Below are 111,815 nucleotides of genomic sequence, written 5' to 3'. Positions count from 1 at the left end.
GATGGAAATCAAATAGTTGAGACGGCGGTGGAGGCAAGAGGCGGTCTTTTGGGCAGGCCGGTTCTCCTGGTGCTGCTTGTTAGCTGCATTCTGGCAATTGCCGCACTTATCGCTACGTATTCGGGTGCTTGAGCGCGGCCCTGGACGATGTCTGCCTTACCACGACGAGCACATCACCGAGCGAGAGGGTGAGGTCCGATAGGTGCCATACGCGGCGTTGCGCTCATGTGCCAAGCCCTGCTGATCGTGGGCCAAAACGCTTGAGAGCTAACGCTCCATAATTTGTCGGGTCACCTGCGTCCGAACAATCCACCCACCACGCCGCCAATCATTCCGACTGGACCGCCAATACTGCGGTGATGGCTCCCGCCGCGACGGCGGGCCGGACGGCTGTCATCGGATTTGTCGCTGCTGCCAAGGCTCGCGCGCGCCGCCGAGACGGACTCGGTCAGTAGCGCCTGATGCTGCAGCGTGTCGAGGAAGCCAGTTTTGGGATAGCCGCGTGCCGCCTGCCAACGCGTGATGACGGCGCGGGTCGACTTGTCGAACCGTCCATTGACCTTGGTGTTGAAGCCGAGACCGGTCAACCGCCGCTGCACGTCGCGACGCTTTCCCTTGTCGAGTCCTATCCGATCTTCGGTTTCCTGAGTTGCCTCTTGCGCAGTGGTCGCCGGATCGACGGATGCCAACAGATCACGGTCGGTCGTGCTCGGACCGGCTTTGGCAACATTTGCACTGACGAGAATTCCAAAGACTGACAATGCGAGGATGAAGACGCGCAATGGCTTATCTTCCCTGATGTAAAGTCTCTCGATGACTTCGCTTTGAGCAACTGTTATCCGGACCACTTGTTCCCTATCGCACGTCGAATGTTACGCCGTATTGCTCTGAGACCGGCGCTGGCGGGGAGAGGGCAGCCCGCGCGCCCGACTCCGTCGTTATGGCGTTGGATGTCCGCTGGGGGCCCGGCTTGTACACCGCAACAAGCCGGGCGCCTGTTTTTTCCAGACCACGGCGATTATAGCAGGCTACGGTAAAGCTCTAATTCCCGGTTGCAGTGCACGATTGCCATTCCGCCTCAGCGGGAGGATGTTCAGCATCGGCACTAGGGAGAGCGGCATGAGCAAGGCAGGCCTCGACAATCGCAAGCAGGATGGTGAAATCGGACACAAGCACGGCGCCACGCCCATTGGCACGTTGCGCAAGATTTACGGGCAGGGTTTTGCCGCCGGTTATCCCCCAACCGACAGCCTGAGCCAGGCTTTGCCTTACCTGAACGAGACATCGCTGAACCAGCTTCGCCGCGACTACAAGACCGGTCATCTGGATCACAAGATCACGAACGCCTTGCACTAAAGGCGGCCGTTATCAGTCGTGGCTGAAGGGAGGTTGCTGGCATACCCTCGCAAGGCTAGCTTGATTGACATCAGCCTGCTTGGGGGAATCCCGGATTATGCCGGTCACTATCGACTATTACATGACGCTCACCTCGCCGTGGACGTATCTTGGAAGCGCGCCGTTCGCCGAGATCGCCGAACGAAATAACGCGACCGTCAACATCAAGCCCTGTACGTTCGGGCCGATCTTCGAGCAGACCGGCGGGCTGCCGTTGCCGAAGCGCTCGCCGCAGCGGCGCGCCTACCGGATGATGGAGTTGAAGCGCTGGCGGGAGGTGCTGGGCACTCCGATCAATCTCGAACCGAAGCATTTTCCCTGCGACGACGCTGCGGCGACCCGCCTAGTGATCGCGGCCAAGCTGCAGGGCAAGAATGCGCACAGGCTGTCGATCGAGCTTGGGCGTGCGGTATGGGAACGAGACGAAACGCTCGTCGATCCCGTAGCGGTCTCGTTGGCCGCCCAGCGCGCCGGCCTCGACGCTGCGGAGCTGCGCGCGGGCGGTGTTTCGGACGCGGAACTCGACGGGCTGCGTGAGAAGTTCACGCAGGAGGCGCTGAGCGCGGGCGTCTTCGGTGCGCCGAGCTACGTGCTGCCTTCGGGCGAGATATTCTGGGGCCAGGATCGGCTGGAACTGCTGGAACGCGCTTTGAAGAAGCTGGCGTCGTGAAGAAGTGGTTTAGCCAAAAAAAGCAGGGTGCGACCGGCATCACCACGGTCGCACCCTACGTCGCCGGTCAATGGGGCAGGGGGAATAACCGGCTGCCGGGATGACTCCGAGCCCCCCGGAGTCGTTCCATGGAGCCGCAAATATTTTTCGTACACGGTTAAGTGATCGAGAAGCGTCGGACCCCCTTCGGCTCGGCTCGGGTTGTGTTTGTGATCGCCATGGGGCGAGGGACAAACCAGCATGTCACAGATTTTCAAAGCAATTTTAGCCGCGCTCGCCATCACGGCGACATTTGGCGCCTTCCAGCTCGCATCGGGCCATGACCTCACCGGCCGTCGGCAACTCGCCGCGACCGAGCCTGCGGGGGAGATCAACCGCGCCGCCAAGGCCGACCGTGCGGCGCTCAGAGCCGCGCAAAGCCAGACCGAGACGATTACGATCCGGACCGTCGGCCTCGCTGACACCTCCGTGGTGGTGCGAGTTCCCGTGGCCCAGGAGGAAGTGCGGAACCGCCCGGCACCGCCGGCGGCCAAGCGGAGCCCCTCGAAGATGACGGTGGCCTGCGAACCGCCGGTCAGCGTTTTGACCGAGGTCGCAAAACTGCTTCAGCCCGGCCGCTGCGTGACCTGATCGCGGATTAGATCCGCGGATTAGATCTGTAGGGTGGGCAAAGGAGCGTTAGCGACGTGCCCACCATCTATCGCCGATCGCGCATCGAAACGGTGGGCACGCTTCGCTCGCAATGACGCGGAGAGAGCGCTGCGCCAAAACGCCAATTTTCCAAGGCGGATCAAGCTGATTTGGGTCGTCCAGCCCTTCCCGCAAAAATATTCCGCTTTCGTTCTCACGCAAATCACCGGCATAACTCCGCCCGTCTCACGGCAGATGAGGGACGCTCGCGATCGTCACGAACGTGCGGTGAGATGCGATGGACGCAGATGGGCGCTAGACGTACGCGCCTGAAGCGTACGGCGAAGTCGTGTGGTTCTGGCGCCGCGGTGCTGGCGCTAAGTTGGCGGGAGGTGTCCCGCCGACGACGGTGGCAAGAAAGCCGTTCACCGGGGAGAGCACGAAGTAAGCCGTAAAGCCATTGCGCAGGGAAGGCCGGAATGCTCCCGCTGCCCTGTATGCTCGTGTGCGCGTTCTTGTGCGCAAATTGCACGCGAGACCGCGGGTGCAGCAAGCACCCGGTCTTCCCTGCGCCCTCTAATTTCCAAGAGGGCAAACGAAGATGCAAACCTCGGGCGTATCACGTCGCGAGAATGCGCAAGCTCGTTCAGCCGTCATTGCGAGCGCAGCGAAGCAATCCATCTCTCCACTTGCGGCGCTATGGATTGCTTCGCTTCGCTCGCAATGACGTGGAGGGGCCGCAGTTCGTAGCCCGGATGAGCGCAGCGATGTCCGGGGCGGTGTTGGGGGGTCCCGGATATCGCTGCGCTCATCCGGGCTACAGGAAGGTTGCGGAAGGCGTAACAATGGAAGGTGCGACGCCCTGCCTACTCCGCCGGCGCTTCACTGCCGCTGCTGCTCCCGTTGGCGCGGCTGGCGAAAAATCCCAGTGCCAGCCCGCCGACTGCAAGGATCGGGATCAGCCGCTTGACACCGATGGCGCGGATCACCTGGATGCCGGCGGCAACCAGCATTGGATCGGACAGCACGGTCTGCGCGGTAGACTTCGCCATCTTCGCCGCCTGTTCGGCGCGCGCCTCGATCTGCCTCTTGCGTACCATGTAGCTGCCGGCCGCGATCAAGGTGACGACGAAGAAGATGGCAGCTCCGGTGAGACAGGCCTCTACGGGACCGTATTTCTCCAGCACGAACACGAAGGCCGCAGCGCACAGAAACGCGGTCGTGACCAGCAACGCCATGGCCGCCGCGGCCGCGAGCGAAGTCAGTCGCAGGGCGGTGCCGGTCGAGTCCTTGAAATCATCGATCAGTCGCTGAAACATGGTCAAGCCTCGATCCGATCTGAAAACGACGTCAACGAAACAAGCCGCAATATGCACCGGCGCCGCGGCGGCTCGCTCGCCGCCGCGCGCCATCGAAGACTATCGGCGCCGCAACTGCCTGCGCCACGGTTACGTGCGCCAAAACTGCCTGCGCCAAGACTGCCTGCGCCAAAATTACCTGCGCCACGTCACGCCGATCAGAAAGCCGATGCCGAGCGCCAGGCCCACCGTTGCCAGTGGCCGCTGCGTGATGGCGTCTTCCAGCGTCTCGCCGATCGAGGACGCGGCGTCCTGGGCGGCATCCATCATCGCGCTGCCGCGTTCGGACATATCGTCCACCGCCTGTTCCGCGTTGGCGCGTGCCTGCTTGTAGCCGCGGCGCGCCTGCTTGCCGGCGGTGCCGGCAAAACTGTTCAGCGCGTCGGTGATCTGGTCGGTCAGGGCTGCGATATCGTTTTTCACGGCGGTTACATCCTTTTCGAGGCGTTCATAGGTCGCTTTGTCCGTCAGATTTTTTGTTGCGGTTTCACCGTTGGTCATCGACATCGAAAGCTCCCGGGTATCGAATTCAGCTGCCGAACAAACGTTTCGTCGGAGGGGAAGTTCCACCGCCTAATCCTCCGGCAGCTGCGGCAAATCGGATGGCATCAGATGCTCCTTCACGATCAGCGCGACGATCAGGAGCGGCGACGACAGGAACGCGCCCATCGGGCCCCACAGCCAGGTCCAGAAGGCGAGCGCGATGAAAACGGCGAGCGCGTTCAGCGCCAGCCGGCGACCGACGATCATCGGGGTGAGGAAGTGACCTTCCAGGAAGGTCATGGCCGCAAACAGCGTCGGCGCGAGCAGTCCGGCGCCAATGCTCGGGAACGCGACCTGGCCGACCACGACCAGGACGGCAAACATCGCCACCGGGCCGATGATCGGAATGAAATTCAGGATCGCCGCCAGCGCACCGAGACCGGCTGGATTGGGCATGCCCGTGACCGCGCAGATCAGGCCGGTGACGACGCCGACGCCTATATTGATCATGGTCACCATCAACAGGTAGTTGCCGAGATGCTCCTCGATCTCGTTGAGCATCCGCAGCGTCCGCAGCCGTGCCGTCCGCTCGCCGAAATTCATGATCAGGGCCCGGCGCAACTCCCGCCAGCTCGCGATGAACAAAATCAGCGTTGCGATGAACAGCAGGAATTCGGCAAAGGTCGGCGACAAGAATTCCAGCGTCGGCTGCACCCAGTCGAACTTCGGCAGATGGAACGTCGTCAGGGTGTCGGGACCGCCGAGCATGCTCTGCAGTTGCTGCCAGAGCGCGAGCGGCCGGTCGAATGCGTGCATTTTCTCCTTCAGCAGCAATCCCAACTCCGGGAGCTTGTTGCTCCACTCCATGACGGGCGATGCAATGAGGCCAATCATGAAGACAGCACCCGCGGTTGCTGCCGACACGATCAGGACGGCCGCGACCGCGCGCGGGATGCCGTAGCGCTCCAGGAAACTGGCTGCCGGCGACAGCATGGTGCCGACGATGAAAGCCATCGTGATCGGCAGAAAGAATGCCTTGGCGAGATAGAGGCCGACGATAACAACGATGACCAGCAGCGCCACCAGCGCGAACGCCACCACTTCGGTGCGGCGGATGACCGGCGGCAGCTCAGCCTTGCTGTCGGGCAGGGGCTTGCCTTCGTGCCCGTTGGGAAGCGGGCGTTCGCCGGGCGAGGGTTTTGTCGGCGGAGATTTGGCGGGCGCGGACGTCGCGGGCACAGGCTTGGTGGGAGTGACGCTCACAATGGCTTTCCCCCGCCCGAAGCAGCAACGACACGGCACAAGCCACGTCGCCGGCGAGCCGAACTATGGCGTCACAACGTGGAAGGCTGGCGCAAGTTCCATCGCGGAGGGGTGAGCGTGCACGCCTTGACAGGAAGCGAGGCAACGTCGGCCAAAAGGAACTGCCGACCCCCGGGCGCGTTTGTTGGTGCAGAGCATCCAATGATGCACATCCAGCGGGGCAGTCCTATGACAAAGTCCTTTGATCGCCGGCCTTCGTCGCGCGTGGTAAGCGCGCTCGTCTTCGTCGCCGTCTTGCTGATGCTGGCGATGGTCTCGATCGCTGCGAACGCGCAGACGTTCGGCTATGCTTCTGCCCAACCGGGTGCATATCCCCCCGATGAGGTGATCGCATCCGACGCGGGCGCGACGCCCGAGCGGCTTCGCCGCGCCGTCGTCGCCTTTGGTACGGCGGAGGCGCCTGGCACCATCATCATCGATACCGGCAACACCACGCTCTACTACGTGCTCGGACAGGGCCGCGCCATCAGGTATGGCGTCGGCGTCGGCCGCGACGGCTTTACCTGGTCCGGGGTGCAGACCATCAGCCGCAAGGCGGAATGGCCGGACTGGCATCCACCTTCGGAGATGATCGCACGCCAGCCCTATCTACCGCGCTTCATGGCCGGCGGGCCCGGCAATCCGCTCGGCGCGCGGGCAATGTATCTCGGCACCAGCCAGTACCGCATTCACGGCACCAACGATCCCTCGACGATCGGGAAATTCGTCTCGTCCGGTTGCATCCGCCTGACCAATGAAGACGTCGCCGATCTGTTTGGCCGGGTCGATGTCGGAACGAAAGTGGTGGTGCTGCCGAAGCGCGCGCCGGTCATGGCGCGAGGCGGGGATACCAGGACCGGCATCACAGCCCGTCCCGCCGGCGCGCAGCCGCGCCCGGTCGCGACCACGCCCTCGGGCCGGCAGGCGATGAGCCTTATCGCGCCGCAGGTGAACTGAATGGATGCGCCGTGTTGCAGAGGAGAAGGTTGATGCAATCGGGAAAACTGGCAGCATGGGGGGCAGCCGCACTGGTGTGCGCTTCGGCGCTGGCGCCGGCCGCGCAGGCCCAGGACTTTTTCTCGCAATTGTTTGGCGGGTTCAACCGCCCGCGCCCTCAGCCCTATATCCAGATGCCGTTCGCCGATGACGACGGCCAGGTCCGCGCGCCGCGTGGCGAGGGGCGTGTCCGCTACGGTGGAGGCGGAGGCCAGGCGTATTGCGTGCGGACCTGCGATGGACGCTATTTCCCGGTCACCGCTTCAGACAATGCGAGCCGCGCGGCGTCCTGCAACAAGTTGTGCCCGGCGAGCGAGACCAAATTGTTCAACGGCAGCAGCATTGACAACGCCGCCGCCGACAATGGCAAGTCCTATTCGGAGCTGCCGAACGCGTTCCGTTATCGCAACGAACTCGTGGCGGGCTGCACCTGCAACGGCAAGGACCCGGTCGGGCTGGCGTCGGTCAAGGTCGAAGACGACCCGACGCTGCGCAAGGGCGACATCGTCGCCGGCGAAAACGGCCTTCTGGTCGCCGGCCGCAGCGCCGACAAACGGGGCGCGGAGGTGAATTTCTCGCCTGCATCCGACAAGGTCCGCGCCAAGTATCAGCGGGTGCCCGTGGTGGCGCGGGAGTGAGGAAGTGTTTTCTTCTCCCTCTCCCGCTTGCGGGGGAGGGCAGGGGTGGGGGTGCCTCCGCATAACGGATGCTTAGAATTCGCCGATAGATTTTCTCTCACCCGCCGCCGCAGGCGGGAAGAGGTTATTACGCCGCTCGGATCTTGCCGAGGAATTGAGTGACCTGATTGCCCAGTTGCTGGCTCTGCGTCTCCAGCGTCTGGGAAGCCTGCTTCACATCCTCCGCTGCGGCGGCGGCCGCGTCCGCATCGGCCTTCACGCCGGTGATGTTGTCGGACACGTTCTTGGTGCCCTGCGCGGCAAATTGGGTCGAGCGCGTGATCTCCTGGGTGGCGGCGCCCTGTTGCTGCACGGCGGCGGCAATCGCGGTCGCGACCTCGTTGACCTCGCCGATGATGCTGCCGATGCCCTTGATGGCGTCGATGGCTTCGCCCGCGACCTTCTGGATGTCGGCGATCTGCTCGGAGATTTCCTCGGTCGCCTTCGCCGTCTGGCTCGCCAGCGATTTGACTTCGGAGGCGACCACCGCGAAGCCGCGGCCGGCCTCGCCGGCGCGCGCGGCCTCGATGGTGGCGTTGAGCGCCAGGAGGTTGGTCTGCGCGGCGATGGTGTTGATCAGGCCGACGACCTCACCAATGCGTCCCGCCGATTGGGCGAGCCCCTGGACGGTGCCGTCGGTATTGCGCGCCTGGCCGACCGCGCGGCTGGCGATCTCCGCCGCGTGTGCGGCCTGCTGGCTGATGTCGTTGATCGAGGCGCTGAGCTCTTCGGAAGCCGCGGCAACCGTCTCGACGCTCATCGAGGCATCGCCGGATGCCTTTCCGGCGACCTGCACGCGCTCGTTGGTCTGGCGCGAAATCGTCGACAGGCCGGTCGAGGTGGTCCGCATCTGGCCGGAAGCGTCGCCGAGCTGGGTGAGCGTCTGGCGCACCATGCTCTCGAACTCGCCGACATAGCTCTCGATCGCCTGCTGCCGTGCCGTGGCGCCGGCGTTGCGCTCGCGCTCCTGCGCTTCGATCCGGGCCTTGTCGGCGGCCTGCTGCTTGAAGGTCTCCAGCGCGCCGGCCAGCGCGCCGATTTCGTCGTGGCGCGCGGCGTAGCCGGTATCGACGTGGAGGTCGCCGGCGGCGACCTTCAGCATGGCGTCACGTATGGTGTGCAGCGGCTTGATGGCGCGGCGGGTGACGATCGCCATGGCGCCGAACGCGAGCGCCAGTGCGCCGACCAGCAACGCGAGCTGCATCACCAGCGAACGCTGGGCGGTGGAACGCAAATGCGCGGCGTGATCCTTGGCGGCGTCGAGGGCTGCTTCGGCGACGCCGACGGCAGCAGACAGGCGCCCGACCGTGACCGGGGTCCACTGGTTGGCGGTCAGTTCCGGCTTCTCGCCGGCCGCGATCTGCGTCAGCAACCGATCGCGCAGCGCGAGATATTGCGGCTCGAAATAGGCGGTCTTGGTCGCGGCGATCGCGCTGGAGATAGCCGGAGGCAGTTTCATGCTCGACGCCGTCAGTTCCAGCGCGCTCCAGGTGGCATCGATGCCGCCGGAATATTTCGTATAGGCGAGCCGCGCTTCCGGCGCGACCTTGCCGGCGTTGATTCCGACGGAGACGATGAGCGACGCTTCGCCGGCGGTGTTGCGCAGCAGCCAGGCGATCTGCTTGATCGCGAGCAACTGGTCGATCGTTGCGTCCTGGTGATTGACGGTGGCGGCCAGCGTTGCGGAGAGCTTGTCGAGCGTTTCCAGCATCGCGGTCGCGGTGTCCATGTATTCCTTGGCCAAAGTCGGGCGGCGCGAGGCCTTTGGCTTGCCCATCGCTTCCCAGAATTCCTTCTGCTGCGAGGTTATCGCCTTCAGCAGGCGGTCGAACTCGGGCACCAGCATCTGTTGCTGGGCGAATTCCATTCCTCCGAGCTGGGCGAGCGCGCTGGCCATCGCTGGCATTTCGGTATCGCGAATGTTGCGCAGATATTTCTCGATGTCGGCTTCCATCGGCGCATCGGAGTTCAACAGCCGATTGGTCGTGGAACGGTCGGTGCGCAGATTGTGCATCGCCTTGAACATGTTTGCGGACGCGTCTGCGATCACGGCAATGCGGCTCGCCGCTTGCAGTCGGCCCCAGGAGTCCCAGGCGTTGAGCGAAAATCCAACCACCACGCAGAAGGAGGTGACGAGGATGACGGTCTTCAGCAGCGCGGATACGGTCAGACGGTTCAACATGATGCTCTCCCCCGAGGCTCGCGGCAATTTGGAGGGAAAGGGTAAAGACTTAACCAGTTGCAGCCCGCGTAGAATTACGGTGATCGTTGAAATGATTGAAATTTTCCGGGTGACGGGAAGTTCCGCCACGAGGAACCCGCCGTGCCCTTCGACGTTAACAATGCACTACCAGCGCATTTTTCGGCAAATGCCGAGGGGGGACCCCACATGCTCGTCAGTGTACTCATCACGTTCCTGGTCGTTATTCTCGTTCTCTATCTCATCAACCTGCTGCCGCTCGACGGCCGCGCCAAGCAGATTGCCCGCGTCGTTGTGATCATCCTCGGCGTGATCTCGCTGTTGAGATACATCGCCGTCATCTAGCGCCGATCTGCCAACGCAAAAAAGCCCCGGCACATGCCGGGGCTTTTGATGCTCGGAAGCGCGAGCCTATTTCAACGTCCCGAACCAGTCGTCCACGTCCTTGCGGATCTGGTCCTTGGCGAAGCCGTAGCGCTGCTGCAGCTTGCCTTCGAGTTGCTCGCGGCGGCCCTCGATCACGTCGAGATCGTCATCGGTGAGCTTGCCCCATTTTTCCTTGGCGGCGCCCTTGAACTGCTTCCAGTTCCCTTCAACCCTGTTCCAATCCATCGCTGTCTCCTTCCATGTTGGGATGTTCAACAACGGATGGAGAGCTCAGGCGTTCCTAACAACCGATGCGGCATCGTGACGTGATTCTCGGCTGACGCGTTTTCCAGCGCGAACGGGTAGCCACCCACGGATCAACTCCGAGGGCATGCTTCGCTTGAAAACGCTATGGGTTATCCCGCCGCCTTCGCCTCACGACGGCGCGCAGTGAGAATGTATTCGGTGTAGCCGTTCGGCTGCTCGCGGCCCTTGAAGACGAGATCGCAGGCGGCCTGGAAAGCGACACCGTCGAACGAAGGCGCCATCGGCTTGTAGAGCGGGTCGCCCGCGTTCTGCTTGTCGACTACGACCGCCATGCGCCTCAGCGACTCCATCACCTGGTCCTTGGTGACGACGCCATGCGCCAGCCAGTTCGCCAGATGCTGGCTGGAGATGCGCAAGGTGGCGCGATCTTCCATCAGGCCGACGTCGTGGATGTCGGGCACCTTGGAGCAGCCGACGCCCTGGTCGATCCAGCGCACGACATAGCCCAAAATGCCCTGGCAGTTGTTGTCGATCTCCTGCTTGACGTCGTCGGGCGCCCAGTTCGACTGTGACACCGGGATGGTGAGGATGTCGGAAAGCTTTGCGCGCTGTCCGCCCTTGGCGAGTTCCTGCTGGCGGGCCTGCACGTTCACCTGGTGATAGTGCAGCGCGTGCAGCGTGGCCGCAGTCGGAGAGGGCACCCATGCGGTGGTCGCGCCGGCCTGCGGATGGCCGAGCTTCTGGGTGAGCATGTCGGCCATCTTGTCCGGCGCCGCCCACATGCCCTTGCCGATCTGGGCATGGCCAGGCAGGCCATCGATCAGGCCCATGTCGACGTTCCAGTCTTCATAGGACTTGATCCAGGGCTGCGCCTTCATGTCGTTCTTGCGGATCATCGGACCCGCTTCCATCGACGTGTGGATTTCGTCGCCGGTGCGGTCGAGGAAGCCGGTGTTGATGAAGCAGATGCGCTTCGACGCGTTCTGGATGCAGGCCTTGAGGTTGACCGTGGTGCGGCGCTCCTCATCCATGATGCCGACCTTCATGGTGTTCTCGGGCAATCCCAGCAGCTTCTCGACATCGCCAAACAGTTCGCAAGTCAGCGCGACTTCGTCGGGGCCGTGCATCTTCGGCTTGACGATATAGACCGAGCCGGTGCGGCTGTTTTTGGTTTTCGAAGAACCCTTGATGTCGTGGATCGCGAGCAGGCCGGCTACCGCAGCATCGAGCAGGCCTTCCGGAATCTCGTCGCCCTTCTCGTCGAGAACGGCGTCGGTAAACATGTGATGGCCGACATTGCGCATCAGCAAGAGGCTGCGGCCGTGCAGCGAGAGCTCCTTGCCGTCGGGCGTCTTGTAGACGCGGTCGGGGTTGAGCGAACGCTTGAGCGTCTTGCCGCCCTTCTCGAAATCGGCCGAGAGCGTGCCGTCCATCAGGCCGAGCGTGTTGCGATAGACCAGCACCTTGTCCTCGGCATCAACCGCGGCGACCGAGTCTTCCATGTCGAGAATGGTGGAGACCGCCGATTCCATGATCATGTCGGCAACGCCGGCCGGATCGTCCTTGCCGATCACATGGCTGCGGTCGATCTTCACTTCGACATGCATGCCGTTGTTGACCAGGAGGACCGCGGAAGGTTGAGCGGCATCGCCCTGATATCCGGCGAACTGCGAAGCAGACTTCAATGCGGTGGCGTTGCCGCTCTTGAGCTTCACCGCGAGCTGGCCCGCGATCACGCTGTAGGACGTCACGTCGGTGTGGCTGCCGGTCGCGAGCGGCACGGCGGCGTCGAGGAAGGCTTTTGCCTTCGCGATCACCTTGTCGCCGCGCGCCTTGTTGTAACCTTTGCCGCCCTCGCTCGGATCGTGCGGGATCGCATCCGTGCCGTAGAAGGCGTCATACAGTGAGCCCCAGCGCGCATTCGCCGCGTTCAGCGCGTAGCGGGCGTTGGTCAGGGGCACGACGAGCTGCGGTCCGCAGATCTTGCCGATTTCCTCGTCGACATTTGATGTCTCGACCTTCTGCGTGGCCGGCTCCGGCAGCAGATAGCCGATCTCCTTGAGGAAGGCCGTGTAGGCGTTCATGTCGAACGACTTGCCCTTGTTGACGCGATGCCAGCCGTCGATCTTGGTCTGCAGCGCATCGCGGAAGGCGAGCAACTCGCGGTTTTTCGGCCCTAATTTTTTGATGATGGCGGCGACACCGGCCCAGAATGCATCGGGGGAAATCCCGGTCTTGGGGGTCGCCTCCTTGGCGATGAAATCGAACAGGACAGGGGCGATCTTCAATCCGTGGGCATCGACACGATTCATGATGGGCTTTCTCGGTAGAAATTGGCGTTGAAAGGCTGTTTTCTGACGAAAAGCAGCAAAAAACGCGCCAAAAAGGGCAGCGTTGGCCGCCCTTTTAGCCCTAAAGCCGGGTCGATGAGAAGTGCCTAAAAGGCCTAGATGTTGGCCGCCAGATCGACCAGTTCGTCGAACAGGATACCGGTCTCGGCCAACATTCGCTCGATCTCGTCGGTCGCATCCGAAACCGTTTTTGCGGAGGTGTCGATGCTCAGCTCCGCCCGGGCCGGCGGCTGATAGTCGTTGCCGATCCCGGTGAACGCCTGCAGCGTGCCGGCGCGCGCCTTGGCGTAATGGCCCTTGGGGTCGCGGCTCTCGCAGATCTCGGCCGGCGTAGCGACATAGATCTCGCGGAACGTCGTATCGGCGATGCGGCGTGCCGCGGCACGGTCATCCGCCGAGGGTGACACCGCGGCGACGACGGCGATGTGTCCATTGCGCGCCAGATGGGTTGCGACTTCGGCGAGCCGCCGGATGTTTTCGGTGCGGTCCTGCGCGGAGAAACCGAGGTCGCCGTTGAGACCGGCGCGCAGGGTGTCGCCATCGAGCAGGATCGGCGAGCCGCCGCGCGAGAACAGCCGGCGCTCGAGTGCGCGCGCCAGCGTCGATTTTCCGGAGCCCGGCAGGCCGGTCAGCCAGATCACCGCGCCATTGTGGTGATAGCGCGCCGAGCGTTCCTCGGGGCGAAGTGCGGATTCGACCGGCACGATGTCGATCGGAACAGCGCGCTGTCCGGCGTCGACCGACAGCACGAGGCCCCCGCCGGCGATGCGGCCGTTGACCTCGATCACCAGCCGTCCGGTGCGCGGATTTTCCTGATAGGGGTCGGCCGCGATCGGTTGCGCCAGCGAGATGTCGATTTCGCCGACATGATTGCGCGCGATCGCCTTGGTCTCCTCGTTGGAGAGTTCGCCGGGATCGACGGCCTTTTCGATCGCGACGACGCTGGCGCGGCTTTCCCGCGTGCCGAGGCGGATCAGGATCTGGTCGCCCTTCGACAGCGGCTTGTCGTGCAGCCAGAAAATCCGGGCGCGAATTCGCCGCGTATCGCGCGGGATCGCGCCGGCATGCGCGATGACGTCGCCGCGTTCGATGAACAGTTCACGATCGAGCGTGATACCGACCGAACGGCCGGCGCCATGGCTGCCCGTGAGCGGCGTCACCGGCCAGCTCTCGACGGTTTTGATCTTTGCGATCTTGCCGGCAGGCATGATGACGATTTCGTCGCCGGCGCTCAGGCTGCCGGACTCGATACGGCCCGCAACGATGCGGCGGTCGTCGAACTTGTAGATCGCCTGCACGGGTAGCCGCAGTGCCAGTTGCTCCAGCGGCCGCGCCGGTTCGAGTGCATCGAGCGCTTCGACCACGGTCGGTCCCTGATACCAGCCGATCCGCGGCGTATGTTCGGCAACACCGTCGCCGTCGCGCGCGGAAATCGGAATCACGGCCGACGGCGTCACGCCGAGGCCGATCAGGTGCGCGGAAATCTCGTCGCTGATCGCCTTGAAGCGATCAGCGCTGAAATCAACGCGGTCCATCTTGTTGACGACGATGGCAACCTGCTTGATGCCGAGCAGATGCAGCAGATAACCGTGCCGCCTTGTCTGGTCACGCACGCCTTCCAGCGCGTCGATAATGAGAACCGCGCCGTCGGCCTGCGAGGCGCCGGTGATCATATTGCGGAGGAATTCTGCGTGGCCGGGCGCGTCGATCAGCACGACGTCGCGCGAGCGGGTGCGGAAGCGGATCTGGGTGGTGTCGATGGTGATGCCCTGGTCGCGCTCGGTCTGCAGCGCGTCCAAGAGGAACGACCATTCGAACGGCATGCCGCGCCGCGCGCTGACCGCTTTGAGCATCTCCAGCTTGCCCTCGGGCAGGCTGCCGGTCTCGTGCAGCAGGCGTCCGACCAGCGTGGATTTGCCGTGATCGACATGGCCAACGATGACGATGCGAACCTGCGGGCGCGTGGTGCCGTTGGGGGTGGCCGAGATGGCCGTGGGGAGGATCATGTTCATAGCGACGCTCACACCAAATGTCCGTTAGAGATAGCCGGCGACGCGCAGCCGCTCGAACGCATCTTCGGTCTCGTGATCCAGCGCGCGGCCGGCGCGCTCCGGCACCTTGGTGCCATCGAGTTCAGTCAGGATTTCATCGATGCTCGATGCGGTCGACGCCACCGGATTGGTGATGTCCTGATCGCCCAGCGAGCGATAGCGCTTGCCGTCCTTTGAGAGATAGAGCGGGATGATCGGAATGTTTTCGCGCTTGGTGTAGGCCCAGATGTCGGCCTCGGTCCAATGCAGGATCGGATGGATGCGCAGATGCGCGCCTGGCGGCGGCGAAGCGTTGAACTGGTCCCAGAATTCCGGAGGCTGATCGCGCACGTCCCAGCCGCCTTCGAGCCCGCGCGGCGAGAACACGCGCTCCTTGGCGCGCGTGGCTTCCTCGTCGCGGCGGATGCCGGCGATCAAGCCGTCGAAACCATATTTGGTCAGCGCCCACTTCAGCCCTTCGGTCTTGCGGGCGGCGGAGCGCGCGGCCGGCGGCAGCGTCGGATCAACGGCGTCGATCGGCGGGCAGGGTTCAATCTTGAGATCGAGATCCCATTCCTTGCCGAAGCGATCGCGGAACGCATACATCTCGGGAAATTTCTTGCCGGTGTCGACGTGCAGCGCCGGGAATGGCACGCGGCCGAAGAAGGCCTTGCGCGCCAGCCAGATCATCACGTTGGAATCTTTCCCCAGCGACCACAGCAGCGCGAGCTTCTTCAACCGCGCGAACGCCTCGCGCAGAATGTAGATGCTCTGCGCCTCGAGTTCGTCGAGGTGGTCCATCGAGGGCGGCGGCAGCTGTCCGTTGGCCAAAATTTTCGGCACGGATGATGCTTTGGTGAAGGCGCCGGGCCGCAACCCGTGTCCGCCGGATTCATTGTCGAGAAGATGCATCTCTTGGCCTTGGACTTCGGAGTGGAAAAATTCTAAAGTTGCGCCGCAATAGAGAAGAAATAATTTTCTCTTTGTGGCTCTTGATCGAGACATAAATAGAAAATAATTTCAGTCAAGCCCCAAGTTGGGGAAAGCGAGTATCTGATGCGCTATCTGCCTGTGTTCCTGGATCTGCAAAGCGGCAAGGTGTTGCTCGTTGGAGCGGACGAGCTCGTGCGCGCAAAATTGCGCTTGCTGGTTTCCGCGGGCGCAGCGATCCGCTGGTATGCCACCGATGGCAATCATGATCTGGCCGGCCTCGACGCGACGGACGCAGCGCGGATCGAACAGGCTTCGGGCGATCCGCTTGCAGCCGATCTCTCAGGGGTGATCGCAATCCTTTGCGCCGGCGCCGGTGACATCGGCGTTGCGATGTCGGCGCGCGCGAAGGCGGTCGGGCTGCCCGTCAATGTGATGGACGACCTCGCGCATTCCACTTTCATCTTTCCTGCGATCGTCGATCGTGGCGACGTCGTTGTTGCCGTCGGCACCGGCGGCGCGTCGCCGGTGGTCGCGCGCCGCGTGCGCGAGCGCATCGAGGCGGTGCTGCCGGCGCGCATCGGCGATCTCGCCGCCTTCATCGGCAGCTTTCGCAAAGCGATGCATGCGCGCATTCCCGAATTTTCGCTGCGCCGCCGTTTCTGGGAGCGCGTGATCGACGGTCCGATCGGCGCGCTGGTGCTTGCCGGGCGCAAGGACGAGGCTGAAAAAGCGCTGAACGAAATCGCCGATCCCTCCGCCTTCGCCGGCGCGAGCAAGGACGGCAAGGCCGAGGGCAGGGTGACGCTGGTCGGCGCCGGGCCGGGCGATCCGGATCTGCTCACCATCAAGGCGCTGCGCGCGCTGCAGGACGCCGACGTCGTTTTCTACGATGAGCTGGTCTCGCCGGAAATTCTCGATCGCATCCGTCGCGATGCCTCGCGCATTCCGGTCGGCCGCCGGGTCGGCAAGCCCGGCATCGGCCAGGATGCGATCAACAAGCTGCTGATCGACGCGGCGAAGGCCGGACAGCGCGCGGTGCGCCTGAAGGGCGGCGATCCCTTCATCTTCGGCCGCGGCGGCGAGGAGATCGAAGTGCTGCGCGCGGCCGGCGTCGCCTATTCGGTGGTGCCGGGCATTACCGCAGGGCTCGGTGCTGCCGCGCAATTCGAGGCGCCGCTGACCTTTAGGCACGAGGCGCTGCGCATCACCTTCCTGACCGCGCACAAGGCAAAGGACGCCGAGACGGTCGACTGGTCGGTGCTAACAGACAAGAAGATGACCATCGTAGTCTATATGGGCATGACAGCAGCGCCGTCGGTCCGTGCAGGGCTGCTCGCTGCCGGACGATCGCCACAAACCCCCGTCGGCATCTTCGCACGGGTGACGCGGCCGGATGCGCAGGCCGTGGTCGGGACGCTCGAAAACCTTCCCGCGCTGGTCGAAAAAATCGATGGCGGTCCCGCCATCCTCATCATCGGCGACGTCGTCGCGCATTCCGCGCCGTGGCGCCAGTCGAACCTCAATCAAGTCATCTCCGAACTGCTGGATGCTGCCGAATGACCTCTCCGCTTCAACAAAAAATCAAGATCACCGGCCCCTCGATGGTGACCGCCAACCGAACCTCGGACGGTATCGTGATCTATCGCACCGCGCAGCAGGGCTGGTCGGCAAGTTTGTCGGACGCCGCAATTGTCCGCACCTCCGATGAGGCGCGGGCGCTGCTGGCCGAAGCCAATGCCGATGACGTCGGCGCGGTCGGCGCCTATATCGCGCCGGTCGAGCTCAAGGACAGCGGCGAGATCAAACCCGGCAATTTGCGCGAACGCATCCGGTCGAAGGGCCTCACCATCGACCTTCTTCCGGCCTAAGGCTGATTTATCATGTACGCATATGACGAACTCGATCGCACGCTGATCAATGAACGCGTGTCTGAATTCCGCGACCAGGTGAAGCGCCGTCTCTCCGGCGAACTCACCGAGGACGAATTCAAGATGCTGCGGCTGCAGAACGGCGTCTATCTGCAACTGCACGCCTACATGTTCCGCGTCGCCATTCCCTACGGCACGCTGTCGTCGAAGCAGTTGCGGCGGCTGGCGCATGTCGCGCGCCGCTACGACCGCGGCTACGGCCATTTCACCACCCGGCAGAACATCCAGTACAACTGGATCAAGCTCTCCGATCTGCCCGATGCGCTGGCCGATCTTGCCGAAGTCGGCATCCACGCCATGCAGACCTCCGGCAACAACATGCGCAACGTCACCTCGGACCAGTGGGCGGGCGTCGCGCCGGGCGAGGTCGAGGATCCCCGCATCTGGTCGGAAATCCTGCGCCAGCACACCACGCTGCATCCGGAATTCTCGTTCCTGCCGCGCAAGTTCAAGATCGCGATCACCGCATCCGAGCACGACCGCGCCGCGATCAAGGTTCACGACATCGGCTTGCGCCTGCACAAGAATGCTGACGGCGAGACCGGCTTTGAGGTGCTGGTCGGCGGCGGCCTTGGTCGCACGCCTTTCATCGCCAAGATCATCAAGCCGTTTGTCCACGGCCGCGACATCCTGAGCTACGTCGAAGCGATCCTGCGCGTCTATAACCAGTACGGCCGCCGCGACAACATCTACAAGGCCCGCATCAAGATCCTGGTCCACGAGCTCGGCATCGAGAAGTTCGCCCGCGAAGTCGACGAGGAGTGGAAGCAGATGGGCCACAGCGCCCTGACGCTCGATCATTCCGCCATCGAGGAGGTGCGCTCGCGCTTCTCCTATCCGGCGTATGAAAAGCTGCCGCACATGCCGGACGAGCTGAAGCAGGCCGCGCATGATCCGTTGTTCGAGCGCTGGCGCAAGAACTCGGTGGCTCCGCACAAGGTGCAGGGCTATTCGATCGTGACGCTGTCGCTGAAGCCGGTGGGCGGCCCGCCCGGCGACGCCACCGCCGATCAGATGGACGCGGTCGCCGATCTCGCCGATAAGTATTCATTCGGCGAAATCCGCGTCGGGCATGAGCAGAACCTGGTGCTGCCGCATGTCGCCAAGCGCGACCTGCCGCAGCTGTGGAAGGCGCTCGACCGTCTTGGTCTCGCGACGCCGAACGTCAACCTGGTCACCGACATCATCGCCTGCCCGGGGCTGGACTACTGCTCGCTGGCCAATGCGCGCTCGATCCCGATCGCGCAGGAATTGACCCGGCGTTTCGCCAATCACGATACCGCCGAGATGATCGGTCGTCTGCACATCAACATCTCCGGCTGCATCAACGCCTGCGGCCATCACCATGTCGGCCATATCGGCATTCTCGGCGTCGAGAAAAACGGCGAGGAATTTTACCAGATCACGATCGGCGGTCGCGCCGACGAGAACGCCCAGATGGGCGTGTTGATCGGCCCGGCCGTTCCCTATGCGGAAGTTGCCGACGTGATCGAAGACATTGTCGAAGCCTATCTCGCGCTGCGCGACCGTCCCGAGGAACTGTTCGTCGATACGGTGAAGCGCCTGGGCGTCGAGCCATTCAAGGAGCGGGTCTATGCCACTCGTTAAGAACGCAAGAACAACGACTGATCTGTTCGTTCAAATTGCCGACGGCGCCGAATTGCCGGGTGATGGAGCGATCCTTGTTCCGGCGGCGCGTTTCCTCGAGGATCCGGAAGCCGTCCTGAAGCACGCTGGCAAGGTCGGCGTGGTCTGGCCGAACAACCGCGATCTCGACGATCTCGTTCCGTATCTCGATCGTCTCGCCGCGGTGGCGCTGGTGTTCCCCAGCTTCCGCGACGGCCGCGCCTACAGCCAGGCGCGCCTGCTGCGCGAGCGGCACGGCTATGACGGGGAGCTGCGCGCCACCGGACAGGTGCTGCGCGATCAGTTCGTGTTCATGTCGCGCGCCGGCTTCGACGCGTTCGAGGTGAAGAAGGACGCCGATGCCGATGCTTTCGCCGAGACCATGAAGCGCTACTCCGTGTTCTACCAGCCGACAGGCGACGGCCGCGTCACCGCGCTCAATCGGCGGATGCAGTTGCGTCATTCTGAGAGTGCCGGCCAGTGAGCGCGATCGTACATCAGGCCATGATCACGGAGGCGGCGAATGTTTCGCCGGCGCAGGCGCTCGACCGCGCGTTGCGCGATGCGTCGCCGGCGGAAGTCATTGAAACCGCACTGAAGACCGTCGGCCGCGAGCATCTCGCGCTGGTCTCGTCGTTCGGTACGGAATCGGCGGCGCTGCTCAAGGTGATGGCGGATGTCGATCCCGCGATCCCCGTTGTGTTTCTCGACACCGGCTGGCTGTTCGAGGAGACGCTCGCCTACCGCGATACGTTGATCGCCACGCTTGGCCTCACCGACGTTCGCTCGATCAAGCCGCTGAAAGAGGCGCTCTCACGCCAGGATCCCGATCGCGAATTGTGGTTTTCCGATCCCGACGCCTGCTGCCGTATCCGAAAAGTGGAACCGCTGGCGCGGGCGCTCAAGCCGTTCTCGGCCTGGATCAACGGACGCAAGCGTTTTCAGGGCGGCGCGCGCGCCGAGATTCCGGTCGTGGAGGACGACGGCGCAAAGCTGAAGTTCAATCCGTTCGCCAACGTGTCGCGCGAAGAGATCGAGGCGATCTATAAGCTCGCCAAATTGCCGCCGCATCCTTTGGTCGCTTCGGGCTACTTGTCGGTCGGCTGCATGCCGTGCTCGAGCCGGACGGCGCCCGGTGAAGATGCGCGGGCCGGCCGCTGGCGCGGCCAGGCCAAGAGAGAATGCGGCATCCATACGATGAAAACTTCCTAGAACTCGGATTTCATAGGACAACGAAGCTGCGGAACCAAAAACAATGAAATGCGGTTTCGTTGACTAAGCGGCCTTTCGCCGCGACTTATGCGTTCACGGTTGATGATATGCTTCATCAAGCCGAATGGAGATCACCGATGATCCGTCGCATTCTGCCGCTTGTTGCCGGGTTGCTCTGGGCGAGTTCAGCCTTCGCTGCCGATTACACCCTGCTCAACGTGTCCTACGATCCGACGCGTGAGCTCTATGTCGATTTTAACAAGGCGTTCGCGTCGGCCTATCAGAAGGAAACCGGCAAGAGCGTCGAGATCAAGCAGTCGCACGGCGGCTCGGGCTCGCAGGCGCGCTCGGTGATCGACGGCCTGCAGGCGGATGTCGTGACGCTGGCGCTGGCCTATGACGTTGACGCCATCGCCGCCAAGGGCCTGATTGCGTCCGACTGGCAGAAGCGCTTGTCGCTCAACGCCTCGCCCTATACCTCCACCATCGTGTTCCTGGTGCGCAAGGGCAACCCCAAGGCCATCAAGGATTGGAACGATCTGATCAAGCCCGGCGTGCAGGTGATCACCCCGAACCCGAAGACTTCGGGCGGCGCGCGCTGGAATTACCTGGCGGCCTGGGGCTACGCGGAGAAGAAATTCGGCTCCGCCGACCAGGCTAAGAAATTCGTCGGCGATCTCTTCAAGAACGTGCCGGTGCTCGATACCGGCGCGCGCGGCTCGACCGTGACGTTCGTCGAGCGCGGCGTCGGCGACGTGCTGCTGGCATGGGAGAACGAGGCATTCCTGGCGCAGCGCGAATTCGGCAAGGACAAGTTCGAGATCGTGGCGCCGCCGCTGTCGATTCTGGCTGAGCCGCCGGTCGCGGTTGTCGACAAGGTGGCCGACAAAAAAGGCACCCGCGCGGTCGCCGAGGCCTACCTGAAGTATTGGTATACCAAGGAAGGTCAGGAAATTGCCGCACGCAACTCCTACCGTCCGCGCGATTCGGAGATCGCGAAGGAGTACGAAAAATCCTTCGCCAAGGTCGAACTTTTCACGATCGACGACGTTTTTGGTGGTTGGACCAAGGCGCAGAAAGATCACTTCGGCGAAGGCGGCATTTTCGACCAGATTTACAAGAATTGATCTGGTTGACGGCCAGCCTTAGCGGAAGCAGGGGGATTTGTGAGCACAGCGGTCGCGCGGCGAAGTAGCCTGCCAGGGTTCGGTCTCACCATGGGACTGACCCTGACATGGCTCTCCGTTATCATCCTCATTCCGCTCGCCGGTCTCTTTCTCAAGACGCTCGAGCTTTCGCCCGGCCAGTTCTGGGAGATTCTCACCAGCCGCCGCACTTTGAATGCGCTGAAGATTTCGTTCGGCCTCTCCTTTGCCGCAGCCTGCGTCAATTTGGTGATGGGCACGATCATCGTGTGGGCGCTGGTGCGGTACCGATTCCCGGGCCGGCGGATATTCGACGCCATCGTCGACATTCCCTTTGCGCTGCCGACTGCGGTTGCGGGTGTCGCGCTGACGCAATTATTTGCGCAGAAGGGCTGGCTAGGGGCGCCGCTGGCTGAACTCGGCATCAAGGTCGCGTTCACACCGATCGGCATTTTCGTGGCGATGGTGTTCATCGGCATCCCCTTCGTGGTGCGGACGGTGCAGCCGGTGCTGATCGATCTCGATCCTGAGATCGAGGAGGCGGCCGCGAGCCTCGGCGCCAACCGCTGGCATACGGTGTTCCGGGTAATCCTGCCGAGCCTGATCCCGGCGCTGCTGACCGGCTTTGCGCTGGCGTTCGCGCGCGCGGTCGGTGAGTACGGCTCGGTGATCTTCATTGCTGGCAATCTGCCGAACGTGTCGGAAATCGCGCCGCTCCTGATCGTGATCAGGTTGTCCGAATTTCGTTATGCCGATGCCACCGCAATTGCCGTCATCATGCTGCTGGCTTCGTTCCTGATCATCCTGGTCGTCAATCGCCTGCAACGCTGGGCGCAAGCCCGCATTCCCGTGCATTGAGGGCCGGTCGATGTCCACGGAAACAAGCTTTGTGACTCCGGCGACGCCGCTGAGGGCCTACGCGTCAACGGCCGACCTCGCGATCTCCCCGCCGTCGCACCGCGAGGCGAGCGACCGGGCACGCGCGGTTGCTTCGCCGAAGGACCTGCGGACCGAGCCCGCACCCGTCCGTTTCATCATCATCGCGCTTGCCGTCACCTTCCTCACCGTCTTTGTCGTGCTGCCGCTGGTCGTGGTGTTCGCATCGGCCTTTTCGAAAGGCATCAGCGCCTATTTTTCTGCGCTGGCCGAGCCGGAGGCGCTTTCGGCGATCAGGCTGACGCTGCTGGTTGCGGCGATCTCGGTCGCCCTTAACCTCGTGTTCGGCGTGATCGCAGCCTGGGCGATCGCGAAATTCGAATTCCGCGGCAAGACTTTCCTGATCACGCTGATCGACCTGCCGTTCTCGGTCAGCCCGGTCATCTCGGGCCTCGTCTTTGTGCTCCTGTTCGGCGCCCAGGGCTATTGGGGCACGTGGCTGCAGGCGAACAACATCCATATCCTGTTCGCGGTACCGGGCATTGCGCTCGCCACCATCTTCGTGACTTTTCCGTTCGTCGCCCGCTCGCTCATTCCGCTGATGCAGGAGCAGGGCACGCAGGAGGAAGAGGCCGCGACCTCGCTGGGGGCGTCAGGCCTGCAGACCTTCTTCCGCGTCACTCTGCCCAATATCAAATGGGGCCTGTTGTATGGCGTACTGCTGTGCAACGCGCGCGCCATGGGCGAGTTCGGTGCGGTGTCTGTCGTGTCGGGCCATATCCGCGGCGAGACCAACACCATGCCGCTGCTGGTCGAGATTCTCTATAATGAGTACCAATTCGTGGCGTCGTTTGCGATTGCCTCGCTATTGGCGATGCTGGCCTTGATCACGCTCGTCGTGAAGACCGTTCTCGAACAGCGTCTGGACGAAGGACAAACCCCAAGGGACGATCCACGTGACCATTGAAGTCAAAAATATCGTCAAGAAATTCGGCGCGTTTGCCGCGCTCGACAATGTCGATCTGAAGGTCGGCAAGGGCGAATTGCTGGCGCTGCTGGGTCCATCCGGTTCGGGCAAGACGACGCTGTTGCGGATCATCGCAGGCCTCGACTGGCCCGACGCCGGCGAGGTGCGGATCGACGGCGAGGATGCGCTGGGACACGGCGCCAGCGAACGCCATGTCGGATTCGTGTTCCAGCACTACGCGCTGTTCCGCCACATGACGGTGTTCGAAAATGTCGCCTTTGGCCTGCGCGTGCAGCCGCGCGCCATCCGCAGGGACGAGGCCACGATCCGCGCCCGCGTCAAGGAATTGCTTGATCTCGTGCAACTCGACTGGCTGGCCAACCGCTATCCCAGCCAGTTGTCCGGCGGCCAGCGGCAGCGCATTGCGCTCGCCCGCGCGCTCGCGATCGAGCCGCGCATCCTGCTGCTCGACGAGCCGTTCGGCGCGCTCGATGCCAAGGTGCGCAAGGAGCTGCGGCAATGGCTGCGCTCGCTACACAATGAGATCCACGTCACCTCGATTTTCGTCACTCACGATCAGGAGGAGGCGCTGGAAGTCGCCAACCGTGTGGTTGTGATGGACAAGGGCCGTATCGAACAGATCGGCTCGCCCGGCGATGTCTATGACAATCCCGCCACCGCCTTCGTCCACGGCTTCATCGGCGAGTCGATCGTGCTGCCGGTGGAGGTTACCGGCGGCTCGGTGCGGCTCGGCGGCCGGACGCTCAATATCGCCGCCGATGGCGCGGCCTCGGGCGCCTCAAAGCTGTTCGTCCGCCGCCACGACATGCAGATCGGGCCGGCGGGAACCGGCTCGCTGGAGGGCGCGGTGCGCCATGTCCGCTCGTTCGGCCCGATCCAGCGGGCGGAGGTCGCGCTCTCGGGCGGCGAGGGCAAGACCGTGATCGAGATCGACGCCCCCCGGGACCGGGAACTCCAGGCCGGCGAGATCATCGGCCTGCAGCCCCGCCGCTACCGGATTTTCGCGGTCCAGGAGTGATTCTGCGGCCCCGTAGCCCGAATGGAGCGCAAGCGTAATCCGGGGGCTGCTTGCCACGCGGACGGACCGTTCCCGGATTGCGCTTCGCTTCATCCGGGCTACGAGTGGTCGCCCCGGAACGACCCCCAAATTGCTCCCCGTTCACCATTCAGCCACGGTTGGTATGCAACAACGGCCGCGTCCAGCCTTGGGGGATTCTTTCAGTGAAACGGGCGACTACCGCGATTATCGGGCTTTTGCTGCTTGCCGGCTGCTCGGCAGACGTCAAAATCCCGGATCAGCCGGCCATGTATCTCGACATGGCCCAACCCGGCGCCACGCTCGACACGGTCGCCGCGGCGATCATGATCTCGCAATACCGCCAGAACAACGGCCTCGGCACCGTGGTGGTCGATCCGGAGCTGACCAGGCTCGCCGAGCAGCAGTCGCAGGCGATGGCGGCCCGCAACAAGATGGACCACAATGTGAAGGGCCCGCTGGACAAGCGGCTGGGGGCTTCCGGCTATCCGGCGAAAGTTGCGGTCGAAAACATCTCGGCCGGCTATCACACTTTGGCGGAGGCCTTCTCCGGCTGGCGCGACTCGCCGCCGCACAAGGCCAACATGCTCAAGAACGGTGTCACAAAATTGGGCATCGCGGCGACTTATGCTCCAGGCACCAAATACAAGGTGTTCTGGACGCTCATCCTGGCATCAACCTGAAGCTGGTCCGGGCGCGGGGCTCCGACGCCTCACGAGGCGATAAACTCGGCGTGATCCTTGCTTCGATCTCGCTGATTGACGCCGTCGCGAACTGTCGCCACGGTGCCCCTGTCATTGTCCACTAGTCGACGGTCACGATGGATCTCTCCGACTCTGCGCCGGCCACCACGCCCGCCAAAGCGCAGCGTGTGCTGGTGCTGCAAGGCGGCGGCGCGCTCGGCTCCTATCAGGCGGGCGCCTTTCAGGCGCTGTGCCGCTCCGGTTTCGAACCGGAATGGGTCGCGGGCATTTCGATCGGCGCCATCAACGCCGCGATCATTGCCGGCAACGGCCCCGAGACGCGTGTCGATCGCCTCAAGGAATTCTGGGAGATGGTGTCGTCTCCGGTGTCGTGGAGTCCGGTGACGCCGGGTGACCGCGCGCGTTCGCTGTTCAACGAAACCTCAGCCGCGCTGATTGCGACCTTCGGCGTGCCCGGCTTTTTCGCGCCGCGCATTCCGCCGGCGCCGCTGTGGCCGCCGGGCAGCCCGCAATCGCAAAGCTATTACGACACCGCGCCGCTGAAGAAGACGCTGGAGCGGCTGGTCGACTTCGATCGCATCAACGATCTGAAGATGCGGCTCAGCGTCGGCGCGGTCGGCGTGACCTCGGGCAATCTGAAATATTTCGACAATTTCGAGTTCAGGCAGCTCGGCAAGAAGATCGGGCCGGAGCACATCATGGCCTCCGGCGCGCTGCCGCCCGGTTTTCCGTCCGTTATCATCGAAGGTGAACACTACTGGGATGGCGGCATCGCCTCGAACACGCCGCTCGATTTCGTGCTGGAGGAAGAGTTCAGACGCGACCTCCTGATCTTCCAGGTCGATCTGTTCAGTGCGCGCGGGGAACTGCCGGAGTCGCTGCTCGAGGCCGCCGAGCGGGAAAAGGACATCCGTTATTCCAGCCGCACCCGCATGAGTACCGACAAGAACAAGCAGATCCACAACGCGCGCATGGCGGTGCGCGATCTGCTCGGCAAATTGCCGGATCATTTGCAGAACGATCCGTCGGTCGAATTCCTGCGCAAGGCCTCGAAGGAAAACACCGTCACGGTCGTGCACCTGATCTACAAGGGCAAGAATTACGAGACAAATTCCAAGGACTACGATTTTTCGCATGTCGCCATGGTCGAGCATTGGGACGCGGGCGTCCGCGACGTTCATCAGTCGATGCGTCACAAGGATGTGCTCGAGCGCCCGCAATCTGGCGAGAGCATGAAGGCTTACGATATGTCGGGGGATGTTCCCAAGTCCCCCGGAGGCAAGCAGGAGTGATCAAATGGGTACATTAAAAGGCAAGACCGCCGTCGTGACCGGCTCGACCAGCGGCATCGGATTGGCTTATGCGCGCGCTTTCGCCGCCGCCGGCGCCAATGTCGTTCTCAACGGCATGGGCGTGCCGGCCGATATCGAGCGGGAGCGTTCCGGCATCGAGACCGACTTCAAGGTACGCGCGGTGCATTCGCCCGCCGACATGACCAAGCCTGCCGAGATCGCCGAAATGATCGCGCTCGGCGAGAAGACCTTCGGCTCGGTCGATATCCTGGTCAACAATGCCGGCATCCAGTTCGTGTCGCCGATCGAGGAATTTCCGATCGAGAAATGGGACGCGATCATCGCCATCAATCTGTCCTCGGCATTTCACGGCATCCGCGCCGCCGTGCCCGGCATGAAGAAGCGCGGCTGGGGCCGCATCATCAACACGGCATCCGCGCATTCGCTGGTGGCCTCGCCGTTCAAGTCGGCCTACGTCTCGGCCAAGCACGGCATCGCCGGGTTGACAAAAACGGTGGCGCTGGAGCTTGCGACCTTCAAGATCACCTGCAACTGCATCAGCCCGGGCTATGTCTGGACGCCGCTGGTCGAGAAGCAGATTCCGGAAACCATGAAGGCGCGCAACCTGACCAAGGAGCAGGTCATCAAGGACGTGCTCCTTGACGCACAGCCGACCAAGGAGTTCGTGACCTCCGAGCAGGTCGCGGCGCTTGCGCTGTTCCTGTGCGGCGACGATGCCGCCCAGATCACCGGCGCCAATCTGTCGATTGACGGTGGCTGGACCGCGGAGTAGGCCGCCCAAGTCCCTCCTGCTGGCGTGCCGGCGGGAGGGAAACTAGCGCTTGCGGTGTAGTAGGCTGCGATATCATCGAGATCAGCAAGTGCTCGTCGCGAATAGACGAGCTTCATGCCGAGCGAAATTTTGCAAAAACTGCCTTGATCTCGGCGTCAGTCGCGGATTCACCAGCATCGACGGAGGCCATTGCCGAGTCGATGATTCTCAATTCTTCCTGAGTTGCCTGATAATCCTTCCCCTGCAACTCACTCTCGATCTGGTTTGCAATCGAAACAAGTTCATCCTGCGCCGCTTCGGGCCAAGCTTGAACGCGTTCCAGCAAATTCTTCAGGTCGGTGACTGTCATGAAGAGACTATATCACGCGAGCAGCCGTCTTCCAACCGCTCCCGGTAGGCTCCAGGATCAGCGTTTCCCGAATGCCAGCACGTGCAGTCCGAGCCGCCGGCGCACGATCCAGAACAGCAGCACCGTCTCGAACGCCAGCGAGATCGAGGTCGCGGCCGCAGCACCATGGCCGCCGAAGCGTGGCACCAGCATCACGCACAGCACGAGGTTCATGACGAAGGCGAGCGCGTAGGCCAGCGCGCAGATGTGCTGGTGGCCGAGCATGTTGAGCAGCCGCTCGACCGGGCCGATGGCGGATCGCACCACGAGGCCAACAGCGGCAATGAACATGATGTCGTAACCGACCACGAATTGCGGTCCGAACAGCCACAGCAGCGGCTTGCCGAGCGCCAGCAGCAGGATGGTCGCGGCCAGCGACGGCCAGAATGTCCACTGGATCGCGTGCGCCACATAGGCTGACAGCCGCGCCTTGTCGCCAAGCGCGTGGTACTCGGCAAAGCGATGCGCCGTCGTCGCCGCCATCGCATAGTGAATGAAGGAGACCAGCGCCAGCGTCTTCACCACGGCGAAATAGACGCCGACTTCCTCGGAGGAGCGGAACTGCTGCAGCACAAGCACGTCGGTGTAGGACAACAGCAGATAAAAGCTTTCCACCATCAGGATCGGCAGCGAGACCGCGAGCCAGCCGCGGAAATCATAGGCCTTGGGGCCGGGCTCGATGTGGCCGCCGAGCCTGCGGTTGAGCACGATCATCTGCCCGATCATCGCGATCCATACCGCCGCGGCGCTGGCCCACATCGCGGCGGTGGCGCCGAGATTGAAGCCGAGCACGAAGGCGCCGGCGGTCAAGCCGATGATCAGCGACTGCCGCACGATGAACTGCGGCATCAGGCCGAGCCGCATCCAGTCATGCGAACGCGCAATGCCGTCCTGGGTGTTGGCGACGACAAATGCCGGCAGCGTCAGGCAGCCGATATAGAGGGGAACGATCGCGTTGGCGTCGATCCACGGCGACAATCCCTTCACCGCGCCCGCCAACAGCAGCGAGACGATGGAGGAGACGGCGAACGTGATCCAGCGGCTGCCGGAGAGGAAGCCGCGCAGCAGGGCATGTTCGCCGCGGGTTCGATACTCCGGAATGATCTTCTGCGCGGATGCGGAGATGCCGAAATCCATCATGCTGCCGAGCAGCAGCACCCAGGTCCAGACATAGACGTAGACGCCGTAATCCGAGCCGCCCATCCAGCGCGCCAGCAGGATCTGCGAGAAATAGGCGAGCGCCGCGCTGAGAACGCGGATGATGAAGATGGTGCCGGCCAGCCGCTTGGTGACGGAGGCCTCACTGGAGCCGCCGAGCAGCGCACGCAGGCGCGCGATTACGCCGGCAGGCGAAGCGGTTGCGGATTGCGTATCCATCACGGCCACAAGGGTGCATCCCCGAAACGCGCCGCGAGGCGGCGGCGATGCTCGGATGTATCAACCATTCGTTAAGATTCGGTTGGGTGGGAGGGGCCCCTCGATGTCGTCCCTGCGAAAGCAGGGACCCATACGCCGCGGCCGCTGGAATGGGCATGCGGAGAGACGACTTCTCTCGACAAATTTACGGTGGCAGTTAACCGGCGCAAAGCGTCAAGCACCGCACTTCATCGATAGATCACGCGGTATGGGTCCCTGCTTTCGCAGGGACGACGGACCAGTCAGTTCAAACTGACATTGAACTCGTAGGCGCGGTCGCCGCCGACCAGCGTCAGTTTGAGCGCGGCGCCTTCCGGGCTGGCGCCGGGCGGCAGGCCGTCGAGTTCAAAGGTAAACCGTTTGACACCGGGCGGGCTTTGCTCGACGAGCCTGGGAACCGGCAGCGCCCAGTCGGGCGTCGGCCCCTCGACGAACAGGCTGACCTCCTTGGCCTCGGGCGCGGTGACGTCGACCAGCACGTTGTTCTTTCCCTCGCGCTTGACGTCGCGGATGGTCAGCGGATTGGGGTCGCCGACATTGGCGGGCTTCGGCACGGTATTGAGCGCATCGGACAAATTGCCGTCCTCGGTGCTTGCCACGCTGGCAAAAGCGAGTTCGGCATGGGCTTCGACGGGAATGCAGATCTTGTCGCAAACCGCGTAACTGATGTTGGCCCGCAGCGTCACCGGCTTGTCGGCATTCTTGGCGACGATGCGCAACGGCAGCACGACCTGCTGCTTGTATCCCAGCGCGGTGCCGCCGGCGCCGTCGTCGAATTTCGTCGGCGCCGGCCACAGCACGGTCACGGCTTCGACATTGTCCGATTTTGAGAAGTCGAAGCGGGGGGGTACGCCGGAATCGCCGGGCGTCCGCCAATAGGTCTTCCATCCCGGCTGCAACTGGATGGCAACGCCGCCGAGCAGCACCGCGCCGCTGCGCGATCCCGCCAGCAGCCGGACCGCGGAATGTGCGTCGCGTTGCCACGGCGAGGCATCCTCGGCGCGAACCTCCGACGTCGCACACGCGACACATAAGGCGGCGACGCCGAGCGCGGCGCGTAGGGGAACCATCACGATCATGGGACGTCTTTACAGGCAAGTTGCAGCGCAAACCATTGAATTGCGTGTGATCGGCCGCCGAATGATGCCGGAAGCTTGATTGACAGAAACCCAACCCGATATCAGGATATGCAATCAGCAAGAGAGGCCTTTGCGGATGAGCCCTGAAGGCAAAACACCGAAGCCCGTCCGCCGCAAAGCCGCCGGCTTTGGCGATAATTCGTCCGGCGACGGTTATCTGGACGGCCAGCTGCTGATTGCGATGCCGGTCATGGGCGATCCGCGCTTCGAGCGCTCCGTCATCTACATGTGCGCGCATTCCTCGGAAGGGGCGATGGGCATCATCGTCAACCGCCCGGCCGGCAGCATCGATTTTCCGGGATTGCTGGTGCAGCTCGACATCATCGAGAAGGCGGACCAGATCAAGCTGCCGGAAAATGCCGAGTCCATGCAGGTGCTGAAGGGCGGACCGGTCGATACCGGCCGCGGCTTCGTGCTGCATTCCAGCGATTTCTTCATCAAGGACGCGACGCTCAATATCGACGACGGCATCTGCCTGACCGCGACGGTGGACATCCTCAAGGCGATCGCCAAGGGCACCGGACCGAAGCACGCGATCCTGGCGCTGGGCTATGCCGGCTGGGCGCCGGGCCAGCTCGAGAACGAGATCCAGCACAATGGCTGGCTGCATTGCGACGCCGACCCGGACCTGATCTTCGGCGACGACGTCGATGAAAAATACCAGCGCGCCCTGCGCAAGATCGGCATCGATCCCGGCATGCTGTCGAACGAGGCCGGGCACGCCTAGGGCGCTTCCGCGCGCGTTGCCGCATCCACGGTGTCGTCCCTGCGAACGCAGGGACCCATACGCCGCGGCCGGCGTATGGGGCAGGAAAGACGACGGCGTCGCTTCAGCAACTCACAGCGGTAAATTGGTCAGCGCAGAGCGTCAGCCACCACGCCTCCTCGATGGATCACGCGGTATGGGTCCCTGCTTTCGCAGGGACGACGATGGTTGCGGCTCTCTACTCCGCTGCCTGCTGCTGCACCGTCGGCTCGGTGCCGGCAACGGTGGCGCGGCGCATGTCGCGGGGCTGCGACTGATCGTAGCGCCGGACGCGGTGCATGGTCTGGCGGTTGTCCCACATCACGAGGTCATGCAACGTCCATTTATGGACGTAGACGAACTCCGGCTGCGTGGCGTGCTCGGTCAGGTCGCGCAGCAACAGCCGCGCCTCGGGCATGCTCATGCCTTTGATGGCGCCGGCATGCGATGACAAATACAGCGACTTGCGGCGATGCGCCGGATGCGTCCGCACCAGCCGCTGCAGCACCGGCTTGAACATCGCTTTCTCTTCATCGGAATAATCCAGGAAGCCGAGCGAGCCGCGCGAATACATCAGCGAGTGCTCGCAGATCATGTCCTCGATCTCGGCCTTGGTGTCGTCGTCGAGCGCGTCATAGGCTGCGCGCATGTCGGCGAATTCGGTATTGCCGCCCTTGGGGTTCACCACCCGCGCCGACAGCAGCGAAAATTTTGCCGGGATCGGGCGGAACGAGCTGTCGGAATGCCATAGGCAGTTGCCGAGATTGAACAGATGGGTGCGGCTGTCGCGCGGCAGCGGCTTGCCGTCCTTGCCGAGGTTGGAAACGTCGTTCAGCCCCGTAGTCAGGCGGTAATCTTCCTTCTTGGTGACGGTGCCGCCGCGCGCCTTCTCGCGCTCGCCGAAATTCAGCGCAAAGGCCAGTTGCTGTTCGTCCGTGACGTCCTGGTTGCGAAACAGCAGCACGGCATATTTGTCCATGCCGGCCTCGATGTCGGCCGCTTCCTGCGGCGTCAGGGCTTTTCGCAAATCAACGCCCGAAACTTCGCCGAAAAAATGCGGATGAAGCTGCCGGATCGTGACCGTCATGGCGTCTCTCCAATATGCGGCGGGCGGTTTGTCCCGCCCTGTTTGAGAGAAAAGTTACTCCCAGAAATGCCCAAGTCAACGTTGTGGGGCGCATGCGGCATTGCGCTTGTTTCGTGTCCCGGACGCGGTGCAGCGTGAAACGCTGCTCCGCAGAGCCGGGGAACGCGTCACGCATTCCGCGCCATCAGCCCACCATCCACGGGGATCACCGCGCCGGTCAGGAACGAGGCCGCCGGCAGGCACAGGCTTAGCGTCATGTGCGCCACCTCCTCCGGGTCGCCGTAGCGGCCGAGTGCGGTGCGGCGCTTGGCGTAGATCGCCTTGTGCTCGGCGGCGATCCGGGCGGTCATGCCCGTGAGGATCGGCCCCGGGCAGATGCAGTTCACGGTGATGCCGTCACGGCCGAGCTCGACCGCAAGCGAGCGCGTCAGGCCGACCACGCCGGCCTTGGCGGCGGAGTAGGGGCTGTGCAGCGCGGTGGCGCCGAGCGCTTCGGTCGAGGCGATGTTGACGATCCGCGGCGATTTCGATTTGCGCAGGTAAGGCAACGCAGCGCGGATGAGGCGCTGGTGCGCCGTCAGCATCACGGCGAGGCCCCTTGCCCATGCTTCGTCATAGCCGTCATCATCGATCGCGACTCGAACGGAGATGCCGGCATTGTTGACGACGATATCGAGCCCGCCGAAATGCGCCGCGACCTCATCGACGACGGTGGTGATGTTGCGGCGGTCGGTGACGTCGAGCGTCCAGGCTTTCGCCGCACCGCCGCTTGCCGCGATCTCGCCGGCCACGGCCTCTGTGGCCTCGGCGCTGATGTCGGTGACGGCGACGTTGGCGCCGTCGGCCGCGAACACCCGCGCGGTGGCGCAGCCCATGCCGCTGGCGGCGCCGGTGACGAGGACGGTCAAACCTTTGACCGAGCGACTGAGCCGTTTGAAATCTGACATGATGGGGTCCGGACAGAGAGGGCTGGGCACGCTGCAGGATTGACAAGGCTGGCACCGATCCGCAGACAGGTCAAACCAAGCAGAAACAGGGTGCAACAGTGGCCGATATTCCCGCTCTGCAGATTCGCCGCCTCGAGACTTCAGACGCCGCCCTCTACAGGGACATCCGGCTGGAGGCGTTGGAAAAAAATTCCGAGGCGTTCGCCAGCACGTTCGAGAGAGAAAGCGCGCAACCGCTGTCGTGGTTCGAAGCGGTCGTTGGCCGCGCGGATATCTTCGGCGCATTCCTCGACGGGGCGCTCGTGGGAGTGGCCGGATATGCCGTGCCGGAAGGTTCGAAGCAGGCGCATAAGGGGCTGCTTTGGGGCATGTATGTTCGAGCCGCCGCGCGAAATCTGGATCTTGGAAAAAGACTTGTCGCGGCTGTGCTCAACCATGCGCGCGGGCGCGTTGAGATGGTTCAACTGACTGTGGTGAACGAGAACAAGGCTGCGTGCCGGCTTTACGGCGCCATGGGCTTTGTCGAGTACGGTTATGAAAAGCGAGCCCTCAAGCAGGACGGGCGATACTACGACGAGCTTTTGATGGTCAAATTCCTCGACGAAGATTTGAATTAGAAAACAACAAGAAGGATCGCAGGGATGAACGAACTGGATTTCAGTGGCAGGCAGGTGCTGGTGGTCGGCGGCTCCAGCGGCATCGGCAACGGCATCGCGCAGGCCTTCCGCGCCAAGGGCGCGAATGTCGCCGTCTGCGGCACCCGCGCCGGCGCCGCCGACTATTCGCCCGATGAAGGATCGCATCTCGAAGGGCTCGACTATTTCCGGCTCGATGTCAGCGACGCGCATGCGATCGCGGCCTTGAAGCCGCCGTTCGAAAAGCTCGACGTGCTGGTGCTTGCGCAAGGCGCGGTGATCTACCGCCGCGGCGAATTCGAGATGGATGGCTTTCGAAAAGTGCTGGAAGTCAACCTGATGAGCCTGATGGCGTGTGCAACCAAATTTCAGCCGATGCTGAGCGCCAGCCAAGGTTCGCTGATCATCGTCAGTTCGACCGCCGCCTATCACTCCACCATGGGCAACCCGGCCTATAACGCTTCGAAGACCGGCGCGGTCGGGCTGACGCGCACGCTCGGCGAGGCGTGGGCCGAGAACGGCATCCGCGTCAACGGCATCGCGCCCGGCCTGGTCGACACCAAGATGACCAAGGCTACGACATCAAATCCGAAACGCCTCGAAGGCGCGCTGGAGCGGATCCCGCTGAAGCGGCTTGGCACGCCGGCCGACATGGCCGGCGCAGCGTTGTTCCTGGCCTCGCCGCTTTCGTCCTACATCATTGGCCAGACCATCGTGGTCGATGGCGGGCTTATACTTTGAGCCAAGCGTTCTGAACCGAGGCATTTCGAGCGCTCTAGGAACCCGAATGGGTCTCGCCGGTTAGTTTCTCTGAAAACAGGAGAGACCGCGATGGACAAGGATCGGATTGCCGGCTCGGCCAAGGATTTTGCAGGTAAGGTCGAAAGCACTGTCGGCGACTTAACTGGCGACGCGAAGACGCAAGCCGAAGGCCGCGCGCGCGAAGCCGCCGGTACGGTGCAAAATCTCTACGGCCAAGCCAAGGATGCCGCCCGCGACGCCACCGACGCCGCCGTCAACTATGCCAAGGATGCCTATGAAAACAGCGGCGACACCGTTCGCAGCGGCCAGCAAGCGGTAGCGAAGACCGTGCAGGAAAACCCGCTCGGCGCGCTGTTGATCGCAGGCGGAATTGGTTTTGCGCTGGCGCTGTTGATGACGCGCCCACCGCGCCGTCCGCCGCCGCGCTGGCGCTATTAGGGATAGGACAGCCTTACGGGTTCGCCCGGCGATGCGATGCATCGCCGGGAAACGCGCGTCTCACCAGAATCGCGTGAGATTGCCTGGCGGGACCTCGGCCGATCGTCCGACATTACCCGGCGGGCGCGGCGCGCCCGGGGCCACGGGTCCGCGCGGCGGTGCGGCCATAGGCGGCGCGGGCTGACGCGGCGCCGCGCCGAACCCGCCGAAGAAATCGCGCAGCGACGGCCCGGTGGTTTGCGCGGGTCGGATCTGCATCGGCTGCTGCGGCTGCTGCCTCTTCTGTTGTTGGAACGTTTGCTGCGGCGGCGGTAGCAGAAGCTGCTTCTGTCCGGGCACTGCCGCCACTGTTCCGCTCGGCGAGGTGGCTGCTACCGGCGTGTCGCCCTTGGCCTGCTCGCGGCCGATTTCCCGGCGAGGCCAGGCGTAATCGTCGGCGCGGCCAGCCGGCGCCGCCAGCGCTTCACCCTTCACCAGCGTACGTGCAGCCAGCGCATCCACCCCGGCGGGACGTGAGCCGGGACCGCCGAGTAACTGATCGGTGCCCACGGAAGAGGCCACCAGCGGCATGACCGGTCCGGCCAGCGGACGCGGCGCCGGCTGGCCGGGCGCGATATTGGCCTCCGGCGTTGCCGGCTCGATCGGCACGGCGATCGGCCCGGAGCGCGAGGCAAGCAGGCGCGTCACCTCGCGCTCGACATAATGCGCGAGCTTGCGCGCGCCCGGCTTGGTGAAGAAGACGCCGTCGGCCGTGCGCAACTGGCGGATCTGGCCTTCGAAGTCGGGACCTTTCTGCAGGAACCGGCCGGCTTCATCGACGAAGCCATCCCAGACATCGACATAGGTGATGCCGGCCTTGCCGGCGCCGTCGCGATACAGCGCATCGAGGAACAGCATGTCGGACGTTCCGCGTTGGCCGCGGATCGCAGGCAGACCGACCCACAACACCGGCACGCCCTTGGATTTCAGGACGCCGATCAGCTCTTCGATCTTCTTGGCGTAGAGTTCCACCCAGCGCTCGTCGCGAAATTCGTAGAGCCCGCCGCCCGCGCGTGCCGGCGAGGCGATCTGCGGCGTGTCGTTGTCGGCCGCGTCGTCTGGCGACAATTCGGCATCGGCCGGCTTGTCGTCGCGTTTTGCCGCGTCAGTCGAGCCTTCCGGCTTCGGCTTCGCATCCGCCGGCTTGGCCGCCTCCGGCTTGCCGCGCGCGTCCTTCTTCTCTTCCTTCTTGTCGGTTTTCTTCTCGGTGAGCGCCTCGCGGATCGCGACGCGGTCGTAGAGGCCGAGCATGACGACGATGGCGTCCGGCTTCTCGGTGGCGAGGATGGCCTTCGCGGCCGCGGTCCAGTCGGCGGGTTCGCCGCGCGGCTGATACTTGATCAGGCCGGAGACGGTCTTGTGCTTGCGGATCACGCCCATGTCGGGCTGCTCAGAATAGGCGTCCTCGAGACCATAGCCCAGCCAGTCGGCCATGGCATCGCCCAGCACCAGCACGTTACGTTCCGGCACCGTGTCACGCTTGGCGGGGCCGGGCGCGCGGGAAAAATCCTGGCGCGGCGCTTGCGGAGCCTGCTGTTGCTGGAACGGCTGAAAGAAATCGCCGCCAAACCAGCCGCCGCCACGCTGCGGCGCTTGCCGCTGCGGTGGACCGCCGAAGCCGCCGAAATTGAAAAACTGCGCGGAAGCCGGCCCCACGATCCCGATCAAGAGCGCGATCGCAACCGCCAGCACCACGAGTGGGCCGGTATCAGTAAACACGCGCAAGAAGGACTTTAGCTTTTGCATCCGGCTCGGTCGCAATGGGTCGCGATGTGTCAAATATAGTAGCGGAATCGGGCCGCAAGCGGGCAGATTTTCCCCATAAACCGGGGTTCCGGTCTGACCGTCAAGGCTTCCGCCCGAATCGCGGTTTTCAGGGTTACTCTAGGGGCTAAAAGCGGGCTTTACCGCCCCCGCAGCCGCTCCAGCACGTCGGAAGAGGCAAATCCGTCCGCTGGCGCCCCGATCGAGGCCTGGAAGCCGCGCAACGCCTCCCGCGTGTGGCCGCCGAACTGGCCGTCCGGCGTGCCCTTGTAGAAGCCGCGCTGGGCTAGGAGCTGCTGCAGTTCCAGCCGTTCGGCGCGCGACAGCACCCGTTCCTGCCGCGGCCAGGGCTGCACGAACGGCGGCTCGCCGCGCAAGCGGTCGGCAAAATGGCCGATCGCCAGCGCATAGGCCTCCGCCGGGTTGTATTTCATGATCACCCGGAAATTCTGCAGCATCAGGAAGCCGGGCCCCTGCGTGCCGGCCGGCGCCAGCAGATAGGCCTTTTCAGCCGAGTCCGGGAATGGCTTGCCGTCGGCCCGCTTCATTCCCTGGCTCTGCCACTGCGCGATCGTCATCGCCTTGGCCTTGTCCGCCAGCATGAAATTAAAACCTTCCGGCAGCACAACCTCGTAGCCCCAGGTCCGGCCGGTCTGCCAGCCGTCCTTCTTGAGGTTGTTGGCGGTGGAGGCGATCAGGTCGGCCGGGTTGTCGACGACGTCGCGGCGGCCGTCGCCGTCGGCGTCCACGGCATAGCGCTTGAAGGCTGTCGGCATGAACTGGGTCGGCCCGAATGCGCCGGCCCAGGAGCCGCGCATTTGTTCGGGACGCAAATCGCCGCGGTTGAGAATTTCGAGCGCGGTAAGGAACTCGTCCTTGAAGTAGGCCTGTCGGCGGCCGATGCAGGCCAGCGTCGCGGTGGAATTGAGGACACTGCGGTCGCCCATTTGCGTCGAGTAATTGGATTCGATCCCCCAGATCGACGCAATGATGTAGCGGTCGACGCCGGAGGATTTCTCCACCGTGTCGAACTGCGGCTTGTATTTCGCGAGGACCTCGCGCCCCTTGGCGAGGCGGTTGTCGTTCACGAGGATGTCGAGATAGTCCCAGATCGCCTTGGTGAATTCGGGCTGCGAATCCATCAGGTCCATGATGCGTAAATCAGGCGCGAGACCTGTGGTGAAGCGCTCGAAATTTTCCCGGGTGATGTTGCGCCGTGCGGCATCCGGCCACATCGAGGCGACGCAATTTTGAAAATTCGCCGCCGCTTCCCTGATCGCGCTCGCGGTCATCAGCGGATGGCCGGAGGCGCCATCCTCGCCGCTCCAGGGCGGCGGACCGCCGTCCGGACCGGGCGCGGCCTGCGGCGCCGGACCTGACTTCGGCCCGGAGAAGATGTTGCCCAAAAAGTTCGAAACCCCGTTGCCGGAGGATGGCGCTTGCGATTGGGCCTGGGACTGGCCGCTGGAACACAACAGCGCCGCCGCGATTAGGATCGCGCCGGTTCGATTGGTCATCGCTCGTTCAGGCAAACCCATTCAGTGTCCGTCCGTTGCTTCTCACCCGGTTCAGAAGGCCCTGCCACGGTTTCCAACAGCTTAACAGAGGCGGAATTTCGTTGTCGCCCCCCGCCAGCGCAAGGGGCGGCGAAACAATCGGCACCATACATCCGCCTTTGTTGGGGGATGCAAACCGGCTACCAACGTGCAATCAAAGCACTTTCCCTGTTCCCCAAATTCCTCATTTCCAAGGCCCCCGACATCCCATGAAAATCCGTAAAGCCGTCTTCCCGGTCGCAGGTCTCGGCACCCGCGTCCTGCCCGCCACCAAGGCGATGCCGAAGGAAATGCTGACCATCGTCGACAAGCCGCTGATCCAGTACGTGGTCGACGAGGCCAAGGAAGCGGGCATCGAGCATTTCGTCTTCGTCACCGGGCGCAACAAGGGCGTGATCGAGGATCATTTCGACCGGATGTTCGAACTCGACACCACGCTGGCTCAGCGCGGCAACAAGAAGGCCGAGCAGGACATTTTGGCGCGCGACCAGCCCGAGGCCGGCGCCACCAGTTTCACCCGCCAGCAGGCGCCGCTCGGCCTCGGCCACGCGGTCTGGTGCGCGCGTGACATCGTCGGTGACGAGCCGTTCGCGGTGGTGCTGCCGGACGAACTGGTGCTGAACAGCCCGGGCTGCCTGAAGCAGATGATCGAGGCTGCCAGTAAACTCGGGGCCAAGTCCAACCTGCTCGCGGTGGAAGCGGTGCCTGACGATCTCACCCATCAATACGGCATCTGCGGCGTCGGCAAGCGCCTCGCCAAAAACATGTTCGAGGTCGACGGCATGGTGGAGAAACCGCCGAAGGGCACGGCGCCGTCAAACCTTTCGATCACCGGGCGCTACATCCTGCAGCCGGAAATCTTCAAGATTCTCGAGACCCAGGAGCGCGGCGCGGGCAACGAGATCCAGCTCACCGATGCGATGAAGACCCTCGCCAGGACGCAAAGCTTCTATGGCGTGGAGTTCGAGGGCGAGCGGCACGATTGCGGCTCGAAATCCGGCTTCCTGCGCGCCAACATCGCCTACGGCATGGCGCGCGACGACCTTCGCGATGGATTGCGCAGCGAGATGAAGAAGTATCTGGAGAAGTGAAGAAAGCGGCGGCCTATCGCCGTCATTGCGAGGAGCTCGCGACAAAATTGCAAAGCAATTTTGCGCTGAAGCGACGAAGCAATCCATCGGTCCGCATACGCTGAAGCATGGATTGCTTCGCTTCGCTCGCAATGACGATGGCTTGGTGAAAGGGCTTAAGCCACCAGCGCGAGCTGCGGGATCGCTGCGAGCACCGACTGATTACGGCCGTTGGCCTTGGCGGCGTAGAGCGCCCTGTCGGCGGCTTCGATGAGGTCGGGCCAGCTCAACGGCGCCGCCGGCGTCATGCTCGCCACACCGATACTGACGGTCGTCACGCTGGGGTCTTCCGCCCACTGTTCGACCTTCAGGCGGATGATTTCGGCGACGGTGAACGCTTCCACCGCCGAAAGGCCTGGCAGGAGCACCGCGAATTCTTCGCCGCCGTAGCGCGCCGGACAGTCGCCCGACCGCCGCACAGAATCCGAAATGCAGATCGCGATGCCGACCAGCACCTGGTCGCCGGCCTGATGCCCGTAGGTGTCGTTGTAGGCCTTGAAGTGGTCCGCATCGATCATCAGCACCGCGACGGGGGTCTCGCTGCGTGCCGCCCGCCGCCATTCCAGGTCGATTTCGGAATCGAATTTGCGCCGGTTCTTCAGGCCGGTGAGCGCATCGGTCGTTGCCAGCTCCTCCAGCTTGCGCTCGGCCTCGGCGCGGCGGCCGATCTCGCGCGCGAGGAACAGCGTGGTGCCGATCACGAACAGGATCAGCGCCATCATGACCGCTCCGATCCGCAGCACCTCCCGGTGCCAAAGGTTCAGGATGCTCGCCAGCGGTTTTCCGACCACGACAAAGAACAAGTTCGTGCTGCCGCTTCGGACATAAAGCCGCGGCGTCGGGTCGACCGGCCCGACGCCGGCATAGGCGGTGCCTTCCTTCAAATTGTCCGCGCGCCACTTTGGCCGCTCCGCCAGGTTCTTCCCGATGACATCCAGGTCGAACGGCGTCCGCATGATGATCGTTCGGTCGCGGCGCAACACGGTGATCGTATCGCCGGGGTTGAGGGTGAGCCGGCCGAACAGGTCATGGAAATACGTGAAGCGGATCGAGCCCACCACGACGCCGAGGAAACCGCCATCGGTGTCGTTGATGCGCCGGCTGAGCACGATCGAATAGGCGCCACGGCGCAGCATCGGGCGGCTCATGTACAGGCCTATGTCGGGACTGGCGCGATGGACCTGGAAATACTCCTCGTCGCTGCGATCCTCCAGCGCCGGATCGAGGCTTGCCGCGTCGTGCGTCAGCATGCCCTGCGCGTCGAACACCTGGATTGCGCCGAAATGTTTGGCGGTGGCGGCATGATCGAACAGGATCAGGTGCTGGATCTCCCTGCTGACGCCCTTGATCTCCGGCATCACCAGATTGCTGGCGACGTTGCGTAGCGAGAGGTCATAGAGCTCGATGTTCCGGCTGATATCGGCATCGATGCCGGCTGCGAGATTTTCCAGAGTCTGGCGCGCGAGCTCTTCCTCGCCGCGGCGCATGTCGAGCATGACGCTGGCGCAAATCGTGGAGAAGCCGATCACCGTCGCAATCGACGACACGATCAACAGCTTCGCCGACAATCGCCAGGGCCGGCGACCGGAGTCTTTCCTGAACCAGCCAATTCTGGTCACATCGCTTTGCCGTTCAAATGGCATAGACCGCTCCAATCCTCCCGGTATGCGGTCGGATATGTTGTTGCGGCCTTAAACGGCGACAGCGATATGATAATCAGTTAACGCTTGGTTGCCGGGAGCGACGGTTTTATGCAAATCGCCATTGGAGACACGGGTGAACGACTACGACCTGCTGCGGAACTATCTGAAGAAGCAGAAACTTCCTGAATTCGTGCTGAGTTTCGAGCAGATCGAGGAGATCATCGACGCAGCCCTGCCGCGCGCCGCGCAGCGCGCGTCATGGTGGGAGACGTCGCGCAGCCCGCAGGAGAAGATGCCGCAGCGCGAGGCCTGCCTGGAAGCCGGCTATATTGCGACGCGGCAGGCGGACGGGAAGAGCGTAAAGTTCAAGAAGATTCCGGTGAAACGGTGAGGGCGCCCCGCTCACCCGTTATCACCGGCAGGGACGTCCGCTTTTCCCTTCAGAGCCGATGTTGTCTTGCTACGTGCTGCACGTCCAAAAAGTGCCAATTTCACCCGCGAGCCTCCCTTCCTGCTATGCGGCGTATATGAGAGGATTGCCAACGGCACGTGCCGATAGTCTTAAGGAGCGAATTGGCGGCGTGGATGGTGGCGGCGGTTAGTTAATCCAAAAGTCGCGATTTGACACTTGATCGATGCAAGCGCGGACAGGCATTTCAACCGGGGCATGGCATGGTGAATCGATTTACGACGGCGCGATCCACCGGGGCGATGCGGCGTTGGGGTGCCCCCGCCATGGTGACGCTCGCGGCGATGGCCGCGCTGACCGCCGACGCCGCGGCGCGACAGGCGCGCCCCAAGGCCCCCACCGAGGCGACGGCGCCGCGCGATGCAGGCGAGCCGATCATGGCGATCGTGTCGATCAAGACCCAGCAGGTCACTTTCTACGACGCCGACGGCTGGATCATGCGCGCGCCGGTTTCGACCGGCACCACGGGACGCGAGACGCCCGCCGGCGTGTTCGCTATTCTCGAGAAGAACAAGGACCACCGCTCGAGCCTCTATGACGATGCAGAGATGCCGAACATGCAGCGCATCACCTGGAACGGCATCGCGCTGCACGGCGGCCCGCTGCCCGGATATGCAGCCTCGCACGGCTGCATTCGGATGCCCTTTGGCTTTGCCGAGAAGTTGTTCGACAGGACGCGGATCGGGATGCGGGTAATCGTCTCGCCTGATAACGCCGAGCCGGTCGAGTTCTCCCATCCCGCGCTGTTGGTGCCGAAGGCGGAGGCCATCGCAGCCGCGCCAGCCAGGGCCGAGGTGCTCCCCCGCGAGGCGGCCGAGGCAGTCAAGACGGCCGACGAGGCGAAGAAAGCCGCCGCGACGGCAGCGCGCGAGACGGCGTCGCTGTCGGCCTCGGTGCGCAAGCTGCAGGGGCTCAAGACCCGCGCCGACGCCGAACTCGCCTACGCCGACAAGGCGCTCGGCACCGCCAAGACGGACGAGGCAAAGGCGCGGGCCGAGGACCTCAAGCAAAAGGCCGCCGCCAAGGCCGCGGAACTGGGGAACCAGCTCGACACTACCAAGGCCGACGCGAAATCTAAGCTCGACGCCGCCGCCATCGCAAAGGAAGCCGCCAAGGCGGCGCAGACGCGGAAGGCCGACACGGCCAAAGCGGCGAGCGAGGCGAAGCTCGCGCTCGAGCCGGTCTCGATCTACATCAGCCGCGCGACGCAGAAGCTTTACGTGCGCCGCCCCACGCATAAGCCGGCACCTGACGGCGGCGGCATCGTGTTCGATGCAACGATTGAGGTTCCGGTCACGATCCGCAATCCCGAAAGACCGATCGGCACGCATGTGTTCACGGCGGTGGCGCGCAACGAGGCTGGCCTGCGCTGGACGGCGGTCACGATCGAAGACGGCGACAACGCCAAGGCCGCGCTCGACCGCATCACCATCCCGCGGGAGGTGCTCGATCGCATCGCGCCGACCGCATTGCCGCGATCCTCGATCGTCGTCTCGGACGAACCGCTGAGCAGCGAGACCAACTATCGCACCGAGTTCGTCGCGGTGCTGAGTAGTGAGCCCCAGGGCGGCTTCGTGACGCGCCGGCCGACGCGCGATGTCCTCATTGCGAGCGACGACGTCCAGGGAGACAACGGCTTCGGCTTCTTCAATTTCCCGCGCGATCCGGCCCCCCAGACCGGCAACGCGCGCCGCGGCGGCGGCCAGTACTATCGTCCGGTGCAACCGGGCTGGTGGCAGTAAGACGTGGCACGCCGCACGTAGGAAAGCGGGGATCCGTAGCACAGGCGTTGTTGGAGCATCGCCTCACAGACAAGCCGCGGCGTATGGGGCGCCGCCTTCGCCGAGGCTGCTTAGCTCGCCGCTTCCAGCCGTTCTTCCGTGAGCAGCCGCATCGCGGCGTCGGCATCCATCGGCTCGCCGAAGGCGAAGCCCTGAGCGTATTCGCAGCCGAGCTGATAGAGCTCGACCGCATCCGAATCCGTCTCGGCGCCTTCCGCCACCACGTCCATGCCGAGGTCGTGGGCGAGCGCGATGATCGATTTCAGAATCACGGGGCGCGTGCCGCGGCTGGTGGTGCGCACAAAGGACTGGTCGATCTTGATGGTGTCGAAGGGGAAACGCTGCAGATAGGCCAGCGAAGAATGGCCGGTGCCGAAATCGTCGAGCGACAGTCCGGTGCCGAGCTCGCGGATGCGCGTCAGCATCTGGGCCGCGTGCTCCGGGTTCTCCATGACCAGCGATTCCGTGAGTTCCAGTTTCAGCGTGCCGCGCGCCACCGAGGAGCGTGACAGCACGGTGCGGATATCGTGGATCAGATCGTGGCGCAGCAACTGCCGCGAGGAGACGTTGACGGAGGCAAAGATCGGCTCGCGCGAGCGCATCGCGCGCTGCCACACCGAAAGCTGCCGCGCGGTCTGGTCGAGCACGAACATGCCGAGATCGACGATCAGGCCGATTTCCTCGGCAATCGAGATGAATTCCGACGGCGACATCCGGCCGAGCTTGGGATGGTCCCAGCGCGCCAGCGCCTCGAAGCCGGCGATCGAGCGGTCTTCCAGCCGTATGATCGGCTGGTACAGGATGGTGATTTCCTGCCGCTCGATGGCGCGGCGCAGTTCGCTTTCCAATGTCAGGCGATCGGTCTTGCGTGCGCGCATGGCCGGTTTGTACACGTCGATACGGTCGCCGCCGATGCGCTTGGAGTGATACATCGCAAGCTCGGCGTCCTTGATGATCTCCTCCGTCAATTGCGTCTGCGGATCTGACAGCGCGAGCCCGATCGAGGCGGTCAGGAAGATCTCGCGGTCGTTGAAGGCGATCGGCGCGCGGATGGTCTTGCGGATGGTTTCGGCGAACGCGGTGATGCGCGCCGGATCCTGCTCCGATATCAGGATCAGGCCGAACTGGTCGCCGGCCAGCCGCGCCAGTGTGTCCTGCGGTTTGAGGATGCGCGTCAGCCGCCGCGCCAGGGTCAGCAGGATGGAGTCGCCGACCGCGATGCCGACGGAATCATTGACCTGCTTGAAACGGTCGAGATCGATCACCATCAGCGTCGGCCGCAGGCTCGGCATGCTCTTGGTGAAATTGGCCACCGCGCCAAGGCGATCCATGAACAATTTGCGGTTCGGCAGGCCGGTGAGGTTGTCATGCACGGAGTCATGGAGCATGCGCTCTTCGGCGTTCTTGATCTCGGTGACGTCGGTGAGCGTTCCGACCACGCGCAAGACTTCGCCGTCGGAGCCGACCACCGGGCGTGCCTTCAGCGCGAACCACATGAAATGGCCATCGGGCGTGCGCAGGCGGAAATCCTGCACCAGCCGGCCGCGGCGCTGGTCGAGCACGCTGTCCAGCGCAGCGCGGAAGCGGTCCTGATCGAGCGGGTGCAGCACCTCGAGCCATTTCGCCGCCGGGCCCTCCAGCGTGCCGCGTTTCAGCCCGAGCAGGCTTTCGGTCTCCGGGCTGGTGAACACCTTGTCGGCGGAGACGTCCCAGTCCCAGATCAGGTCGCCGGAGCCCGTCAGCGCCAATGCGCGGCGCTCGATGTCGGAGACGATGCCGGTGGTCGCGCCGCCGCCGGCGAAAGCGTGCTGCATGACCGTAAATCCGATCAGCATCACGATCAGCACGAGGCCGCCCAGCAAAGCGGGGCCGACGATGTCGTTGGTGACGGAACCCGCCACCGTCATGCCCGCCGCGATCACCCAGACCACCAGCAGGAACCAGGTCGGAATCAACAGCACGGCGCGGTCGAAACCGTGCGTGGAGAGATAGACGATCAGCGTAAAGCCGGCGAAGGCGATCAGCACCAGCGAGATGCGCGCGATGCCGGAGGCGACCGCGGGATCGAACAGCGCCAGCGCCACCAGCGAGCCGAGGAAGGCCAGCCAGCCGACGGTGATGTGGGAATAGCGCACATGCCAGCGGCTGAGATTGAGATAGGCGAACAGGAACACCAGTAGCGTCGCCGCCAGGATCGCTTCGCCCGCCGCGCGCCAGACGCGCTCGGCGTTGTTCGACATGTCGAGCACCTTGCCCCAGAAGCCGAAATCGACGCCGATATAGACCAGCACCGCCCAGGCCAGCGCGGCGGCGGCAGGAAACATGATGCTGCCCTTCACCACGAACAGGATCGTCAGCACCAGCGCCAGGAGGCCGGAGATGCCGATCACGATGCCCTGGTAGAGCGTGAACGAGTTGACCTTGTCCTTGTAGGCGTCCGGTTCCCACAGATAGAGCTGCGGCAGCTTGTCGGTGCGCAGTTCCGCCACGAAGGTGATGACGGCGCCGGGATCGAGCGTGATGCGGAAGATGTCGGCGGTCGCGCTTTCCTGGCGCTCCGGACGATCGCCGGTCGACGGCGTGATCGTCGCGATGCGCGACAGGCCGAGGTCGGGCCACAGCAGGCCGGACGACACGATGCGATAGTGGGGTGCGACGATCAGGCGGTCGAGCTGGTCGTCGGTGTTGTTGGCAAGCGCGAACACCACCCAGTTCTGCCCGCCCTCGCGGGCGCGGACCTCGATGCGGCGGACGATGCCGTCGGTTCCCGGCGCTGTCGAAACCTGGATGCGGTCGGTTTCGCTGCGCTGATGATCGAGCACTGCGGTGAGATCGATGGCAGGCGCGTCACTGCGGACGCTGACAGCGTCAATGGCGTGCGCCGGAGGCGCCGCCGCAACAATCATGAGGCCCAGCGCAAGTAGCGCCAGGCACCTGATCAGACGCAATGTCAGTACTCCGCGACCAACGATTCTCCCGGCCCAGCGAACGGGTCGGCGTTACCGCGATAAATGACATGAAAGCAAAGCGAATCAAAGGGTTTCCGCCTTCACTCCGCGCGCGATCCGCTATACCGCCAACACAATTTTGCCAATATGTGCGCTGGTCTCCATCCGCCTGTGCGCGTCGGCGGCTTTTTCCAGCGGGAATGAGCTGTCCATCAGCGGTTTTACACGTCCTTCGCGCAATAGTGGCATGACCTTGGCCTCAATTGCGGCCACCATCGCTGCCTTATCCGCATTAGTACGGGGGCGCAGCGTGGAGCCGGTATGGGTCAGCCGCTTCACCATCACCTTGGCAATGTTGACGGTGACCTTGGGGCTATTGAGGGTTGCGATCTGCACGATACGGCCGTCGACCGCGGCGGCATCGTAATTGCGATCGACATAGTCGCCGGCGACCATGTCGAGGATCAGGTTCACGCCGACATTGTTGGTTTCCGCCTTGACCGCGGCGACGAAGTCCTCGGTCTTGTAGTTGATGGCGCGGTCGGCGCCGAGTTTCAGGCAGGCGTCGATCTTGTCCTGCGAGCCGACGGTCACGATCACCTTCGAGCCGAACGCCTTGGCGAGCTGGATCGCCATGGTGCCGATGCCGGATGAGCCGCCGTGGATCAGCAAGGTTTCGCCCGGCTTCAGCGCGCCGCGCTCGAACACATTGTGCCAGACCGTCATCAGCGTTTCCGGGATCGCGCCGGCTTCCTGGATCGAGAGCGACGGCGGCACCGCCATCGCCTGCGCGTCTTGCGCGATGCAATATTGGGCGTAGCCACCGCCCGCCACCAGCGACATCACCTTGTCGCCGAGCTTGTGCTTGGTGGCGCCTTCGCCGAGCGCGACCACCTCGCCCGCGATCTCGAGGCCGGGCAGGTCGCTGGCGCCGGGCGGCGGCGGGTAGGCGCCGGAGCGCTGCGCGACATCAGGGCGGTTGACGCCGGCCGCCATCACCTTGACCAGGATTTCGCCCGGACCGGGCACCGGCACGGCGCGGGTTTCCGGCAACAGCACCTCGGGGCCGCCGGGCTTGCTGATGCCGACGACGGTCATTTGCGCGGGCAGCTTTTCCATGATTTGTCCTTGCGAAATGCGGGAATTTAAGGCGGCCCCTGATTAACCAGCCCGGCTCCGGCTGGCAACCGCTGCGGGGACCGCCCAGCGCAAGGAGAAACGCATGGCGATCGAGGATGACGACAAGCCGCGGAAGAAAATCACGCATGAGATCGGCCAGGACCTGTCGCTGCTGTCGGTCGAGGAATTGACCGAGCGCATCGCGCTGATGACTTCGGAAATCGAAAGGCTGCAGCAGGCCGCCACGAAGAAGCGCGCGTCGAAGGACGCGGCGAACAGTTTCTTCAAGTCGTAGAGATTTAACCCGATCTCTCACCTCGTCGTCCCTGCGAAAGCAGGGACCCATACGCCGCGGCCCATCTTGTGGCAGGCCGCTGGCCGACTTTCCCTTAATCAAATCCGCCGGTGGTTATGGGTCCCTGCTTTCGCAGGGACGACCAGCAGTTGGAGTCAATCCAAAAACTCGGCCACTGGCCGACATGGCAAATAATCTCTGAAGAAAATCGCTCGTTTACGAAGGATTAAGCTTTCTCCTTTATGACTGGCATTGTCCTCGTTTGGACACCGAGTGGCTCCTGTCCACTCTGTTTGACGCCTCCCTGTTATCAACTTCAAAAGCCGCCGGAAACGGCGGCTCTTTTTTGTGCGCAGCGCGGCTATTTTGTGCCCCCATACGCTGGAAACCATAAATCCGGTTGCCGCTGGACTCTCGCCCGGACAAGCGCAATGATTTGTTCATCATAAGCCGGTGGTTCACAGCCGGTTGGGGCAAATAGTGGCGTGAGGGCGTTAACCATGGCGGACCGTTCGCAAAGCGAATCCGCGCTCGTTCAGTTCAGCGAGCGGCTCACCAATTCCGCGGCATTCGGAGTTCTGTTTCGGGAAGGCATGGACCTGGTTGAGGAAACCGCCGCCTATCTCGATGGCGACGGCCGCACCGAGGCCAAGGCGCTCGAGCGTTCTGTCAGCCTCACTTACGCAACCGAAAGCATGCGTCTTACCACCCGCCTGATGCAGCTCGCGTCCTGGCTGCTGCTGCATCGCGCGGTGAAGGAAGGCGAGATGACGCTGACCCAGGCCAATCGGGAAAAAACCAAGGTCAAGCTCACGGCCGCCGATCCCGGCTCCGAGGACATGATCGCCAAGCTGCCGCAGCAATTGCAGGATCTGATCGCGCGCTCGATGAGCCTGCAGACGCGGGTTCGCCGCCTCGACACCACGATCCACGCGTCGCCAGCGGAGCGAGCCCCGATCGGCAACCCGCTGGTGCCGCAGCTCAACCGCCTGAAGGCGGCCTTCGAGCAGTAATTCCCCGCCATTGCGAGGAGCGAAGCGACGAAGCAATCCATACTTGCTTTGCGGGGCGATGGATTGCTTCGCTGCGCTCGCAATGACGAGCAAAACAAAAAAACGCCCCGGCAGACCGGGGCGTTTTTGCATTCTGGATCGGAACGGGCAGGGGTCCGAAAACCCTCAGTCCTTCTTGAGGAAGCCCGAAAACTTCTTCTGGAAGCGCGACACACGGCCGCCGCGGTCGAGCAGCTGCTGCGAGCCGCCGGTCCAGGCCGGATGCGACTTGGGGTCGATATCGAGGTTCAGCTTGTCGCCTTCCTTGCCCCAGGTGGAGCGGGTCTGGTACTCGGTCCCGTCGGTCATCACGACCGTAATCATATGATAATTCGGATGAATTTCGGCTTTCATGGCATATCCTTCGGCGCGCCGGCGCCCGTCGCAATGTCAGGGGATACGGGATTTGGCGGCTCTATAACGTAAGCCGCCCGCCAAAACAAGCTACGTATAGCCCTGATGGGAATCTCCCGGATTTGCCAGAGGGGGCCGCGGGGCCTATCTGGGGGCGGCAAAACCGGTCGGATTTCATGAGCGCAGCGGAACAGTTTGAAGGCCCCCCTGGTACGCCTCCACGGCGCGATGCCCTGCTTGAGGAAGAGGCCTTCATCGAAGCCCAGCTGACGCAGTCGCCGGCCAAGACGAGCGCCAAGCTCCGCCCGCTGCTGGCGCTGGCGCCCTATGTCGCCCGCTACCGCGGACGCGCGTTGCTCGCCTTCATCTCGCTGACGGTCGCCGCGATCACCACGCTCGTGGTGCCGATCGCGGTCAGGCGCATGATCGATTTCGGCTTCAGCCCCGAAGGCATCGCCCTGATCAACAGCTATTTCAGCGTCATGATCGCCATTGTCGCGGTGCTGGCCGCGGCAAGTGCGTCGCGCTACTACCTCGTCATGACGATCGGCGAGCGCATCGTCGCCGATCTCAGGCGCGACGTGTTCGCGCATCTGGTCTCGCTGTCGCCCGCATTCTTCGATTCCGCGCGCTCGGGCGAGCTGGTGTCGCGGCTGACGGCCGATACCACCCAGATCAAATCCGCGGTCGGCGCGTCGGTATCGATCGCGCTGCGCAACATGATGCTGTTCATCGGCGCCACCGCCATGATGGTGATCACGAGCCCGAAATTGTCTGGCTTCGTGCTGCTGGCCATTCCGCTGATCGTGATTCCGCTGGTGGCGTTCGGGCGCTGGGTGCGGCGGCTGTCGCGCAACGCGCAGGATACGCTGGCGGACGCCAGCGCCTACGCCTCCGAGCTGATCGGTGCGATCAGGACCGTGCAGGCCTATACCAGCGAGCGGATGGCGACGGCCCGCTTCGGCGGCGAGGTCGAGCAGGCCTATGAGGCGGCGCGCAGCTCGACGCGGGCGCGCGCGGTGCTGACGCTGATCATCATCTTCATCGTGTTCTCCAGCGTCGTGGCGATCCTCTGGGTCGGCTCGCACGATGTGCTGACCGGCCAGATCACGCCGGGGCGGCTCGGCCAGTTCGTGCTGTATGCGGCGTTCGCCGCCGCCGGTCTCGGCCAGCTCAGCGAGGTCTGGGGCGAAGTCTCGGCCGCCTCGGGTGCCGCCGAGCGGCTGTTCGAGATCCTGCGGGTCAAATCGCAGATCACGGCTCCGCCGCAGCCGGCAGCACTACCGCAGCCTGCGCGCGGCGACGTCGGTTTTGAAAACGTCAGCTTCGCCTATCCGGCGCGGCCGGACGTGCTCGCGATCGACAATGTCTCGCTCGCGGTCAAGGCCGGCGAAAAAGTCGCGATCGTAGGCCCCTCGGGTGCCGGCAAGAGCACGCTGTTTCACCTGTTGCTGCGCTTCTACGATCCCGCACGCGGCACGATTTCGCTCGACGGCGTGCCGATCAAGTCGGCCGATCCGGTCAACGTGCGTTCGCGCATCGCGCTGGTGCCGCAGGACTCGGTGGTGTTCGCGGCCTCCGCGCGCGAGAACATTCGCTTCGGCCGGCCTGACGCCAGCGATGCCGAAGTCGAGCGCGCCGCCGACCTGGCCCATGCCACCGAATTCCTTCGGCGCCTGCCCGGCGGCTTCGACGCGCAACTCGGCGAGCGCGGCGTGACGCTGTCCGGCGGCCAGCGCCAGCGCATCGCGATCGCACGCGCGATCCTGCGCGACGCGCCGCTCCTGTTGCTCGACGAGGCCACTTCCGCGCTCGATGCCGAAAGCGAGACGCTGGTGCAGACCGCGCTGGAGGAATTGATGCGGCACCGCACGACGCTCGTCATTGCGCACCGTCTCGCCACCGTGCTGTCATGCGATCGCATCATGGTGATGGATCAGGGCCGCATCGTCGAGCAGGGCACACATGCGGAGCTGGTTGCAGCGAACGGACTCTACGCGCGATTGGCGCGACTACAATTTGAGGGCGTGTAGCCGATTGGCGGGAACTTAAAGCGCCGCGTTGTTGTTGCTAGGCCATGCTTCTTGCCCGGCCAGCTCAACAGGAGACGATTATGCCCTTTCGCCGCGGTGGTTTTGCCCTGACGCCTCCTTCGGTTGTTATCTTCCTGATTTCGTTCATTCTCGCAGTTTGCGCGCTGCTCGTTCGCTACGGCCATGTCTCGATACCCATCATCACCCCATCGCGCGCGTTTGACGTGCTGGCCATCGCCTATGTCGTGTTGACGGCGGGAGTACTGATCCGGGGCGTATGACAGCGTCGGACGTTACGCCTTCCAGCGCATCTTCAGCACCGCGCGGCCCGATGTCGGATTCACGTCCTCGCCGGCATGCACAAAGCCGTTTCGTTCGTAGAAACGGATGGCGCGGGTATTGTCCTTGTTGACCAGTAGCGTGACGCCATCGGGCGACAGGCGCTTGGCTTCATCGACCAATGCGCCGGCGAGTTTCGAGCCCCAGTGATCGGGGCCGACCACGAGCTGGTCGAGATAGCCTGATCCGTCGATGGTCACGAATCCGATCAGCGCATCTGCGTGTTCGGCGACGACGATTGCAGCATTCGGCACCAGCTCGTTGCGCCAGCGCTCGCGCCACCACGCCACGCGGGCGGTGAAATCGATTGCGGGATAGGCCTGCTGCCACGTCAGCCGCCACAGTTCGATCGCCGCATCTTCGTCCTCGGCGCGATAGGGACGGAGCGTGAAACCTGCGGCCACTAGCGTTCCGTCAGCTTCAGTTCGATGCGGCGGTTGCGCTTGTAGGCTTCTTCGGTGGGGGCGGTGTCGAGCGGCTGGAATTCGGCAAAACCGGCGGCGACCAGCCGCTGCGCGGGAACGCCGAGGAAAACCAGATATTGCACCACGGAGATGGCGCGCGCCGACGACAATTCCCAGTTCGACTTGAACAGGGGAGAGTTGATCGGCCGAATGTCGGTGTGGCCGTCGACGCGCAGCACCCAGGCGATCTCGCTCGGAATCTGCTTGTCCAGATCGATCAGCGCCGTTGCAAGTTTATCCAGCTCGGCGCGGCCCTCGGGCAGCAGCAACGCCTGGCCGGTATCGAAGAACACTTCCGACTGGAATACAAAGCGGTCGCCGACGATCCGGATATCGGGGCGATTACCCAGAATGGCGCGCAGGCGGCCGAAGAATTCCGAACGGTAGCGCGACAGTTCCTGCACGCGCTGCGCCAGCGCGACGTTCAGGCGCTGCCCGAGATCGGCGATCCTCCCTTGCGATTCCTTGTCGCGCTTTTCGGAGGCCTCCAGCGCTTCCTCGAGCGCCGCGAGCTGGCGGCGCAGCGCGCTGATCTGCTGGTTCAGCACCTCGATCTGGGCGAGCGCGCGCGAGGACACCGTCTTTTCGGATTCGAGCGCCTTGTTGAGTTCATTGGCGCGGCCCTGGGCGTCGCCGCCGGCGCCGGCCAGCCCATCGTAAAGCCCCTTGATGCGGTCGCGTTCGCCCTCCGCAGCGGCGAGGCCGGCGCGCAATTGCCCGACCTGGTCGTCGAGCGCGATCTTGGCGAGCTTTTCCAGCGACAGCAGGTCGTTGAGCTGTGCGATCTTGGCGTTGAGCTGCTCCAGCGCCTTGTCCTTGCCGGTGACCTCCTGCGACAGGAAGAACTGCACCACCAGGAACACCGACAGCAGGAACACGATCGACAGCACCAGTGTCGACAACGCGTCGACGAACCCCGGCCAGTAGTTGAAACCGGATTCGCTGCGGCGTGCACGGGCGAGGGCCATTTAGAATTCTCCACTATCGTGTCCCGGACGCGGTGCAGCGTGAAACGCTGCGCCGCAGGGCCGGGACCTGTCTCGATGGGCCACGGCTCTGCAGCGCAGCACCATAGCGTGTCGAAGACGCGCGTAAACGCGCTTATGGTGGCGCACTGCGTCCGGGGCGCGCACTCGTTCAGCTCTTCTCGGGCTGTCTGGCGATCCGCTCCAGGAGCTTCTTGATTTCGCGGTTTTGCTCGCCCTGGCCGTCGGCCCATTCGCGGATCATCTGCTGCTCGGTGCGCATATGCGCGACCAGGCCCTGGATGGCCTCGGCGAGGTTGGCCATCGCCGCCGTGGTGCTGCGGCTGCCGCCGCCCTCTTCAACCACCGCGCGCATACGTTCCATCGCATGTTGCAATTCGCCGCCGATGCCGGATCCGCCATCGCCATACTCGCGCACGGTGGAGGCGAGCCAGTCCTCGAGGTCGGTGTAGAAGCGGTTCTGCGCCTGGCTCGACTGCAGGTCGAGAAAGCCAAGGATCAGCGAGCCGGCGAGGCCGAACAGCGAGGACGAGAACGAAATGCCCATGCCGCTGAGCGGCGCGGCCAACCCCTCTTTCAGGGTGTCGAACAGGGAGCCGGCATCGCCGCCCACCTTCAAACCGTCGATCACCTTGCCGACGGAGCCGACGGTTTCGATCAGGCCCCAGAAGGTGCCGAGCAGGCCGAGAAAGACCAATAAGCCCGTCATGTAGCGGGAAATATCGCGGGCCTCGTCCAGCCGCGTCGCGATCGAATCCAGCAAATGCCGCATGGTCTGCTGCGAGATCGTCATCCGCCCGGAGCGCTCGCCGCCGAGGATCGCCGCCATCGGCGCCAGCAGGGTTGGGCGCCGGTTTATCGCCAGCCCGGGATCGGCGATACGGAAACTGTTGACCCAGGCCACTTCCGGATAGAGCCGGATCACCTGCCGGAACGACAGGATGATGCCGATCAGCAGCACCCCGCCGATCAGCGCGTTGAGGCCGGGGTTGGCAAAGAACGCGACCATGATCTGCTTGTAGAGCACGACCGTGACCAGCGCGCACAGCACCAGGAACACCAGCATCCGCACCAGGAAAATCCGGGGCGAGGACAGTTTGCTCAGTTCGATCTCCATTTCGGAGCGGGAGGAAGGGCCTGAGGGCATTTGCGGGTGTATCCGTTACGAAAAGCCGAGCTGGGGAACCAATATGGCACAGCGGGCTGGAGAAAAAAGCTGGGAAGCCGCGATTTCAAGTGGACGATGGTGGAACCTCTTCCCGAAACCCGGCTTTGACATCAGCGTATTTTGGAACGTTTCGATGTCCAACCGGGATTTTCATGACGGCCTTATATCTCGAGGGATCGGCGGCAGCCCCCGCTGGGCCGGCCGCCCCGTCCAGCGGCTATTCGAAGGAAGCACCTATTGCGGGATAGACCAGCCGCAGCAGCCCGTTTTCTGCCGAAGGGAGTGGTCACATGAGCTTCGTTTCCACGATCATGGGAACCGCCGAGCGCGTGCCGCTGCCCGATGCCATTGTCCGGGCCGCAATCCACCAGCTTTGCTCGCGTGCCGCCACGCGGCTTGCCACGGGGAATGCGGAAAGCGATGCCTGGCTCGCCGACGAAATGGCGGCGCGCGCTATCGCCGAATATAGCGACGAGCCCGATGTCCGGCACTACGAGCTGCCGGCCCAGTTCTTTGCTCGCGTGCTAGGCCCCAATCGCAACTATTCCTGTTGCTTCTACCGGGAAGCGGCCTCGACCCTGCAGGAGGCCGAGGAGGAAGCGCTGCGCCAGACCGTCGAGCACGCCGATTTGGCCGATGGGCAGTCGATTCTCGAACTCGGCTGCGGCTGGGGCTCGCTGTCGCTGTGGATGGCGCGGCAGTTCCCGCATTCGCAGATATCGGCGGTTTCCAACTCGAACGCGCAACGCGAATATATCGAGTGCGAAGCCACAAAGCGTGGCCTGGCCAATCTGCACGTCATCACATCCGACGTGAACCTGTTCGCGCCGGAAGCGCGGTTCGACCGCATCCTCTCCATCGAGATGTTCGAACACATGCTGAACTGGCGCGAATTGATGGTTCGACTGCGCGCATGGCTGAAGCCCGACGGCCTCTTCTTCCTGCACATCTTCACCCACCGCTCCGGCGCTTATTTGTTCGATCGCGCGGGTGGCGAGGACTGGATCGCGCAACGTTTCTTTACCGGCGGCGTGATGCCGAGCCACCATCTGATCCGGCAATATGCCGATCTGTTCGAGGTCGAAAAGGAATGGCGCTGGAGCGGGCTGCACTATCAGCGTACCGCGCAGGATTGGCTGGACAATTTCGATTCCCATCGCGACGAAATCGAGCGCGTGCTTCGCAAGGTCCATGGCGGCGAGACCGCGTTGCGGATGCGGCGCTGGCGCTGGTTCCTTCTCGCTACCGCCGGCCTGTTCGGTTACGCCGACGGCAGCGAGTGGGGCGTCAGCCATTATCGGCTGAAGGCGGCCGGTCAGGCCGGCGTTAACTGATTCGTGCCGGATGCCTTTAGCCCGGGTGAAGCGCAGCGAAACCCGGGGAATCGGTGTCACCATACGCACCGGACCCGGATGGCGCTTCGCTCCATCCGGACTACCCCGGGAACGCTGCGATGGAACCCGGCTCACAATCGAGTGAGTCAGGAAAAATGGTCGCTAATTCAGCGCGATAGCGTTGTGTGACATTGGGCCGCCGCGAAACCGTATTGCGTCGCAGCAGGCTCTCCCTATCCTATATGCCATCAACCGTGAGTTCCCGAGGTCTCGTACTGGCGACCTCTTACGACAACGTCGCGAATGCTCAATTCGCGCTCTCAAACCTGAACTGGGGCAATGCTTTCAATGTCCGGACTTCGAACGCAATCGGCGTGCATCGTATTGATGTTAGCTGCGATGGCGCCGCTTTTGGCTGGCTGCAATGAACCGATCGCAGCTACCGCAGCGGCAAAGCCGCCCGAGCCTGAAGTGGGCACCTTCACCGTACGGCCTCAGTCACGCGCCCTCGTTCGGGAACTGCCTGGCCGCATCGCGCCCACCCGGGTTTCGGAAGTTCGTGCACGGGTTTCGGGCATCGTCGTCGAGCGCCTGTTCCAGCAGGGCACCGAGGTGAAGGCCGGCGATTCGCTGTACCGGATCGACCCCAAGCCGTTCGAAGTGGAACTGCAGGCGAGCGAAGCCGCGCAGGACAAGGCTGAGGCTGCGTTCGATCTCGCCTCGCAGCATGCGCGGCGCATCGCGACGCTGACCAGCCAGCGCGCGGCGCCCGAGGCCGAGAACGAAAAAGCCATCGCGGCCCAGCGCCAGGCCGAGGCCGAGGTCGGCAGCCGCAACGCCGACGTCGCACGCGCCAGACTGAACCTCGATTATGCAACGATCCGTGCGCCGATCAGCGGCGTCGTCGGCGCCGCGCTGGTGAGCGAAGGCGCGTTGGTGGTGCAGAATGAGACCACCAGTCTCGTCACGATCCAGCAGCTCGACCCGATCTACGCCGACTTCACCCAATCGGTCTCGGAGATGCACAAGCTGCGTCGTGCCTTTGACAATGGCGATCTCGACCGGATTTCACCCGACGCGGCCAAGGTCCGCCTCGTGCTCGACGATGGAACAGTTTACCCGATCCCGGGCAAGCTCCTGTTCTCCGAGGCCAAGGTCGATGCCTATACCGGACAGGTCACGCTACGCGGTCAGTTCGCCAACCCGAATCGCGAACTGCTGCCCGGCATGTATGTCCGCGTCCTGATCGAACAGGGCATCGATTCCGATTCCATCGCCGTGCCGCAGCAGGCGATCCAGCGCGATGCCGGCGGCGGCAGCGAAGTGTTCGTGGTCAAGGAGGACGGCCGCGTGGCGACGCAGCCGGTCCGCACCGGCGCGGTGCAGGACGGCGTCTGGCTGGTCAGCGAGGGCCTCAAGGACGGCGACCGCGTCATCGTCGACGGGTTCCAGAAGTTCGTGCCCGGCGACAAGGTCAAGGCGAAGGCGTGGATCGATGCGGATGCCTCGGTTGGATCAGTATCGAGCATGCCAGCGACGCAAGCTGCGCGCTGAGATTGATAGATGCCTAGTTTCTTCATTGACAGGCCGATTTTCGCCTGGGTCGTCGCGCTTTTCATCTGTTTGATCGGCGCGATCTCGATTCCGTTGCTGGCGGTCGCGCAGTATCCGATCATCGCGCCGCCCTCGATATCGATCTCGACCAGCTATCCCGGCGCGTCGCCGGAAAACCTCTACAACAGCGTCACGCGGCTGATCGAGGAGGAACTCAACGGCGCCTCCGGCATCCTCAATTTCGAATCCACCTCTGACTCGCTGGGGCAGGTCGAAATCATCGCCAACTTCGTGCCGGGCACCGAAACCGGCGCGGCCTCGGTCGAAGTGCAGAACCGCCTCAAGCGCGTCGAGGCGCGGCTGCCGCGCGCGGTGATCCAGCAGGGCATCCTGGTCGAGGAAGCCTCTTCCGCCGTGCTGCAGATCATCACCCTGAATTCCACCGACGGCTCGCTCGACGAAATCGGCCTCGGCGATTTCATGATCCGCAACGTGCTCGGCGAAATCAGGCGCATTCCCGGCGTCGGCCGCGCCACGCTCTATTCGACGGAACGTTCGCTGCGGATCTGGATCGATCCCGCAAAACTCGTCGGCTACGGTCTCACCGCCGACGACGTCAACAAGGCGATAACGGCGCAGAACGCGCAGGTCGCCTCCGGCAGCATCGGCGCCGAGCCGAGCACGCCGGAGCAGAAGATTTCGGCGCTGGTGCTGGTCAAGGGCCAGCTCGCCTCGCCCGAGGAATTCGGCGCGATCACGCTGCGCGCCAATCCGGACGGGTCGACCGTGCGGCTGCGCGATGTCGCCCGTATCGAGATCGGCGGCCTGAGCTACCAGTTCAACACGCGCCTCAACGGCAAGCCGACCGCGGGCCTTTCGGTGCTGCTGTCGCCGAGCGGCAACGCGCTCGCGACCGCCAGCGCCGTCGAAGCCAAGATGAAAGAACTGTCGAAGTTCTTCCCGGCCAATATCGGCTACGAAATTCCCTACAACATCACCCCCGTCGTCAAGGCCTCGATCAACAAGGTGTTGATGACGCTGATCGAAGCGGTGGTGCTGGTCTTCATCGTGATGTTCCTGTTCCTGCAGAACATCCGCTACACCATCATCCCGACCATCGTGGTGCCGGTGGCGCTGCTCGGCACCTGCGCGGTACTGATGGCGGCCGGCTATTCCATCAACATGCTGACGATGTTCGGCATGGTGCTGGCGGTCGGCATCCTCGTCGACGACGCCATCGTCGTGGTCGAGAACGTCGAACGCATCATGGCGGAGGAGGGCCTGCCGCCGAAGGAAGCGACCCGCAAGGCGATGTCGCAGATCACGAGCGCCATCATCGGTATCACGCTGGTGCTGATGGCGGTGTTCGTGCCGATGGCGTTCTTCCCGGGATCGGTCGGCATCATCTACCGCCAGTTCTCGGTCACCATGGTGTCCGCCATCGCTTTCTCCGCGCTGCTGGCGCTTTCGCTGACGCCGGCGCTCTGTGCGACACTGCTGAAGCCTGTCGAGGCCGGTCACGGCCATGCGCGCAAGGGCGTGTTCGGCTGGTTCAACCGCGTGCTCGAGTCGGGCCGTGGCGGCTATACGCGCACCGTAAAGGGTTCGCTGAAGCGCACCGGCCGGCTGATGCTGATCTACGCCGCGCTGCTGATTGGGCTCGGCTGGGGTTTCGTGCGGCTGCCCGGCGGCTTCCTGCCGGTCGACGACCAGGGTTTTATCACCACCGACGTGCAGGCGCCGTCCGACTCGTCCTATGCCCGTACCGAGGCCGCGGTCGAGCAGGTCGAAAAATATCTGCGCGAGCGCGCCGGCGTCGAGGACGTCACGTTCCTGACCGGCTTCAGCTTCCTCGGCCAGGGCATGAACACCGCGCAGGCCTTCATCACGCTGAAGGATTGGTCGGAGCGCGGCCCTAAGGATTCCGCCGCCGCGATCGTCGCCGACATCAACCGCGAGCTGTCATCGATCCGTGACGCCAAAATCTCGGCGCTGCAGCCGCCGCCGATCGACAATCTCGGCAATTCCTCGGGCTTCTCGTTCCGCCTGCAGGACCGCGGCCAAAAGGGCTATCCGGCGCTGGTCGCTGCGTCCGATCGCCTGATCGCCGAAGCCAATGCCAGCCGTGTGCTGCAGAAGGTTTATGTCGAGGGCCTGCCGCCGGCGCCGCAGGTCAATCTGATGATCGACCGCGAGAAGGCCGGCGCATTCGGCGTCACATTCGAGGACATCAACCAGACGATTTCGACCAATCTCGGCTCGAACTACATCAACGACTTCCCGAACCGCGGGCGGATGCAGCGCGTGATCGTGCAGGCCGACCGCGCCAGCCGCATGAACGCGGACGACATCCTCAATTACAACGTCAAGAACAACCGCGGCCAATTGGTGCCGTTCTCAGCCTTCGCCACGGTGCAGTGGTCGAAGGGACCGACACAGATTGCCGGCTTCAACTACTATCCCGCCGTGCGCATCTCCGGCGAGGCCAAGCCCGGCTTCACGTCCGGCGACGCCATCGCGGAGATGGAGCGGCTCGCGGGCAAGCTGCCGCGCGGCTTCGGTTATGAATGGACCGGGCAGTCGCTGCAGGAAAAGCTGTCCGGCTCGCAGGCGCCGTTCCTGCTCGGCCTCTCGGTGCTGGTGGTGTTCCTCTTGCTCGCCGCGCTCTATGAGAGCTGGACCATCCCGCTCGCGGTGCTGCTGACGGTGCCGCTCGGCATCTGCGGCGCGGTGATCGCAGCCACGATGCGCGGCTTGCCGAACGACGTCTATTTCACCGTCGGCCTGATCACCATTATTGGCCTTGCGGCCAAGGACGCCATCCTCATCATCGAAGTCGCCAAGGATCTGCGCGCGCAGGGCAAGCCGCTGGTCGAGGCAACGATCGAAGCGTGCTCACTTCGTTTCCGCCCGATCCTGATGACGGGTTTGGCCTTCGTCTGCGGCGTGCTGCCGATGGCGATCGCGACCGGCGCCGGCGGCGCCAGCCAACAGGCGCTCGGCACCAGCGTGATGGGCGGCATGATCGCGGTGGTGATCCTGGCGCTGCTGATGGTGCCGGTGTTCTTCGTCAGCGTGCAGCGCGTGCTGGCGGGGGATAAGGAGAAGGTGGAGGAGGCGGCGGCAGCGAGCGAACTGCACACTCCTGCTGTCGTCACCCGCGAAAGCGGGTGACCCAGTATTCCAGAGACAGTCGTGATGAATCGAGACGCCGCAGCGTACTGGATACCCCGCATGCGCGGGGTATGACACCCGGTGTGAGCCGGGCTACTTCTCCAGCGGCTTCAGAATCTTCACCAGTTCGCCGTGCACGAACTCATTGCCGCAGATCACGTGCCCGGTCTTCAGCGGGTCGTCGCTGCCCTCCATGCCGGAGATCGTCCCGCCGGCTTCCCGCACCATGATCTGCCCGGCTGCGATGTCCCAGGGCTGCAGGTTGCGTTCCCAATAGCCGTCGAGGCGGCCGGCGGCGACGAAGGCGAGGTCGAGGGAGGCGGCGCCGAAGCGGCGCAGGCCTGCGACCTTGTTCTGGATCGCGGCCATCTCGCGGCTCGACAGCTGATGATCGCCGCGCCCGATATGCGGCAGGCCGCAGCCGACCACGCATTCATCGAGCTGGCGGCGGCCGGCGACGCGCAGTCGCTGGTCGTTGAGGAACGCGCCCTTGCCGCGTTCGGCGATATACAATTCGTCATTAGCGGGATTGTAGATCACGCCCGCAATGATCGTGCCCTCGCGCTGCAGGCCGATCGAGATCGCAAATTGCGGGATGCCGTGCAGGAAGTTGGTGGTGCCGTCCAAGGGATCGACGATCCAGGTGTGGCTCTTGTCGGCGCCCTCGCGGCTGCCGCCTTCCTCGCCGATGAAGCCGTAGCCCGGCCTCGCCTTGGCGAGGTCCTCGTACAGCATTTCCTCGGCGCGCTTGTCGGCCTTGGTGACGAAGTTCGCCGGCCCCTTCAGCGACACCTGCAGATGCTCGATTTCGCCGAGGTCGCGCTTGAGGCTGCGGCCGGCGCGGCGCGCGGCTTTCACCATGACGTTGATAAGGGCTGAATACAGCATGATGTGAGCTTATGGTGTGAGGGAACGGCCCAATGCCGTCAGGGGGTTAGGGACTGGGTGCCCTGCCGATGTGCCGCCGTCAAGGCGTCATTTATTGGCCGTGCCACCGACGGTGCCGGTCCATTTTTTCGCCGCCTCCTGAACCTTGGCGCGATCCTCAGGGCTGAGTTCCGAGAGCCGTTCATCGAGCTCGGGGTCGCCCTTGCCGGCGGTCTTGGCGACAAGGTGCCACTTCAGGCCTTCGATCTTGTCCATAGGCACCCCCAGTCCGCTCACGAGCACGCGGGCGAGGCGGTTCTGCGCGATCGCCGAGTTTTGCCGGGCGGCTTTGCGCAAGAGCGCGACCGCGGCCGGCTGGTTCTTCGGCGTGCCGGTGCCGTTGAACATTGCAATCGCGTACTCGACCTCGGCGTCGACATTGTCGGCCAGCGAAGCCGCCTGCAACAGCCGCACCGCTTTCTCGATGTCCTTCGGCACGCCGGTGCCTTCCTTGTAGAAGGTCGCCAGCGCGTATTGCGCCTCCGGGTTGCCGGCGTCGGCGGCGGCGCGCAGCAGCTCGGCGGCGCGCTTGACGTCCTGCGGCAGCGTGTTGCCGTCGAGATAGAGCAGCGCCAGATTGTAGGCCGCCTTGGGGTTGCCGAGCTTGGCCGAGGAGGCCAGCAGCTTGACCGCCTGATCGCGGTTGGTGGCGCCGCCGCGGCCGGACAGCCGCATCATGGCGAGCGCGAACATGCCTTCGCGGTCGCCGGCATCAACTGCGCGTTGGTACCAGTCAGCGGCCTTCGCATAGTCGCGCTTGATGCCGAGTCCGTTGGCATAGAGCTCGCCCAGCATTGTCATCGCCTTGGCGTCGCGGGCATATTGCGCACGCGTGATCGCGAGATCGAAGGCCGTCTTGTAGAGGCCGCGCTGATAGGCGCCGTAGACGGCGTCGACGTTCGGATCCTCGAAGGCGGGCGTCGGCGAGGGGGAGGGCGCAGGCGTTGCCGCGGGCTTGAGCGGCGCTGCCGGCGTCGGCGTCGGTGTCGCGGCGGGCTTTTTCGCTGCGGCCGGCGCCTTTGGCTTGGGCGCCTCCTTTTTCGCCGCCGGAGGGCTAGCGGGCGGCTGCGCGGCAGGCGGCGTCAGCGAGACCTGCGCGGTGGCGCCGGCCATCGTCATCAAGAGGCTCGCAAGCAGCGATATGGGACGCAGGAGTTTCATTGTCCGGCGTTATCCGTGCCCGGCCTTGGTTTTTCCGAACGCGACCTCGTGCGCTTCTGCGATCGCCTGCGCGGCATCGATCAGCGCCGCCTTTGCGCCGCGCGGGTCGGCCCAGACGAAATCGCCGACCAGCACAAAATCCGCGCCGCTGGCTGCAAATTCGGCAGCTTCCTCGCGCGAGGCGGCAAAGCCAACGCAAGGCGGCTCGAACAGTTCTTCCCACCATTGCAGGCGCTCGGCAATCGCTTCGGTCGAGGGCCGCTGGCCGTCGGCGTCGGGCTCGCCGAACAGCACGTAGTCCGCGCCCCGTTCGCCCGCGGCCATCGAATCGTGCCGCGTGGCAAGGCCGCCGACGCCGGCAATGCGGTCTGGCTTCAGCGACGGCAAGGCATCTTCCAGCGCGGCGAGGCCGTTCAGATGCGCGCCATCGGCGCCTGCGCGCGCCACCAGTTCGACATGGCCGTCGAGCAGGAGCGCCGCGCCGGCGTTCTGGATCACCGGCGCCAGCGTCTTCACACGCGAAATCATGGTGCGCTGGTCGGTCTGCTTAAGCCGCAGCAGCACTGCCGCGACGTCGGCCGCTGCCAACAGTTCCGGAAGCTGGGCCGCAAGCTGCGCCGGGTCGTCCACCTCTGATGTCGCGAGATAGAGGCGCGGCGCCGGGCGCGGCGGAACAGGTTTATTGGCCAAGTGCTTATTAGCCAAGTCTAGGCGACCTTCTTTTCAAGGCCGGTTTCCCACTCGCCCTTGCTCGCCAGCGCATTCATCTGCGCACGGTGCGTGAAGGCGCGCTGGCCCGCGGCGATGTTCTCGGCCTTGCCCGACCACGCCTTCTGCGGCGCTGCCTGCAACGCCCGGCCATAGGAGAATGTCAGCTTCCACGGAAGGCCGCCGATCCGATTCATGGCGTCCAGATGCGCGGTCGCCTCCTCGTCGGATTGCCCGCCGGAGAGGAAGGCGATGCCCGGCACGGCTGCGGGAACGCACGCCTTCAAGAGGCGCACGGTCTTCTCTGCGACTTCATCGACCGAAGCCCGCTTCGCGCACTTCTTGCCTGAAATGGCCATGTTGGGTTTCAGCACCATGCCTTCGAGTTCAACGCGCTGAATGCGCAATTCCTGGAAGGTCTTGTTCAGCACGCGCTGGGTCACGTCATAGCAGCGGTCGATGTCGTGATCGCCGTCCATCAGGACTTCCGGCTCCACGATGGGCACGATCTGCGCCGCCTGGCACAGCGCGGCATAGCGCGCCAGCGCATGTGCGTTGACGCTGATCGCGGTCATCGTGGGAATGCCGCTGCCGATGTCGATGACTGCGCGCCATTTCGCAAAGCGCGCGCCGCGCTCGTAATATTTCTTCAGCCGTTCGGCGAGCTTGTCGAGGCCGACCGTCACCAGTTCGCCCGGACATTGCGGCAAGGCTTGCGTCCCCTCATCGACCTTGATGCCGGGGATCGCGCCGGACTGCTCGATCAGCTTGACCAGCGGCGTGCCGTCTTTCGCGTTCTGCCAGATGGTCTCGTCGTAGAGGATCACGCCCGAGACATACTTGCTCATCGCCTCGCTGGAGCGGAACAGCATTTCGCGATAGTCGCGGCGGCTCTCCTCGGTCGATTCGACCTTGATGGCGTCAAAACGCTTTTTGATCGTGCCGGAGGATTCGTCGGCGGCGAGAATGCCCTTGCCCGGGGTGACCATGGCGAGGGCAACCTTGTTGAGGTCAGCGAGATTCATCGAAGTTCTCCAGAAACATCATGCCCTTGCGCACCAAAATAGGCGGTTCTCGGGCAATTGCCTAGAAAACGTTCGTCGCACCGGGGGTGTTTGCGAGGCGCCGGCTCAGGCGACCCGCGGGTCAAGCTCACCCTTGCTGTACCGCTTGGCCATTTCGGCTGTGGTCAGCACCTTCTTGATCTTGCTGGCTTGCCCTGCGGTATTGAATTCCTGCAGCCGCTGCTTGCACAGCTTGGCCATGGCTTCCATCGCGGGCTTCAAATATTTGCGCGGATCGAATTCTTCCGGATTATCCTTCAGCACTTTACGGATCTGTCCGGTCATCGCCATGCGGTTGTCGGTGTCGATGTTGATCTTGCGCACGCCGTTCTTGATGCCGCGCTGAATTTCGGACACCGGCACACCCCAGGTCGGCTTCATCTTGCCGCCATTGGCGTTGATGATCTCCTGCAGGTCCTGCGGCACCGAGGACGAACCATGCATCACCAGATGCGTGTTCGGCAGCTTGCGATGGATCTCCTCGATCACGTTCATGGCGAGGATATCGCCATCAGGCTTGCGGGTGAACTTGTAGGCGCCGTGCGATGTGCCCATCGCGATCGCCAGCGCATCGACCCTGGTCTCCTTGACGAACTTCACAGCTTCATCCGGATTGGTCAGCAACTGGTCGTGCGATAGTTTGCCTTCGGCGCCGTGGCCGTCTTCCTTGTCGCCCATGCCGGTCTCGAGCGAGCCGAGCACGCCGAGTTCGCCTTCCACCGAGATGCCGCCGAGATGGGCCATGTCGGTGACGGTCTTGGTCACGCCGACATTGTAGTCCCAGTCGCCGGGGGTCTTGCCGTCGGCCTTCAGCGAACCGTCCATCATCACGGAGGTGAAGCCGGCCTGGATCGCGGTCATGCAGGTGGCGGGTTCGTTGCCATGATCGAGATGCACGCAGACCGGAATCTGCGGATAGATTTCGGTCACCGCGTCCATCATGTGCTTGAGCATCACGTCATTGGCGTAGGAGCGCGCGCCGCGCGAGGCCTGGATGATGACGGGCGCATCGAGCGAGGAGGCGGCCTCCATGATGGCCAGCGCCTGCTCCATGTTGTTGATGTTGAACGCCGGCACCCCGTAATCGTGCTCTGCCGCATGATCGAGCAGTTGACGCAAGGTAATGCGAGCCATTCAAATTCTCCTGTATTTGCCGCGCCTTTGGCGCCCCATTAAATCTCGGTCTAACGCAGTTTCAGAACTTCCACGCCGGGCAACGGTTTCCCTTCCATCCATTCGAGAAACGCGCCGCCGGCCGTTGAAACATAGGAAAAATCGTCGGCCACGCCGGCCTGGTTCAGCGCGGCGACGGTGTCGCCGCCGCCGGCGACCGAAATCAATTTCTTGGCCTTGGTCCGCTCTGCGGCATGCTTGGCCGCTACCATGGTGCCACGGTCGAACGGCGTCATTTCGAACGCGCCGAGCGGACCGTTCCAGACCAGTGTCTTGGCGTCGTCGATCGCGGCATGAATGCGCGCGGTCGATTGCGGGCCGACGTCGAGGATCATGCCGTCGGCCGGGATCGCATCGAGGCCATAGGCATGCGAGGGCGAGTTGGCCGCGAAGTGATAGGCGACCACGGCATCGACGGGGAGGATGATGGCGCAGTTCGCGGCCTCGGCCTTTTCCATGATGCGCAGCGCGGTTGCCGCGAGGTCTTTCTCCGCCAGCGATTTGCCGACGCCGACGCCCTGCGCGTGCAGGAACGTGTTGGCCATGCCGCCGCCGATCACCAGTGCATCGACTTTTGTCACGAGGTTTTCGAGCAGGTCGATCTTGGTCGATACCTTGGCGCCACCGATGATCGCGATCACGGGCTTGGTCGGCGCTTCCAGCGCCTTCTCAAGCGCAGTGAGTTCGGCCTGCATGGTGCGGCCGGCATAGGCCGGCAGCTTGTGGCCGAGGCCTTCGGTGGAAGCGTGCGCGCGGTGCGCGGCCGAGAACGCATCGTTGACCCAGATGTCGCCGAGCTTTGCCAGTTCGGCGACGAAGGCTGGATCGTTCTTCTCCTCTTCCTTGTGGAAGCGGGTGTTCTCAAGGCAGAGGATGTCGCCATCCTTCATCGCAGCCACGGCCTTGGCCGCGGCTTCGCCGATGCTATCCTCGGCGAAGGCGACCGGCTTCTTGATGACCTGTCCCAGCGCCGCCGCGACGGGCTTGAGCGAATCCTTGGCGTCGCGTCCCTTCGGCCGGCCGAAATGGGCGAGCAGGATGACCTTGCCGCCCTTGTCGGAAATTTCGGTGATGGTCGGTGCGACGCGCTCGAGCCGCGTCGCGTCGGTGACGCGGCCGCTTTCCATGGGCACGTTGAGGTCGACGCGCAGCAGCACGCGCTTGCCCTTTACGTCGACGTCATCGAGGGTGCGGAATGATTTTGTCATCGGAGGTCTCTTGTCCCGGGCGCTGCGCAGCGCGAAGCGTTGCGCTGCAGAACCGGGACCTAGGCTGGAATGGGTCCCGGCTCTGCGGAGCAGCGTACTGGACGATGCTTCGCATCGCCAGGAGAACGCTGCTCCGCGTCCGGGACACGAGACTTACAGCAGCTTCCCCATCGCCACGGCGGTGTCGCCCATGCGGTTGGAGAAACCCCATTCATTGTCGTACCAGGACATCACCCGCACCAGCGTGCCGTTCTGGACCTTGGTCTGGTCCATGTGGAACGTGGACGAGTGGGGATCGTGGTTGAAGTCGATCGAGACGTTCGGCGCCGTGGTGTAGCCGAGGATGCCCTTGAGCTGCTGCTCCGAGGCGCGCTTCATCGCCTCGTTGATTTCCTTCACGTCGGTGGCGCGCTTGGCGACGATCTTGAGATCGACCACCGAGACGTTCGGGGTCGGCACGCGGATCGCGACGCCGTCGAGCTTGCCCTGAAGCTCCGGCAGCACCAGGCCGATCGCCTTGGCCGCACCGGTGGAGGTCGGGATCATCGACATCGCCGCCGCGCGGCCGCGGTAGAGATCGCTGTGCAGGGTGTCGAGCGTCGGCTGGTCGCCGGTATAGGCGTGGATCGTGGTCATGAAGCCGGTCTCGATGCCGACGGTGTCGTTCAGCACTTTGGCGACCGGGGCCAGGCAGTTGGTGGTGCAGGAGCCGTTGGAGACGACCAGATGATCCTTGGTCAGCTTGTCGTGATTGACGCCGTAGACGATGGTCGCGTCGGCGCCGTCGGAGGGGGCCGAAACCAGCACGCGCTTGGCGCCGGCGGTCAGATGCGCAACGGCCTTGGCCTTGGCGCTGAAGATACCCGTGCATTCCATCGCGATGTCGACGCCGAGTTCTTTCCACGGCAGCTTTGACGGATCGCGCTCGGCGGAAACCTTGATCTTGCCATTGCCGACGCTGATCGAGTCGCCGTCGACGGTGACGATGCCGGGGAACCGGCCATGCACGGAATCGAAGCGCAGCAGATGAGCGTTGGTCTCGACCGGGCCGAGATCGTTGATCCCGACCACTTCGATATCCTTGCGGCCGGATTCCGCGATGGCGCGCAAGATATTGCGGCCGATGCGGCCAAATCCGTTGATCGCGACCCGGACTGCCATGCTCGTCTCTCCTCTAATAGCTGGCGCCATCCCCGCGGAAACGTTCCACGAGGGGCTTACGGCGGAACGCCCGGTTCGGCCGGGCGGGAACGGTCAAGATGGGGGTCTAGGTAGTCCTTTTTCCCAGTAATCTCAACCTTCACCCCAAGCGCTTCACGGCAGCGTTAACGACGGCCTCGGCGGTAATTCCGAAGTGCTTGAAAAGGTCCTTGGCGGGCGCGCTGGCACCGAAACCGTGCATGCCCACGAATTCACCATCCGCGCCGATCACGGCGTCCCAGCCCCAGCGCACGGCGGCCTCGATGGCGATCTTGACCGGCGCGTTGCCGATGATGGCCTTCTGCCGGTCCGCCGGCTGCGCCAGCAGGAGCTCCAGCGAGGGCACCGAGACCACCCGCGACGCGATGCCGCGTTCCGCCAGCTGCTTCTGGGCGGCCACCGCGATCTCGACCTCGGAGCCCGAGGCGAACAGCGACACCTTGGCTTCGCCCTGTGCCGCGACCAGCTCATAGGCGCCATGCGCGCAAGGATTGTCGTTCGGCGCTGAGGTGCGCAGTTGCGGCAGGTTCTGGCGGGTCAGCGCCAGCACCGTCGGACCGTCGACCCGGTTGAGCGCCAGTTCCCAGCATTCGGTGACCTCGACGGCGTCGCAGGGACGGAACACGCGCATGTTGGGAATCGCGCGCAGAGCGGCGAGATGTTCGACCGGCTGATGCGTCGGGCCGTCCTCGCCGAGCCCGATCGAATCATGGGTCATCACGTAGACGACGCCGGTGCCCATCAGTGCGGCCAGCCGCATCGCAGGCCGCGCATAATCGGTGAAGATCAGGAAGGTCGCACCGTTCGGCGCAAAGCCGCCATGCAGGAAGATGCCGTTCATGGCCGCGGCCATCCCGTGCTCGCGGATGCCGTAATGGATGAAGCGGCCCTTCGGCGTCTTGGCCGAGAACGCCACTGCCGATTTCGCCTTGTTGTTGTTGGAGCCGGTGAGATCGGCGGAGCCGGCGAGGAATTCCATCGGCATCGCTGATGCGATCGCCTCGATCGCGGATTCAGATGATTTCCGCGTGGCGATATTCTGCGGCGTTTCCAAGAGCGCCTTCTTGTGGGCGCGCAGCGCCTTCGCCAGCGAAGCCGGCCGTTCGTGCCGCATCCGCCGCTCGAACTCGGCGCGCTTGCGGGTGCCGAGTTCGTCGAAGCGGGCTTGCCACTCTTCGCGCGCGGCAGCGCCGCGGCTGCCGGCAGCACGCCAGGCTTTCAACACGTCGTCCGGCACCGAAAAGGCTTCGAGCGAGATGCCGAGCTTTTCCTTGGCGCCCTTAAGTTCGTCGGCGCCGAGCGCCTCGCCGTGGGCCTTCGCGGTGCCGGCCCGCGTCGGCGCGCCGTAGCCGATGGTGGTCTTGCAGGCGATCAGCGACGGCTTGTTGGATTTTTGCGCGCGGGTGATTGCCGCTGCGATCGCCTTCGGATCGTGGCCGTCGATCAGCTCGGCCGCCCAGCCCGCGGACTTGAAGCGCTTCACCTGGTCGACCGAATCGGCAATCGAGGTCGGGCCGTCGATCGAGATGCCGTTGTCGTCATACAGCACGATCATCTTGTTGAGCTTCCAGTGCCCGGCCATCGCGATCGCTTCCTGCGACACGCCTTCCATCAGGTCGCCGTCGGAGGCGAGCACGTAGGTGTGGTGGCCGACCACCTTCTTGCCGAATTCCGCGACCAGCATCTTCTCCGCCAGCGCCATGCCGACCGCGGTGGCGATGCCCTGGCCGAGCGGGCCGGTTGTGGTCTCGACGCCGCTGGTCTCGAAGTTCTCGGGATGTCCCGGCGTCTTGGAGCCGAGCTGACGGAAATTCCTGATCTGGTCGAGCGTCATGTCCTTGTTGCCGGTCAGGTACAGCAAGGCATAGAGCAGCATCGAGCCGTGGCCGGCCGAGAGCACGAAACGGTCGCGGTCCGGCCAGGCCGGAGCCGTCGCGTCGAATTTGAGGAACTGTGTGAACAGCACGGTCGCGATGTCGGCGGCGCCCATCGGCAAGCCCGGATGGCCGGATTTCGCCTTTTCGACGGCATCCATGGCAAGGCCGCGAATCGCATTGGCCATACGGGTATGATCGACCTGCGTCATGATGAAAATCCGCCTGAAATGAGGTGCTTGGTTGCGGGTGCGTACCGGGCGAAAGGCCGCAATACGGGCGTGGGCCTGGGGGAAGTCCGGGCTGGATAGCACCACAATCCCCGTGAGTCCAAGGCGAGGAAACGCTCTTCCGGTACGAAAAGTTGCTTAGCGGTGCATAGCTTCGCGTCGGCGTTGCGCTTCCCTCGCTTGCCACGTAAATTTCGTGCTCTAACCGCTTGCCGAACCGCGGATTTTGCTGCTGTGCGGCGGGCCTACCGCGAAGGTGCGCGCTGTCTCTCATGAGCGATCGTCACAGCAATGGGGCCGGCAATGCCGAGCCGGTCTATGCCGACATCGACGTCGCCACGCGGCGCCTGATGATGGCGCTCGATGCGCTTGAGGCCGCAGCCGAGCGGCGGCGCGACGCCGACCGCGACGAGAACGAACTGGCGAGCCGCATCCAGGCGCTCGGCGCCGATCGTTCGCGGCTCGCCGACGAACTCGACGGCTCGCTGGTGAAGACGCGGCGGCTGGAGCGCACCAACCGCGAGATATCGGAAAAACTGGATGCCGCGATCGGCACCATCCGCGCGGTGCTCGATGCCGGAGAGGATGAATGAGCCACATCAACGTCACCATCAACGGCCGGCAATACCGCATGGCCTGCGAGGAAGGGCAGGAAGTGCGGCTGTTAAAGCTTGCCGAGAGCCTGGAAACGCGGGTCGGCGAGTTGCGCGGCAAGTTCGGCGAGATCGGCGATGCGCGCCTCACCGTGATGGCCGCGCTGACGGTGTGCGACGAACTGCTCGATGCCAACGCGCGCATCCGCGCGCTGGAGGGCGAACTCGAAACCCTGCGCAACGTTCGCGTCGCCGCCGCCGACCGCGCCAAGGCCACGCAAGTCGCGGTCGCCAACGCGCTCAACGCCGCCGCCGACCGCATCGAAAAGACCACGCAGATGCTGAACCGCACCATCGGCAACGGCGTCGCGATTGGGTGAAGTGCTGGTTAGTGCTGGCGGATCGAGCCAGTAGTGCTTACATTGTGCTGGCGAAGCTGCGTCGTGCGTCAGGAGCCATATATCCCCGGGGCCTTATCGATCCTTTAGGGAACTGTCCCTGGCCGGGTCCGTGGACCCGGACATATGGTGCCCACCTACTTTCGTAGGGAACTCCGGGATCGAGTGCTTCAACGGCGTTCGCGGCTTCGCACTTTGATTTTGTCGGTGGGTTTGTTCCCAAAGTTCTTCGGTGCATTGCTGCCTGATGCGGCGTGCCCAGCGTAGCCCGGATGGAGCGAAGCGCAATCCGGGACAGGGTTTGTGTGGTTGCGACAAGGCCCCGGATTTCGCTTCGCTCCATCCGGGCTACGATTGCGTCGGACACGGATCATTCATCGCATGACGGCAACCCTGTCGAAAGCCGACCTCCGCACCGCCGCGCTGGCCAAACGCGATGCGTTGAGCGACGAGCAGCGCGCCGCCGCGGCGCAAGCCATGTCAAAGCGCGGTGTGCCGTTCGAGATCACGCCCGGCATGGTCGTGTCAGGCTATTCGCCGATCCGCAGCGAGATCGATCCCGCGCCCTTGATGCGCAAGCTCGCCGAGCAAGGCGCGAAGCTGGCGCTGCCCGCGGTAATGGCGCGCGGAAAATCGCTGGCGTTTCGCGCGTGGTCGCCCGACGACCGCCTGATGATGGGGCCGCTCGGCATCCTCGAGCCGTCGCCGGCGGCCGCCGAACTCATTCCCGATGTCATGTTGATTCCGCTGGCGGCGTTCGACCGCGAGGGCCACCGCATCGGCTACGGCGCGGGACATTACGACTTCACGCTCGCCCATTTGCGTAAAGTGAAAGCCATCACGGCCGTCGGGACCGCCTTTTCCGTGCAGGAAATAAAAGCCGTTCCGGCGCTGCCGCACGACGTGGCGCTGGATTATGTGCTAACGGAAAAGAAAGTGTTCGATTTCCGGAGCTGAACTTTGCGTATTCTCTTCGTTGGCGACGTGGTCGGCCGGGCAGGCCGCACCGCCATCTCAGAACATCTGCCCGGCATGATCCGTGATTGGTCGCTCGATTTCGTCGTCGTCAATGGCGAGAATTCCGCCGGCGGTTTCGGCATCACCGAGGCGATCTATCAGGAACTCCTCGACGCCGGCGCCGATGCCATAACACTCGGCAACCACGCTTGGGATCAGCGCGAGGCGCTGGTGTTCATCGAGCGCGCGCCGAAGCTGGTCCGCCCCGCCAATTTTCCAAAGGGCACGCCGGGCCGCGGCGCCGCCCTGGTCGATACCAAGAACGGCAAGCGCGCGCTTGTTATCAACGCCATCGGCCGCGTCTTCATGACGCCGTTCGACGATCCGTTCCAGATTCTCAATCGCGAACTCGATGCTTGTCCGCTGCGCGAGGCGGCGGACGCCATCGTGGTCGATTTCCACGGCGAGGCGTCGAGCGAGAAACAGGGCATCGGCTTCTTCTGCGACGGCCGCGCCAGCCTCGTCGTCGGCACCCACACCCATGTGCCGACCGCCGATCACCAGATCCTGGCCGGCGGCACCGCCTTCATGACCGATGCCGGCATGACCGGCGACTATGATTCCATCATCGGTATGCAGAAGGAAGAGCCGCTGCGGCGCTTCACGACGGGCATTCCCTCGGGCCGCTTCGAGCCGGCGGCCGGCGTTGCGACCCTCAGTGGCGTTGCGGTCGAGACCGATGATGCCACCGGCCTCGCGCTGCGCGTGGCGCCGGTGCGGGCCGGCGGCAGGCTCGAGCCTGCGGTGCCGGGCTTCTGGGTCTGACGAGGGCCTTCAATTGAACTGAACCACCTTGTCGAGCGTGATCGGCAGGTCGCGTACGCGTTTTCCCGTCGCATGATAGACCGCGTTGGCGATCGCCGCCGCGACGCCGACGATACCGATTTCGCCGAGGCCTTTGATGCCGAGCGGATTGACGGTCTCGTCGGGTTCATCGACGAAGATCACCTTGATGTCGTGCACGTCGGCATTCACGGGCACGTGGTATTCGGCGATATTGGCATTCATGACGCGTCCGAAGCGATGGTCGAACAGCGTTTCCTCGTGCAGCGCCATGCCGATCCCCCAGACCACGCCGCCCATGACCTGGCTGTGGGCGGTCTTGAGATTGAGAATGCGCCCGGCGGCGACGGCATTGACCAAGCGGGTGACGCGGATAACGCCAAGTTCTTCATCCACCTTGACCTCAGCGAAGATGGCGGAGTGGACGTTGCGCGCGTGAGACTTGTCTTCGGCGACCTTGTTGGTTTCCTCGCGCGTGATGCGCTCGGCATTGTCTGATAGCATCGCGCTGGCGATTGAGACCGCGCGGTTGGCGTCGCGCTTGCTGACGATCTTGCCGTCCGTCAGCGCGACGTCATCTACGCCAGCGTCCGCTAGCGGCGAATCCTTCATTCGCCTGGCGAGCTTCAGCAAGTCGCCGCGAACCTCGCGGGCAGTATTCGCGATGGCGTTACACACCGAGGACGCGATCCACGATCCGCCTTCCACGGGACATTGCGGCAGCGTCGAATCGCCGAGCTTGACGCTGATATTGTCGATCGGCAGGCCGAGCATGTCGGCCGCGACCTGCGCCATGATCGTATACGTTCCGGTGCCAATATCGGAGGCCGCAGTCGCGACTTCCGCATGGCCGTTCGCCGTCAGCACAATGCGGACCGTGGCCGGCATCTGCAGGGCTTCCCACACGCCCGACGCCATACCCCAGCCGACCAGTTCGCTGCCCTCGCGCATCGAGCGAGGCTGCGGGTTGCGTTTGTCCCAGCCAAACTCTGCGGCGCCCTGCCGGTAGCATTCGCGCAGTTGCTTGCTGGTATAGGGAACATCCTCGCCTTGATGGCGCTCGGAATAGCATTGCAGCCGCAGCTGCACCGGATCGGTGTTGAGCGCGATGGCAAGTTCGTCCATCGCGCATTCCAGCGCATAGACGCCGGTCGCAGCGCCCGGTGCGCGCATGTCGCAGGAAGTCGGCAGGTCGAGCTTCACGAGCCTGTGCTCGAATTTCGCGTTGGGACTTTTGTAAAGCAGATTGCCCCAGCCGGTATCGTTGCGCGCGAATTCCTCGAACTGCGAAGTCACGGCGATCGCCTCATGCGTCATCGCGTCGAGCGTACCGCCGCTATTGGCGCCGAGCGCAAGCCGTTCGATGCTCGCCGGCCGGTAGCCGAGGGCATACATTTGCGCGCGGGTCAGCATGACGCGCACCGGGCGTTTGAGCGCACGCGCTCCCAGCACCGCCAGCACGACCTGGTATTGCGGACGCAGACCGGCTCCGAAGCCGCCGCCCATATAGGGCCCCAACACGCGCACCTCGTCCGGCTTCATCTTGAACACGCCGCAGAGATATTTTTGCACGTTCTGCACGCCTTGCGTCTTGTCGTAGACCGTGAGCCGGCCGTCGTCCCAGATCGCCGTCGAGGCGAACAATTCCATCGGATTGTGGTGCTCGGTCGGAATGAAATATTCGGCCACATGGCGCACGGCGGCGGACGCAAACGCTTTTCCGGCATCGCCGCGTGGCTTCTCCGGCGTGTCGATGGCAAACGCCGTGTCGCGCTGCGCATGCAGATCGGTGACGTGGGGCTCTTTCTGATATTCGATCCGCACACGCGAGGCGGCGACGCGCGCACTTTCCCAATCCTCGGCCAGCACCAGCGCGAGCGGCTGTCCGCCGAAGAGGATCCTGTCGTCGTAGAGCGGGCGATAGGGCGAGCCTTTTTCCGTCGCGACTTCGTCCTTGTAGGCATCGTCATTATCAGCCATTGGCGGCCGATTCCGATGCGTGAGCACATCGATTACGCCGTCAACCTCCAGCGCTCCGCTGGTGTCGATGCCCACGACCCGGCCCTTCGGAATCGCCGATTCGACGACATAGCCATGGACGAGGCCGGGGACGTTGAACTCGCCGGCATATCTGGCCTCGCCGGTGACCTTGGCCCTGCCGTCGATGCGGGATGTCGCTGATCCGATATAGGATGCCATGACGTTCACCGTATCTTCTTGTCGGAGTTCGATTGCGGCGTGCCTCGCGCCGCCTGACCGAGCGTTCGCATGATGGCGCGCCGGGCCAGGCCGATCTTGAAATTGTTGTGTCCGTAGCCCTTGGCGCCGTGCAGCAGGATGTCTGCGGCTCGCGCAAATGCGCTGGCGTCGGCGCGCTCGCCGCGCAGGACGGTTTCGGCTGCTGAACTGCGCCATGGTTTGTGGGCGACGCCGCCGAGCGCCAGGCGGGCATCCTTGATCGTATCGCCGTCAAGCTCGAGCGCTGCCGCAACCGATACCAGCGCGAACGCATAGGACAGGCGGTCGCGGATCTTCAGGTAGGAATAGTTCGCGCTGAATCCCTTCGACGGAAGCTCAATGGCTGTGATGATCTCGTCCGGTTCGAGGTTGGTGTCGCGCTGCGGCGTGTTGCCGGGCAGGCGATGGAAATCTGCAAGCGCGATGGTGCGCGTCCCGGCTGGGCCTGCGACGTGCACGGCGGCTTCGAGCGCTGCGAGCGCCACGCACATGTCGGACGGATGCGTCGCGATGCAGGCTTCGCTGGTGCCGAGGATCGCATTGATGCGGTTGACGCCGTCGATCGCCGAACAGCCACTGCCCGGCTCGCGTTTGTTGCACGGTGTCGTGGTGTCGTAGAAATAAAAACAGCGCGTCCGCTGCACGAGGTTGCCGCCGGTTGAGGCCATGTTGCGCAATTGCTGCGATGCGCCGGACATGATCGCGCGCGCGAGCAACGGATAGCGCTGTTCGATCAGCGGATGGTAGGCGAGGTCGGTATTCGGCACCATCGCCCCGATCAGAACGCCGCCCGCGGCGGTTGGTTCGACGCTCCTGAGCGGCAGGTGCGAGATGTCGATCAGCCGGGTCGGGCCCTCGACATCGTATTTGATCAGGTCGATCAGGTTGGTGCCGCCCGCAATGAATTTCGCGGAAGGATCGGTGGCGATCTGCTTGATGGCGTCGGCGACGTCGTTGGCACGCGCGTACTGGAACGGGGTCATGATCGCTCCATCGCTTGCAGGATCGCCGCCACGATGTTCGGATAGGCGCCGCAGCGGCAGATGTTACCGCTCATCAGTTCGCGGATCTCGTCGGGCGTTCTTGCCTTGCCTTCGGCGATCAGCCCGGCGGCCGAGCAGATCTGTCCCGACGTGCAGTAGCCGCACTGGAACGCATCCTGATCGATGAAGGCCTGCTGCAGCGGATGCAGCTCGCCATCGCGCGCCAAGCCCTCGATGGTGGTTATTTCGGCGCCTTCCTTCATCACTGCCAGCGTCAGGCAGGAATTGATCCGCCGCCCGTCGACGAGCACGGTGCACGCGCCGCATTGTCCGTGGTCGCAGCCCTTCTTGGTGCCGGTCAGATCGAGATGGTCGCGCAGCGCATCCAGTAGCGTCGTCCAGGGGGCGACCGTGAGTTCCATCTGGCTGCCGTTGACAGTCAGCCTGATCGGAATTTTCTCCGGCACCGTAGCAGCTCGCGTTACACGCCTTGCTGTGCCAGATCGCGCCATTTTCATCTCCACTTGCCTGGGGCCGGCGCGCGAGGATGGTGCTCGGACGCTACAGCCCGCTCTCGACCAAGATGCTCAGATCGTTAGCCGGGTTCCAGGCCCGGCCAACAACGAGTTCGAACAAGGAAGGTTCAGAACGAAAAGTGAGGATACGTACGCTCGACGGTCGCGGCCGGTCAGGCAGCGGACACCGAGTTAGGCGTCGGAAATATCGCGCCACGGCGGGCCAGGAAGCGAGAATATTTTTCGCAATGCTGGCCTGCATTGCCAACGCGGCACGTCACACAATTGGGCAACGCGATTGCTACTGTTTTAGGCGAATTGATATGGCAATCGTCGTTTAGTGCGTGCGCCTTGTTGAGGCGTGTCAAAGCGGCAATGACGACGGGAGTATGAAGCTGGTCGCCCGGTGATGGCTGATCTGCGTCACTCTGGCATCCCTCGCCGAAGCGCGCGACGAACAATCACGGTCTAGCTCTGCCGAAAACCCATCCGGAATGCGCCCCAGTGGCGGCCGCGGACGAAGATCGGCGACGACAGGTCCTTCATCAGGACGAAATTACCGCCGCCCATGTCGCGGCGGTAAGTCTGCAACAGAAACGGTTTGGTGTTCGCCGCCACCTTCTTCACCGCGCGGTCGTTGAACAAGCGGCGGTTGCGGCAATTGGCGTTGTTCCAGACGGGGTCGGGCCCCTGCGGCAGGCGGTAGTTCGGATTGTGGGTCGGCAGGTAGCCGCCCTTGGCCCAGGCTACGCAGAACACGATGCGCGGGTCACTCTTCTGGATCGGATCCTGGATGGAAGGCAGGACGCGGTCGGTGAAGGCGACGTAATTGGTGAGATACTGCTTGGGATCGGTGCCGGGGATTTCCCGATACTTCTCGTCCATGAGCTGGTCGAGCGTGATCTCGCCGCGGTCGATCGCGGCCTCGAACTCGGCCGAGATGCGCTTCGTGGTATCGACGACGACGCGGATCAGCGGCGCATCCGAGGTCTCGACGCCGCTGTCGGCGATCAGCGCGATCAGGCCTTCGGAGGTCTCGAGCAGCTTTGTCACCCGGTCGTCCGCGTGCTTGAGATCGCGCGAGGAGAGGTCGACGCCCTTGGCGAGCTCGCTGAGCTCGGTGATAACAGTGTCGCAATGGCCGAGATTGGACGTCGCGGCCCTGGCGACGCCGTCGATCTCCTGGCCTACGGACGCGATGCCCTGATGCACGCGCGCGATGATGCCGCTGATCTGCTGTGCGCCTTCACCGGCGCTCTTGGCGCGGAGTGAGGCGTCGCTGCTCTCGCCGATCAGGCTGCCGATCTGGCCGTCGAGATCGCGCATGGTATCGGAAATCTGCTGCGTGGCCTGGCGAGTCCCCTCCGCTAGATTCTTCACTTCGCTCGCGACCACGGCAAAGCCGCGGCCGGCGGTTCCGGCGCGCGCCGCCTCGATCGTGGCATTGAGCGCCAGCAGGTTCGTCTGCTTCGCAATCGCCTCGATCGAGCCGGAAACTTTTGCAACCTGCGACAGGGCCGAGCCGACGGCGCTGAGCCGGGCCTCGATGCGGCCGACCGCTTCGACGAGTTCGGCGATATGCTTGACGGCCGTATCCACCGCGCTGCGCGACTGAACGATCTCTCCGACGGCTGCGGTCGTGGTCGATTGCACCGCCTGCGATGCATTAGCGATGTCGCGGTTGGCCGAGACCATCGTCTGGGCCGTCTTCTGTAAGTGGTGGAACCGCTCCGACTGGTTCGCGACGCGGCTCGCGACCTCCTGGACGTTGCCGGCGATATCGGCAAGCTCCACGCCGAGCCCGCCGATGCGGTTGGCAAGCTGGTCAATGAGTCGTTCGGCCAGTGACTGGTTGGATTGAGTGTCCAGGACTGCACGCTGCACAAAGGACATGTTCGAGCTTTCTCCAGTCAGAGCCGATGATCGGCCCACCGCGGCGATCGCATTCCAATTCCAAGAACGCGATTCGCGCGTTGGAGTCTTGCCTGAGAGCGCACTAACTAGAGTCTGTAAGCCGTGCGGAAGCCGCCCCAGTGGCGGCCTTTGACGCGGATCGGCACGTCGATCTCGCGCATCATCACCGTATTACCGTTGCCCATGTCGCGGGCGTAGCTCTGGATCAGATAGGCGCGCTGGTTGCGCCCGGCGGCAAGGCCTGCCTGATCGTTGAAGATGCGGCGGTTGCGGCTGTTGGCGGTGTTCCAGGTGACGTCGCCCGGCCGCTGCGGGTGCGAATAGATCTTGTTATGAACAGGCAGGTAGCCGTTGGTGTCGATCATGGCGCAGAACGCCATCCGCTTGTCCTTGGCCAGAAACGATTCCTGGAACGGCGGCAGTGCGCGATCGGCCCAGTCCAGGATCTTGGTGCGGTACTGCACCGGATTACTGCCGGCGATCTCGACATAGTTGGTGTCGAACATCTCCTCGATCGAGATGGCGCCGCTGTCGACGGCGTTCTCGAAAATCTTCTTCAGCGCCGCGCCGGCTTCCATCGCGCGGGTGACCGCCTCGGTGTTGTCGTCCTGGATCGACCATATTTTGTCTTCGATCTTCTCGACCAGGGCCGTATCCGGCCTTTCGAACTGCGCGTGCGCGCCGGCCTTCGACCGCTGGACGATGCGAACCCGGCAGGCGCCGATATCCTGAAGCGTCGCGTTGAAGCTCTGGCCCTGCGCCAGCGCTTCCGCGTCTGCCCCGCTGACCAGAATGCCACCCATGGAAATTTCGTAGACCGGTGCTGATATCACCCCGCGCGGGGCGGCAATTTCGATCTTGAGGCTGCAAGGCAGCCTGTCGTCCTTGCGGCGCTCCTTGCGGTCGCCTTCTTTCTCTCCCTGCCGCAGCAGCACCGCGCAACGCGCCTTGAGCTTCTGTGCAAACGCGGTGACGGCCCGTCCGGCCTTGGCGACGCTTTCGCCATGCTCTTCGGCTTCCTTGGTCGCGTGATCGATCTCGGTGGCGCTGTCGCCGACCGAGCCGATGAAGCTGGACGCGGAAGCCGCGTTGTCGGCCATTTCGCTGGTCGTCGCGCTCTGCTCGGCAACCGCGCCGTTGACGTTGTCAAACACCGGACGGATCGCTTCGATCGCCTGCGAGATGCGATGCACGGCGTCGACCGAGCCCGCGGCGTCGCGCTGCAGCGCCTCGATCTTCTTGGTGATTTCCTCGGTCGCGTTCTGGGTCTGCACCGCGAGCGCCTTCACCTCGGTGGCGACGACCGCGAAGCCGCGCCCGGCTTCGCCGGCGCGTGCGGCCTCGATCGTGGAATTGAGCGCCAGCAAGGTGGTCTGCCGCGCGATCTGCGCGATCAGGTTGACGACATTGCCGATCGCCGCCGAGGACTCCCTCAGGCGGTCGACATTGGCGCTGGCTTCGCGGGCGGCGTCGCTGGCCTGGTCGGCGAGCTTGCCGGCGTCGCGGACCTGGGAGCCGATCCCCTGCGCCGACTGGGTGAACTTGTCGGCGGCATGCGAAAAGGTCGTCGCGGTGCCCTGTGCGGCGCTGGTGCGGCTCGTCAGGGCATCGGTGCGCTGGCGGATGGTGGAAAGCGTCGCAGCGGTCGCCTCGGCGCCGCCGGCGACCGAATTGGCCGCGCGCTCGAGCTGGCGGATCATCGTGCCAAGTTCGAGTTCCAGCAGTTCAAGGATTGCCCTGGCCGAATCGCCCTCGGTGCTGGCGCCCTCAGCCGCGGCCGGGGCCTGCGGAACCTTGGCTTCAGCGGCAGGCGCAGCCGCTTCTGGCACCCGCTTTTTGAACAAACCGAACGCCATGACGTCTCTTAAAAGTTGAGGACCGGTACGAAATCCTCTCATCCGAGCATGAAATCATGGTTAACAACTGCCTGATATTCCAGCTGGCGGGCGCTACTTTAGTAGCCGAATCGGCCGCAAATCTTTGATTTTGCCCGATTGCCGGCCTATAAGGCCGCGCTTTCACCCCACATCCCTCCGGACGAATCCAAGAGACCCCTGCATGGCCGGCCATTCCCAGTTCAAGAACATCATGCATCGCAAGGGCAAGCAGGATGCCCAGAAGTCGAAACTGTTCGGCAAGCTGGCGCGGGAAATCACGGTAGCAGCCAAGCTCGGAACCCCGGACCCGGCCATGAACCCGCGGCTGCGCGCGGCCGTGATCGCGGCGCGGCAGGAAAACATGCCGAAGGACAATATCGAGCGCGCCATCAAGAAGGCGACCGGCGGCGAGAGCGAGAGCTACGACGAAATCCGCTACGAGGGCTACGGCCCCGGCGGCGTCGCGGTGATCGTCGAGGCGCTGACGGACAATCGCAACCGCGCCGCGTCCGACATCCGCTCCTTCTTCGCCAAGTCTGGCGGCAATCTCGGTGAAACCGGCTCGGTCGCCTTCATGTTCGACCGCACCGGCATCATCGAATATGACGCAAGCAAAGCCTCCGACGACGCGATGCTGGATGCCGCCATCGAGGCCGGCGCCGACGACGTGGTGTCAAGCGAAAGCGGCCACGAGATCTATGCCTCGCAGGAAACCTTTCGCGAGGTTGCGAAGGCGCTGGAAGCGAAATTCGGCGAAGCCCGCAAGGCGGCGCTGACCTGGAAGCCGCAGAATACGATCGCGGTCGACGACGAAACCGGCGAGAAGCTGTTGAAGCTGATGGACCTGTTGAACGAGCACGACGACGTCCAGAACGTCTACGCCAATTTCGAGATTTCCGACGCGCTGGTCGCGAAGATGGGCGGTTGATCTGTCGTCCCTGCGAACGCAGGGACCCATACTGCGTGATCTATCGACTATGGCAGGATGGCAGACGCCTTTCGCCCAATAACCGCCGGTGGCTATGGGTCCCTGCTTTCGCAGGGACGACGATGGTCGGTGATCGCGGCTTGCCAGCGATTGGGAGGCCAGCCCGCTTTCGCGGGGATTTCCGTTCTCTTTATGTTTCGTTCACCCGCCTCTGGCGTTATCACTACGCCATGACACCCCCACCGATTCGCCAACCCGTCCGGATCATCGGCATCGACCCCGGCCTGCGCCGCACCGGCTGGGGCGTGATCGAAACCGAGGGCAACCGGCTCGTCTTTATCGGCTGCGGCTCGGTGGAGCCGCCGGACGATCTGCCGCTGGCCAGCCGCCTGCTGGCGATCCATGAGGGGCTCGCGACAGTCCTCGGCGATTTCAGGCCGGCGGAAGCCGCGGTCGAGCAGACCTTTGTGAACAAGGACGGCGTCGCCACGCTGAAACTCGGCCAGGCGCGGGGTGTCGCCATGCTGGCGCCCGCGATGTTCGGCATTCAGGTTGCGGAATATGCGCCCAATCAGGTGAAGAAGACCGTGGTCGGCGCCGGCCACGCCGACAAGAACCAGATCGCTGTGATGCTGAAGATATTGCTGCCGAAAGCCGATCCCAAATCCGCTGACGCCGCCGACGCGCTGGCGATCGCCATCACGCACGCCCATCACCGCCAGGGCGCCGCGCTGCGGCTGAAAGTAGCGAGCCTATGATCGGCAAGCTCAAAGGCCTGATCGATTCTTACGGCGAGGATTACGTGATCCTCGACGTCGGCGGCGTCGGCTATCAGGTGCATTGTTCGTCGCGCACGCTGCAGGCGCTGCCATCGCCGGGCGAGGCCGCCGTGCTCTCGATCGAGACCTATGTCCGCGAGGATCAGATAAAGCTGTTCGGCTTCCGCACCGATACCGAGCGCGAATGGTTTCGCCTGCTGCAGACCGTGCAGGGCGTCGGCGCCAAGGTCGCGCTCGCGGTGCTCTCGACGCTGCCGCCCGCCGAACTCGCCAATGCCATCGCGCTGCGCGACAAGGCCGCGGTATCGCGCACGCCTGGTGTCGGCCCGAAGGTCGCCGAGCGCATCGTCAGCGAGTTGAAGGACAAGGCACCGGCGTTCGCCAATGTCGATCCGGCGGTAGTGCATCTCGCCGGTGCGATCGACGATCACCGCGCGCCGCGCCCGGTCACGGATGCGATCTCCGCATTGGTCAATCTCGGCTATGGCCAGCCGCAGGCCGCCGCCGCCATTGCTGCCGCCTCGCGCAGCGCCGGTGAGAAGGCCGAGACCGCGCAACTGATACGGCTAGGCTTGAAGGAATTGTCGAAATAGACTGCCGTCGGCTGACGGCCGACTGACGAAGGAACACATTCTCCACCATGCTGAGCAACAAGGACGAGGAGCTGATCGCCGCCGCCACCGAAGCCATCAGCCTGCGCTATCGCGACGACTGGCAGGAGGTCGGCGCCGCCATGCGCACCCGTGACGGCCGTATCGTCACCGGCGTGAATATCGACGCCTATATCGGCCGGATCGCGGTCTGCGCCGAAGCAATCGCCGTCGGCCGCGCCATCACCGAAAACGGCGACCACGGCATCGAAACCATCGTCGCCGTGCGTCACCCCAAGCCCGGTGAACCCGGCAAGATCGCGGTGGTCTCGCCCTGCGGCATCTGTCGCGAGCTGATCCACGACTATGACGCCAACGCGCGGGTCATCGTCCCCGACAACGGCCGTGCGCCGAAAGTCGTGAGCATCGGCGAACTCCTGCCCAACAAGTACAAGCGGGGCAGCGAGTGAACCCGCCGCCCCGCATCGTCACCCCCGAGCGCCGTTCCGACGATGTCGGCGACACCGCGCTGCGCCCGCAATTGCTGTCGGAGTTCGTCGGCCAGGCGCAGGCGCGAAAAAATCTCTCGATCTTCATTGAGGCGGCGCGCAAGCGAAACGAGGCGCTGGATCACGTGCTGTTCGTGGGTCCTCCCGGTCTCGGCAAAACCACGCTGGCGCAGATCGTGGCGCGCGAACTCGGCGTCGGCTTCCGCGCTACTTCGGGTCCCGTCATTGCAAAGGCCGGCGATCTCGCCGCACTGCTCACCAATCTCGAAGAGCGTGACGTGCTCTTCATCGACGAAATTCATCGCCTCAGCCCCGCAGTCGAGGAAGTGCTTTATCCCGCGATGGAGGATTTCCAGCTCGACCTCATCATCGGCGAGGGCCCGGCGGCGCGTTCGGTCAAGATCGATCTTGCCAAATTCACCTTGGTCGGCGCCACCACGCGCGCTGGGCTGTTGACCAATCCGCTGCGCGACCGCTTTGGCATTCCGGTGCGGTTGAATTTCTACACCGAGGAAGAGTTGGAAAAAATCGTCACCCGCGGCGCCCGCGTGCTCAATATCGGCATGACGCCTGATGGCGCCAACGAGATCGCGCGCCGCGCCCGCGGCACGCCGCGTATCGCAGGTCGTCTCCTCCGCCGCGTGCGGGATTTTGCCTCCGCGGCGGACGCAAGTTCCATCGACCGCGCCATCGCCGATCACGCGCTGAGCGCGCTGGAGGTCGATGCCGCCGGCCTCGATGCCATGGACCGACGCTATCTCACGACGATCGCGCTGAACTACGGCGGCGGGCCGGTCGGCGTCGAAACCATGGCAGCGGCACTGTCGGAGCCGCGCGACGCCATCGAGGACATCATCGAGCCGTTCCTGATCCAGTGCGGCTATTTGCAGCGCACCCCGCGCGGCAGGCTTCTGACCTCGCACGCCTTCCGCCATCTTGGCCTCGCGGAACCCGCGCGCGATCCCGCGCAATTCGGCCTGTTCGGCAACGGCGACAGCGACGATTGATCGCTTCGAACCCGATCGTCCCAGCAATGCACTAACGGCAAAATGCCTGGCGTGCTTTGAGCGTCGGGCCGGTTTGCCGTGGAGTGCAAACAATGGGATCGACCGAAGGCGCTGAAATGCTCGCCCTCATCGCGGCGGCGCCGGAACTGGCGACGCCGGACGATACCGAGATGCTCCTCGATGCCATGCCGATCGCCGAACTGGCTTCGATGTGGGGCGCGTTGCAGCGCGTGAGCCGGCGCGACCGGACGGGCGCCGCCTGGTCGGCGTTCCTCTATTTCGACCATCTGCCGCACAAGCAGCCCGACCGCGCGCTCGATCTCGCGCTGGAAGTGCTGCGCTCTGAGCCCGACAAGCCGACCGTGATGCAGCTCAACGACAAGTTCATGCTGTCGCTGCTCTATGCGCACGGCGCTGCGGTGATCGGACGGATCGAAGCCGAAGCGAAGCAAAACGCCGGACTGCGCTGGCTGCTGGGCGGGATGCACTTCGGGCCCGATGAGCCGTTCAAACGCCGCATCAAGGCGATTGCCGACAGCAGGGGCTGGCGCGCCGACGATCTCGCGCGCCGGACGCCAAAACATCCGCTTGATTGCGAGGCGATGTCGGTGGTGGAACTGGCGCGCGCCTGGGTCGAGCAATATTCGAAATCCGATCGCGACCGCGATGACAATTTCTTCGCCATGATGGACCACGAGCGCGACCTGCGGGAGGAGTACCCCGATAAGGCGATAGACCTCATCGTCGAGATCCTTAAGATCGAGGCCAACCCGGTGATGCTGTCGCTGCTCGCCGCCGGTCCGCTCGAGGATGTCATCAGCATGGAAACCATCGACCGCATCGAGCGCGAAGCCTCGGTCAACAAACGATTCCATGATTTGCTCGGCGGCGTCTGGTGTTACCGCGCGCCCGACGAGCTGAAGGCGCGGCTGGATGCGCTGGTGGGGCAGAACCGCTGGTGAGAAGCTGCTGGAGGTCTGCTGACGATCTGCATAAGCGCACCGCAATTCAGGCTCAATCCGCCACCATGTTTGCGATGCATCACGATTGGATCACATGTTAACACGCCGTCATTTTCTGAAAGCCATGGGTGGATTGGGCGCGGTGGGCGTCTCGACCACCGCCTACGGCTTCAGCGCTCCGCTCCTGCGGCTTCGCGTCGCGCGGTACGACCTTTCTCCGCCGCAATGGCCGGCAGGGCTCAAGCTCCGGATCGCCGCGATCGCCGACCTCCATGCCTGCGATCCCTGGATGTCGCTCGATCATATCCAGGCGATCGTCGAACGCACCAACGCGCTCAAGCCTGACATCGTCGTCATGCTCGGCGACTACGTGGCCGGACATCGCAAGGTGACGCGCTTCATTCCCGATGCCGAATGGGCGCGGGTGCTGGCTGGCCTGAAGGCGCCGCTTGGCGTGCACGCGGTGCTCGGCAATCACGACTGGTGGGAAGACAAGACCGTGCAGCGGGAAGGGCAGGGATTGCCGTCCGCAGGCCGCGCGCTGGAAGCCGCCGGTATTCCGGTTTACGAAAACGACGCCAAGAAGCTCTATAAGAACGGCCACTCGTTCTGGCTCGCCGGTCTCGGCGACCAGCTCGCCTATATGCCGGCGCGCCGCTTCAGGCCGCTCAAGCGCATCGGCGTCGACGATCTCGGCGCGACGCTGGCAAAGGTCACCGACGACGCGCCGGTGGTTTTGATGGCGCATGAGCCCGACATAGCAAGGCGCGTGCCCTCGCGTGTGGCGCTGCAGCTCTCCGGACATACCCATGGCGGCCAGGTGCGCATGCTGGGCTGGTCGCCGATCTCGCCGTCCGGCCAGCAACTCGCCTATGGCCACATCCGCATGAACTGCGACGTCGTCGTCTCCGGCGGCCTCGGCTGCAGCATCATGCCGTTCCGCCTCGGCGTCCCCCCGGAAATCGTGCTGGTGACACTGGGCGCGGCGAGGCCGGCGGTGGCGTAGTCCGCCAGCGCTTGCGCACCTGCTGGTTTTGCGCAAAACCAGTGCTTTCCAGCGCGATCAGGGACGGCAAGTGACATCACCCATTCTCGACGGCGAGATCCGCGACGGCTGCCATCACATGCAGGTCCGCGTCTATTACGAGGACACGGATTTCTCGGGTGTAATCTACCACGCGAACTACTTGCGGTTCATGGAGCGTGGCAGAACGAATTATTTGCGGCTGCTTGGCGCCGACCACCGCACCTTATTCGAGGAAACGCAGGACGAAGCGCCCGGCTTCGCGTTCGTGGTCCGCTCGATGACAATCGATTTCTTTAAACCGGGATATATGGACGATGTGCTCGATGTCGTCACAGCGGCTGGAGAAGTGAAGGGGGCTTCAATCACCCTGTTGCAGCAATGCAGGCGCGGTGATGATCTTCTCATCGAGGCCCGCGTCCGCGTCGCTTTCGTCTCCGGCGGGAAAGCGCAACGTATCCCCAAGCCGCTGCGGATTGCCATGGAAAGCGGCCGAGTGAAGCAGTCCGCGACCTGAGCGGTGGCCGACGGGCCTTCCGCCATCTCGGTTCGCAGAAGCGGCGTCGAGAGTTGCCAAATTGCAAATGATGCTATCAAGCGTTGCTATTAGGACAGCGCGAATGACCGATCCATGCACGTTAGGACAATGGTGTTTCGGGCTGCTTTCAGATTTCATCGTGTACAAATTTGACGGAGGATTTGCGAGAGCGGACTCGCACGTCTCGACCCACTCGCCTCCGATCAGCGACACGAAGATCGCGCGGCTATGCCTGCGAATTTGCATCGACACATGGGGCAGCAATCAGCGGAGAAAACTCATGACGCAGATGCGCTTAACCAGGATTGCGATTGCCGTCTCGACATTTGCCGGTGCGGCGATGCTCTCCTTTGGCTGGTCCGAGCAACGCGGCGTTTCGCTATCGGTCGAGGAAGCTCAAGCGCGTGTTGGCCGCCCGCTGACACCCGTGAGCGTTGCGGGCGTCGCACGTCGGCAGAACCGGCGGGCAGCATACGGGTACGGAGTTGGAGCTGGCGTCGCAGGTGCAGCGGCGGTGGCCACGGCTGGCGCCGTCGCCGCTGCCACCACGCCTTGGGGATACAACAATGCTTGGGGCAACACTTACGCCGCCCAAAATGATCCTCGCTTTGGTCAACCTCACTACGCGGCGAGGGCTTACTACGGAGGTGCTCCTTACTACGGCTATACCGGATGGGACGACTACTCGGGCCGCAACTTTCTCAAGTGCAAGCCCGGCACGATGACAAAGCTCGACGACGGCAATATGTATCTCTGCCAGTAGTCGCAAGCTCCAGACATGGTGGAAGGCGGCTGCTGTTGAGCCGCCTCTTCCAGGAGGCAATGCGCCATGGACCCGCGAGCGTCACAAACAATTCAGTGGCGCTCCGGCCTGGATCCAGGTCGATTCTTCGGATTGACTCTCTGTACCGATCGGTACAGTGTCTGCGGACCGTCAATCCGGAGAAACCTCATGTCGCGTCCGCCGCTGCCGCCCTTTACCCGCGAAACCGCTGCCCAGAAGGCGCGCATGGCGGAAGACGCCTGGAATTCGCGCGATCCGGTGCGGGTGTCGCTGGCTTATACCGAGGACAGCCGCTGGCGTAACCGCTCCGAATTCTTCCAGGGTCGCGAGGCAATCGTCGAATTCCTCACCCGCAAATGGGCGAAGGAGTACGACTATCGCCTGATCAAGGATCTCTGGGCGTTCGACCAGAACCGCATCGCCGTGCGCTTCCAGTATGAATGGCACGACGATGCCGGGCAGTGGCATCGCTCCTATGGCAATGAGCAGTGGGAGTTCGATGAACACGGCCTGATGCGGCGGCGCGAGGCCAGCATCAACGATATCGCCATCAAGGAGAGCGAGCGACGCTTTCACTGGCCGGCGCCTGGGCCGCGCCCGGCCGATGTCGCGGGCTTAAGCGAGAACCCGCTGTGACGCGATGTTGAAAAAGGGTGTCGAGCGCAAGGAAGTGTTGCGTGCGCTCGGCGAGGTGTTTCGCGCGCATGGCTATGAGGGGGCCTCGCTGACGCTGATCACGGAGGCCACCGGGCTCGGCAAGGGCAGCCTTTATCACCTGTTTCCCGGCGGCAAGGAGCAGATGGCCGCCGAGGTGCTGGCCGACATCGACGGCTGGTTCGAGCTCAATATTTATGCACCGCTGCGCGATGCGAATGATCCCGCGCGCGCGATCGCCGCGATGATCGCGGGCGTCGACCAGTATTTTCATTCCGGCGATCGTGTCTGTCTGGTTGGGCTGGTGGCACTCGGTTCTGCGCGCGACACGTTTGCCGAAACGGTCGATGATTATTTTGCACGCTGGCAGGTCGCGCTGGCGCAACTGCTGCGGCGATCCGGATTGAGCAGGAGCCAGGCGCAGCGGCGCGCGGAAGATGCGCTGTTGACCATTCAGGGCGCGCTGGTGCTGGCGCGGGCGCGCAACGACGCCGGGATATTTCGCCGGGCGTTGAGCGATCTGATGGCGCGGCTGCTGGCGCCGTAGCCCGGATGGAGCGAAGCGCAATCCGGGACGACACGGCATGTTTGGTCGATGGTTCCCGGATTGCGCTGCGCTCCATCCGGGCTACGGGCTCTTACGCCGCCGCCTTGTGCCGCGCGAGTTCGGCCTTGTACATCTCGAACTCCTCGGCGACTGCCTTCGCGATGCTCGGCCGTGCGCGCAGCCGCTCGTAATAGGCCTTCACGTTCGGCCATTTCGCCAGCTCGATCGGCGGCGTCGCCATCGTCCAGTTGATGATGGTGACGAGATAGGCATCCGCCACGCTGAAATGATCGAGCAGGAATTCGCGGCCCTTCAAATAGTTCTCGAGATAGTCGAGCCGCGACAGGTTCTTGGCTAATGCATACGTCTTCGCGTCCTGCGGCGCCGTCTTGTCGAGTAGCGGCACGAACAGCGCCTTGTGCAGTTCGGTGCCGATGAAGCAGAGCCACTGATGCATGCGGCTGCGCTCCTCTGCCGATATGGCCGAGATGCCGGCGTTCGGAAAGCGGTCGGCGACATATTGCAGGATCGCGGCGTTCTCCGTCAGCACCGTCCCGTCATCGGTGCGCAGCGTCGGCACCAGCCCGAGCGGGTTGACGGCGCGGAAATCCGAGCCGTCCTTCTGCACCACCTTGGTCTTGGGATCGACTTCGAGATAGTTGGCCTCAGCGCCGGCTTCATACAGCGCGATCCGTGTCGCCAGCGAGCAGGCGAGCGGCGAGAAATAGAGATCCATGGTTTGCCTCCTTGGCGGGTTGATCAATCGGGCCGGCGCTCAGGGCAGGCGGGATTGATTTTTATACTGTTCCGCATAATATAAATCCGGTCAAGGATTTATTGCGAAATGGTACAAAAAAGTAAAAAGCCGCCTGTCACCAAGATCGACGCCCCGGTCCCGCCCAAGCGCCGGGGCCGGCCGCGCGCCTATGAGCCGGACGTGGCGCTGGGCAAGGCGCTCGATCTGTTCCGCAAGGATGGATTCGCGGCGACGTCGTTGGACGATCTCTCCGCCGCCACCGGCATGAACCGGCCGAGCCTCTACGGCGCGTTCGGCGACAAGCGCGAGCTCTTCATCAAGAGTTACCGGCGCTATCGCGAGGACGCGCGGGCCGCGATGGGCGACATCTTCCGCAACGAGCTGCCGATCCGAAAGCGACTGGAACGCATCTATGCGGTGGCGCTCGACATCTATCTATCAGGCGAATCCGGTCCGCGCGGCTGCTTCACGGTGATGACCGCGGCCTCCGAGGCCGTGTACGATCCCGATATCCGCGCCATGGTGCTGGAAGGTTTTGGCGAACTCGACAAGGCCTTTGCGGCGTGCTTCCGACGGGCCAAGGAGAAGGGCGAGCTACCGGAGAGCGCCGATGCGATCGTGCTGGCGCAGCTCGCCTCCGCCACCATCCACACCATCGCGATCCGTGCCCGTGCGCAGACGCCGCGCAAGGAACTGGAGGCGATCGTCAATGGCGCAATCGACGTGATGCTCGGGGCCGCGAAATGACTTCAGTGTCGTCCCTGCGAACGCAGGGACCCATACGCCGCGGCCGTTGAGAAGGGCACGCGGCACGACGGCTTCGCTTCAGTAGCCCACAGTCCTAGTTGACTTACGGAGAGCGTCAGCCACCACGCTATCATCGATAGATCACGCGGTATGGGTCCCTGCGCCCGTGCGCAATTGCGCACTAGGCAGGGACGACAATCTTTCTTTTCTGATCGCTGTCGGATTGGGGCTTCCTCGCTCGTCTTCATGACGTTGTCCAAAAACTCCGGAGTGCAGCCATGACTACCATCCAGATCGTCACCCCCCATCTCGTCGTCCGCGACGCCAACGCCGCCCTCGAATTCTACAAGAAGGCGCTCGGTGCGACCGAAACCGTCCGGATGCCGGCCGAGGACGGCAAGCGGCTGATGCATTCGGAAATCCAGGTCAATGGTGCGCGGATTTTCGTCATGGACGACTTTCCCGAGCATCGCGGTTCCCATGGCGTCGACGCGGTATTTCCGCCGGACCAGATCAAGGGCACGTCGGTGACCATGCATCTCGAAGTCGAGAACTGCGATGCGGCGGTGAAACGCGCCCGGGATGCCGGCGCCACCGTCACGCTGGAGCCGTGGGATTCATTCTGGGGCGCGCGCTATGCTCGCATCATGGATCCGTTCGGCCATTCCTGGAGCTTTGCGCACAATTTGCCTGCGAAAGGGTGAGGCTAGGCAAACTCCAACGTCGTCCCTGCCTAGTGCGCAATTGCGCACGGGAGCAGGGACCCATACCGCGTGATCTATCGATAGGACGCAGTGGTCGAGAATTCTCAACCCCGTAACCACCGGCGTTGTTGTTAGGAAGGCAACTGGCCCCAGCGCCAAAACGAGAAGCCGCGGCGTATGGGTCCCCGCGTTTGCGGGGACGACCAGTTCGCCTAATACCCCCGCCCCCGATCCACCACATTCTCCAGCGCGCCGCCGGCCTCGAAGCGCGTGATCTGCTGCGCGACGTATTTCGATATCTCGTCGGTATCGGTATCGGCGGCGTTGTGCGGGGTCAGCACCACTTTTGGGTGGGTCCAGAACGGGCTGTCCACGGGCAGCGGCTCGGTGGCGTAGACGTCGAGCGAGGCGGCGCCGAGCGTGCCGTCGTCCAGGCATTGCAGGATGTCGGCTTCGTTCTGCAAGGCCCCGCGGCCGGCATTGATCAGCACCGGCGCGCCGAGCGGACTTTTGCGATTCAGTTTCTCAAACAGCGCGCGGTTGAGAACGTGCCGTGTCTCCGGCGTCAGCGGCAAAAGGCAGACCAGGATGTCGGTCCGCCGCAGGAACGCGTCGAACTGCGGCTCGCCGTGAAAGCAATCGATGCCGTCGATCGTCTTGGCGCTCCGGCTCCAGCCCGCGACGCGAAAGCCCAGGCGTTTCAACACGCCTGCCGCGTCAGCTCCGAGCGCGCCCAGCCCCATGACGCCGACCGAGATCGCGCCCGCCGCCCATTGCAATTTCGGCGCCCAGCGCTTTTCGCGCTGCGACTGGCGCAAGTAGAGCTCCTGCCGGTGGTGCATCAGCACATGCAGCACGACATACTCCGTCATCCGTGCGGTGAGGTCGGTGACGGCCACGCGCACCAGCGGCACGTCGGGCAATGAGCGGTCCGCCATCAACGCATCGACACCGGCGCCCAGATTGAAGATGACACGCAGATTGGGGAAGGCGGCAAGCTCGCCCGGACGCGGCTTCCACACCGCGGCGTAATGCACCTCGGCCGGGTCGAACGAGGTATCCGGCGCCAGCAGCACGGAACGGTCCGGGCAGACGCCGTCGAACCGGCTTTTCCAGCGCTGCGGCGACCAGTTTTCAGTCCCGCCATGCACGAGGATGGCGAGCGCACCTTTGTTGACTGTCATTCTTTCGGCCGTCCCTTTTGCATCGCCACCCGGCGTGACTCCCATCACATAGTCGATCGAACCGCTTCTCTAGCCTCCTTTCATCCAACAAGGGAGACTGCAGATGCGCAAACTGATCCTCATTTCCGCTTTCGTCCTGGCCTCCGCCTCGGCGCAAGCCAGCGACATCGGCAGCCTGATCCCCGCCGCCAACGACACGCCGACGGCAGCTTCCACCGCCGCGTCGGCGGAAGCCAAGCCGGCAGCTTCCAGGAAGCAGGCGTCGTCCAGATCGAAGAAGAGCCAGGCCGGCCGGCGCGAGACTGACGAGCAAAAAGCGCGCCAGATCGCCGCGCAGTATGGCGTCTCCTGGTGATGCGCGGTTTCATCATCGTGGCGGTGATGTTCTGGCTGGCGCTTTCCTACCAGAACAATCACCGCGACTTTGGTCCGGCCAAAGTCGAGACCGTCAGATGAAGACGATCAAGAACATCATTCTCATTCTCGGTGTGTGCCTTCTTTGTTCCAAGGCGGTCGTCCACACCTACAGACACTTCAATCCGCCGCCGCCTCCGATCGTCGGTCCCTGACGGCCGGCGGAACAATCCAAAATTTCTTCGACGCACCTGTCGGCAGCGGGCATAATCGTTCGTCATTATGACAACGGAGATGCCAGCCCTCATGCTTTACGCCATCCTTTGCTATCACGACGAAGACACCGTCGGTTCCTGGACCAAGGAACAGGACGCCGAGGTCATGACGAAGCTTACCGTCGTGCAGGACAAGCTCGCCAAGCAGGGCCGGCTCGGTCCGGTCGCGCGGCTCTTGCCGACCACGGCGGCGACCACGCTGCGCAAGGACGACCCGCCGCTGGTGCTCGACGGCCCCTACGCCGAAACCAAGGAACAATTGCTCGGCTTCTATGTCGTCGACTGCAAGAATCTCGACGAGGCGCTCGACGTCGCCCGCGATCTCGGCGCAGCCAATCCCGGCGGCGCTTACGAGATCCGTCCCGTCGGCCATTTTTCGCCGGGGAGTGTGCAGCCGTGACCGACGCCGCCTGGATCGATGCCGCGCTGACCTCGGCTCGCCCCCAGGCGGTCGGCGCGTTGCTGCGCTATTTCCGCAATCTCGACACCGCCGAGGAGGCGTTTCAGAACGCCTGCCTGCGGGCGCTGAAGAGCTGGCCGCAGAACGGCCCGCCGCGCGATCCCGCGGCGTGGCTGATCATGGTCGGCCGCAATGTCGCGATCGACGATATCAGGCGGAGCAAGAAGCAGGAGGCGCTGCCGGAGGACGAGGCGATCTCCGACCTCGATGACGCCGAGGAACAGCTTGCCGAGCGGCTCGACGGCTCGCACTACCGCGACGACATCCTGCGGCTCCTGTTCATCTGCTGCCATCCGGACCTGCCGGCAACGCAGCAGATCGCGCTCGCGCTGCGCATCGTCTCCGGGCTGACGGTCAAGCAGATCGCGCGCGCCTTCCTGGTCTCGGAAGCCGCGATGGAGCAGCGCATCACGCGGGCAAAGGCAAAGGTCGCCGACGCCGACGTGCCGTTTGAAACGCCGGGCGCGGTGGAGCGCTCCGAGCGCCTCACCTCCGTCGCCGCCATGATCTACCTGATCTTCAACGAGGGCTATTCGGCCTCGGGCGATACCGCCGAGATTCGCAGCCCCTTGTGCGAGGAGGCCATTCGCCTGGCGCGGCTGTTGCTGCGGCTGTTCCAGAGCGAGCCCGAGATCATGGGGCTGACCGCGCTGCTGCTGATACAGCATGCGCGCGCTGCGGCGCGGTTCGATGCCGATGGCGCGGTGATCCTGCTCGACGATCAGGATCGTTCGCTTTGGAACAAGTCTCTCATCGCAGAGGGGCTGGCGCTGATCGACAAGGCGATGCGCCATCGCCGCAGCGGGCCCTACCAGGTGCAGGCCGCGATCGCGGCGCTGCACGCCCGCGCCGAAAAGCCCGAAGATACCGACTGGACCCAGATTGATCTGCTCTATGGCGCGCTCGAGATCATGCAGCCGTCGCCGGTGGTGACGCTGAACCGCGCGGTCGCGGCATCCAAGGTAAAGGGTCCGCAGGCCGGGCTCGACATGATCGAGCCGCTGGCGGCGCGGCTGTCGAACTATTTTCATTTCTTCGGCGTGCGCGGCGCCTTCCTGATGCAACTCGGCCGCAACGACGAAGCGCGCACCGCGTTCGATCGCGCCATTGCCTTGGCGAACACCTCGGCCGAAGCCGCCCACATCCGCATGCACCTCGACCGCCTGCAGCGCGACAGCCAGCCCCGCGGCAAAAAAGCGGGGAAGTAGCCGGTCTCGTGTCCCGGACGCGGTGCAGCGCTACTTCAGCGGTGCACCGCAGAGCCGGGACTTATGCGCTCCATCCCCGTATGGGCCCCAGCCTAGCAGCGCATCACGCCGCAAGTGCGGCGCGCTGCGCAGCATCCGGGGTACGCCGGGTGCAAGACCGGGGGGCTCCAATAAATCTTCGATGGTTTGTCGGTTTCCGCCAGCCTCGTACGTCTTGAATCCGAACAGCCATTCAAGACAATGGGGATCAATCATGACTGTCATCGCCGAGACCCCAGCCTCTAAGCCCGCACGCTGGACTGGCCGCATCCTCAGCGGTCTCGTCATCGTGTTCCTGATGATCGACGGCGCCATCAAGCTGGTGCCGTGGCCGGTCGTCACGGAAACCATGGACAGAATGGGTTATGGTTCGAGCGAAACGCTGGCGCGGAGCCTCGGCCTCATCACCATCGTCTGCACCGTGCTCTATTCCATACCGCCGACCTCGATCCTCGGCGCGATCCTGCTCACCGGCTATCTCGGCGGCGCCATGGCCTCGCATGTGCGGATCGGCAGTCCCCTGTTCACGCACACGCTGTTCGGGCTTTATCTCGGCCTGATGGTGTGGGGCGGGCTGTGGCTGCGCGACCAGAACCTGCGCAGCTTGATTCCCTTCCGCCGCTGAGGTGCTTCAACGGTCGTTCACGAAGACGGAGCCAGTCATGTTTGAAGTCATTGTCACCATCGCTGTCATCTTGGCGATTGCCATCGCCGCGGTCCTCATTCTTGCCGCGACCAAGCCGGACACCCTGCGCGTGCAGCGCTCGGTCAGCATCAAGGCGCCGCCGGAGGAGATCTTTCCGCTGATCTCCGACTTTCACCAGTGGCAAAGCTGGTCGCCCTACGAGCAGAAGGATCCGGCGATGAAGCGCACCTACAGCGGTGCGGAGCGCGGCAAGGGCGCGGTCTATGCCTGGAACGGCGACAAGAATGTCGGTTCCGGCCGCATGGAAATTCTTGAAGCCTCCGCGCCGCAAAAGGTCGTCATCAAGCTCGATTTCTTCACGCCGTTCGAGGGCCACAACACCGCCGAGTTCACAATGCTGCCGCAGGGCGATGGCACCCATGTCACATGGCTGATGCATGGTCCCGCACGCTTCGTGACCAGGCTGATCCAGGTCTTCATGAATCTCGACAATATGATCGGAAAGGATTTCGAGGCCGGTCTCGCCAATCTGAAGACGATCACCGAGAAATGAGTGTCACTATCCTGTCCTGGACGCGGTGCAGCGTGCAACGCTGCGCCGCAGAGCCGGGACCCACGATGGACCGCGGAACAGCAGCGCATCACCGGCGTCGCGCGAAGCGCGATCCCGAACGTGCTGCGCGGCATCCGGGGAACGCCGTGACTGATTAAACAAGCCAAGGAGCCACCGATGCAGGTCAATCCCTATCTGTTCTACAACGGCAATTGCGAGGAAGCGCTGAAGTACTATCAAAAGGCGCTCGGCGCGCAGATCGAGGCGATGATGCCATATGGCGACGGTCCCGCCGACATGCCGGTCCCGGCGGACTGGAAGACCAAGCTCATGCATGCCCGGATCACCATCGATGGCGAGGTGCTGATGGCGTCCGACGCCACGCCCGGCGATTACCATCAGCCGCAGGGCTTTTCCGTCGCGCTCGCGGTCGAGGATCCCGCCGATGCCGAGCGCCGGTTCAACGCGCTCGCCGAAGGCGGCACGGTGCGGATGCCGTTCGGCAAGACTTTCTTCTCCAACGGGTTCGGCATGTGCGTCGACAAGTTCGGGATTCCCTGGATGGTGAATTGTCCGAAGGAAGATATGTAGTGCGAGACTCGTAGGGTGGGCAAAGGCGCGCATGCGCCGTGCCCACCATTTTCGCTGTGCTCGTGATGGTGGGCACGCTGCGCTTTGCCCACCCTACGCAGCGGCGAATCCTACCTGCACCGCGGATAGATCGCGGCGAGTTCGCGGCCGCGCAACAGCAAGAGCCGCGAGGTCAGGCCGCCACGGCGGGCGATCCATTCCCGCACCAGCGTCGGATAGGCTGCCTCCACCTCGCGCGAGGCTTCCGGCTCCGCGTATATCCGGCCGCGGCGGTCGATCGACCGTGCGGCATGAAATCCGAGCACCGCGCGGCGCGTCACACAGATGCGCTCAGTCGGCACCATCATCAGCACCAGCGTGCAGGCCGACAGGCATGGCCCGTCGATCACCACCCGCTCGCCGGAGGCGTTCACGCGATCGAACAGCTCAATAAACGGGCCGACCTGTCCGCCGGGGCTTGCAAGAATGCGGACCTCGGCCTGTGCGTGCCCGATCGTCGCGAAAAGCACTGCGGCGACAAAGATTACCTTGATGACCGTCCTTCGCATGCACGGCTCCTTCATCGGCACTGCCCTCCGGCCCAGTTACGCTGAGATATGTGGCAAGGTTTCGTCAATCCTCCGCGCCGGAAATGCCGGCCCTCCATCTTCGATCCTCAGATCACCGCCGCATCGGTGTTCCGACGGCGTTCGCTACCCATGCCAGACGACGCACGACGGGCGGCTGCCATGAATGGTAGATACAACTAGCCTTGCGCCACTGGGCTACGCGCTTGCCACTCGAACAGGTTATGAATTATTCCGAGCGCAATCTCCCGCTCCCCCATGATGATGAGATCGGCGCCGAGCAACCTCAGGTGATCGACTTCGGCATCTGAATGCGCACGTGCGATGATCTGGATGCCCGGATTGGCCGCGCGAGCCTGTTGCACGATCTGCCCCGCTTCGAATGCTTCCGGTATCGCAATTAGCAGATATCGCGCGCCGCCGAGATTGGCGGATTGCAGGACATCGGAACGTGCGGCATTTCCAACGATGGTCTCGAAGTTACTCTCGCGCAGCTTCGCAATGACATTGTCTGCATCCTCGATAATGAGGAACGGCTGACTGCTCTTCTTCAAGGCATCGGCAACAATGCTGCCGACGCGGCCATGGCCGACAAGTATTGTATGATCTTTCAAACGGGTAGCCTCGGGTGCGGCGGATGATTTCGCTGATGCGGCGGCCTGTCCTGCCTTTGCGCCGGAGCCGAAAACATCAACATCGCCGCGACCGGGCGGTCGCTCAAGGCGCCGGGACAACCAATCGACCGCGGCGAAGATCAGCGGATTGAGCATGATGGTGAGGATTGCGCCGGCCAGAATGAGGTCGCGTCCTGCCGTCGGCAGCAGGTTCAGCTTCACGCCAAGTTCAGCCAGAATGAACGAGAATTCCCCGATCTGGGCGAGACTGGCCGAGATTGTTAATGCCGTTCCGACCGGATGACGAAACGCGAGCACAATCAGAAAGGCAGCTACCGACTTTCCAACGATGATGATGAAGAGCGTGGCGAGCAATGGCCATGGCTCGCGCAGCAGGCTCGCCGGATTGAACAACATGCCGACGGAGACAAAGAACAGTACGGCAAAGGCATCGCGCAATGGCAATGTTTCCTGCGCCGCTCGTTGGCTTAGTGCACTTTCACTGAGGATCATTCCGGCGAAAAACGCGCCGAGCGCAAGGGAAACGCCGAACAGTTTTGCCGATCCGAATGCCACCGTGAGGGCGATGGCCAGAACGGCGAGGCGGAACAACTCCCGCGAGCCGGTGTGCGCGATGTAGTGAAGGATCCAGGGAATGAGGCGCCGCCCTACGATCAGCATGATGCCGACGAAGACGACGACCTTTGCAACGGTGAGCAACAGAACCCCGCCAAGCCCCATGCCGAGCCAGGACGCCAGCGGGTCCGCAATCAGCGTGTTGCTGTTTGCGCCCTGCAAGCCGGCGAAAGCCGGAAGCAGCACGAGCGCGAGCACCATTGCGAGGTCTTCCACGATCAACCAGCCGACGGCTATGCGGCCTCGCTCTGTCTCCATCAGCCGGCGCTCCTGCATGGCCCGGAGCAACACCACGGTGCTGGCGACCGACAAGGCAAGCCCAAAGACGAGACCGGCGCCAATGGTCCAGCCCATGAACAGCGCGAGACCCAGTCCCATCAGACTGGCGACAACGATTTGAACAACGGCACCGGGCAGCGCTATCGCGCGCACCGACAGAAGGTCGTTGAGCGAAAAGTGAAGCCCAACGCCAAACATCAATAGAATGACGCCTATCTCGGCCAACTCGGTCGCCAGTCCCTGATCTGCGACGTAGCCCGGCGTAAAGGGGCCGACCGCGACGCCTGCCAGGAGGTAGCCGACGAGTGGCGGAATTCGAAGGCGCTGCGCAACTGCGCCGAACACGAAAGCCAGTCCCAGGCCGGCGACGATGGTGGCGATGAGAGGCGTATCGTGCTGCATTCCTGATCCCGTATGGTTCCAATTCCGCACACTTTGCCATGGCCGCGCTTCCAAACCCTGCGACCAAGTGAGGCGGGACGATGCTCAACGATAAAGCGGCATCACGAGCTGCAAACTACCGCGCATACGTTGCGTCAATCAGGCTGTGGTTCCGCGTTGATGAGCCCGCGCCATGGTTGGATTTCGTCAATCGTCCGTGCTGGAGACTCCGGCTTCGGTGAAGGTGGCCATCCCGGCGTGGCAGGCGAGCGCGGCGCGCGCCAGCAGGATCGCGACAGCAGCGCCTGACGCCTCGCCGAGCCGCATGTTCAGATCAAGCAACGGATCCAGCTTCAGTTCCCGCAAGAGATCGCGGTGGCCGGATTCGGCCGAGACGTGCCCGGCGCGGCAATGATCGAGCGCGCCGGCATCGAGACGCGCCAGCGGCAGCACCGCTGATGTTGCCACGAAACCGTCGAGCAGCACCGGAACCTTGTGCTGCCGCGCGGCGAGCACGGCGCCGGCGATCGCCGCGAGTTCGCGGCCGCCAAGTGCTGCCGCCGCCTCCAGCGGATCGCCGAGAATACCGCGATGGAAATTCAGCGCGGTCTCGATCGCGGCGCGCTTGCGCGCCAGCCCGTCATCGTCGACGCCGGTGCCGCGGCCGGCCCAGCGCGCAGCGCCGCCGCCGAGCAGGGCCGCGCATAGCGTTGCCGCCGTCGTCGTGTTCGCGATGCCCATCTCGCCGACCGCCAGCAGATCGCAATCGTCAGGCACGGTGCGATATCCGGCGTCGACCGCTTCGAGATACTCCTCCGGGCTCATCGCCGCGGCCTCGGTGAAATCGCGCGTGGGACGTTCGAGTTCGATCGGCACCACGCAGAGCTCCGCGGCTGCGGCCTTTGCGATCTGGTTGATGGCTGCACCGCCTGCGGAAAAATTCGCCACCATCTGCGCGGTGACGGCCTGCGGATAGGCCGAGACGCCGCGCGCGGCGACGCCGTGATTGCCGGCAAACACGGCGATGGTGACGCGCTCCAGAAGCGGGATCTCGCGGCCCTGCCATTGCGCCAGCCAGATCGCGAGTTCTTCCAGGCGGCCGAGGCTGCCCGGCGGCTTTGTCAGATTCTGTTGCCGCTGTGCGGCCATGTCAGCGAATCGCCGATCGCCGCCGGGCAGGTCGCGACAGAAGGCGCGGATGTCGTCTAGACTGTCGAAGGGCATGCGATTCTCTTTGCGATTCTTTTGAGACGCTGAGCGGGGCCGCACGCTAGAACGATTCTCCGGACATCTCCATGAATGATTGGTTCGACGATTTCAAAACCGCCGTCGCGTTCCTGACGCGGCTGCCGATGCCGCACCCGGATGGCGCCAGCCCTGCAAATTTCGTGCGCGCGCACCGGCTGTTTCCGGTGGTGGGCGCGCTGATCGGCGCCGCGGTGGGCTTGCTGTGCCTTGGCCTGCGATCTATCGGCGTGCCCGATCTGGCGGCCGCAGCGCTGGCGCTGGGCGCTAGCGCCATCATCACAGGCGCGCTGCACGAGGATGGCCTTGCCGACGTCGCCGACGGATTTGGAGGCGGCCGCAATCTCGAATCGAAGCTGGAGATCATGCGCGACAGCCGGCTCGGCACCTATGGGGCCATGATCCTGCTGGTGAGCTTTGCCGCAAAACTGTCCGCGCTGGCGGCGATCCCGGACGGCTATGTCATTCCGAGCCTGATTGCCGCGCATGCGCTCGCGCGCGGCGTCTTGCCTGCGATGTCGTTGAACCTGCCTTATGCGCGCAAGGATGGCTTGGCCCGCAATGCCGGCCAGCCCGATGCGGCGACGGCGGCCATCGCCGGCGGGCTGGCGCTGCTCATCGCGCTGTTGTCGCTGTCATGGAGCAACGCGTTGTGGGCGGCGGTGGTGGCGGGCTTGAGCGGGCTCGCCATCGCCTGGCTGGCGCTGCGGCAAATCGGCGGCCAGACCGGCGACGTGCTGGGAGGCGCCGAGCAGGTGGCTGAGACCGCGATCCTCGTCCTGCTCGCCGCACGGCTGGCGCAGCCATGAGCGCCCAGACGAATCTCTGGCTGATCCGCCACGCGCCGGTCGACGGACCGCGCGGGGTGATTCACGGACCCGACGCGCCGGCCGATCTCGGCGATGCCGCAGCCTTTGCCGCGCTCAAGGCAAGATTGCCGGGAGATGCATTTGCGGTGTGCAGCCCGGCGCGCCGCACGCGGGAGACGGCCGAGCGACTGGGTCTCGTTCCGGTCGAACAGGCCGCCTTTCGCGAACAGGATTTTGGCGCGTGGACCGGACGGCGTCACAATGAACTCGAACACGAACTCGGCCCGGCCTATCGCGCATTCTGGAAATCGGCCGCGAGCAACCGGCCGCCCGGCGGCGAAAGCTTTGTCGACCAGATCGCGCGCGCGAGCGCCGGGCTTGCGCTGTTGCCCGCAGGCGAGGCGATCCTCGTCGTGCATTCCGGTACTATCCGCGCCGTGCTCGCCATCGCGCTCGATCTCAAGCCCGAGCAGGCGCTGCGCTTCGTGATCGATCCGCTGTCGCTGACGCGTATCGACCGGCTCGAGAACGGCTGGCGCGTGGTTGCGGTCAACCAGAAAGGTTAGTGACGCAAATCCAGGGCAGCGACACGGTTGATGTCGGCCAGCCGCCGATCGGCATTTCCGTCGAAATCCAGGCTGGCCACCATTTCGAGCAGACGTCCGTAGGCGCGATCGGCGACCGCAACGGGCAAGGGTTCTTCATCGAAGGTATCGATGTAGCTGCCGACGATACTCTTCAGCAGCCGGCACATGGCGCGTTGCCGGGCGTCGCCGTTGCCGAGATCATCCAGTTTTTGCTGAAAGGTGCGGAAGGTCCGCAAGCCGTGGTGCTGTTGCGAAAGCCACGTGTGCAGGTCGTTCATAGGAGCCTCTTCAAGTCATGAGAAGAAGCTACCGGTTTATACAGTCGCAGCCACCAGCGGACAAATGCGATTTCTGCAGATGTCCGCCGCCAATTATGCAGGCGCGCGGTCGTGGAACCGCTTAGGCCGCCGCCCTGTTCTTGATGGCGCCGACGATCGCGGTGAGAACGGCACCAGCGACGCCGCCACCGGCGATCTGGCCTATGATGCTGCCGATATCAGGCGTCGAAGCTGTATTGGCCAGCAGCGGAATCAGCATGCCGAGAAGCTGCCCTCCGGCACCGCCGCCGATGGCGCCTGCGATGGTATTTCCAAGCATGCCGAGATCGACGTTCTTGGCCGCGCTCCCTGCGACATTGCCGCCGATGGCGCCGCTGACGATCTGGATGATCAGGTTGATGAGCATTCCCGACATGACACGTCACTCCCGAGGATCCGGTGTGAGGTTTTTTGGCATGTGCAGGGCGCCGGACCATCGCCGCGCCGGCACAACCTAAGCGTTTGGGACGCGAAGGTCACGCTGCGGCAGCGAAGGGCGCCAGCTATTTTGCCGTGCTTGCCTTGCCTCGCCAGGGGGCGAGGGAGGAAGCGGCGTTACCCGTTCCGTCGCTGGCCGCGCAGCGTCGGCAGGCCGATGCCGGCGGCATCAAAACCGCCGTCGACGGCGAGGACCTGTCCGGTGATGTAGCTCGAACGATCGCTGCACAGGAAGAAGATCGCTTCCGCCAGTTCCTCCTCGAGGCCGTAACGATTCAGCGGAATGGCGTCGTGATAGTCGGCGCGGATTTCCGGCGTGTGGACCTGCTTCGCCATCGCGGTCTCGACCGGGCCGGGCGCCACGGCGTTCACGCGAATGCCGAGGGAAGCCAGTTCGACCGCGAGCTGTTTTGTGAGATGCGCGAGCCCAGCTTTGCTGGTGCCGTAAGCCGAACGCAGCGTGGACGCGCGCACCGCCGAGATCGACGTGATGTTGACGATCGCGCCGCCGCCATGCTCGCGCATCAGGGGCGCGGCCGCCTTGGTGCACAGGAACGGGCCGGTGAGGTTGACCTGCAGGATGCGGCTCCAGTCTTCATCCGAGGTATCGAGCAGCGGCGCGAACACCGCGATGCCGGCATTGTTGACCAGCGCGTCAAGCCGGCCGAAGCGTGCGTTCACCGACGCCATGGCGTTCGTCACGGCCTTGGCATCGGAGACGTCGCAATGCAGCGCCAGCGTGTTGTCGGGGTTCTCAAGGCCAGCGACCGCGCCGCGCAGCAATTCGCCCTCGATGTCGAGCAGCGCCACCTGCCAACCCTCGGCGAGAAAGCGTTTGGCCGTCGCAAGTCCGATGCCGCGCGCGGCGCCGGTGACGAGAGCAATCTTTTGCGGGGAGGGGGGCATGGACGGGTCCGTTCGCGAGAGAGAATTTTCCGCTCCTATAACCCAAGCCCTGGCCCATGTCCTGGTGACAATGCAGCGAAATTCAAGGCTAGCGCGGGCAGTCCGGCGTCGAACGGGCAAAAATGCGCCGCTGAACTCCCTCGTATTCTTGTGGGGCCTGAAAGTTATTTTCGTTGCACGACGCTGTCATACGCCGCCTGCAATCGCTCGCCGACCGACGGGCCCGTGCGCTTGCGCCGCTTCGTGCCGAGATGGTTTTCGCGCAACTCGTCCATGAACTCGGCCCATAGTTTCGGTCCGCCCTCGCTGAGCAGCCGCGCGCGGATGCCGAGCTCCTCGCTGACGGGAAGATATTTGTAACCCCAGGCCGCCATCTGCGCGAGAACCGGCAACAGCTCGATGCCTTGTTCGGTCAGCGAATAGATTCCCTTCTGCTTGTGCGTGGGATCGTCCTCGCGGGTGATGATCCCCTCGTCGAGCAGGGTCTTCAGCCGGTCGGCGAGAATGTTGGAGGAGATGCCTTCCTCGGACTTTGTCAGCAGCTCGCGAAAATGCCGCCGGTTGCCGAACATCATGTCGCGGATGATGAGCAGGCTCCATTTATCGCCGAGCACTTCCAGCGAGAGATTGATCGGGCAGCCGGAGCGGCTGATGTCGGTCATGTTCGGTTCCAGACGGGCGGTCATGGCGCCCCCAAAAAAACTGCTTGCAATATTGCATCGGTTGCCTCAGGATACAACCAGTTGCAAATCGCAATCAGTTTGAGGAGGTGCACGATGGCCAAATTGATCATGTGGAATCTGATGACGCTGGATGGTTTCGTCGAAGGTCCGAACCGCGATATTTCCTGGCATTCCGACGTCTGGGGCGAGGAACTGGCGCAATTGTCGATCGAGCAGTTGAAAGCCGCCGGCGGATTGCTGTTCGGCCGTGTCACTTACGAGTTGATGGCAAATCACTGGCCGAGCGCGACCGGCGAGGTTGCCGATTTCATGAATGCCGCGCCGAAATACGTCTTCTCCCGCACGGTGAAAAAATCCGATTGGAACAACACGCAGATGTTCAGCGCTGACATCCCCGAGACCGTCGCCAGGCTGAAACGGGACAGCGCCAAGGATATCTTTCTGTTCGGCAGCGCCGATCTCGCATCGCACCTGATCCCGCACGGATTGATCGACGAGTTTCGCATCGCGGTGAACCCGGTCATTCTCGGCGGCGGAACGCCGCTGTTCAAGCCGGGCGAGAAGGTCAGGCTGAAGCTGATCGACAGCCGGCCTTTGTCGACCGGCATCGTGATCCTGCGCTATGTGCCGGCGGCGGCAAAATAATCTTGGCTCAAATCTCGGCGCGCGAATGCGGGCCGTCTTGTTACACCGGGAGTTTTTCCATGTCGCTGACGCTGCATTTCCACCCGCTGGCCTCGTACTGCTGGAAGGCGCTGATCGCGCTGTACGAGAACGACGTTCCGTTCACGCCGAACCTGGTCGATCTCGGCAATCCCGACGAGCGCGCCGCGCTGGTGAAGCTGTGGGGGATTGGGAAATTTCCGGTGCTGAGCGACGATGCGCGGAACGAGATCGTTCCGGAATCGAGCATCATCATCGAATATCTCGACCGGAACTACGGTGGCCGGACGCGGTTCATTCCGGATGATGCCGGCCGTGCTCTGCAGACGCGGCTGCGCGACCGCTTCTACGATCTCTATGTGCACCTGCCGATGCAGAAGATCATGATCGACCGGCTGCGGCCCGCGGACAAGACAGATCCGCACGGCGTCGAGGAAGCCCGCGCGCAGTTGCGGACCTCCTACGCCATGATCGAGCAGCAGATGGCCAAGGGCGCGTGGGCGATGGGCGACGATTTTACCCTCGCCGATTGCTCCGCGGCGCCGTCGCTGTTCTACGGCAACATGGCCGAGCCATTCGGCGATGCGCACAGGAATCTCGCGGCCTATCTCGCGCGGTTGAAGGCGCGTCCCTCGTTCGCGCGCGTGCTGAAAGAGGCCGAGCCCTATTTCCAGATGGTGCCCAAAGCGCGCTAGGAGGAGCGTTGAATGACTCATGCAGGCAGGGCGGATACCATCCGCCGGATCTTTGCAGCCTATCTCGCCAACGATCGCCATTTCGTCGAGAACGCGTTGAGCGACGATTTCCGCTTCACCAGTCCCTACGACGATGCCATCGACAAGCCGACCTATTTCGAGCGTTGCTGGAAGAACAGCGACTGGATCGAGCGGCACGAGCTGGAGCGGATTTTCGTCGAGGGTGATGAAGCCTTCGTCACCTATCGCTGCGTGGCCAAAGGTGACGGCAAGGATGGCAGGACGTTTCGCAATACCGAGTTCTTCGTCTTCGAAGGCTTCAAGGTGAAGCGCATCGACGTCTATTTCGGCGCGGCCTATGAGAACGGCATGTTCGTCAAACAACCAGGGTAGCCCGCGGAGCCCCTCATGGGGCGGCCGAACAATTATCTCCAAAATAATTTCCACTGACATGTCGGCGGCGTAAAAGCCCGCTCGTCTTGTTGATGGAGGCCGACACGACGGTAGCCGGCCCAGAAAGATCAAACCGGAGAATAACGATGCGATTCATGGTGATTGTGAAGGCCAGCAAGGATACGGAAGCAGGCGTGATGCCAAGCACGGAACTGTTGACCGCGATGGGCAAGTTCAACGAGGAATTGGTGAAGGGCGGCGTGATGGAGGCGGGCGAGGGCCTGCATCCGACCGCGAAGGGCGCGCGGATCAAGTATGGCAGCGGGCAGGGCAGCGTCAGCCGCGGGCCGTTCCCTCTCTCCGGCGATCTCGTCGCCGGCTTCTGGCTGATCAATACCAAATCGCTCGACGAAGCGGTTGAATGGATGCAGCGCGCGCCGTTCCTCGATGGCGACGAGATCGAAATCCGCCAGGTGTTTTCAGCGGAAGATTTCGGCGAAGCGCTCACCCCCGAACTGCGCGAGCAGGAAGAGCGGCTGCGGGCGCAGGCGGCGAAGAAGTGACGCTCGTGCATTCCGGGGCGATGCGAAAGCATCAAACTAAGGTGCGCAATTGCGCACCATAGTTCGCTTCGCGCCCCGGAATGATGCCATCCAAAGAACAAGGACACCCACCATGCGATTCATGATGCTGATGATCCCCCTGGGCTATGAGACCGCGCCGCCGGACGTCCAGCTCGACCCTGAACGGGTCAAGGCGATGATGAAGTACAACGAGGCGCTCAAGGACGCCGGCGTGCTGATCGCGCTCGACGGGCTGCATCCGCCGTCGATGGGCGCGCGGGTCTCGTTTGCCACCGGCAAGCCGGTTGTCACCGACGGCCCCTTCACCGAGGCCAAGGAAGTGCTTGGCGGCTACTGGATGATCGACGTGAAGTCGCGCGAGGAGGCGATTGCTTGGGCCAAGAAGTGCCCGGCCTCCGAGAACGAGATCATCGAGATCCGCCAAGTACAGGAGATGACCGATTTCTCGGAAGAAGTGCGAGAGGCAGCCAAGGGCTTCGACGAGCTGCAGAAGGGAAATGCGCACAAGGCTCGATGAGTCTCTGCAGCAGGACTCCACACGCCGTTAAGTCGAACGTCTATCGCCGATCCGTTAACCGCAAAGAGAGGAGAAACCTCATGAGCACCAACGATACGTTTCTCGCCGTCTTTCTCGGCAGCAAGACCAGTGCGAAAATGGCGGCCTGGAATGCGCTGCCTGAGGCTGAGCGGCGCGCCAGGGAGCAGCAGGGAATCGCGGCATGGAAGGCTTGGGTCGAAAAGCACCAGGCGGCGATCGTCGCCATGGGGGGGCCGCTCGGCAAGACCAAGAAGGTCGATTCAAGCGGTATTGCTGACATCGCCAACGAGATGGGCGCCTTCACGGTGGTGCGCGCCGGCTCACATGAGGCCGCGGCGAAACTGTTCGAAAGCCATCCGCACTTTGCGATCTTTCCCGGCGAGCGCGTGGAGATCATGCCGGTCCTCCCGATCCCGGGTGGTTAGGACCCGGGCGGTTGGAATCGTCCGGAATTGATCGACCCGCACGCCGTTAATCTTGATGAACGCCAGTTAACGGCCTCAAAATAAGTGACCTTTTCACCCGGCTCATGTAAAAGCCTTTCACATGAGCTGGCGAAAGGACCAAGGCCGCAGCGAGCGCGGCTACCACCACGGCAATCTGAAAGAGGCGCTGCTGCAGGCGGCGCTTGGCCTGATCGCCGAAAAAGGCGCGGCCGGTTTCACCTTTGCCGACGCCGCGCGGATGGCGGGCGTCAGCCCCGCCGCGCCCTACCGGCATTTCCGCGATCGCGATGAATTGCTGTCCTCGATCGCCCAGCGCGGCTTCGAGCAGTTCGAGGCGCTGCTGACGCAGGCCTGGGACGACGGCCGCCCGGACACGGTCACGGCGTTCGAGCGGGTCGGCAAGGCCTATCTCGCCTTCGCGCGCAACGAGCCCGCGTTCTATTCGGCGATGTTCGAATCCGGGCTTCCCGTCGATGCAAACCCGACATTGATGGCGGCCAGCGAGCGCGCGTTCGCCATCATCCGTGCTGCGGCCGAACGACTTGCGGCGCTGGCGCCGCCCGGCATGCCGCGGCCGCCGGCGTTGATGATGGCGCTGCATATCTGGTCGATGTCGCACGGGGTCGCCTCGCTGTTCGGCCGCGGCGACGCCGCGCGGCGCAAATTGCCGATGTCGCCCGAGGAGCTGCTGGAAGCGGAAGTGCTGATTTATCTGCGCGGCCTCGGCTTCCCGACCGATCGCCGGCCATCGGATCAGAAGCAGTCAGGACCACCGCCAGTACCGCCTGCGGGTGGTCCTTGGGGAACCCCCAAATAAATTTTCGAGGGTGCGGCCAGCCGCCCGCTTGACAAAAACGTGGGATGGTTTAGGTATGTAAATGTTATTTACATTCACAACGGCGTGATCGCCGCCATGGAGAGGGAAATGGCCTACACCGCAGATGTCAATCGATGGCGCGGCCCGACGCAAGAGAACTACCGCCCGCATATGCTTGAGAGCCCCTGGCACCCCGGCTGGATCGCGGTGACCATCCTCGGCTTCATCATCTGGTGGCCGATCGGCCTTGCCCTCCTCTTTTTCACACTAGGGAGCAGAAAAATGGGTTGCTGGAGCCACGGAGACCGCTTTCAGAACAAGATGGAGCGGATGCAGTACAAGATGGACCGGATGCGTAACCGCATGGAGAGCCGTGGCTTCGGCGGCTTCGGCTTCGGTCCGCCCTCGAGCGGCAACCGCGCCTTCGACGAGTACCGCACGGAAACCCTGCGGCGTCTCGAAGAAGAGCAGGTCGAGTTCAAGAATTTCCTCGAGCGCCTGCGTCACGCCAAGGACAAGGAAGAGTTCGACCAGTTCATGGCGCAGCACAAGCCGCGTCCGACCCCGCCGAACGACCAGCCGCAGCAGGGCTGAGCCAATAGCGTTTTCAAGCGAAGTGGGTACCGGTTCGCGTAAAGAAAACGCGGCAAAAGTAAAGCGCCCGTCGCGAGTGAGAGTTCAGCCTCAGGCGTGATGCCCCCATGATGCCTGACGGCGGATACAGCCGCCCATCTGCGAGAGCAGGTGGGCGGTTTGTTTTTTGCACATCTGAGGTCGGCGGCGGCGCTGCTTCATCGCAAAGAAGTTTTCGCCGCCTCCTTTGCAATCCAGGCGACGAACAGTGCGACTCGCTTGTCATTGGCGAGCGCCGCGGGCCAACGGATAATATGCGCCTTGCTGGACGCCATATCCCAGCTTGGCGACACGACGCGACAAAGTCGTCGCTCCGCGAGAGCATCGTGAACCAGTAGTGACCGGCCCAGAACGATGCCGCTGCCCTGCAAGGCAGCAGCGAGGGCCGTACCGAGATTGTCGAAGCGAAGCCCGGCCGGACTGGGAGCCGCGATCCCGAACCGCTCGAACCAGACCGGCCACGACCACTCCGCGCCATCGTTCCGGCCGACGTAGCTCTTGTGCAGGATCGGCAAGGTGCCGAGCACGCCGGGATCCTTCAACGGCTGCCCGCGTGGCAGGAGAGACGGAATGGCAACCGGGAAAACCCTCTCGTCGAATAGCGGGCGCTGGGTCGAGGTCGCCCGCGCGCTGGCCTTGGGGAGCCATCTTATCTGCACGTCGAGATCGAGGGCACGCGCCTGCACATCGCTTTCGATGATGAAGAGTTCGATCGCCACGTCCGGATGGGCGGACGCAAACGTCGGCAGACGCCTGACCAGCCAGTAGTTCGCAAGGGCGGAGCCGAGCCCGATCTTTAAGGTAGCCGGCTGCACCGTCGCGCGCGAGCGGGCGCGTAGCTCCGCCATCTCATCGAGCATGCGCCCCAACCCCTCGGCCAGGGTCATGCCGGCCGGCGTCGGCAACAGGCCGACCGCCGTGCGGTTCAACAATGGCGCGCCGACAAAGGCCTCGAGCCTTTTCAGCCGGTGGCTGATCGCGCTCTGCGTTAGCCCCAACTCACCGGCCGCGAGCGTCATGCTGCGATGACGCAAGGCCGCATCGAACGCGATCAGACCATCAAAAGGGGGAAGGGCACGCATGGTCGAGACTATGAAGGAGATTCATGCCGATGTGAACAATTGGCGTTGGCATATAGCGGCGGCTCAAGACACGAGTAGTCACCACACAACTCCGAGACCGCTCGATGACACAGCCGACGAACATGCCCGACAGCGACAATGGTCGGTCTGCGCAATCCATGACGCCGGCGCTGCTTCTGGGAATGGCGGCTTTCCTCACCAATTTCGACGTGACGGCGGTGGTCATCGCCTTGCCGGCGGTCGCGCTTCAACTCGGGTTCGGCGTGGCTGGATATGCCTGGGTCATGGACGCCTACAGTTTGGCTTTCTCAGGCGCTTTGCTCTTTGCGGGGGCGTTGGCGGACCGCTATGGGCGGCGTCGGGCGATGCTGGTTGGCAACGGCATTTTTGCTCTCGCGTCGCTGGCGTGCGGGATGGCCTGGGATGGACCGAGCTTATGGGCTGCCCGCGCCCTGCAGGGCGTTGGAGCCGCCTTCATCGTGACCGGCGGCTTCGCGCTGATCGCAACCGTCTATGCGCAAGCGCAGGCGCGCACGCGCGCATTCGCCTGGCTCGGCGTCATGTCCGGCATTGCCATGTCTCTCGGTCCGACCATCGGCGGCCTTGCCTCATCGTGGCTGGGTTGGCGCTGGATCTTCCTCATCAACCTGCCGGTCTGCGCCTTGGTTGCGTGGGGCGTGCCACGGCTGGTTGCGGAAGTGCGTGAGACGGTGCCCCGGCCGCTCGACATCCTGGGTGTCATGCTGCTCACCACCGCGTTGGCTGTGCTGGTGGAGGCTCTGCTGCTCGGCCGCACCTCGATTGCGCACCTGGTCGGCGGGCTCGCGCTGAGTGCGTCTCTGCTTGCGGTATTCGCGATACAGCAGCGGCGCCTCGACAAACCGGTCCTCGATCCCGGCGTGTTCGTTCAGCGAGCAATGATCGGGATTGCGATACTCCTGTTCGCCGTCTCAATCGGCTATTGGGCGGTGCTCGTCTATTTGCCGCTGTTCTTCGCCACGGCCTTCCATTGGTCCTCGGAAGTAGCCGGTCTCGCGCTCCTGACGGCCACGCTGCCGATGCTGTTTCTGCCGCCGTTGGGCGGCTGGCTTGTCGGCCGAGTGGGGTGGCGCCTGCATTTCGCCCTGGCGCTTGCAATCGTGGCTGCGGGCAACGTTGTCATTGCGATCGCGCTCATGTCGGGCGGCGCGGCACCGCCGATTATTCCGATCTTCTGCGGCATGGCCGCCATCGGGGTTGGTGTCGCGCTCGCCCACCCGCAACTGTCGGGCGCAGCCGTCGCGCTCGCGCCTCCCGATCAAGCCGGCATGGCATCCGCCGTGACCGTCGTCATGCGCCAGGCCGGCTTCGCGGTCGGTATCGCCGTTCTCGGCGCGGCGCTCCATGCCGAGGGATCGGCGATCAGTTACGTCTGGCTGTTTTCGGTGGCCGCGATTGCATCGACAGCCGGACTGGTCGCGGCGCTCGTCCTGCTGCCTGCGCGCAAGCGTCACAAGAGTAGCAGATCGTAGGTGGGCAAAGCGCAGCGTGCCCACCATCTCTCCGAAATCGTTGGCGTCAATGGTGGCCACGCTTCGCTTTGCCCACCATACGGTCTATATTGTGCGGACGCACTAATCCGAGGCGGCTGCCATGAATGGAATGCGATCTGTCGATCAGCTTTGGCAAATGATCCGGCGTGAAGCGGAAAGCGCCGTGACGCGAGACCCGGTATTCGGCACGGCACTATCAGCAGCCATTCTCGATCATCCCGACTTCGCTCACGCGCTGGCTCACCAGATCGGCGCGCGGCTCGGCAAGAGTCCGACGGATCGTGAGCGCATTGCACGTGTTGCCGGCGAAGCGTTTGCGGCTTCGCCCGATCTGATTGATGCGGCGAGCCGCGACCTGCAGAGCATCGCCGTTCACGATCCCGCGACGACGACGCTTCTGCCGCCGCTGTTGAACTTCAAGGGCTACGTCGCGCTGCAGGCCTGGCGCGTCTCCAACTGGCTCTGGCGCCAGCGCCGCAACGATCTCGCGCTGCTGCTGCAAAGCCTGTCGTCCGATCAGCTTCAGGTCAGCATTCACCCCACCGCATCGATCGGAACGTCGGTATTTCTCGATCACGCCACCGGCATCATCATCGGCGCCTTTGCCGTTGTCGGCGACGAGGTGACGATCCTGCAGAACGTCACCATCGGCCGAAAAAATTCGGAGCCGGACCGCGCTCCGAAAATCGGCAGGGGGGTTTATCTCAGCGCCGGATCGACCATCATCGGCGATGTCAGCATCGGCGATTTCGCCAAGATCGGCGCCGGCGCCGTCGTCGAGCATGACGTGCCGCCCGGCTGCACCGCGGTCGGCGTTCCCGCGCGGTTGACCAATTGCCCGGAGTCTAAGGTTTCCGCGTAGCTTGTAGGGTGGGCAAAGGAGCGTTAGCGACGTGCCCACCATCTATCGCCGACCGCGCTGCTTGATGGTGGGCACGCTGTCGCTTTGCCCACCCTACGGATCGCGAACTGATTTGCCTTCCGCGCAAGCGCAATCTCGATACGCAACCGCGACACATTGGCACGACGGGCAAATCACCTAAAACCTGTCCAGTCCCTTTCATAAAAATATTCCGCTTAACTTGCAGACCAAATCACCGGCATAACTCCGCCCGTCTCACGGCAGATGAGGGACGCTCGCGATCGTCACGAACGTGCGGTGAGATGCGATGGACGCGAGAGGCGCGATAGACGTACGCGCCTGACGCGTACGGCGAAGTCGTGTGGTCCTGACGCCGCGGTGCTGGCGCT

Annotated in this window: 113 protein-coding genes and 1 other RNA gene; 68 read left to right on the top strand and 46 right to left on the bottom strand. The window is 63.7% G+C overall.

The genetic code is table 11. The features are described from left to right. Positions 1–290: 290 nt before the first annotated feature. Positions 291–782 carry a peptidoglycan-binding domain-containing protein gene (locus tag KIP88_RS17695; RefSeq protein ID WP_214489210.1) on the bottom strand — a complete coding sequence of 164 codons (492 nt, stop codon included), beginning with the start codon at positions 780–782 and terminating at the stop codon, positions 291–293. A 337-nt stretch (positions 783–1,119) separates the two neighbouring features. Here KIP88_RS17695 and KIP88_RS17690 point away from each other — a divergent pair, with 337 nt between their 5' ends. The 3 genes from KIP88_RS17690 to KIP88_RS17680 all read left to right on the top strand — a co-directional run bounded on the left by KIP88_RS17690 (position 1,120) and on the right by KIP88_RS17680 (position 2,695). After that, positions 1,120–1,356, top strand: a complete 237-nt coding sequence (locus KIP88_RS17690) for a hypothetical protein (protein ID WP_214489209.1) — start codon at positions 1,120–1,122, stop codon at positions 1,354–1,356. Between the two features lie 97 nt (positions 1,357–1,453). Next, positions 1,454–2,065 carry a 2-hydroxychromene-2-carboxylate isomerase gene (locus tag KIP88_RS17685; protein WP_214489208.1) on the top strand — a complete coding sequence of 204 codons (612 nt, stop codon included), beginning with the start codon at positions 1,454–1,456 and terminating at the stop codon, positions 2,063–2,065. A 240-nt stretch (positions 2,066–2,305) separates the two neighbouring features. Beyond that, entirely contained in the window at positions 2,306–2,695 is a 390-nt protein-coding gene (locus KIP88_RS17680) for a hypothetical protein (RefSeq protein ID WP_214489207.1), read from the top strand. Between the two features lie 866 nt (positions 2,696–3,561). On the opposite strand, the gene KIP88_RS17675 is transcribed toward KIP88_RS17680, so the two are convergent. The 3 genes from KIP88_RS17675 to KIP88_RS17665 all read right to left on the bottom strand — a co-directional run bounded on the left by KIP88_RS17675 (position 3,562) and on the right by KIP88_RS17665 (position 5,685). Continuing rightward, the gene (locus KIP88_RS17675; RefSeq protein ID WP_214489206.1) at positions 3,562–4,014 is read right to left on the bottom strand and encodes a hypothetical protein; all 453 of its coding nucleotides are present in this window, start codon (positions 4,012–4,014) and stop codon (positions 3,562–3,564) included. 174 nt (positions 4,015–4,188) lie between these two features. Beyond that, complete coding sequence (locus tag KIP88_RS17670; RefSeq protein ID WP_214489205.1) at positions 4,189–4,560, bottom strand: YqjD family protein; 372 nt, start codon at positions 4,558–4,560, stop codon at positions 4,189–4,191. 66 nt (positions 4,561–4,626) lie between these two features. Beyond that, a complete protein-coding gene (locus tag KIP88_RS17665) occupies positions 4,627–5,685 on the bottom strand; it encodes an AI-2E family transporter (protein ID WP_249790857.1) in 1,059 nt (352 codons plus the stop codon). 342 nt (positions 5,686–6,027) lie between these two features. On the opposite strand from KIP88_RS17665, the gene KIP88_RS17660 reads away from it, so the two are divergent. Both KIP88_RS17660 and KIP88_RS17655 read left to right on the top strand, forming a co-directional pair. Further along, on the top strand, positions 6,028–6,795 hold the full coding sequence (locus KIP88_RS17660) for a L,D-transpeptidase (protein WP_214489204.1): 768 nt from the start codon (positions 6,028–6,030) through the stop codon (positions 6,793–6,795). A 32-nt stretch (positions 6,796–6,827) separates the two neighbouring features. Further along, a complete protein-coding gene (locus KIP88_RS17655; RefSeq protein ID WP_214489203.1) occupies positions 6,828–7,472 on the top strand; it encodes a DUF2865 domain-containing protein in 645 nt (214 codons plus the stop codon). A gap of 127 nt (positions 7,473–7,599) precedes the next feature. On the opposite strand, the gene KIP88_RS17650 is transcribed toward KIP88_RS17655, so the two are convergent. Next, positions 7,600–9,693 carry a methyl-accepting chemotaxis protein gene (locus tag KIP88_RS17650; protein ID WP_214489202.1) on the bottom strand — a complete coding sequence of 698 codons (2,094 nt, stop codon included), beginning with the start codon at positions 9,691–9,693 and terminating at the stop codon, positions 7,600–7,602. A gap of 207 nt (positions 9,694–9,900) precedes the next feature. On the opposite strand from KIP88_RS17650, the gene KIP88_RS17645 reads away from it, so the two are divergent. Further along, positions 9,901–10,056, top strand: coding sequence for a Thivi_2564 family membrane protein (locus KIP88_RS17645; RefSeq protein ID WP_214489201.1), 156 nt, complete (start codon positions 9,901–9,903; stop codon positions 10,054–10,056). 66 nt (positions 10,057–10,122) lie between these two features. On the opposite strand, the gene KIP88_RS17640 is transcribed toward KIP88_RS17645, so the two are convergent. The 4 genes from KIP88_RS17640 to cysD all read right to left on the bottom strand — a co-directional run bounded on the left by KIP88_RS17640 (position 10,123) and on the right by cysD (position 15,526). Further along, a complete protein-coding gene (locus KIP88_RS17640) occupies positions 10,123–10,323 on the bottom strand; it encodes a CsbD family protein (RefSeq protein ID WP_214489200.1) in 201 nt (66 codons plus the stop codon). A 170-nt stretch (positions 10,324–10,493) separates the two neighbouring features. Continuing rightward, positions 10,494–12,656 (bottom strand): malate synthase G, encoded by a 2,163-nt coding sequence (locus KIP88_RS17635; protein ID WP_214489199.1) that lies wholly within the window; start codon positions 12,654–12,656, stop codon positions 10,494–10,496. A 134-nt stretch (positions 12,657–12,790) separates the two neighbouring features. After that, positions 12,791–14,707, bottom strand: coding sequence for an adenylyl-sulfate kinase (cysC, locus tag KIP88_RS17630; protein ID WP_214489198.1), 1,917 nt, complete (start codon positions 14,705–14,707; stop codon positions 12,791–12,793). Between the two features lie 24 nt (positions 14,708–14,731). Further along, the gene (gene cysD / locus KIP88_RS17625) at positions 14,732–15,526 is read right to left on the bottom strand and encodes a sulfate adenylyltransferase subunit CysD (protein WP_057854570.1); all 795 of its coding nucleotides are present in this window, start codon (positions 15,524–15,526) and stop codon (positions 14,732–14,734) included. Positions 15,527–15,781: 255 nt separating this feature from the next. Here cysD and cysG point away from each other — a divergent pair, with 255 nt between their 5' ends. The 12 genes from cysG to KIP88_RS17565 all read left to right on the top strand — a co-directional run bounded on the left by cysG (position 15,782) and on the right by KIP88_RS17565 (position 27,258). Further along, positions 15,782–17,218: a siroheme synthase CysG gene (cysG, locus tag KIP88_RS17620; protein ID WP_214489197.1), complete on the top strand. Its 1,437-nt coding sequence runs from the start codon at positions 15,782–15,784 to the stop codon at positions 17,216–17,218. Continuing rightward, entirely contained in the window at positions 17,215–17,526 is a 312-nt protein-coding gene (locus tag KIP88_RS17615; RefSeq protein WP_214489196.1) for a DUF2849 domain-containing protein, read from the top strand. Before cysG ends, KIP88_RS17615 begins: the two co-directional genes overlap by 4 nt. Before the next feature lie 12 nt (positions 17,527–17,538). Continuing rightward, positions 17,539–19,194: a nitrite/sulfite reductase gene (locus KIP88_RS17610; RefSeq protein WP_214489195.1), complete on the top strand. Its 1,656-nt coding sequence runs from the start codon at positions 17,539–17,541 to the stop codon at positions 19,192–19,194. Further along, complete coding sequence (locus KIP88_RS17605; RefSeq protein ID WP_214489194.1) at positions 19,181–19,696, top strand: DUF934 domain-containing protein; 516 nt, start codon at positions 19,181–19,183, stop codon at positions 19,694–19,696. Before KIP88_RS17610 ends, KIP88_RS17605 begins: the two co-directional genes overlap by 14 nt. A 20-nt stretch (positions 19,697–19,716) precedes the next feature. Beyond that, positions 19,717–20,424, top strand: a complete 708-nt coding sequence (locus KIP88_RS17600) for a phosphoadenylyl-sulfate reductase (RefSeq protein ID WP_214489387.1) — start codon at positions 19,717–19,719, stop codon at positions 20,422–20,424. Positions 20,425–20,561: 137 nt separating this feature from the next. Continuing rightward, the gene (locus KIP88_RS17595; RefSeq protein ID WP_214489193.1) at positions 20,562–21,551 is read left to right on the top strand and encodes a sulfate ABC transporter substrate-binding protein; all 990 of its coding nucleotides are present in this window, start codon (positions 20,562–20,564) and stop codon (positions 21,549–21,551) included. A gap of 69 nt (positions 21,552–21,620) precedes the next feature. Then, positions 21,621–22,427, top strand: coding sequence for a sulfate ABC transporter permease subunit CysT (gene cysT, locus KIP88_RS17590; RefSeq protein ID WP_214489386.1), 807 nt, complete (start codon positions 21,621–21,623; stop codon positions 22,425–22,427). Between the two features lie 10 nt (positions 22,428–22,437). After that, positions 22,438–23,412, top strand: coding sequence for a sulfate ABC transporter permease subunit CysW (gene cysW / locus KIP88_RS17585; protein ID WP_214489192.1), 975 nt, complete (start codon positions 22,438–22,440; stop codon positions 23,410–23,412). Next, positions 23,402–24,451, top strand: coding sequence for a sulfate/molybdate ABC transporter ATP-binding protein (locus tag KIP88_RS17580; protein WP_214489191.1), 1,050 nt, complete (start codon positions 23,402–23,404; stop codon positions 24,449–24,451). Before cysW ends, KIP88_RS17580 begins: the two co-directional genes overlap by 11 nt. Before the next feature lie 203 nt (positions 24,452–24,654). Next, positions 24,655–25,152 (top strand): CAP domain-containing protein, encoded by a 498-nt coding sequence (locus KIP88_RS17575; protein ID WP_214489190.1) that lies wholly within the window; start codon positions 24,655–24,657, stop codon positions 25,150–25,152. Positions 25,153–25,289: 137 nt separating this feature from the next. Further along, positions 25,290–26,465, top strand: a complete 1,176-nt coding sequence (locus tag KIP88_RS17570; RefSeq protein WP_214489189.1) for a DUF3734 domain-containing protein — start codon at positions 25,290–25,292, stop codon at positions 26,463–26,465. Positions 26,466–26,469: 4 nt separating this feature from the next. Beyond that, positions 26,470–27,258 carry a 3-hydroxybutyrate dehydrogenase gene (locus tag KIP88_RS17565; protein WP_214489188.1) on the top strand — a complete coding sequence of 263 codons (789 nt, stop codon included), beginning with the start codon at positions 26,470–26,472 and terminating at the stop codon, positions 27,256–27,258. 112 nt (positions 27,259–27,370) lie between these two features. Here the strand turns inward: KIP88_RS17565 and KIP88_RS17560 are convergent, their stop codons facing one another. The 3 genes from KIP88_RS17560 to KIP88_RS17550 all read right to left on the bottom strand — a co-directional run bounded on the left by KIP88_RS17560 (position 27,371) and on the right by KIP88_RS17550 (position 30,141). Beyond that, positions 27,371–27,607, bottom strand: coding sequence for a hypothetical protein (locus KIP88_RS17560; protein WP_214489187.1), 237 nt, complete (start codon positions 27,605–27,607; stop codon positions 27,371–27,373). 57 nt (positions 27,608–27,664) lie between these two features. Then, positions 27,665–29,032 carry a polysaccharide biosynthesis C-terminal domain-containing protein gene (locus tag KIP88_RS17555; protein WP_214489186.1) on the bottom strand — a complete coding sequence of 456 codons (1,368 nt, stop codon included), beginning with the start codon at positions 29,030–29,032 and terminating at the stop codon, positions 27,665–27,667. 272 nt (positions 29,033–29,304) lie between these two features. Then, a complete protein-coding gene (locus tag KIP88_RS17550; protein ID WP_214489185.1) occupies positions 29,305–30,141 on the bottom strand; it encodes a protein-disulfide reductase DsbD domain-containing protein in 837 nt (278 codons plus the stop codon). 136 nt (positions 30,142–30,277) lie between these two features. Between KIP88_RS17550 and KIP88_RS17545 the strand changes: the two genes are divergently transcribed. Beyond that, entirely contained in the window at positions 30,278–30,928 is a 651-nt protein-coding gene (locus tag KIP88_RS17545; protein WP_214489184.1) for a YqgE/AlgH family protein, read from the top strand. 217 nt (positions 30,929–31,145) lie between these two features. On the opposite strand, the gene KIP88_RS17540 is transcribed toward KIP88_RS17545, so the two are convergent. Together KIP88_RS17540 and KIP88_RS17535 are read right to left on the bottom strand one after the other, a co-directional pair. After that, positions 31,146–32,033, bottom strand: coding sequence for a TauD/TfdA family dioxygenase (locus KIP88_RS17540; protein ID WP_214489183.1), 888 nt, complete (start codon positions 32,031–32,033; stop codon positions 31,146–31,148). Between the two features lie 167 nt (positions 32,034–32,200). Beyond that, the gene (locus KIP88_RS17535) at positions 32,201–32,980 is read right to left on the bottom strand and encodes an SDR family NAD(P)-dependent oxidoreductase (RefSeq protein WP_214489182.1); all 780 of its coding nucleotides are present in this window, start codon (positions 32,978–32,980) and stop codon (positions 32,201–32,203) included. A gap of 98 nt (positions 32,981–33,078) precedes the next feature. Between KIP88_RS17535 and KIP88_RS17530 the strand changes: the two genes are divergently transcribed. From KIP88_RS17530 to KIP88_RS17520, 3 genes are all read left to right on the top strand, one after another. Next, the gene (locus KIP88_RS17530) at positions 33,079–33,597 is read left to right on the top strand and encodes a GNAT family N-acetyltransferase (protein WP_308163590.1); all 519 of its coding nucleotides are present in this window, start codon (positions 33,079–33,081) and stop codon (positions 33,595–33,597) included. 24 nt (positions 33,598–33,621) lie between these two features. Further along, positions 33,622–34,356, top strand: coding sequence for an SDR family NAD(P)-dependent oxidoreductase (locus KIP88_RS17525; protein ID WP_214489181.1), 735 nt, complete (start codon positions 33,622–33,624; stop codon positions 34,354–34,356). 90 nt (positions 34,357–34,446) lie between these two features. Further along, positions 34,447–34,815 carry a CsbD family protein gene (locus KIP88_RS17520; RefSeq protein ID WP_214489180.1) on the top strand — a complete coding sequence of 123 codons (369 nt, stop codon included), beginning with the start codon at positions 34,447–34,449 and terminating at the stop codon, positions 34,813–34,815. 60 nt (positions 34,816–34,875) lie between these two features. On the opposite strand, the gene KIP88_RS17515 is transcribed toward KIP88_RS17520, so the two are convergent. Together KIP88_RS17515 and KIP88_RS17510 are read right to left on the bottom strand one after the other, a co-directional pair. Next, positions 34,876–36,600 carry an SGNH family hydrolase gene (locus tag KIP88_RS17515; RefSeq protein ID WP_214489179.1) on the bottom strand — a complete coding sequence of 575 codons (1,725 nt, stop codon included), beginning with the start codon at positions 36,598–36,600 and terminating at the stop codon, positions 34,876–34,878. A gap of 158 nt (positions 36,601–36,758) precedes the next feature. After that, entirely contained in the window at positions 36,759–38,135 is a 1,377-nt protein-coding gene (locus tag KIP88_RS17510; RefSeq protein ID WP_249790847.1) for a lytic murein transglycosylase, read from the bottom strand. A gap of 248 nt (positions 38,136–38,383) precedes the next feature. On the opposite strand from KIP88_RS17510, the gene galU reads away from it, so the two are divergent. After that, entirely contained in the window at positions 38,384–39,265 is an 882-nt protein-coding gene (gene galU, locus KIP88_RS17505; protein ID WP_214489177.1) for a UTP--glucose-1-phosphate uridylyltransferase GalU, read from the top strand. 155 nt (positions 39,266–39,420) lie between these two features. Here galU and KIP88_RS17500 read toward each other — a convergent pair whose 3' ends face one another. Then, positions 39,421–40,947, bottom strand: coding sequence for a diguanylate cyclase (locus KIP88_RS17500; protein ID WP_214489176.1), 1,527 nt, complete (start codon positions 40,945–40,947; stop codon positions 39,421–39,423). 133 nt (positions 40,948–41,080) lie between these two features. Between KIP88_RS17500 and KIP88_RS17495 the strand changes: the two genes are divergently transcribed. Together KIP88_RS17495 and KIP88_RS17490 are read left to right on the top strand one after the other, a co-directional pair. Beyond that, on the top strand, positions 41,081–41,338 hold the full coding sequence (locus tag KIP88_RS17495; protein ID WP_214489175.1) for a hypothetical protein: 258 nt from the start codon (positions 41,081–41,083) through the stop codon (positions 41,336–41,338). 281 nt (positions 41,339–41,619) lie between these two features. Beyond that, positions 41,620–43,158, top strand: a complete 1,539-nt coding sequence (locus KIP88_RS17490) for a L,D-transpeptidase (protein WP_214489174.1) — start codon at positions 41,620–41,622, stop codon at positions 43,156–43,158. 110 nt (positions 43,159–43,268) lie between these two features. On the opposite strand, the gene KIP88_RS17485 is transcribed toward KIP88_RS17490, so the two are convergent. Both KIP88_RS17485 and KIP88_RS17480 read right to left on the bottom strand, forming a co-directional pair. Further along, positions 43,269–46,145 (bottom strand): EAL domain-containing protein, encoded by a 2,877-nt coding sequence (locus KIP88_RS17485; RefSeq protein ID WP_214489173.1) that lies wholly within the window; start codon positions 46,143–46,145, stop codon positions 43,269–43,271. Positions 46,146–46,265: 120 nt separating this feature from the next. After that, positions 46,266–47,264, bottom strand: coding sequence for an NAD(P)H-quinone oxidoreductase (locus KIP88_RS17480; protein WP_214489172.1), 999 nt, complete (start codon positions 47,262–47,264; stop codon positions 46,266–46,268). Between the two features lie 103 nt (positions 47,265–47,367). On the opposite strand from KIP88_RS17480, the gene KIP88_RS17475 reads away from it, so the two are divergent. Both KIP88_RS17475 and KIP88_RS17470 read left to right on the top strand, forming a co-directional pair. Continuing rightward, positions 47,368–47,559, top strand: coding sequence for a DUF1192 domain-containing protein (locus tag KIP88_RS17475; RefSeq protein WP_214489171.1), 192 nt, complete (start codon positions 47,368–47,370; stop codon positions 47,557–47,559). Positions 47,560–48,059: 500 nt separating this feature from the next. After that, the gene (locus KIP88_RS17470; RefSeq protein WP_214489170.1) at positions 48,060–48,572 is read left to right on the top strand and encodes a DUF1465 family protein; all 513 of its coding nucleotides are present in this window, start codon (positions 48,060–48,062) and stop codon (positions 48,570–48,572) included. Between the two features lie 165 nt (positions 48,573–48,737). Here the strand turns inward: KIP88_RS17470 and rpmE are convergent, their stop codons facing one another. Further along, positions 48,738–48,965 carry a 50S ribosomal protein L31 gene (gene rpmE, locus KIP88_RS17465; RefSeq protein WP_025588166.1) on the bottom strand — a complete coding sequence of 76 codons (228 nt, stop codon included), beginning with the start codon at positions 48,963–48,965 and terminating at the stop codon, positions 48,738–48,740. A 176-nt stretch (positions 48,966–49,141) separates the two neighbouring features. Here rpmE and KIP88_RS17460 point away from each other — a divergent pair, with 176 nt between their 5' ends. Together KIP88_RS17460 and KIP88_RS17455 are read left to right on the top strand one after the other, a co-directional pair. Then, positions 49,142–50,998 carry an ABC transporter transmembrane domain-containing protein gene (locus KIP88_RS17460; RefSeq protein WP_214489169.1) on the top strand — a complete coding sequence of 619 codons (1,857 nt, stop codon included), beginning with the start codon at positions 49,142–49,144 and terminating at the stop codon, positions 50,996–50,998. Positions 50,999–51,078: 80 nt separating this feature from the next. After that, entirely contained in the window at positions 51,079–51,279 is a 201-nt protein-coding gene (locus KIP88_RS17455; protein WP_214489168.1) for a hypothetical protein, read from the top strand. Between the two features lie 12 nt (positions 51,280–51,291). On the opposite strand, the gene KIP88_RS17450 is transcribed toward KIP88_RS17455, so the two are convergent. From KIP88_RS17450 to KIP88_RS17440, 3 genes are all read right to left on the bottom strand, one after another. Continuing rightward, entirely contained in the window at positions 51,292–51,741 is a 450-nt protein-coding gene (locus KIP88_RS17450; protein WP_214489167.1) for a GNAT family N-acetyltransferase, read from the bottom strand. Further along, entirely contained in the window at positions 51,741–52,769 is a 1,029-nt protein-coding gene (locus tag KIP88_RS17445) for a peptidoglycan -binding protein (protein ID WP_214489166.1), read from the bottom strand. The genes KIP88_RS17450 and KIP88_RS17445 overlap by 1 nt, the downstream gene beginning before the upstream one ends. A gap of 169 nt (positions 52,770–52,938) precedes the next feature. Further along, positions 52,939–53,934 (bottom strand): flagellar motor protein MotA, encoded by a 996-nt coding sequence (locus tag KIP88_RS17440; protein WP_214489165.1) that lies wholly within the window; start codon positions 53,932–53,934, stop codon positions 52,939–52,941. Between the two features lie 311 nt (positions 53,935–54,245). Here KIP88_RS17440 and KIP88_RS17435 point away from each other — a divergent pair, with 311 nt between their 5' ends. The 3 genes from KIP88_RS17435 to KIP88_RS17425 all read left to right on the top strand — a co-directional run bounded on the left by KIP88_RS17435 (position 54,246) and on the right by KIP88_RS17425 (position 60,017). Next, positions 54,246–55,289, top strand: coding sequence for a cyclopropane-fatty-acyl-phospholipid synthase family protein (locus KIP88_RS17435; RefSeq protein ID WP_214489164.1), 1,044 nt, complete (start codon positions 54,246–54,248; stop codon positions 55,287–55,289). Positions 55,290–55,637: 348 nt separating this feature from the next. Continuing rightward, positions 55,638–56,843 (top strand): efflux RND transporter periplasmic adaptor subunit, encoded by a 1,206-nt coding sequence (locus KIP88_RS17430; RefSeq protein WP_214489163.1) that lies wholly within the window; start codon positions 55,638–55,640, stop codon positions 56,841–56,843. A 9-nt stretch (positions 56,844–56,852) separates the two neighbouring features. Continuing rightward, positions 56,853–60,017, top strand: a complete 3,165-nt coding sequence (locus tag KIP88_RS17425; protein ID WP_214489162.1) for a multidrug efflux RND transporter permease subunit — start codon at positions 56,853–56,855, stop codon at positions 60,015–60,017. Positions 60,018–60,110: 93 nt separating this feature from the next. On the opposite strand, the gene KIP88_RS17420 is transcribed toward KIP88_RS17425, so the two are convergent. The 8 genes from KIP88_RS17420 to tkt form a co-directional block, all read right to left on the bottom strand. Beyond that, on the bottom strand, positions 60,111–60,905 hold the full coding sequence (locus KIP88_RS17420) for an inositol monophosphatase family protein (RefSeq protein WP_214489161.1): 795 nt from the start codon (positions 60,903–60,905) through the stop codon (positions 60,111–60,113). Positions 60,906–60,992: 87 nt separating this feature from the next. Continuing rightward, on the bottom strand, positions 60,993–62,105 hold the full coding sequence (locus tag KIP88_RS17415; protein WP_214489160.1) for a tetratricopeptide repeat protein: 1,113 nt from the start codon (positions 62,103–62,105) through the stop codon (positions 60,993–60,995). 9 nt (positions 62,106–62,114) lie between these two features. Next, positions 62,115–62,795 carry a thiamine phosphate synthase gene (locus KIP88_RS17410; RefSeq protein WP_214489159.1) on the bottom strand — a complete coding sequence of 227 codons (681 nt, stop codon included), beginning with the start codon at positions 62,793–62,795 and terminating at the stop codon, positions 62,115–62,117. A gap of 17 nt (positions 62,796–62,812) precedes the next feature. Beyond that, the gene (locus tag KIP88_RS17405) at positions 62,813–63,838 is read right to left on the bottom strand and encodes a class I fructose-bisphosphate aldolase (protein ID WP_214489158.1); all 1,026 of its coding nucleotides are present in this window, start codon (positions 63,836–63,838) and stop codon (positions 62,813–62,815) included. 105 nt (positions 63,839–63,943) lie between these two features. Beyond that, positions 63,944–65,011: a class II fructose-bisphosphate aldolase gene (gene fba, locus KIP88_RS17400; protein ID WP_212419498.1), complete on the bottom strand. Its 1,068-nt coding sequence runs from the start codon at positions 65,009–65,011 to the stop codon at positions 63,944–63,946. 50 nt (positions 65,012–65,061) lie between these two features. Continuing rightward, a complete protein-coding gene (pgk, locus tag KIP88_RS17395) occupies positions 65,062–66,258 on the bottom strand; it encodes a phosphoglycerate kinase (protein ID WP_214489157.1) in 1,197 nt (398 codons plus the stop codon). Positions 66,259–66,411: 153 nt separating this feature from the next. Continuing rightward, positions 66,412–67,419, bottom strand: a complete 1,008-nt coding sequence (gene gap, locus KIP88_RS17390) for a type I glyceraldehyde-3-phosphate dehydrogenase (RefSeq protein ID WP_214489156.1) — start codon at positions 67,417–67,419, stop codon at positions 66,412–66,414. A gap of 139 nt (positions 67,420–67,558) precedes the next feature. Next, the gene (gene tkt / locus KIP88_RS17385; RefSeq protein WP_214489155.1) at positions 67,559–69,544 is read right to left on the bottom strand and encodes a transketolase; all 1,986 of its coding nucleotides are present in this window, start codon (positions 69,542–69,544) and stop codon (positions 67,559–67,561) included. Between the two features lie 290 nt (positions 69,545–69,834). Between tkt and KIP88_RS17380 the strand changes: the two genes are divergently transcribed. The 5 genes from KIP88_RS17380 to KIP88_RS17360 all read left to right on the top strand — a co-directional run bounded on the left by KIP88_RS17380 (position 69,835) and on the right by KIP88_RS17360 (position 72,335). After that, the gene (locus KIP88_RS17380) at positions 69,835–70,155 is read left to right on the top strand and encodes a DUF4164 domain-containing protein (protein ID WP_214489154.1); all 321 of its coding nucleotides are present in this window, start codon (positions 69,835–69,837) and stop codon (positions 70,153–70,155) included. Next, positions 70,152–70,535 carry a cell division protein ZapA gene (locus tag KIP88_RS17375; RefSeq protein WP_214489153.1) on the top strand — a complete coding sequence of 128 codons (384 nt, stop codon included), beginning with the start codon at positions 70,152–70,154 and terminating at the stop codon, positions 70,533–70,535. The genes KIP88_RS17380 and KIP88_RS17375 overlap by 4 nt, the downstream gene beginning before the upstream one ends. A gap of 50 nt (positions 70,536–70,585) precedes the next feature. Next, positions 70,586–70,746: non-coding RNA, 6S RNA (ssrS, locus tag KIP88_RS17370), on the top strand. A 188-nt stretch (positions 70,747–70,934) separates the two neighbouring features. Next, a complete protein-coding gene (locus KIP88_RS17365; RefSeq protein ID WP_214489152.1) occupies positions 70,935–71,510 on the top strand; it encodes a 5-formyltetrahydrofolate cyclo-ligase in 576 nt (191 codons plus the stop codon). 3 nt (positions 71,511–71,513) lie between these two features. After that, on the top strand, positions 71,514–72,335 hold the full coding sequence (locus KIP88_RS17360) for a TIGR00282 family metallophosphoesterase (RefSeq protein ID WP_214489151.1): 822 nt from the start codon (positions 71,514–71,516) through the stop codon (positions 72,333–72,335). Positions 72,336–72,344: 9 nt separating this feature from the next. On the opposite strand, the gene KIP88_RS17355 is transcribed toward KIP88_RS17360, so the two are convergent. From KIP88_RS17355 to KIP88_RS17335, 5 genes are all read right to left on the bottom strand, one after another. Beyond that, on the bottom strand, positions 72,345–74,552 hold the full coding sequence (locus KIP88_RS17355; RefSeq protein WP_214489150.1) for a xanthine dehydrogenase family protein molybdopterin-binding subunit: 2,208 nt from the start codon (positions 74,550–74,552) through the stop codon (positions 72,345–72,347). 5 nt (positions 74,553–74,557) lie between these two features. Continuing rightward, complete coding sequence (locus KIP88_RS17350; protein ID WP_214489149.1) at positions 74,558–75,574, bottom strand: xanthine dehydrogenase family protein subunit M; 1,017 nt, start codon at positions 75,572–75,574, stop codon at positions 74,558–74,560. Further along, the gene (locus tag KIP88_RS17345; protein WP_214489148.1) at positions 75,571–76,086 is read right to left on the bottom strand and encodes a (2Fe-2S)-binding protein; all 516 of its coding nucleotides are present in this window, start codon (positions 76,084–76,086) and stop codon (positions 75,571–75,573) included. The genes KIP88_RS17350 and KIP88_RS17345 overlap by 4 nt, the downstream gene beginning before the upstream one ends. Before the next feature lie 471 nt (positions 76,087–76,557). Beyond that, entirely contained in the window at positions 76,558–77,982 is a 1,425-nt protein-coding gene (locus tag KIP88_RS17340) for a methyl-accepting chemotaxis protein (protein WP_214489147.1), read from the bottom strand. Positions 77,983–78,089: 107 nt separating this feature from the next. Continuing rightward, positions 78,090–79,859, bottom strand: a complete 1,770-nt coding sequence (locus KIP88_RS17335; RefSeq protein ID WP_214489146.1) for a methyl-accepting chemotaxis protein — start codon at positions 79,857–79,859, stop codon at positions 78,090–78,092. A 202-nt stretch (positions 79,860–80,061) separates the two neighbouring features. Between KIP88_RS17335 and KIP88_RS17330 the strand changes: the two genes are divergently transcribed. From KIP88_RS17330 to KIP88_RS17280, 11 genes are all read left to right on the top strand, one after another. Next, a complete protein-coding gene (locus KIP88_RS17330) occupies positions 80,062–80,808 on the top strand; it encodes a YebC/PmpR family DNA-binding transcriptional regulator (RefSeq protein WP_214489145.1) in 747 nt (248 codons plus the stop codon). Between the two features lie 230 nt (positions 80,809–81,038). Next, a complete protein-coding gene (gene ruvC / locus KIP88_RS17325; protein WP_214489144.1) occupies positions 81,039–81,566 on the top strand; it encodes a crossover junction endodeoxyribonuclease RuvC in 528 nt (175 codons plus the stop codon). Continuing rightward, positions 81,563–82,180, top strand: a complete 618-nt coding sequence (ruvA, locus tag KIP88_RS17320; protein WP_214489143.1) for a Holliday junction branch migration protein RuvA — start codon at positions 81,563–81,565, stop codon at positions 82,178–82,180. Before ruvC ends, ruvA begins: the two co-directional genes overlap by 4 nt. Positions 82,181–82,227: 47 nt before the next feature. Further along, entirely contained in the window at positions 82,228–82,647 is a 420-nt protein-coding gene (locus KIP88_RS17315; protein WP_214489142.1) for a cytidine deaminase, read from the top strand. Continuing rightward, a complete protein-coding gene (gene ruvB, locus KIP88_RS17310) occupies positions 82,644–83,693 on the top strand; it encodes a Holliday junction branch migration DNA helicase RuvB (protein WP_214489141.1) in 1,050 nt (349 codons plus the stop codon). Before KIP88_RS17315 ends, ruvB begins: the two co-directional genes overlap by 4 nt. 92 nt (positions 83,694–83,785) lie before the next feature. Next, the gene (locus KIP88_RS17305) at positions 83,786–84,655 is read left to right on the top strand and encodes a DUF6869 domain-containing protein (protein ID WP_214489140.1); all 870 of its coding nucleotides are present in this window, start codon (positions 83,786–83,788) and stop codon (positions 84,653–84,655) included. Positions 84,656–84,749: 94 nt separating this feature from the next. Beyond that, entirely contained in the window at positions 84,750–85,661 is a 912-nt protein-coding gene (locus KIP88_RS17300) for a metallophosphoesterase (protein WP_214489139.1), read from the top strand. A gap of 118 nt (positions 85,662–85,779) precedes the next feature. Next, on the top strand, positions 85,780–86,196 hold the full coding sequence (gene ybgC, locus KIP88_RS17295) for a tol-pal system-associated acyl-CoA thioesterase (RefSeq protein WP_214489384.1): 417 nt from the start codon (positions 85,780–85,782) through the stop codon (positions 86,194–86,196). A 103-nt stretch (positions 86,197–86,299) separates the two neighbouring features. After that, positions 86,300–86,980 (top strand): hypothetical protein, encoded by a 681-nt coding sequence (locus tag KIP88_RS46535; protein WP_249790845.1) that lies wholly within the window; start codon positions 86,300–86,302, stop codon positions 86,978–86,980. Positions 86,981–87,169: 189 nt separating this feature from the next. Continuing rightward, positions 87,170–87,637 (top strand): nuclear transport factor 2 family protein, encoded by a 468-nt coding sequence (locus tag KIP88_RS17285; RefSeq protein ID WP_214489138.1) that lies wholly within the window; start codon positions 87,170–87,172, stop codon positions 87,635–87,637. A gap of 4 nt (positions 87,638–87,641) precedes the next feature. Beyond that, positions 87,642–88,202: a TetR/AcrR family transcriptional regulator gene (locus KIP88_RS17280; protein WP_214489137.1), complete on the top strand. Its 561-nt coding sequence runs from the start codon at positions 87,642–87,644 to the stop codon at positions 88,200–88,202. Positions 88,203–88,293: 91 nt separating this feature from the next. Here the strand turns inward: KIP88_RS17280 and KIP88_RS17275 are convergent, their stop codons facing one another. Continuing rightward, entirely contained in the window at positions 88,294–88,938 is a 645-nt protein-coding gene (locus KIP88_RS17275; RefSeq protein WP_214489136.1) for a glutathione binding-like protein, read from the bottom strand. A 108-nt stretch (positions 88,939–89,046) separates the two neighbouring features. Here KIP88_RS17275 and KIP88_RS17270 point away from each other — a divergent pair, with 108 nt between their 5' ends. Both KIP88_RS17270 and KIP88_RS17265 read left to right on the top strand, forming a co-directional pair. After that, a complete protein-coding gene (locus KIP88_RS17270) occupies positions 89,047–89,706 on the top strand; it encodes a TetR/AcrR family transcriptional regulator (RefSeq protein WP_214489135.1) in 660 nt (219 codons plus the stop codon). Between the two features lie 278 nt (positions 89,707–89,984). Then, a complete protein-coding gene (locus KIP88_RS17265) occupies positions 89,985–90,410 on the top strand; it encodes a VOC family protein (RefSeq protein ID WP_214489134.1) in 426 nt (141 codons plus the stop codon). Positions 90,411–90,622: 212 nt separating this feature from the next. Here KIP88_RS17265 and KIP88_RS17260 read toward each other — a convergent pair whose 3' ends face one another. Continuing rightward, positions 90,623–91,594, bottom strand: coding sequence for a glyoxylate/hydroxypyruvate reductase A (locus KIP88_RS17260; RefSeq protein WP_214489133.1), 972 nt, complete (start codon positions 91,592–91,594; stop codon positions 90,623–90,625). 103 nt (positions 91,595–91,697) lie between these two features. Here KIP88_RS17260 and KIP88_RS17255 point away from each other — a divergent pair, with 103 nt between their 5' ends. The 6 genes from KIP88_RS17255 (at position 91,698) to KIP88_RS17230 (ending at position 95,720) form a co-directional block, all read left to right on the top strand. Continuing rightward, positions 91,698–91,949, top strand: coding sequence for a hypothetical protein (locus tag KIP88_RS17255; RefSeq protein WP_214489132.1), 252 nt, complete (start codon positions 91,698–91,700; stop codon positions 91,947–91,949). A gap of 305 nt (positions 91,950–92,254) precedes the next feature. Next, positions 92,255–92,623: a YciI family protein gene (locus KIP88_RS17250; RefSeq protein WP_214489131.1), complete on the top strand. Its 369-nt coding sequence runs from the start codon at positions 92,255–92,257 to the stop codon at positions 92,621–92,623. Beyond that, the gene (locus tag KIP88_RS17245; RefSeq protein ID WP_214489130.1) at positions 92,620–93,891 is read left to right on the top strand and encodes an RNA polymerase sigma factor; all 1,272 of its coding nucleotides are present in this window, start codon (positions 92,620–92,622) and stop codon (positions 93,889–93,891) included. The genes KIP88_RS17250 and KIP88_RS17245 overlap by 4 nt, the downstream gene beginning before the upstream one ends. A 253-nt stretch (positions 93,892–94,144) precedes the next feature. Continuing rightward, positions 94,145–94,555, top strand: coding sequence for a DoxX family protein (locus tag KIP88_RS17240; RefSeq protein ID WP_214489129.1), 411 nt, complete (start codon positions 94,145–94,147; stop codon positions 94,553–94,555). A gap of 37 nt (positions 94,556–94,592) precedes the next feature. Continuing rightward, on the top strand, positions 94,593–95,129 hold the full coding sequence (locus KIP88_RS17235) for an SRPBCC family protein (protein WP_214489128.1): 537 nt from the start codon (positions 94,593–94,595) through the stop codon (positions 95,127–95,129). A 177-nt stretch (positions 95,130–95,306) separates the two neighbouring features. Then, positions 95,307–95,720: a VOC family protein gene (locus tag KIP88_RS17230; protein ID WP_214489127.1), complete on the top strand. Its 414-nt coding sequence runs from the start codon at positions 95,307–95,309 to the stop codon at positions 95,718–95,720. Between the two features lie 110 nt (positions 95,721–95,830). Here the strand turns inward: KIP88_RS17230 and KIP88_RS17225 are convergent, their stop codons facing one another. The 3 genes from KIP88_RS17225 to cobT all read right to left on the bottom strand — a co-directional run bounded on the left by KIP88_RS17225 (position 95,831) and on the right by cobT (position 99,420). Then, positions 95,831–96,268, bottom strand: coding sequence for a hypothetical protein (locus KIP88_RS17225; protein ID WP_214489126.1), 438 nt, complete (start codon positions 96,266–96,268; stop codon positions 95,831–95,833). A 197-nt stretch (positions 96,269–96,465) separates the two neighbouring features. Beyond that, entirely contained in the window at positions 96,466–98,217 is a 1,752-nt protein-coding gene (gene ybaL / locus KIP88_RS17220) for a YbaL family putative K(+) efflux transporter (RefSeq protein WP_214489125.1), read from the bottom strand. A 186-nt stretch (positions 98,218–98,403) separates the two neighbouring features. Continuing rightward, positions 98,404–99,420 (bottom strand): nicotinate-nucleotide--dimethylbenzimidazole phosphoribosyltransferase, encoded by a 1,017-nt coding sequence (gene cobT / locus KIP88_RS17215; protein WP_214489124.1) that lies wholly within the window; start codon positions 99,418–99,420, stop codon positions 98,404–98,406. Between the two features lie 71 nt (positions 99,421–99,491). Here cobT and cobS point away from each other — a divergent pair, with 71 nt between their 5' ends. Next, positions 99,492–100,250 carry an adenosylcobinamide-GDP ribazoletransferase gene (cobS, locus tag KIP88_RS17210; protein ID WP_214489123.1) on the top strand — a complete coding sequence of 253 codons (759 nt, stop codon included), beginning with the start codon at positions 99,492–99,494 and terminating at the stop codon, positions 100,248–100,250. Continuing rightward, positions 100,247–100,816 (top strand): histidine phosphatase family protein, encoded by a 570-nt coding sequence (locus tag KIP88_RS17205; protein WP_214489122.1) that lies wholly within the window; start codon positions 100,247–100,249, stop codon positions 100,814–100,816. Before cobS ends, KIP88_RS17205 begins: the two co-directional genes overlap by 4 nt. Here KIP88_RS17205 and KIP88_RS17200 read toward each other — a convergent pair. The 4 genes from KIP88_RS17200 to KIP88_RS17185 form a co-directional block, all read right to left on the bottom strand. After that, entirely contained in the window at positions 100,813–101,115 is a 303-nt protein-coding gene (locus tag KIP88_RS17200) for a hypothetical protein (RefSeq protein WP_214489121.1), read from the bottom strand. The genes KIP88_RS17205 and KIP88_RS17200 overlap by 4 nt on opposite strands. 121 nt (positions 101,116–101,236) lie before the next feature. After that, positions 101,237–101,530, bottom strand: coding sequence for a hypothetical protein (locus KIP88_RS17195; RefSeq protein WP_214489120.1), 294 nt, complete (start codon positions 101,528–101,530; stop codon positions 101,237–101,239). 179 nt (positions 101,531–101,709) lie between these two features. Next, on the bottom strand, positions 101,710–102,498 hold the full coding sequence (locus KIP88_RS17190; protein ID WP_214489119.1) for an SDR family NAD(P)-dependent oxidoreductase: 789 nt from the start codon (positions 102,496–102,498) through the stop codon (positions 101,710–101,712). A gap of 164 nt (positions 102,499–102,662) precedes the next feature. Beyond that, complete coding sequence (locus KIP88_RS17185; RefSeq protein ID WP_214489383.1) at positions 102,663–103,160, bottom strand: helix-turn-helix domain-containing protein; 498 nt, start codon at positions 103,158–103,160, stop codon at positions 102,663–102,665. Between the two features lie 114 nt (positions 103,161–103,274). Between KIP88_RS17185 and KIP88_RS17180 the strand changes: the two genes are divergently transcribed. The 8 genes from KIP88_RS17180 (at position 103,275) to KIP88_RS17145 (ending at position 107,911) form a co-directional block, all read left to right on the top strand. Continuing rightward, positions 103,275–103,826, top strand: a complete 552-nt coding sequence (locus tag KIP88_RS17180) for a dihydrofolate reductase family protein (protein WP_214489118.1) — start codon at positions 103,275–103,277, stop codon at positions 103,824–103,826. Between the two features lie 59 nt (positions 103,827–103,885). Next, entirely contained in the window at positions 103,886–104,539 is a 654-nt protein-coding gene (locus KIP88_RS17175) for a glutathione S-transferase family protein (protein ID WP_214489117.1), read from the top strand. Positions 104,540–104,551: 12 nt separating this feature from the next. Next, positions 104,552–104,932 (top strand): nuclear transport factor 2 family protein, encoded by a 381-nt coding sequence (locus KIP88_RS17170; RefSeq protein WP_214489116.1) that lies wholly within the window; start codon positions 104,552–104,554, stop codon positions 104,930–104,932. Between the two features lie 146 nt (positions 104,933–105,078). Continuing rightward, complete coding sequence (locus tag KIP88_RS17165) at positions 105,079–105,495, top strand: YciI family protein (RefSeq protein ID WP_214489115.1); 417 nt, start codon at positions 105,079–105,081, stop codon at positions 105,493–105,495. Positions 105,496–105,607: 112 nt separating this feature from the next. After that, complete coding sequence (locus KIP88_RS17160; RefSeq protein ID WP_214489114.1) at positions 105,608–106,033, top strand: YciI family protein; 426 nt, start codon at positions 105,608–105,610, stop codon at positions 106,031–106,033. Between the two features lie 80 nt (positions 106,034–106,113). Next, on the top strand, positions 106,114–106,479 hold the full coding sequence (locus KIP88_RS17155; protein ID WP_214489113.1) for a hypothetical protein: 366 nt from the start codon (positions 106,114–106,116) through the stop codon (positions 106,477–106,479). Positions 106,480–106,600: 121 nt separating this feature from the next. Further along, positions 106,601–107,317, top strand: coding sequence for a TetR/AcrR family transcriptional regulator (locus tag KIP88_RS17150; protein WP_214489112.1), 717 nt, complete (start codon positions 106,601–106,603; stop codon positions 107,315–107,317). 108 nt (positions 107,318–107,425) lie between these two features. Then, entirely contained in the window at positions 107,426–107,911 is a 486-nt protein-coding gene (locus KIP88_RS17145; RefSeq protein WP_214489111.1) for a DUF2852 domain-containing protein, read from the top strand. A 197-nt stretch (positions 107,912–108,108) separates the two neighbouring features. On the opposite strand, the gene KIP88_RS17140 is transcribed toward KIP88_RS17145, so the two are convergent. Continuing rightward, positions 108,109–109,032 (bottom strand): LysR substrate-binding domain-containing protein, encoded by a 924-nt coding sequence (locus KIP88_RS17140; RefSeq protein WP_214489110.1) that lies wholly within the window; start codon positions 109,030–109,032, stop codon positions 108,109–108,111. A gap of 104 nt (positions 109,033–109,136) precedes the next feature. On the opposite strand from KIP88_RS17140, the gene KIP88_RS17135 reads away from it, so the two are divergent. Then, the gene (locus tag KIP88_RS17135; protein WP_249790844.1) at positions 109,137–110,543 is read left to right on the top strand and encodes an MFS transporter; all 1,407 of its coding nucleotides are present in this window, start codon (positions 109,137–109,139) and stop codon (positions 110,541–110,543) included. A 121-nt stretch (positions 110,544–110,664) separates the two neighbouring features. Next, positions 110,665–111,426, top strand: a complete 762-nt coding sequence (locus KIP88_RS17130) for a serine acetyltransferase (RefSeq protein WP_214489109.1) — start codon at positions 110,665–110,667, stop codon at positions 111,424–111,426. Positions 111,427–111,815: the final 389 nt, after the last annotated feature.

Origin of the sequence: Bradyrhizobium sp. SRL28, from assembly GCF_018596315.1 — a bacterium.
In the GTDB taxonomy this organism is placed as follows: domain Bacteria; phylum Pseudomonadota; class Alphaproteobacteria; order Rhizobiales; family Xanthobacteraceae; genus Bradyrhizobium.
Note: the sequence above shows the minus strand (reverse complement) of the source record. Positions and strands in the feature narration are given on the sequence as shown.

Bases quoted from the DNA above. Each gene is read 5' to 3' on its own strand.
- KIP88_RS17600 (WP_214489387.1), top strand. From the start codon at position 19,717: ATGATCACGGAGGCGGCGAATGTTTCGCCGGCGCAGGCGCTCGACCGC.
- KIP88_RS17500 (WP_214489176.1), bottom strand. From the start codon at position 40,947: ATGCCATTTGAACGGCAAAGCGATGTGACCAGAATTGGCTGGTTCAGG.
- KIP88_RS17205 (WP_214489122.1), top strand. From the start codon at position 100,247: ATGAGCGCCCAGACGAATCTCTGGCTGATCCGCCACGCGCCGGTCGAC.
- KIP88_RS17520 (WP_214489180.1), top strand. From the start codon at position 34,447: ATGGACAAGGATCGGATTGCCGGCTCGGCCAAGGATTTTGCAGGTAAG.
- KIP88_RS17420 (WP_214489161.1), bottom strand. From the start codon at position 60,905: ATGCTGTATTCAGCCCTTATCAACGTCATGGTGAAAGCCGCGCGCCGC.
- KIP88_RS17405 (WP_214489158.1), bottom strand. From the start codon at position 63,838: ATGAATCTCGCTGACCTCAACAAGGTTGCCCTCGCCATGGTCACCCCG.
- galU (WP_214489177.1), top strand. From the start codon at position 38,384: ATGAAAATCCGTAAAGCCGTCTTCCCGGTCGCAGGTCTCGGCACCCGC.
- KIP88_RS17255 (WP_214489132.1), top strand. From the start codon at position 91,698: ATGCGCAAACTGATCCTCATTTCCGCTTTCGTCCTGGCCTCCGCCTCG.
- KIP88_RS17635 (WP_214489199.1), bottom strand. From the start codon at position 12,656: ATGAATCGTGTCGATGCCCACGGATTGAAGATCGCCCCTGTCCTGTTC.
- KIP88_RS17430 (WP_214489163.1), top strand. From the start codon at position 55,638: ATGTCCGGACTTCGAACGCAATCGGCGTGCATCGTATTGATGTTAGCT.
- KIP88_RS17415 (WP_214489160.1), bottom strand. From the start codon at position 62,105: ATGAAACTCCTGCGTCCCATATCGCTGCTTGCGAGCCTCTTGATGACG.
- rpmE (WP_025588166.1), bottom strand. From the start codon at position 48,965: ATGAAAGCCGAAATTCATCCGAATTATCATATGATTACGGTCGTGATG.
- KIP88_RS17200 (WP_214489121.1), bottom strand. From the start codon at position 101,115: ATGAACGACCTGCACACGTGGCTTTCGCAACAGCACCACGGCTTGCGG.
- KIP88_RS17140 (WP_214489110.1), bottom strand. From the start codon at position 109,032: ATGCGTGCCCTTCCCCCTTTTGATGGTCTGATCGCGTTCGATGCGGCC.
- KIP88_RS17190 (WP_214489119.1), bottom strand. From the start codon at position 102,498: ATGCCCCCCTCCCCGCAAAAGATTGCTCTCGTCACCGGCGCCGCGCGC.
- cysC (WP_214489198.1), bottom strand. From the start codon at position 14,707: ATGAACATGATCCTCCCCACGGCCATCTCGGCCACCCCCAACGGCACC.
- KIP88_RS17280 (WP_214489137.1), top strand. From the start codon at position 87,642: ATGTTGAAAAAGGGTGTCGAGCGCAAGGAAGTGTTGCGTGCGCTCGGC.
- KIP88_RS17180 (WP_214489118.1), top strand. From the start codon at position 103,275: ATGGCCAAATTGATCATGTGGAATCTGATGACGCTGGATGGTTTCGTC.
- KIP88_RS17610 (WP_214489195.1), top strand. From the start codon at position 17,539: ATGTACGCATATGACGAACTCGATCGCACGCTGATCAATGAACGCGTG.
- ybgC (WP_214489384.1), top strand. From the start codon at position 85,780: ATGCAGGTCCGCGTCTATTACGAGGACACGGATTTCTCGGGTGTAATC.
- KIP88_RS17685 (WP_214489208.1), top strand. From the start codon at position 1,454: ATGCCGGTCACTATCGACTATTACATGACGCTCACCTCGCCGTGGACG.
- KIP88_RS17480 (WP_214489172.1), bottom strand. From the start codon at position 47,264: ATGGAAAAGCTGCCCGCGCAAATGACCGTCGTCGGCATCAGCAAGCCC.
- KIP88_RS17605 (WP_214489194.1), top strand. From the start codon at position 19,181: ATGCCACTCGTTAAGAACGCAAGAACAACGACTGATCTGTTCGTTCAA.
- ruvC (WP_214489144.1), top strand. From the start codon at position 81,039: ATGACACCCCCACCGATTCGCCAACCCGTCCGGATCATCGGCATCGAC.
- KIP88_RS17240 (WP_214489129.1), top strand. From the start codon at position 94,145: ATGACTGTCATCGCCGAGACCCCAGCCTCTAAGCCCGCACGCTGGACT.
- KIP88_RS17170 (WP_214489116.1), top strand. From the start codon at position 104,552: ATGACTCATGCAGGCAGGGCGGATACCATCCGCCGGATCTTTGCAGCC.
- KIP88_RS17490 (WP_214489174.1), top strand. From the start codon at position 41,620: ATGGTGAATCGATTTACGACGGCGCGATCCACCGGGGCGATGCGGCGT.
- KIP88_RS17640 (WP_214489200.1), bottom strand. From the start codon at position 10,323: ATGGATTGGAACAGGGTTGAAGGGAACTGGAAGCAGTTCAAGGGCGCC.
- KIP88_RS17460 (WP_214489169.1), top strand. From the start codon at position 49,142: ATGAGCGCAGCGGAACAGTTTGAAGGCCCCCCTGGTACGCCTCCACGG.
- KIP88_RS17445 (WP_214489166.1), bottom strand. From the start codon at position 52,769: ATGGCCCTCGCCCGTGCACGCCGCAGCGAATCCGGTTTCAACTACTGG.
- KIP88_RS17345 (WP_214489148.1), bottom strand. From the start codon at position 76,086: ATGGCGCGATCTGGCACAGCAAGGCGTGTAACGCGAGCTGCTACGGTG.
- KIP88_RS17615 (WP_214489196.1), top strand. From the start codon at position 17,215: ATGACCTCTCCGCTTCAACAAAAAATCAAGATCACCGGCCCCTCGATG.
- KIP88_RS17250 (WP_214489131.1), top strand. From the start codon at position 92,255: ATGCTTTACGCCATCCTTTGCTATCACGACGAAGACACCGTCGGTTCC.
- KIP88_RS17275 (WP_214489136.1), bottom strand. From the start codon at position 88,938: ATGGATCTCTATTTCTCGCCGCTCGCCTGCTCGCTGGCGACACGGATC.
- KIP88_RS17515 (WP_214489179.1), bottom strand. From the start codon at position 36,600: ATGCAAAAGCTAAAGTCCTTCTTGCGCGTGTTTACTGATACCGGCCCA.
- KIP88_RS17305 (WP_214489140.1), top strand. From the start codon at position 83,786: ATGGGATCGACCGAAGGCGCTGAAATGCTCGCCCTCATCGCGGCGGCG.
- KIP88_RS17175 (WP_214489117.1), top strand. From the start codon at position 103,886: ATGTCGCTGACGCTGCATTTCCACCCGCTGGCCTCGTACTGCTGGAAG.
- KIP88_RS17525 (WP_214489181.1), top strand. From the start codon at position 33,622: ATGAACGAACTGGATTTCAGTGGCAGGCAGGTGCTGGTGGTCGGCGGC.
- KIP88_RS17150 (WP_214489112.1), top strand. From the start codon at position 106,601: ATGAGCTGGCGAAAGGACCAAGGCCGCAGCGAGCGCGGCTACCACCAC.
- KIP88_RS17470 (WP_214489170.1), top strand. From the start codon at position 48,060: ATGGCGGACCGTTCGCAAAGCGAATCCGCGCTCGTTCAGTTCAGCGAG.
- KIP88_RS17160 (WP_214489114.1), top strand. From the start codon at position 105,608: ATGCGATTCATGATGCTGATGATCCCCCTGGGCTATGAGACCGCGCCG.
- KIP88_RS17475 (WP_214489171.1), top strand. From the start codon at position 47,368: ATGGCGATCGAGGATGACGACAAGCCGCGGAAGAAAATCACGCATGAG.
- KIP88_RS17335 (WP_214489146.1), bottom strand. From the start codon at position 79,859: ATGGCGTTCGGTTTGTTCAAAAAGCGGGTGCCAGAAGCGGCTGCGCCT.
- KIP88_RS17435 (WP_214489164.1), top strand. From the start codon at position 54,246: ATGAGCTTCGTTTCCACGATCATGGGAACCGCCGAGCGCGTGCCGCTG.
- KIP88_RS17155 (WP_214489113.1), top strand. From the start codon at position 106,114: ATGAGCACCAACGATACGTTTCTCGCCGTCTTTCTCGGCAGCAAGACC.
- KIP88_RS17340 (WP_214489147.1), bottom strand. From the start codon at position 77,982: ATGTCCTTTGTGCAGCGTGCAGTCCTGGACACTCAATCCAACCAGTCA.
- KIP88_RS17680 (WP_214489207.1), top strand. From the start codon at position 2,306: ATGTCACAGATTTTCAAAGCAATTTTAGCCGCGCTCGCCATCACGGCG.
- KIP88_RS17350 (WP_214489149.1), bottom strand. From the start codon at position 75,574: ATGACCCCGTTCCAGTACGCGCGTGCCAACGACGTCGCCGACGCCATC.
- KIP88_RS17565 (WP_214489188.1), top strand. From the start codon at position 26,470: ATGGGTACATTAAAAGGCAAGACCGCCGTCGTGACCGGCTCGACCAGC.
- KIP88_RS17130 (WP_214489109.1), top strand. From the start codon at position 110,665: ATGAATGGAATGCGATCTGTCGATCAGCTTTGGCAAATGATCCGGCGT.
- KIP88_RS17300 (WP_214489139.1), top strand. From the start codon at position 84,750: ATGTTAACACGCCGTCATTTTCTGAAAGCCATGGGTGGATTGGGCGCG.
- cobS (WP_214489123.1), top strand. From the start codon at position 99,492: ATGAATGATTGGTTCGACGATTTCAAAACCGCCGTCGCGTTCCTGACG.
- cysW (WP_214489192.1), top strand. From the start codon at position 22,438: ATGTCCACGGAAACAAGCTTTGTGACTCCGGCGACGCCGCTGAGGGCC.
- KIP88_RS17545 (WP_214489184.1), top strand. From the start codon at position 30,278: ATGAGCCCTGAAGGCAAAACACCGAAGCCCGTCCGCCGCAAAGCCGCC.
- KIP88_RS17330 (WP_214489145.1), top strand. From the start codon at position 80,062: ATGGCCGGCCATTCCCAGTTCAAGAACATCATGCATCGCAAGGGCAAG.
- KIP88_RS17690 (WP_214489209.1), top strand. From the start codon at position 1,120: ATGAGCAAGGCAGGCCTCGACAATCGCAAGCAGGATGGTGAAATCGGA.
- KIP88_RS17230 (WP_214489127.1), top strand. From the start codon at position 95,307: ATGCAGGTCAATCCCTATCTGTTCTACAACGGCAATTGCGAGGAAGCG.
- KIP88_RS17595 (WP_214489193.1), top strand. From the start codon at position 20,562: ATGATCCGTCGCATTCTGCCGCTTGTTGCCGGGTTGCTCTGGGCGAGT.
- KIP88_RS17355 (WP_214489150.1), bottom strand. From the start codon at position 74,552: ATGGCATCCTATATCGGATCAGCGACATCCCGCATCGACGGCAGGGCC.
- KIP88_RS17195 (WP_214489120.1), bottom strand. From the start codon at position 101,530: ATGTCGGGAATGCTCATCAACCTGATCATCCAGATCGTCAGCGGCGCC.
- KIP88_RS17560 (WP_214489187.1), bottom strand. From the start codon at position 27,607: ATGACAGTCACCGACCTGAAGAATTTGCTGGAACGCGTTCAAGCTTGG.
- fba (WP_212419498.1), bottom strand. From the start codon at position 65,011: ATGGCTCGCATTACCTTGCGTCAACTGCTCGATCATGCGGCAGAGCAC.
- KIP88_RS17135 (WP_249790844.1), top strand. From the start codon at position 109,137: ATGACACAGCCGACGAACATGCCCGACAGCGACAATGGTCGGTCTGCG.
- KIP88_RS46535 (WP_249790845.1), top strand. From the start codon at position 86,300: ATGACCGATCCATGCACGTTAGGACAATGGTGTTTCGGGCTGCTTTCA.
- KIP88_RS17315 (WP_214489142.1), top strand. From the start codon at position 82,228: ATGCTGAGCAACAAGGACGAGGAGCTGATCGCCGCCGCCACCGAAGCC.
- pgk (WP_214489157.1), bottom strand. From the start codon at position 66,258: ATGACAAAATCATTCCGCACCCTCGATGACGTCGACGTAAAGGGCAAG.
- KIP88_RS17440 (WP_214489165.1), bottom strand. From the start codon at position 53,934: ATGCCCTCAGGCCCTTCCTCCCGCTCCGAAATGGAGATCGAACTGAGC.
- KIP88_RS17145 (WP_214489111.1), top strand. From the start codon at position 107,426: ATGGCCTACACCGCAGATGTCAATCGATGGCGCGGCCCGACGCAAGAG.
- ybaL (WP_214489125.1), bottom strand. From the start codon at position 98,217: ATGCAGCACGATACGCCTCTCATCGCCACCATCGTCGCCGGCCTGGGA.
- KIP88_RS17670 (WP_214489205.1), bottom strand. From the start codon at position 4,560: ATGTCGATGACCAACGGTGAAACCGCAACAAAAAATCTGACGGACAAA.
- ruvA (WP_214489143.1), top strand. From the start codon at position 81,563: ATGATCGGCAAGCTCAAAGGCCTGATCGATTCTTACGGCGAGGATTAC.
- KIP88_RS17270 (WP_214489135.1), top strand. From the start codon at position 89,047: ATGGTACAAAAAAGTAAAAAGCCGCCTGTCACCAAGATCGACGCCCCG.
- cysG (WP_214489197.1), top strand. From the start codon at position 15,782: ATGCGCTATCTGCCTGTGTTCCTGGATCTGCAAAGCGGCAAGGTGTTG.
- KIP88_RS17540 (WP_214489183.1), bottom strand. From the start codon at position 32,033: ATGACGGTCACGATCCGGCAGCTTCATCCGCATTTTTTCGGCGAAGTT.
- KIP88_RS17265 (WP_214489134.1), top strand. From the start codon at position 89,985: ATGACTACCATCCAGATCGTCACCCCCCATCTCGTCGTCCGCGACGCC.
- tkt (WP_214489155.1), bottom strand. From the start codon at position 69,544: ATGACGCAGGTCGATCATACCCGTATGGCCAATGCGATTCGCGGCCTT.
- KIP88_RS17375 (WP_214489153.1), top strand. From the start codon at position 70,152: ATGAGCCACATCAACGTCACCATCAACGGCCGGCAATACCGCATGGCC.
- KIP88_RS17425 (WP_214489162.1), top strand. From the start codon at position 56,853: ATGCCTAGTTTCTTCATTGACAGGCCGATTTTCGCCTGGGTCGTCGCG.
- KIP88_RS17455 (WP_214489168.1), top strand. From the start codon at position 51,079: ATGCCCTTTCGCCGCGGTGGTTTTGCCCTGACGCCTCCTTCGGTTGTT.
- KIP88_RS17660 (WP_214489204.1), top strand. From the start codon at position 6,028: ATGACAAAGTCCTTTGATCGCCGGCCTTCGTCGCGCGTGGTAAGCGCG.
- KIP88_RS17570 (WP_214489189.1), top strand. From the start codon at position 25,290: ATGGATCTCTCCGACTCTGCGCCGGCCACCACGCCCGCCAAAGCGCAG.
- KIP88_RS17365 (WP_214489152.1), top strand. From the start codon at position 70,935: ATGACGGCAACCCTGTCGAAAGCCGACCTCCGCACCGCCGCGCTGGCC.
- KIP88_RS17380 (WP_214489154.1), top strand. From the start codon at position 69,835: ATGAGCGATCGTCACAGCAATGGGGCCGGCAATGCCGAGCCGGTCTAT.
- KIP88_RS17535 (WP_214489182.1), bottom strand. From the start codon at position 32,980: ATGTCAGATTTCAAACGGCTCAGTCGCTCGGTCAAAGGTTTGACCGTC.
- KIP88_RS17650 (WP_214489202.1), bottom strand. From the start codon at position 9,693: ATGTTGAACCGTCTGACCGTATCCGCGCTGCTGAAGACCGTCATCCTC.
- KIP88_RS17655 (WP_214489203.1), top strand. From the start codon at position 6,828: ATGCAATCGGGAAAACTGGCAGCATGGGGGGCAGCCGCACTGGTGTGC.
- KIP88_RS17235 (WP_214489128.1), top strand. From the start codon at position 94,593: ATGTTTGAAGTCATTGTCACCATCGCTGTCATCTTGGCGATTGCCATC.
- KIP88_RS17645 (WP_214489201.1), top strand. From the start codon at position 9,901: ATGCTCGTCAGTGTACTCATCACGTTCCTGGTCGTTATTCTCGTTCTC.
- KIP88_RS17550 (WP_214489185.1), bottom strand. From the start codon at position 30,141: ATGATCGTGATGGTTCCCCTACGCGCCGCGCTCGGCGTCGCCGCCTTA.
- KIP88_RS17165 (WP_214489115.1), top strand. From the start codon at position 105,079: ATGCGATTCATGGTGATTGTGAAGGCCAGCAAGGATACGGAAGCAGGC.
- gap (WP_214489156.1), bottom strand. From the start codon at position 67,419: ATGGCAGTCCGGGTCGCGATCAACGGATTTGGCCGCATCGGCCGCAAT.
- cysD (WP_057854570.1), bottom strand. From the start codon at position 15,526: ATGGACCACCTCGACGAACTCGAGGCGCAGAGCATCTACATTCTGCGC.
- KIP88_RS17285 (WP_214489138.1), top strand. From the start codon at position 87,170: ATGTCGCGTCCGCCGCTGCCGCCCTTTACCCGCGAAACCGCTGCCCAG.
- cobT (WP_214489124.1), bottom strand. From the start codon at position 99,420: ATGCCCTTCGACAGTCTAGACGACATCCGCGCCTTCTGTCGCGACCTG.
- KIP88_RS17510 (WP_249790847.1), bottom strand. From the start codon at position 38,135: ATGACCAATCGAACCGGCGCGATCCTAATCGCGGCGGCGCTGTTGTGT.
- KIP88_RS17225 (WP_214489126.1), bottom strand. From the start codon at position 96,268: ATGCGAAGGACGGTCATCAAGGTAATCTTTGTCGCCGCAGTGCTTTTC.
- KIP88_RS17675 (WP_214489206.1), bottom strand. From the start codon at position 4,014: ATGTTTCAGCGACTGATCGATGATTTCAAGGACTCGACCGGCACCGCC.
- KIP88_RS17260 (WP_214489133.1), bottom strand. From the start codon at position 91,594: ATGACAGTCAACAAAGGTGCGCTCGCCATCCTCGTGCATGGCGGGACT.
- KIP88_RS17185 (WP_214489383.1), bottom strand. From the start codon at position 103,160: ATGACCGACATCAGCCGCTCCGGCTGCCCGATCAATCTCTCGCTGGAA.